Raw genomic sequence first — 115,343 nt, forward strand, 5'->3', positions numbered from 1 at the left:
ATGGACCTTACGTCGTGAACTTAGAGGGGCATACGGAAACCATCATCGAATTGGACGAGCTGCCGTCTGATTTCGTCTTCGAACTTACAAGTAATCGAAGAGGGCCCATCGAAATAGCAGAAATCTCCATCACGATTAGCTTGCCTCTATCGTTAGGGACGTTAACACTCTATTTGGCTCCCCCTTTACGTTGGACGGTATATCCATCGATTTCAAGTACTCATGCGCAGCGTATACGATCACACCTGAAGCTTGGTGAGCGCGTCTCTAAATATTCTCCAATTAAGGATCGATTACTACAAATCTCATCGAAGCCCTATGAGGATGAACCGTCTAGACAAATCGACTGGTATGCGACGGCGAAGAAATCCACTTTGCAAACGAAACTGTACCAGCCGGTCAATCAAGACATGTTCACGGTGTATCTCGACTTGTCGGCTTCGAACGGGATCGGCCTTCATCATCAGTTCGAAGAGTTGATAGAGGATACGGCATTGGTCAGTCGGGAATTGATTGAAAGCGGCGGGAAGGTCGAGCTGTTTGTGAACCGATTAGATCAAAAGGGACATGTCAATCACTTGAGCATCCAAGAAGGGGCGAAGCAGCTTAAAAACATCCTCGCCTTACTCTCTAGTCTCTCGGAGCAAGATCACTATATGGGTTCAACCCGTTTCTCGCCTTACGTGACGAAAATAAAAAACAAGCAAGCTCAGCTCATAAAAATCGCCTCACCTCACTGACTTTTTAAAAGCCAAGTAAGGTAAGGCGATTTTTTTAACAGACATTCAGTCTTCAAAGAACCACTTCTTGCGTGGCTCCACTTTCAAATTGTCCCCATGCTTCTTCATCTCGGTGATGAGGTAGCGTTCGAGTTCGTTCATCGCCTTGACCCAGTCCGTCATCGTTGCGACGAGCGGGACGACGGTCAGGATGAGGTCTTCCTCTTCATCCCGCATCTTCTCGATCATCAGCTTGGCGAAGTCGAAGTTCTCGTGGATAAGATCCTCTTCCCGGTCGATGATGTGCTCGTTCTCTAACTCATAAGCCGAGAATAGACGCTCATGTCGTCTGAGCAAGTGTCGCATATGACGCATCAATTCGTCCTTGAGCTGTGGAGGCAAGTGTTCGAGCGTCAGAAAATCGTCATGCAGCTTGTCGAGTACGTGGATAGCGGCACTGTTCGTATCAATCATTTTCGACTTCAAGACGGCTCGGCGATAAATCGGTGTCTTCTTCTCGAGCCAGCGGTTGGCTTTAATCTCTTCTTCAAAGAAGTCGTACGTTGTCTTCGAATCCCGATGTTTCTTCTTCGTCTCCTCGAGTGACTCGAACGACGAGCGCCCCCCTTCCGTTTCCGAGAACAGACGGGCGATACGGACGGCCATTTGGAAGACGGTCGTAATTTCGTCCTCAAGTTTCCGCTCATAGCGTGGCGGGAACAAGAGCGCGTTGACGAGAAGCGCCACCGTGATCCCCATCATGATAAGCAAGTAACGTTCTCCGGCGAACATCCAGACGGGCATGTCCGATTGGCTCGCCCCTTCCATAATCAGAATCGTCGTCAAGATGACGGTCCGGGTCGTCGACTCGAGGTTCAAGAAGAGAAGGATCGAGATGGCGATGATGATGACGACCCCGATGGCGATCGGTGTCGGGTTCGGCGTCAACATTAAGGAGAAGACGGCGAGCAAAGCCCCAATCAAGTTCCCTTTTAATTCTTCTAATAGCCGGACACCCGTCTGGTAAACAGACGGCAATAACGCGAGCGAGGCCGCGAGCGCCGGTACGACGATCTGTTGAAATTGAAATGCCTCGGCGATGAGTAACACCAAGGCGACGGATATGCCGGTCTTGATTGTTCTAGCTCCAAATCTCATGCGGTGTCGACACCGAGGTGTCTTCCTCCCTTTATACACGTCTTAACTTTTTGTATCCCACTTACCATGCCCTGAAACCTCAAAACATTTCAAGCCGTTGTCCCCTGTTTCGATAGCGCTTCCGTGGTATGATGGCGTTGGATATTTTCTTTAATCTTGATGGGGAGGGGTTTACTTGTCAACCATTGCTTTATTTGGAGGGAGCGGCCGCACGGGGATACGGTTGCTCGAACGTTTATTAGAAGACGGACACGACGTCCGACTGTTGTCACGCCGTGAGGTCGAACCGAGAGAACGACTCACGGTCATCATCGGGGATGCCACCGATGCAGATGCCATCGCGGAGACGGTGCAATCAGCCGACGTCGTCATGTCGGCGCTCGGCACAGACAAGCAGAACGTCTTGTCCCGCTTCACCCCACTCGTCATCTCGGCGATGGAAGCAAACGGAGTGACCCGCATCTTGACGGTCGGGACGGCCGGCATCTTGCAGGCACACGATTCCAATCACTATCGCTTCGAGACCCGAGAATCGAAACGTTCGATGACGACCGCGGCCGAGGACCACGCCAAGGCGTACGAACTGCTCGACGCATCGACGCTCGATTATACAATCGTCTGCCCGACGCAATTGATTGAAGACGCGTCCGTCGGGAACATCGTCATCACAGCTGACGTGCTCGGGACGCAGAACTCGGGACCAATCTCGCGTGACGATGTGGCGGAGCTCGTCATTCAAGCCTGGAAAGACAAATCATATCGTAGACACCGCGTCGGCATCACGACGGAATCATAAGTAGGGGATGGGGATTTATGAACGAACAACGCATGCGCCTCGCGCAATTGACCGACGTATTTGACACACAAGCTGAGACCGAGTCGGCTCGTCTCGCCAAGACCGCACTCCGAAAAGTGACACGTGACGAGATTTGGATTGCCGTCTGTGGCCACTTTTCAGCAGGTAAGTCGACGCTCCTCAACAATTGGCTCGGGGATGGCGTGTTGCCGACGAGCCCGATTCCGACGAGTGCGAACATCGTGACGCTTCGACAGGGGGACGTCGGGGCATCGGTCGCCGTCAACGACACAGATTGGATTCGACTCGCGCCGGATGAACTCGACCGCTTGAGCGACTACTGCAAAATCGAAGAGATTAAAGAAGTCGAGTACGCCCTGCCCCGCTTCCCATTCGGAAGCGACGTCGTCCTCATGGACACGCCCGGGATTGACTCGACCGATGAACGGCACCGTCAAGCGACGGAACGCTCGCTTTTCCTCGCCGACCATCTGTTCTTCATGATGGATTACAATCACGTCCAGTCCGAACAAAACATCAAACTGATGAAACAGTTCAGCGCCGAGGGGCGTCCCTACTCGATCATCATCAACCAAATCGATAAGCACGATGAAGGAGAGCTTCCGTTCCACACGTTCAAACGCTCGCTCGAGACCGCCTTCACCCGTCACGCGATCAATCCGGACGACATGTTCTATATTTCGCTCCGTGAGCTCGATCACCCGGAAAATGAGGTCGAACGCCTCCGGACGTACGTCCAAACCGTCATCGACGCCGCGCGTGAACATGCGGAAGCACGCGCCGACTTGCTCGTCGATACGTTGCTCGCCCGGTCCACTCGTGCGAACGACGCCCTCTTGGACGAGTTGCCGGTCATCGAGAAGCAGCCGACGGAGATTCAAGCCCGCCTGCAACGCCTCGATAAGAAAGCGATCTGGCTCACCGCGTTCCGTCGCGAGTTCTTCAAACACCAGACACCGATCGTCGCGAGCGCGCCGATCATGAACTATGAGTTCCGTGAACTGTTGCGGGACTATCTCGAGAGTTGTGCGCCGGAGTTCAAGGTCGGCCTGTTCTTCTCAAAAGACAAGACGCGCCAGGAACGGCTACGTCGTGAAGAGATCGCTGTCAAGGAGTTCAACCGATTGATCGATACGAACCTTCGCCCCCACTTGATCAAGTACGCCGAAGACATCGTCCGTGATTTGAAACTGCCCGAGGCGATTTTGTCCCGTCCGGATACGTTACCGACTGCACCGAGCGCGCTCATCAGTGACCAAGTGAAGTCCGGCGCATCGCTCAGCGGTGACACGGTGCTTCAATTCAGCCGCGACATCGAGTCGGCTCTCGCCTCTTGGGTGACGAAAGTGTCCGAACCGTGGGTCACGTCCGTCGAAACGTATCTTGAGGCCGAAGGTAAAGACCGAATCCATGCCATCGAGACCGAGCAAGACGAATTGTATGACATGCTCGACACGTTGGCGCTACAACGTCAGCTGGCCGAACAGAGAGACGAGCTCACCCATTACACGACACGTGACCTCTCGGATTCGCGTTTGACGGACCTTGAGACCCGTCACTACGTCACGGCCGACCAATTACCGCAGAAACAAGTCGAACATCAGCAACAAGAAGTTGCCTCGACCTCGCTTCTGGTGGATGATATCACCGCTTTGTCGTTTGATTTTTCTTATGAATATGCGGTATGTGAAATATTAGAGAACCATCCCTTATTCAAGTCACGCGTCAAGTCGCTCCGTCATAAATTGGCCCGGGCCGAATCCGAGACATACACGCTCGCCATCTTTGGGGCGTTCTCGTCCGGCAAGTCGTCGACATTGAACGCGTTGCTCGGTGAGACGGTGCTCCCGACGTCACCGAACCCACTGACGGCGTCGATCACGAAAATCGTGCCGCCGAACGGCCGCGCCAACAAGAGTGCGTTGATCACGTTCAAGACACGTGCCGAACTCGAGGCCGAGCTGAACGGTTACGGGGCGTCACTCGACGCACTCCATCTCGACCATCCGTTCGTCAACGCTCTCAAGAACGCTCCCCTGTCCTATCTCGGTAGCCAGGAGACGGTCGACTATGACACGTTCTGCTCATTCGTCACGGAGGAAGAGAAGAGCTGTATCGTCAAAGAGATCGAGCTCGCCATCGACTCCCCTTGGGCCGAGCGTGGCATCATCTTCGTCGACACGCCAGGTGCCGACTCGCAGTTCAACCGTCATAGCGAAGTACAGTTCGGTTATATGCGTGACGCCGACGCCGTCCTGTTCGTGACGTATTACAATCACGCCTTCACCGAGGCCGACCGAGAACTCGTCATCCAGCTCGGACGCGTCCAAGGGACAGGTGACCATCACATGTTCTTCCTCGTCAACGCGTCCGATTTGGCGGCGGATGAGGCGGAACGGCTCGCCGTCAGCGATTATGTGTCGAACCAGTTGACGAAACTTGGCGTCCGTCATCCGACGGTGCTACCGATTTCGAGCCGGAACGCCATCCAGGGCACGGACGCCGGGTTCGACCGATTCTCGGTCAAGCTCGAGCAATTCGTCGACCACGATTTGCGTCAGGCGAACGCGGTCCGCATCAAAGATGAGGCACATGCCCTCGTCACCGCGTTCGAGGACGTCGTCCGCGAGGCCGAAGCGGATGCGAGCGTCAAGGCGGCCCGCCGTGACAAGCTCGAACAAGTACGCACTTCTGACAATCGTCTCAACGTCACGACGCTCGAAGACCCGTTCAAGCGCGAGACGGACGAGTTGCTCGCCCACCTCGAGACCCGCTCGCTCCTCCGGCTGTCGGACTTCGTCAAAGAGACGTTCCATCCGGTCGAGGTCGATGGATCGAAGGCGAGCCTCGAGCGCGCCCTCAGCCGGACACTCGACAAGTATGCGTATGACATCCATCAAGAGCTGCAAGTGTTCCAATATCGGCTCGAGCGCTTCTTGAAACGGGAGACGGAACGCTTGATCGAGCGCGAGACGCTAAAACTGCGTCCGCTCCTGCCGACGCTGTCGTTTGAGGACGACATCGACATCGATTGGTTCCGTGACGCCGTCGACCCGGTCGCGTTCGAGGCGGCCCCGTTCCGTCCCGTCCTGAAGCACTATAAGAACGCGAACCAATTCTTCGAAGGCGACGGCCGGACGAAACTGCGCGATGACTTGAGCGCCCTGTTGAAGACGGCGGTGCGCGAGCAACTCGCGCGCGTCGGAAGTCATCAAGTCGAACGGACGGCGACGCAGCTTGCCGCGCTCGAGAAGACACTCAGCCAGGACTGGGACCGTGAAGTGAACAACCTCGTCGCCGGCGAACTGAGCGTGCTCTCGGACGGACAATCGTTCCAAGACATGACACAGCGCCTCGCTGCGCTCAGAAAGGACTGAACGCATGGGTTCCTTGTTGCTCGTCGGATTGATTCCGGCCGTCATCATGACGGTCGCACTCGGCTTGTTTATTCGCCACCTGTATTTGAATAGAGAGTAGACTAAAAAGGATGGGACCGAGACCGGCCCCATCCTTTTTTATGACGCCATGAACGGCTTTCAAACCGCTTCTTGACGGTCCCATAGCTTTTCAACGCTCACTAGTTCATGTTTGTTAAACGTCACTTTATAAACGTCCGGCATATCGAGTTCTTTCCAGAACATATAGCCATACTGTTCATCAAAATAATTGAGGATCAGCACCATGATATTCCCATGCGTACCGATTGCGATTCGCTTTCCTTCGTATTGGTCGAGTAGTGACAAGATCGCACGGACTACCCGCTGTTGAGCAACAACGTTCGATTCGCCCCCTTCCCATGCAAATGTAGGATTTTCCCACACTTTTGTCATCGCCAAGGTAAAATTCTCGGCCGGCTCTGTCGTCAACATCCGTTCCCGCAAATCGTCCATGAGTAGCACTTCTGTCCCAATCTGGTCAGCAATCCCTTGGACGGTTTGAATAGCTCGTTTATATGGACTCGAAACGACGAGATCAATCTTTTCTTCACTCAAGGTGTTCGTGATGTTACGGACGTCTCTCTCTCCCTTTTCAGATAAGGGTCTCGTCCATTCATCGGCTGTATATGTAGAGTGTGCATGTCTTACGAAATATAAGGTCGTCATGTCATCGTCTCCCGTTCTATGGATGTCATCATTCACTATTATTCCACTGAAACTTATTGTAAAATTATCCAGCGTGACTTCATTATATTCCTCAAAAAGAGGATAACGCCTACATATTTTTTCCGATGAAGACGAACATCGAAGTTGGAACGGTGAGAATATACCGTTGGAGTTCACGATGTAAGCCGCAAAAATATAGGTTGATGGGAGAGGCAAACATGAGAAGCAGAATTCACATACTCGGCGCTTCGGGCTCCGGCACGTCAACACTTGGCCACGCGTTGGCGAACGTCCTGCCGCATACTCATCTGGATACGGACGATTATTTCTGGATCAACAAGTTCACCGAACCGAGACCTGTCCCTGAACGACGCGAGATGCTCAAGGAAGAGTTGCTACAATCTGAACGGTGGATTCTATCAGGATCTCTCGCAGGTTGGGGCGACTGTTTCATGCCCTATTTTGATTTGGTTATCTTTTTATGGATTCCGCCTGACGTCCGCTTGGCCAGATTGCAACAACGGGAACTCGAGCGCTATGGTGCGGAAGCACTCGCTGGCGGTAGCCTATACGAGCAATCACAAGCGTTTTTGAGTTGGGCCGCCCTTTACGACCATGCCGGGACAGAAGTTAGAAGTAAGTCGTCGCATGAACAATGGCTGGCTGAACTGGCTTGTCCCATCCTAAGAATCGAAGGCGACTACTCGACCGAGGAACGAATCGCGATGGTCATGGATGTGTTAAAACAGAATCAGCATCAATGATATTCCTTCCCGATCCTGATTTTGGTGAAATGAATTTCAGCGCTTGCGGGAGGGAACAACAGATTACAGACGAACACCTCGGTCCCATCCAACATGTAACTCGAGACAGCGATATCGTGCATAAAGTAAGGTAGCTGTAATCTAGATAATTCTTTGATGGGTGCCACCCGGTCGTTCAAAGGAGCAACGATGTCCACTTTGATACATCCTAAAAATTCGATCTGGTGATGATAACTCTCATTTTCTTCTTCAATTTTGATTAACACTTCATCCCCGTAGTACCGACAATCACACCCGAGCACACGAGCATCCCAATAATATATCTTTTCAATCTCCTCTAAAATCTCTTGTACGTTCATTATTGTTCCTCACCTTCTATTTAGAATAAGAGCCTCGAGTATGTGTGCTCGGGGCTCTTTGTTATGCGTCAGCCGGGTACCGCACGTCGATGCGCTGCCGGATATCGGTCATGACGTCCGCGAGTGTGAGCATATCGGCAAACGAATGGACCTCGGTCTCCCGCTCCCCTGCTTCAATCATGTTTACGAACGTCTGAATCTCATACGTCATATGGCTTTCCTGTTCTAAACCGAGTTCGACGGTCGCCCCGTCTCGGCCAACGAATGTCAAGCGGTCGAGCGAACCGATATCGTCAATCACGATGCGCCCCGCTTCCCCGATGATTTCGGACGGAGCGTCCGTTCCGTGAATCTTCGAGTGGAGCACGATGATGTCCATGCCGTCATACGACAAGATGGCCGAACCACTGCCGTCGACACCTGACTCGAGCTTGACCGCGTTTGCTTGCACGCCGTCAGGTCGACCGAACAGTTTCAAGGCCGGGCCGAGGCAATAGACGCCGAGGTCCATCAGTGAGCCGTTCGAGAAGGCAGGATTGAACGTGTTCGGATTGTCTCCGCGTTTATACAAGTCGTAGCGTGACGAGTATTGCGACTTGTTCAAGATGACACGCCGGACGTGGCCGACCCGATGGAGTTCTTGACGCAACACATCGAAGTTCGGCATGAACAGGTTGCGGAGCGCCTCGAGCAAGACGACGTCCTGTTCGCGTGCCATCTCAAGCATCTGTCTGACTTCCTCGACGTTCGAGGCGAACGGCTTCTCACAGAGGACGTGCTTGCCGTGACGCATGAACAGCAGGCTCTGCTCGGCATGGAGCGAGTTCGGGCTCGCGATATAGACCGCATCAATCAATTCACTGGATGCCATCTCCTCGAGTGAGGTGAACGTATGTGGAATATCAAATTCTTCGGCGAACGTTTTCGCGCGCTCATCTGTCCGGGAATAGACGGCGGACACGGATGCGTCTTCGACTTGATGGGTCGCTTCAATAAAAGAACGGGTGATAAAGTTTGTGCCGATGATACCGAATCGAATCATGGGTTAATCCCTCTTTTCTTTAGGTTGTGATGGCTTTGCTAAGGACGATTTCGTCATGGAGCGGGATGCCGTGCTCACCGATGACGGGGATTGACGGTTTATGTAGCCTGGCCGCATCGACCGCACCCGGGATAATCCGTGCGAGGCGCCAGCCTCGGCGTTGGTAAAAGGAGAGCGCACGCAGGTTGTCGTTCGTCGTGATGAGCGACAGCCGTTCGAGCTGATGTTGCTTGGCCACTCTCTCCACTTCATCGAGGAGCGCCGAGCCGATGCCACGCTTCTCCTGGAGGCTGTCGAGCGAGATGATCTCAATCTCGTCTTCCCGAATGACATACGTGAGGAGGCCGATGATGACGTTCGCTTCCGACCAGACGAACCCGTCAAGCGTGGCGCAGTCATACTTACCGGTCGAGATGACCATCTCAGGTGAGCCCCAGGCATCGATAAAGAATGCACGGACCGCGTCACGCGTCAAAGAGGTAATCGGTTCAATCATCGCAAATCACTCCGCCTCTCGGGCAGGTGACGGTTTTGGCGCACTCGCCTCGGCGTAGATGCGGAACTGTTTGAACTGTTCATCATAAATCAGGCGAATCGCCCAGCGAAACGCTTTTACATATAGGGTATACAGCCATGAGGACGGTGCGAGTGTGATGCGAATCGTAACGTCCGTCCCGTCTGCTGTCTCGTTTAACGTATATGTCGCCGTCGACACTCCTTGATTCGTCATCGCCTGCACCTCGCACTCATATGGACGATTGACATGGGTCAACTCGGATTCGACCCGAATCTCTTTCTTCTCGAACTGTTGGACCGAGATGAACCTTTTTCCCGTCACGAGTGAGGCGTCACCATCCTCGTAGATGTTCTCGATCAAATGGTCGTTCCATTTGATGATATGTTCGTCTTCTGCGAGACAAGCGAACGTATGGTCAATCGGTGCGTCGATTGTCATTGTATATGTAGCCACTTCAAGTTGTTTCACATCAAATCCTCCTTCATCGATCGACATTCTTTTTTTCATTACGTTAGACAAGATCTTTTTCAAAACAGACATACCGTTCATGCCCTTTCGGTTTCGAATCGAAATGGACGCTTCCACGTTCCACGTAGCCGTGTCGTTTGTAAAAGTTGCAGGCTGCCCCATTTCCTGAGAAGCTGTCGAGCCGGATGCTAGTGTAACCTTCCGCTTTTGCCAACTGTTCAGAGGCATGTAACAGGGCTTTTCCGCTACCTTGACCTTGCCGCTCCGGATGCACCATTAAGGAATGGATGACGAGTGGATGGTCGTGACGCCACTCAATCGTTTCCCATTCCGGCGACTGCCATTCGTCGAGCACGACGACGCCGATCAACTGCTCACCGCCTTTCATAATATAGACAGAACCTTCTTCGATACATGCTTCGAAATAGGCGCGGTTCGGGTACGTGTCGTCCCATTGGAAAATCTGTCGGGCGAGCAAATCGTCTTTACAGGCGTGATACAGTCGTTCGATTGCATTCACATCTGATGGTTTGGCTAATGCGATTGTGTTCATTCCAATGCTCCGTTCTTGAAGATAATTATTTCGTATTGATAATCCGTTCGTATTTTTTATACTCCTCGTGGTCCATGCTTAGACCGAGCAGCTCAGCGATTGTGTCTTGCCGCCACGTGATGGGATTGAAATACTGCGAGCCCGTGTTGAACCAGCGCCCCTTTTGATCGAATCCCCACGTATCCTTCACCCGGTCTAGTCCTTGCTGTAGAAGCATCTTTCCTTCTGCTGGATGGGCTCGCAAGCGATGTTCGCCGAGACGCATATATGGTTCGACGGCCCACGGGCATCGTTCAATCGCTCGTTGAACATATGTATAATCGAAATGATCGATGTCTCTCTTCGCCAACGCAATACAAAGCAAGCCGCTCACTTCTTCCGGTCCTTGTTCGATGAGCGACTCTGCCAAAGCGACATCCTCGTCTGTGATGACAAAGTCATTCCAACCCGTCCAATATAAGACGAGCGCGAAATAGAACGAGTCATTCGGATGAAACGTATAGGCAGTGAGACCGAAGCTATTCACCCGGGCAAAATCTTCGATGGTATCAATCAACTCATACGCGATGAGCATGTCCCATCGGCTGTTATCGGTCGGGTCCATCATCACGCGGTCAATCAACATCTGTTCGATGCCTCGGGTTTGTTGAAGGTAATGTTCAAGCTGTTTGAACTGGTTTGCCTCAACGTAGGCGTCGATGCGATCCATCATCGCCTGTTGCTCCACCGAGAGGGTCTCGTTGCCTGAATACAGCTCAAAGATATTCCCTACGTTATAATCATTCAAAGATGTGTTCTCCTCTCCCACGTCGCTTTCCACGATGAGCGCTAGTAATTCTGTCGATATGATTGCGTTTTTAGAAAAAGAATTTATCATATTCGTTGTTATATTTTCTTAAAAAAAGATATCACATGCGGTATTTGAAATAAAATTATTCAAAATACTCTAGAATGGTTTCTGGGTCATATTCCAACTCTACCAGCTCGCTAGACCAATCGAGGCCGCACAGCAGCTCATCATCCGACATGTTCGGCAACCAGCGTTCAAGAAATAATTCGACCGGCAACTCGATCACATGATAGTCAGCCCATTCCGTCAAGCGAGCGCAAGCTCTCGGGACGAAAAGAATAACAAGACGTCTGTGTCTTCGACGTGCGATGGTGCAAACGCCCACCCTTCGTCTTGCTCCGCAGATAGACTAAAGACGAGTCCATTCTCCTCGACTCGTTCGCAAAACGTCTCGAGCACGTCGTTTTCAGCCTGCTTCACTTCGACGAACGCCTCAAACGAATGCGCCGCCACCTCGAGTTCGTCTATCTCGTGCCACCAGACGTAAATCGTCTCCCGGTCGCCTTTTAGAAAACCGAGCTCATCACCAGACCCATTCGTCGCAAGCGTCACGAACCCTTCCGGCAACTCCTCTTGCTTCAATTCGTTGGCTCGAATCACATCATCCCACGTCTTATTGAAAAACCGCTCGTCCTTGATGGGATAAAAGAACCAATCCCCAAGTTCGAACTTGTTCCCATGACCCCATGCGTCACGTAAGCCGTCCGGGAAGCGTAACCCCACTTGTTGCTCTACCTGTTCAATCTCTTCGACCGAAAATCCTGGAAGGTTTGTCTCGAGTCTCATCTCATCGCCCTCTTTCTAACATCAATAACATGAGTATACTGAATTTACAAAAAAGAGGGAATTGATTCCGACAAGTTGATGCAATGATTGACGCGATTTTATCGCGCTAAACGTTTGAGAATGTAAAAATGACCTGTACACCAGGCCCATCATCACGAGACATCATTCGGTTGTAAGCAGTAACTTCTTAGTCGATGCAACAACTTACCTAGATGCGTCATTACTTGTCGACGAGCTGAACGCCGTTCACTTCATAATCACCGATTTGAATGAAGTGAAACCGTTCGCCCTCGGCTAACCCTCTAGAAGTTCCCGAAAACTCAGCTACAACGTCAGGGCGTTTCCGCGCACCGAACGGCCACTTGTACAACAATCCGTCTTTTACGAAGTAGCCGACCTGTCCTTGAATCGTCAACGCCGAACTGTCGTGAAGTCGCTTCGGCGTCTTATACTTGTTGAATCGACCGGTTGAATCAACATAAATCAAGTCATACCAAATCGACGGACAGAGCCATACCCCGGTTTGATTTACTTGCAGCAGTTCACACTCGACGATGGTCGGCGGACGGATAAAATCGGACTGATAACGATGTAACACGTTGCCTGTGTGCGAGAAGCAGACGAGTGCCTCGGTAGAAATCCCTTCGCCGAACACCCCCTCGTCGACATAGCCAATCCAAATCTCCGTGTCGTTGACGGCGACCGCTCCGATGGCGTTGCCCGCATGGAACGAATGAAGAATCTTGCCCCGCTCATCGATGACCCAGGCATTGACGGGAGTCTCCTCGAGCGTCACATCGACGACCAGAAACGTTTCTGAATCAAGGAGACGGATGAATGGCGAACTCAACTGAAACGGCACTCGCAGCGTCCGCTCGTTCCAATAGACGACCGGGCCACCTTGATTCACCAGAACAATCAAGTCATCCCCGAATACATCGGCATCAACGATTCGCGAATCTTTCGTTTGGTGTAGCGTTTTAATGTACAATTTCACTTGATTCACGTCTCCTAACCCTTACTTAGCTGTCGCTTTCTCCCCTATAGCCACAGACGATCAAGCCCTGCACCGACCACCGCCCAAAATAGAATCGTCACCCCATATTTGACGAACATCGTGATATTCGAAGGGTGGGTGAACGTCTCGACGAACCAATGCGTCTCCATGACCCAAAACGGAGGACTCGTCAGAAAGAAGAGAATCGATTTTTCATCAGCGCCGCTCCCATTATAAAGACAAATCAGCACCGCAAAAAGTGTGAGCCAAAACGTAAACGATTTGAATCGAGCCATCCCTTAATCCCCTGTCCTGATTCATCTATTCGACTGAATTCGTCTTCTCATACTGTTCGAGCGTCGTGCGAAAACGCGCAACCTGTTCCGGCGTCACCGGATCGGTCATTCCATAGCGCTCGTCCAAATACGGCTTGAAATCGACGTCCGTCAATTCGATGCGTCGTGCCCACTCTAAAACCGTTTCCGTCGGCAACCATTTCTTCGCCGATGGCAACGCCTGATTGAATGCGATGAGAGCGTCCCGAATCGTCACACCGGTCCAAGCCGGTTCCTCGACACTCGTCATCGAGCTCGGGACTGGATGACGCGAGAACGTCCTTGTCATGAGCGAAGCTGTTTCGTCAGCTCGCTTGCGGTGCTGAAAATGAATGTAAGCGGCAAAAATCAGTACGCTAAGCAATACACAGGCTAACAACAATACCCAATAGAAGAGGCCATCGCCTCGTTCGATGACGGTCGTCACGGAATCGATCGTATAATCCAAATAATCCAGTTTCAAACGAGACTGTTCTTCTTCTTTTGGTATCCTCATCTTTCCTTCGGACGACTCCATCAAATACTCAGATTCTGCCGGTGTCGGTCGTAACTTTAATCCCGATGTCGGAGGACGATACCACCACTCGATTAAATATGAGATGAGACGTATTCCGACAATGACCATCCCTACCGTCAGCACTGCGGTCAAGCCAAGCCGAATCATCCAACGCATGGCGTCGCCTCCTCTATAATCGGTTTCCATAACAATTGTATCATCGAAAGTTTTATTTGGAATATCCATCCAGAAAGTTTCAGGCTTTCGTTCACAACAAATGCATCTTGGCGACCTTACTTGTCGGTCGCAATTTCAAAATCAAAGTCGCTAATTCGTTCGCTTCAGCATCCGTCATTAATTTGTCGGGAATCGCATTGAAAAATAGCAAATATTCCTTCAAATCTATACGGTTAGTATCAAGCTCGGCAGCACGTTTCGCGTGTTCAAACGCCCGTTCATAGGCGTAAGGATGGTGACAGAACGGTTGGCTCATTAGAAGCGAAGCGGTCTCTTCCCAATCAGCAGTCTGCTCAACTTGAATCTGATCGCATACGATTTCGTAGACCATTAAATCATCCGTTTCAAACGCCACTTCAAGAAATGTATTTAACACCACTTCATGAGGGAGCGACTTCCCTAGACGTTGAACGGTCGCTCTGTCGTCTGAGAGAATTGCCTTGTGTAGTTGTTTTTTCAGGGCTCATTTGTACGATTTCCCCTTCCTAAATGATTCGTCAAAGCTCTGTTTCCATCTCTTTACGATTCGTTTCAAGCAAATAAATCCACCTCTTCACCTTGACATACTATACCTTTAGTGTAAAATTACACTTGTAAGTAAATGTAAATATAACCCTCATCAAGAAAGGGGTGTCCTGATGGGCAATCCGAAGAACTGCCTCATCGTGTTGTCATCGCTCTATGTGCTCGCATTTATCGTGAACCTGATTCCTTCCATCATGTTCCCTGATGCGACGATTCAGCCGATTCATGCGGTCGCATCCGGCTTACTGCTCGTCTGCATGTTCGGGACGTGTTTATTACGGAATCGTGTCGCCAAGCTGTTGATTATGGCTATTCTGTTCGCAAGTGTGACCGTGTTCACCTTGATCAGTTTCGAGTCGTACGTCTATGACATCGTGCTATTGGACGCCTTGTTCGCGATCCAGTATCCGCTCTATATCCTGTTCGTGACACCACTGTTCGGGCTCAACTACTTCCTGAACGTCAATCCGGAATACGTCGCCTTGCTCGTCTTTTTCATCGCAATTTTGTTGCTCGTCATCCATGAACTCGCGGTGACACGATTCGATCGAATCAAACCATGAGCGGAAGTTGCATCACGCGTCGTTTTCAAGCGATGATGATCTGCGGGACGAGCCTTTTCATATCCATCGTCTACCTTTTGTTCTCCCCGAATTGGATTGGACCAGGATTCATGTGGATACTCGGAACGATGATATTGTTGGCAACCTCTTCAATAGGATTAACGGTTCACCTTTCCAAACATCGGGGATGGAATCGATCTAAGTACATTTACGTAGGCATCGGCATATTCTTGATGCTTGGACTCATTTCCCTGTATATCTTGTGGTACGTTATTGCCATCAACATGAATCACACGACATCACATCCGCTAGGAGGACTCATATGAACTTCTATATCGGCTCCCGCTTCTCGAACATAGAAAAGGTCAGAGCCCTACGCAATCACCTACTCAACGACGGCCACACGCATACATACGACTGGACGACGAATGACCGCGCCACGTCACTTGAGGACTTGCGAGCCATCGGCACGAACGAGTTCGAGGCGATCAAGGCGTCGGACTTCGTCGTCATCTTGCTGCCGGCCGGCAACAGCAGCCATGTCGAGCTCGGAATCGCCCTCGGTGCAGGTGTTCCACTGTTCATCCATGACGCTACAAATCGTTTCGACGATGTCGAGACGACGAGCACGTTCTATCATCTTCCCCACGTCATCCAACTGACGGGATCGCTCGAGGACGTACCTCGGGCCATCACGACCCACTTCGCAACAGGTGTTTCGCCTTCTGGAGCCGTAATCGGGTGATGTATTGATATGGGGGGTACCCGGTCAACCCATTAAAGTTGCGGATGAACTGATATTTGCTCTGGTTCGCCAAGCGGCACAAGTCGTTGACACGGATGACTGTCGCATAATTCTGTTCGATATACATAGAGACGGGTCCATGTGTTCGACTTCGAAGAGACGAGCGCGATGAAGCGCATCTGTTCGGGCGAATCTCTAGGCACGTTGATTCACGACGGCCAGACCAACTTAGCGCCATAACTGACGACACCACCGGCACAGATGTCGGTGGTGTCGTTTACTTGATTCACTCGAAGAACGCACTCGCCCCGATTCGAAAAATGAGCTCGTCGTTTTCCATCGATGTTCTATAATGAAGGTGAGGGACATCTTTGATTGGTTATTCCCCACATATAGCGGGTAATTGAGGAGGTGGCTCATGGCGAGCCGATTCGAAACAAATGGAGGGATGAACATGAAGCAATGGACCAATGACTCGATTTATTTGTTCGGGCTCATCGCTTGTATGGTTGTCGGCACGATGGCGTACACCGTCCTTTTGTTCGAAAGTGACACCGGCCTTCTCGGCTATTTGATTTTACCCGCCATCGTCTTATCTTCCCTCATCTTCGGGATGCGGGCCGGGCTGACCCTGTCTGTCACGCTCCTCCTCTTTTTATTCATCTATTTCCGATGGTTCGCGTCCATCTATGAAGCAGGAAACGTTCAGTTTTTCAACGGCAGAGGCATCAGTTTTACAGTTCTGCTACTCGTCATGTCCATTTTGTCCGGCCTCGTCCATCAACTCGTGAAGAACGTGCAGCTGTCACGGCTCGAGTTAGAGGAACGGGCACGACAGCTCGTGGCCGTCGACCCTGAGACGTGGCTCGATAACGCCGAACGGTTTCGGATGGACTTGACTGCAGAGCGCGATCGCCTCATTCGCCACGGTGACGCCTTCACGGTGTCGTTCATTCAGATTCCTGAGTTGAGACAGTTCGAGGAACGGTTTGGACGGACCGAGTATGAATGGTTCTTGAATTACTTCAGCGACGAGCTCCACCTGGCCACGAGACGAACAGATCATAAATACCGCATCGCCCTAGACACGTTCGCCATCATCTATCCACATACGTCCCTAGAGGCCACCCGCGTCGTCCATGACCGGATTCGTCCGTTACTCGAACAGTACGAGCTCCAAAGCGGTGAACACGTGTCGTTGACTCATGAACATACGTTTTATGATGTGAATCGAGAAAATAGCAACACGGTCGTCGACGAAATCATTGCGAACATGTCCGCAATCAGTTGAATGTCGCGCGATATATATCCCCAATCAGACCATCCATTTGGTGCACCCCTAACTCTGCATTCGTCATGATGATCATTGCTTTGCCTATGTACGGGTATGCCACGAGCATGCTTTGAAAACCAATCCCCCAGCCGAGCGAGGACAGTTCGCGCAGCTCCTGTTCCCCATCCAAAAAGACGCCGAGTCCGACGAAAGGGTTTAAAGACGAAGCAGACAGCATGTCTTTTACCGCTCGAGGAGACAGTAAGCGACCGTTGCCTCTCACCGCCTCCATCAGTTCGATGACAACGCGCGTCAAATCCTCTGTCGTCGTCCACAATCCGGCCGCCGCTGGATACGGATAGTGCGGGATGATGGGGGCGACGGAATGACCGTGCTTGTCGTGTCCGCTCGAAAACGCCACACCTTCCACCTCGAAGTCATATCCACTCGCATGCATACGGAGCGGGATGAACAGTTCGTCACGGATCACATTCGCAAACGGACGCTCCATGACGTCCTCAATCAATAGTTGAATTAGACAGAACCCGGCGTCCGAATAGTGAAACGCTTGGCCCGGCTCACCCGTTACATGAACCGGTCCGTCGTGATATAGCGTGTCTCCGTTCAACAAAGCGGTCATCGAAGGTCGTCCGAAGGTGACATCAAGCTCTCCGAAACTGTCCGTCGCATCGATGACCCCGGACTCATGACGCAATACTTGACGCAACGTCACCTCGCTACGTTTTGAGGCAACATCTGTGAGTTGCCATGAAACGAGTCGGTCATTCACCGGTTCATCTAACGCTACCTGTCCCGTTTCGACCAACTTCATAACGAGGACACTGGTCAGAAACTTACTCATCGAACAGGCATTGAAGCGCGTGTCCGCCGTCACCGGTCGACCGCTCCCCGCCGATACCGTTCCGAACTGTTTAGAGTCCATGAGTCGCCCGTGTTCAATCCAGGCGATGCTACAACCCGGGACGCGATGGTATTTCATCCGCTCCTCGATATATGCTACATCTAACGGCATCACGCAACTTCCTCTCCTAAAGATAATCTCACCGCATCACAATCAATTCGGACAAATCGTCAATCGAATCATCGGCGTCTGCTTCAGACTCCTCCCAGCGGTCGTTCCGTTTCCAAACCGTCCGCATGCCGACTCGCTTGGCGGCTTGAATGTCATGGAGCGCGTGGTCCCCGACGAACATGGCAGTTCCTGCTGTAACGTCTAATCGTTCGAGCGCCCGATGAAACAGCGCGGGGTCTGGTTTTTTCATGCCTTCCCATTCAGAGACGAGCACACAATCGAAATAATCGCGGATGCCTAGACCATGGATCGACTTCATTTGGAGTTCGCCAAACCCGTTCGTGATGATGCCGAGCCGAAGCCCACGCGCTTTCAAGGCGCTTAGCATCGGTTTTAGATTCGGGAACGCGACGCAGAAATGCTGAAACTGGTTCACATAGTCATCGAGCAGTTCTTGTCGAGTGATGCCACTAATCTCAAACTCCTGAATCAACTGGTTATACACCACGTCTTTCCAGCGGTAGCCGTGCTGGTCGAGTTCGATGAAGCGCGTGACATAATCTCGTTCCTCGATGCCGGTCAGATGTCCCTTCAGTCTTGCATACTGGTCATGGATGAACCGTCGCACGGATTCATCCCGGTTCAGCAGCGTGCCATCCAAATCAAAGAGCACGGCTTTCAACACAGACATACCGGTCGTTTGAATCGTTTGAGTCAGTGACATGGGAGCGAATCTTCAAGCACGACGACGGTCTTCGCTTCCGTATCGACAATCCGCGTACGCGTATCGTTTTTCGACAGCAATACGGGCTCACCCGTCTTATCAAAGCAATACGCCATCGGAATCGAAAATCCACAGTTTCGGTACGACCCGTCGGCGTGGCTCGTCCCGAGAATGATGGAGCGTTGTTGCATCGCGATTTGCTTCGCTTCTCCAGACCAGTCAGTGTACTGCTCTTCACTGAACATGCCGACGCCGATCGGATTGAAGATGATTTGGATGGGTTCTTCCGATTTGAGTCCGTCCAGCCCCATAAAGATTTCTCGACAGAGCACATACCCGTATCGGCGACCGTCGTCCTCCACGGTTGAAGGCATGAACAGCGGCATCGTTTCCGGAGTCTTGGCACGGTCCAACACCGTCTCTCCTCGTTTGTCGATGATGAGGGCCCTGTCCACGTTCTTCTCGTTCCGATAGCCCATCACGACCGCTGTCTGAAACGTCTTCGCGAGCTCCTTGACCTCATCCAAATGTGTGTATTGACAATAGCCTTCTGGATACAACACCAAGTCCACCGTAGGGTTCGCTTCAATCTCTTGAATGAATTGTTCTAGGTGTTGCTCCATTTGGGGTTGACCGATCAGAATCCTCATTTGTACCGCACATCCTTCTCTCATTTGTTTTGTTTAGAATCAATCGTCTCACTTCGAAGTAAACCCGACTGAATAAAGAGGTTTCTTCTCTTGAACTGCCTCGACCACGCCTCCGGCAATCTCTTCATGCGTTAACCAACGGCGCTCCCCCTTCTCGACCTGATAGCCGAGTTGCACTTGGTGATAACGGACGTCTTCAGGGATTGTCAGACCGTTTCTCACATCGCTTGAGTTGGAGCGGCTCCCGAGAACATGGAACACGTCCGTGCCCCCGCGCAGTACTGACAACACACACGGCAAGGCGTCAGCTGCGTCAGAATGAATCCAGGCAACGACCAGGTCGAAATCTCCATGAATCGCCATCGAACGTCGCAGTGCCTCCTTCAGACGCAAGTCGTCCCGATAGTCGACCAAAACGGCAGACAGCCGACCCGGCGATTGCTCGCTCAATCGACTCATGTTCTCGGCATCCCGTCCGATGATGGACACGTGATACCCAACCTCTGCCAACCAAAGGACCGTCCCCGCCAGCATCCCGCTGCCGCCAATCACTAACGCATGTTTCACGATCTATCTGTCCCTTCTGTCCGTTTATAAGTAAGGAAAGGAATCCTGACTGACGAGAGCGAAATCTACATACAATATCCCCTCAAGGAGGCATGATTCCCATTCCATCGACCATCTATTCCATCAAACCAATCGAGTCGTCACGCGAACTCGATGACTCGTTCCTTGTCATGAACCAACTGCGCACCGACCTGACGCTCGAGGCCTATCGCGAGCTCGTCGCCGCTATGCGACCGCAAGGCTATGAACTGTATGCGTTATACGCCGACGATACCATCGTCTCACTCGCGGGGATCGAGGTACGTGTCAATCTCTATCTCGAGAAGCACGTCTTCATTTACGACCTCGTGACGTGCGCGAACCATCGCTCGAACGGATACGGCGAGATGTTGCTTCACTTCGTCCACGAATACGCCCGCGACCTTGGTGCCAAATACATCGCCCTCGAGTCAGGACTCGCTCGAACCGAGGCGCACCGTTTTTATACAGATAAGATGGACTACGCCATCACGAGTTATTCGTTCCGTAAACAACTTTGATTTCTATGTAACGAAAAAGGAAGAGCCGAACGCTCTTCCCGTCTTTATTATATCGTGATTCACGAGCCAAAAACAGACTGTCTTCTCCTAAATTCATCCACTATACTGTGAAGACAACCTGACTGAAGGAGAGATGAAGCATGACTGATGACATGAGACCGCTCGACCCCGGCCCGTTTTTCCACGGCACAAAAGCCGAACTGAAGCTGGGGGATTTGCTTGAACCGAAGCGACGCTCGAACTATCAAGACAAGCAGTCGAACTACATCTATTTCACGGCCTCCCTCGACGCCGCCAAATGGGGTGCCGAACTGGCGAGCGGTGAGGCTCGTGAGCGTATCTATCTCGTCGAACCGATGGGTGACTTCGAGAACGACCCGAACTTGACGGACAAACGCTTCCCTGGCAACCCGACCCGGTCGTACCGGTCGAAAGCCCCGCTCAAAGTCGTGGCCGAGCTCAGTGCGTGGGAACGCCACCCGGACGATGTGATCGCGCATATGCTGGCCTCACTTGAGAACCTGCGGCAAGCCGGAGAAAATGTGATTGACGACTGACACGAAGGAGAAGCACCTTGAAGAAATCCCACAACAAACGCAAGTATCTCTTGATGTCTATCGAAGCGACTGATTGGCTCTACGTCTCGACAGCAAGAAGATTAGCACCAGACTGGCTATCGCTGAGATTGCAATCTTAAGCTGAAATCCATTTGTCAATCCTTCAATCACATATCCCTTTAGTTTTTGGGACAGACTCGCTTCCGGTATCCAATCAATCACATAGCCAATTCCTAACATTGCGGGAAGGCTTATCACGACATAGACGATGATAAACATGAGTGTGAACGTCTTGATCTTTATCGTCTCCTACCTCCATTTCTGGTTGCACTGAATCGTAAAGTCTCCCGACCAAATAGAAAATGATACAATCCATCCAATAATTGGCTCATAAATAATAAAGAATAGACACTCTGTGTATATGTCGATGCCAACATGTATACAGAGTGTCTTTCGTATTAATTTTCTCTAACGTACTTTGCGAAACTATCGAGGATTGCCTGCCAGCCTTGGCGCTGTAACTCGAGCGGATTCATCGATTCCGCATCGAAAGTTTCAACGATTTTAGTCTGCTCACCTTCTGAAACAAATGAAATGCTTACTTTACGGTCGTCTTCGAGGCGATATTGAATGAGGTGATTAATTTGAACCTCATCATACACACCTTCAAAATCGAAGGCCATACTCTTGTCTTTCGCCTCCATCCGACTTCGAAACTTTCCTCCGGCTCTCAAGTCATTTTCAGCTTCCGTCGTATGCCAATCTTCGGATGCATGATTCCACTGTTTGATGTGTTCAGGGTCCGTCCAAAGTCGCCATACTTTGTCGATAGGTGCTTCAATAATTGATGACACCGTCACTGTATTTGATTCCATCTAATGATCTCCTTTGAAATGAATTGTTTCTAAACGCTTTAACGTCGACACTGGATGACATCCAACTATCCTTTACATCACTTTCATTCGATATGCGTTCGATGAACCCCTTCTCCAATCTAACTAAATAGAAGAAGGCGGTTTTTTGAATTGAGTCGAATGATTTGTATGAACGAGTGTGAACGGATCCGCGAGCGACGCGGCCGCCGCCTCCGTTTGAGACATCGTCTCTTCCGTGACGACCGCCTCTTGGCGTCGTAATCGGAACGCCCGCTCGAGGCGGCTCGTCAGCAAGTTGCTGAGGAAGACGAGCAGTGACAGGCCGAGAGCCGGAACGAGGAACATATGGTTCGTCATCCATGTCGTCGCTGTGAACTGCGTGAAATAAAAACCGAACATCGACGACCATTCAAACAGCGTCGGTCGGACCCCTTCAAACAGGAAGACGGTGCCTCCGAAAAAGACGCCGAACAACGACAGATGAATGAGCAACATGAGTGTTTGCACGAACTGTTGCATGAAGACGATGACCAACGTCGGAACGAGGTGCGGCCATAAGTGTTTCCTTGTCCGGTGCCACACACTGCCGCCCAACGTCTCGGCGACGATCATAAACTCTTGTTTGAGCAATTGCCGGACCTCTGTAATGAGATAAAGCGTGACCGCAGGCAAGCCGAGCGCCACGAACACCGTCAACTGCAGCGTCACGCGGTCCAGCAGCGGCGGCACCATGGTCGAATCCGCGAAGAAATAGGACGGGAATAGCATCATCATAGCCAACAAAGAAATCGGTAGAATCAAAAACCCGTCTAACACCATTTTGAAGATTCGGTTCACGCGCGCCCCGCGAAACGCGAGTGGAATCCCGATCAATAGGCCGAACGCCATCCGTCCGAGCGCAACGGTCGCACAAATACCGACCGTCCACTTAAAGCCTTCGATCATCATCTGGAACAAGTCGTTGCCGGCCCGGTCGGTACCGAGCCATTGATCTTTCGACGGTTCAAGCGGTGGAATGCCAATCAACCGACCTTCGTCGGAGTAACGGTTCAAAAATTGGTCGACTTGGCCATCGCGGAATACGGTATTCCCGATACTTAGTAACAGCAAGCTGGCAAAAATGACGAACCCGATGATGAAAATCGGGTCCCGCAGTAACGTGCGTCGCATCAAATCCCTCCTTTCCAGGCGTTCGGGATGAGCCATTCCGCTACTAAATCCAATAGGAAAATCGGGATATAGACGACCAACAAGATGACGAGCAGGATCGGCATGACCGGATTATAGACGGCGAACCGGAAAATCCCTTGCACGTTGAACAAATACTCGATAATCAACAGACTCGAGAGCACCGTGATCAAGTTCGAGCGGAAAAAGAGGTAGAAGCGGTACACCAAATTCGGGAGCAAATGTCTCCAGAACAGGGCGGCCGGTCGGACGCCTTTGGCCCGGGCCAGTTCGAGAAACAACGACACCTCCTCCTCGAGGATATGTTTCGTCAACCACTTGAGGAAGAAGAACAGAATCGTGAGCGTCAACGTCACAATCGGCAAAAAGCGTATGTATTCGGCGAACCCACCTGCGACTTCAATTCGATCGAACCCTGTCTTCTTATAAATCGTGATGGCAAGAAATTGCGAGAAGATGAGCCAAAACAAATCCGGGATCATCTCGAGCGTCTGGCTCGTTTGCTGGAGCACCGTGCGCACGCGCTTTCCGCTCCGATAAAAGAAATAGGCGTACAGAAGGGCGAACCCGACCGAGACGATGAGTGACGTCATAAAGATGATGACCGTCTCTTTCATGAGCGGGGCGAGGTCTGGCAATAACGGTAACTCGCGTTGTGCGGTGACGTTGTAGTATGTAATCTCATCGAGTTTCGCCAACTGACTGAATTGTTGTTGAATCCCATTCCAGTAATTTGATGGCACGAACTCGAGTTGCACGACGAGTGACGGCAAGGCACTGATCGCAATCAATACAAATAGCGTGATGAAAAACTGAGCCGATTTTTGAGCAATCCAATTCATCCGATTCTCTCCTTTCAAAAAACAAGTACAATCTCATAACCGTTTCGAGCTTGCTTATAAACCATAAACTATAAAATCCAAAAAATGCTTCCAAAATAAAGCATATCCTTCATCCCGAAGTAAAATTTCCCCATTTACACTGTTATGATTTTATCATAATCATTTATGAATAAAAACAATATTCCGAAAATTTCAGAAATCTAAATTGTCTCTTGATTAAACAGTTTCTGCATGAAAATCATCGTTCTTTAAAACTTGACGACTTCCGTTAGACTCACCTTATTGCTTTATCGGAAAAGTAGATTTCAATTAATAATTAAATTCATAGGATGAATGGCAGAAAAACCATAAAAAAAATATCCTTCTAATCAGAAGAATACTTTAGTATGTTGAAAAGAGCGTATCGCCATCTTTCGACTTCAACACATAGTCAACTCCAGTCGAATTCACTTTCGTCAACGTGACGGTACAATCAAACAACGTGCCTGGTCCATATGCAACGTCCTCCGGTATGTCCGGAAAATCGTAAGATTCCTCTTCAAACCAGAGCGTCACGCCGCCTTGTTTCGACTGATTGTCAACGACATAGCAACTCCCAGTTTCTGTCTCATAACGGCCAAGCGCGCGATCATATGTATCAGGTATGGCAATCATAAAACAAATGATTGCGATGCATATGCTGAATATAGCTCCTAGCAATTTCATCAATTTGCGCTCGCTCCACCATTGTGACATATATACAAATGTCGAAAGCACACATATGAATCCGACAAACCAAAACGCAATTAATTGTGCCAACCTGATCACCTCTTTCATACTGTACGAACATTGCCGAATAATGTTTCATCATCCTATCAGATTAAGGAGTCCTATATGGCCCACTTCCTCAAGTTACAATCTATCTCCATTTTCCTCGCGGTTCTGCTATTATTGAACATTCAACTGCTCGCCAACAGCGGACGGCTCTATTTGATAATGGGTAATATTTATATGATGTTCATCACCGCTATCGGTCTTGCTTCACTCGTCTTGTTCACGCGGCTCATCGTCAAACGAATCAGGCAACTCGCCCCTTCCCCATGGAAACTCTCCCTATACGTGTTATGGCTCCCCTATTTGGCGCTGTTCACTTATGTATGGACACGCATCATCCCTGCCCCTAGTGAAGCGGCATGGCCTAGTCCGGCCGTCGGGCTGTTCATCATCGCGCTCACATTCACGTTCCCGCTCTATGTGTTCATCGTCCATATGGTCGCCCGCTCCAAACAACCAACGACCTAAAAAACGTGTGCAGCCAACGACGGTTGCACACGTTTTTCATGAGAGCTCCTGTCTTCGTTTCTGCCACGCCACGAGCAAGATGCTGATGATGACGAGCAGGAACCACGACGACAGTTTGCCAAGGTCGACGAGCGCCCAGCCGCTCAACTGGTTCGGATACGCCCAACCGTTATAGAACGTGACGATATTTTCGGCGAACCAGATGAAGCAGGCGATCAAAAAGAAAGCGACGACAACGGGCATTGTGAAACGGCGGTCGTCAAGCCGATATGTGACGATGGCCCGGCCGAAGACGAGAAAGACGAGACCGATCAACACCCAGCGTAAATCGAGCCAGATGTGGTGCCAAAAGAAATTGAAGTAGATGGCAATGCCCAGACCGAACGCGATCAGCGGTGGTGGCATCTTCAGAAACTTCAAATCGAGCCGGCGCCACGACTGGACGACGTAGCTGCCGACGCTCGCGTACATGAAGCCCGCGTACAGCGGCACACCGAACACTTTTGTCAGCGCCTCGTCCGGATAGCTCCACGACCCCATCTGGACTTTGAACAGCTCGAGGCCGAGCCCGATGACGTGGAACCAACTGATGACCTTCACTTCTTCCATCGTCTCGAGCCCGGTCTTGACGAGCACGACCTGAACGAATAGACACCAGATAAGCAGCACATCATAGCGTGGGAGCGGAAAGTCGAACCATTTCGTCAGCGCGAGCGCCCCGAAGATGGCGACCGGGAAGATACAGCTGAGTGCCTGCTCGTAACCAAAGATGAACAAATAACGGAGACGTCGCATCCTCTCACCTACAATTCGATGTATTCGTATAAGAACGACGACTCGCCGTCAAAGAAGCGCGGGTCGTATAAGCCAAGCCGCTCGCTATCCTCGACGACGACAACGAACGGGGACCATTGTTTCAGGGTGATCGCTTCTTTATTCTCGGCGAAGAGCGGGTTCAAGTCGGCATCGTCCGCACTCGTCAACTCGTATTGGACTTCGGGTTCTTGATAGACCGAATCACGATAAATCGAGACGGTCTCGTCTGTCTTCGTGATGACGGTGAACTGGGTCGGGATGAACGAAGCTGATAGCGCCACTTCTTCGTGATCGGCGGCGTACGACTGATACAAGTACGCCCCTTGCGCACTTTGAATCAAGACGTGGATGACAATCGCAGCCCAGGCATAGCGATACACCGTGTGCCGGACGTCGACCCGACGTGCGATGAGCCAGGCGACGAGGAAGATGCCCCAATAGACGAAATCGACAATCGGGATAACGCCGAACGTGACCCGGACATCGGATAACGGTTCAAAGTAACCCGTCCCCCAGGCGTTGAACAGGTCCGCCGTATTATGGATGAACACGGACAATAGCGCCCACCAGAAATAACGGACATCGGTCACCTTGAACAAGAGACGCACGAGTATGTAGATGAGCAGTGCGAACAACGGCACGAGGAAAATCGAGTGGGTGATGCCGCGGTGCCACATCTGATACATGCCTTCCGTGTCCCAGAGCCGTGAGATGACGTCACTGTCCGGGATTTGGCTCCCGACGAGCGTCGTGACGAACAAGGCTCGTTTTTCGTTTTTGTGTAGCTCACGCTTATCGGCTGCTCCGTAGAGTGTCAAGCCGAATAACGTATGGGTAATGGTATCCAACGGTCTCCTCCTCTTGATGATGGAAAAGACATCCCCCTCACGGTGAGGCGGATGTCCGTTCTTTGCTTATTTCTCTTGATCCATTTTCATAGCGCGTCGTGCGACGACGGCGACAAAAATGACAGCGACAATCGGAATGATTAAAGGCATCCAATTCAACATCCGCCTGTCCCCCTTCTACAAGTGTCGCAAGCAGTATATCACACCTTCATTTCAATCGTTTCAGTGAATGCTCGCTTTGTCATAACGCTCTGCCATCGCTACGATTGTCTCGCGCATATGGTCACGGAGCGTCACCGGTTCGAGCACCTCGACTTGGGTGCCGAGTGACAACAGCCAGAAGACGAAACCGTCGGATACGGCCGCGTCAAAACGAATGAGGAAGCGGTCCCCGTCTTGCGTGATTGACACGTCTTCGCCGAGCTTGTCGAAGATGACCGGGAGAACCCGCTCGTCGACGGCGATGACGATTTCCTCGTCGAGCCCATTATACATGTTGAACGACTTTTGGAAATAGTCGTCCGGTAAATGATGTTTCATGCGCGGTTGATCGTCCTCGACAATTTCTGAGTTGACGATCCGGTCGACGCGATAGTTTCGGATTTCCCCAATCGATTCATCGATGCCAATCAAATAGTACTGCTCATGGTTCCAGTGCAGGTCAATCGGATTGACGACGTAACGTTCACCATCCCGACGGAGCGGGAACGTCCGCTTCGTGGCGTCAAAGCCGACGACGTCCGTGTATTGGAACGAGATCGCCTTTTGCTCTTGAATCGCGCGCTGGATACGGTCGATATGGTATGGAATCTGGCCGTGTTTCTTCTTCGGTGTCTTGATAATCGACTGGAGCGTCTCCGCTTCCGGAATGCTCGTCAGTTTTTGGAGCTTCTCGACGATCCGTTCTGTCACGTCTTCCGAGATGAACTTGGCTGCAACGATGGCGTCGACCATCATCCGAAGCTCATGGATTTCGAAAAGGCGGGCCGAATGCCAATACTTTTTGGCGAGGCCGTTCTTCTCGAGCTCATCCTGCACCTCGAACCCCGAATCGGTCAATGCTTGGATGTCGTCTTTCACTGATTTTTTTGCTAACTTAGAAGTATCTCCAATCGTAGATAAATATTCGAGCAAGTCTTCTAACGTCTTTGGATGATTGTCATCTGTGTGGCGTTCGAAAAACCGTCTCACCTCGAGTAACCGTTCTCGGTTGTTCACGGTTTAATCCCCTTTCACTTCTCTATGTATAATATGTATAAACAGACATTAGCATGTTATTTCCATGAAATAAAGTTATTTTCCATTACAATCGGTTTAAGGAGGCCCTTTCGCTTTGAAACATTATGCGCACGTCAATGGCACGAAAATCGAATATATGGACCGAGGTCACGGTCCGGTCATCGTCCTGATTCATGGGACCCAGTCATCAAGCCTCGAACCGTACCATGTGGACCGTCTTGTCTTGTCCGGATTCAGGGTCATTGTCCCATCCCGTCCCGGTTACGGTGAGACTCCGTACTCATTTTCGGCCTCGCCGCAAGCGTTCGCCGCGAACTTACGTCGCCTGATGGAAGTTATGGCAATCAAGCAATATCACGTCTATGGCATTTCGGCCGGTGGCCCGACGTCCATCGAGCTCGCCTCGCAAAATGAGCATGCGCTTAGCCTGACGCTCGCGGCTGCGGTGACGAGCGAGGTCGATTTCCCATATCGTCGCTACGTCAGCCGAAACGTGGCCCAACCGGCTTTCATCGCACTCCAATTCGCGATGAAACAATTTGTCGCTCGGGCGATTCAAAAACAGCCGTTCGAGGCGACGGCCCGCATGATTCAATCGACGAGCCTGCTCGCACTAGATGTCATTCGTGACGAAGTGACCCCGTACGATATCTTCTTATTGAAAAGGGTCGCCAGTCAGATGGCTTTCGGTCTCGGTGCCCAGTTCGACCTGCGGCAACAAGTAGCTGATGAAGCGTTGCTCGGGGTGTCGTGTCCGACGTATATCGTACATTCGAAGAACGACAAGGCCGTTCCGGTCCGACACGCGCATCATGCGAAGCGACTCATCCCGCATGCCCAGCTCACCATCCTGAACAGCCCTGGCCATTTGATTTGGATCGGGCGTCAAGCGCGAAAGAGTGAGCAACAAATCGAGCGTTTCATCCGTTTTAATTCGTAAGGCACCTGTTCAGGTGTCTTTTTTAGTCTGCTTCGAGTAGTTCAATCAGTCGATTTGTCATGTCTGCCGGGACGAGATATACCGTATGCGTATCGGTCACATCCATAATGCTCGTCGGCATGCCTAAGTCGCCGAGCCAGACGTAATAGCGGTCGACCTTCTCACCTTGATAATTGACTTCCACATCATACTCAGGCGTCGCCATATTCACGATTCCCGGTTGCTGTTCTGCATTCCGAAGCATATCTTCGAATACTTGAATCGCTTCAGGTTCGTCGAACGTCACGATGTCATCCTCCTGAAAACTTGAGAATCCATCCGATTCCGAGACGCGGACCTCTTCCATCCCATCCGTCCGGAAATCGTTCGAGCCACAGCCGGTCAAAGTAAGTGCTAACATGATCAGACATAGAACTGACATATGACGATGTTTCATAACATAGACTCCCTCTGTCTGGATATGATTGATATACGCAAATCAAGCAAGTGAAGTTTCACATCACATGTCAATCGGTCACTCATCCACCCCGAGCACTTCAATCAACTGATTCGTCATGTCTGCCGATACGCGGTAGATGAGGTGTGGATGGGCCACGTCCATCAAGTAGCTCGGTTGCTGCTCCTGTCCGAGCCAATGCTGATGCTGTGCCATCACCCCGCCCTTCCAATGCAGCTCTATATCAAAGTCCGGTTCCCCGTAAATCGAATCCTCGAGCTCCTCATCTACATTGCGCAACATGTCCGCGAACGGTCTCACTTTTTCGATTCCATTGAACATGATGAAATCCGTCTCATTGAACGAGCCGATTCCTGATGACTCAGCGACTCGCGCTTGAATCATTTCTTCTTTATCCAATTCACTTTCCTCAGGCTTTATGAATGCCTCGTACATCGCCGAAGCCACTGTCATTATCGCTCGATTTCGTTTCATGCCCTCCACCCCATTCACGTTGATAGTCATCTTTTACGAAAATCAGGACGAAAGGTTTCACAATTTTTGACATCAGATCATTCATGCCTGTTTCCGCGTTCGCTCCAAGAAAATCGGCAACAGGTTTAAGATGATTGAGATGCTAGTGAGCATCCATAATGCCCGGCCCATGCCAGGGATGACGTCCGCCAATGCACTCCAATCCTCTGCTTCGACCCAAACCGATAAGTAACTATAATCTGCACACACCGTCAACGCTGTCAGCGATAAAGCAAGCGCCATCGGCAGTTTGTAATCTTTCCCGACGCTGAACGTATACAAATTGACCAGTGTCGCCCCAATCGCGAGCAATCCTAAAACCATCCACATTGTCAAATCATCTCCTATTTTTCAAATATGTAAGTTATTACCTATTTTCAGAATAACACAATCCGCTTGATTAATAGAGAAACAAAAAAAGCCGAGCCGAAGCTCAGCCTTTACTTATTGATACGTCCACCCGGTCAAGGTCGCAGTCGCCCCTTCATAACGTAACTGTTTCTCGAGCTCGCTCGGGAAGACGCGGAGCGTGGCGACCGCTTCACCGTCATTGACGAAGCACTCGACACTCGACGAGTCGACGAACACGTGAAGCGACGTCACAGTAATCGCTTTCGTCCGCGTCGTTCCATACTCGGTCGCGAACGGCTCACCTGCATGCGTCCGGTCGATCGTCAATTCGCCCACCTTCGCATCGTAACGGATGACGAGTGACTCGTCGCCGACTTGCAGCAAGTCGAGCGTGAAGTCCGACCCATCCGTTTTCAGCTCGAGTTCATACCGTTCCGGTGTCACGGCGTCGATCGACGTCCCTGACATGTCGATAAACGTGTCTTCGCGAAGTTTTGCCATCTCGGCAACTGGACGCTGCTTGAGCGATCCATCCTCGATTGTGAGCACACGCGGTAGCGTCAAGGCGTGCGCCCAGCCGAAGCGATCCGTCGGATACTTGATTTCAGGCAAGCCCATCCAACCGACGAGCACGCGACGTCCGTCTTGTTCTGTCGTCTGGGGGGCGTAGAAATCGAAACCGAAATCAAGTTCTTCAAACGCGCCGTGGGTGAACGTCAACGTCTCAACATCGAGCTTGCCGATTAAGAAACCGGACTGATAGATGTTGTGATAGCGATGCCCGTCCGGTTCAATCCCTTGCGGCGAGAAGACGAGGATGTGCTGCCCGTCCAGTTCGAACACGTCGGGACATTCCCACATGTAGCCGAACTGTTCGAGTCCCGTCTTAACTTCTCCGAGGAACGTCCATTCGTCCAAATCGATCGAGCGGTACAAGACGACGCATCCCGTCTCGTTCGTACGTTGTGCGCCGACGACGGCATAATAGACGCCATCCTCGAGCCATACTTTCGGGTCACGGAAGTGTTCCGTGTATCCGGCCGGCACGTCTGGAATTGCGACGTTACGACGTTCAATCTTTCCCTCTCGTAACACGCCGATGACCTGCGAGGCGTGACGCGTCCAGTCATCCGTCCGGTGATTACCCGTGTACATGACGTGGAGTTCACCGTCCTTCACGAACCCACTGCCTGAATAGGCACCGTGTGAATCTTCGGTCGTCTCCGGGACTAACGCCACCCCGCGGTCCGTCCACGTGACGAGATCGGGTGATGTGACATGATACCAATGCTTGAGACCGTGTACCGGACCAAGCGGGAACCACTGATAGAACATATGATATTCTCCGTTATAAAACGTGAATCCGTTCGGGTCGTTCAGGAGTCCCGTCGGCGGTTGGATATGGTATCCGAACCGCCACGGGGAAGCCGCCGTCTTCGTGCGGAGCGTCTCCATCTCGAGGGCACTCACGTCACGTAACGAGCGGTAACGCTCTGCCTTCGTCCAACTCATAACATCACTTCCTTTTTCTTAGGCTGCTTCTTTGACTGCTTCTTTTTTCGCTTGGCGTTTCGCCAGCACGAACGTCAATCCGAAGGCGACCGCGAAAGCGATGGCCATACCGATGATATACGAGACGATTGACGCTGGTGCGATCGAGATGATCCCTGGGAGACCTGCCGCACCGAGGGCGACGGCGAGGACTTCACGTCCGACAATGAACGCCGAGGCGACGCCTGAACCGATGATGGCCGCGATGAACGGATAGCGGAGCTTTAAGTTGACCCCGAACATGGCCGGCTCCGTGATGCCGAGAAGTGCCGAGATCCCAGATGCTGAAGCGACCCCTTTCATCTTTTGGTCACGTGTCAAGAAGAAGACGGCGAGTGTGGCCGCACCTTGCGCGATGTTCGACATCGCTGCGATCGGGAAGATGAATGATCCGCCCGTACGTGCGATATCGGCGAGAAGTTGCGTCTCGATAGCGATAAAACTGTGGTGCATCCCTGTGATGACGATCGGTGCGTACAAGAGACCCATGACGAGACCACCGAAGAAGCCGAGTGAGTCGTACGTCCATACGAGACCGTCGATAATCAAGTTACCCGCTTCGCGTGTGATCGGTCCGACAAAGGCGAACGTGACGAACGCCGTGACGAGGAGCGAGAGGAGCGGCGTGAGCAAGATATCGAGTGAAGCTGGCATGATTTTACGGATATTGATTTCAAGTTTTGACAAGATATAAGCGGATACGAGGACCGGCAACACTTGTCCTTGGTAGCCGAGTTTCTCGATCTCAAAGCCGAGAATGTTCCAAACCGGGATATCGCCGACCGTTGCTTGTGCGTAAGCGTTGACGAGATCCGGGTGAACCATGATCATCCCGAGCGCGGCACCAAGGTACGGGTTACCCCCAAACCGCTTGGCGGCGGAGAAACCGATCAGGACAGGTAAGAAGACGAAGGCGGCGTTGGCGAACGTGTTGATCATCGCGGCGAGGTCGGCGATGCCAGGGTACTGGTCAATCAATGAGCTGCCATCGAAGAACAAATCAGGTGCCGTGAGCAAGTTGTTGATCCCCATCAAGAGACCACCGGCGACGATGGCCGGGATGATCGGGACGAAAATATCCGACAACATCTTAACGAACTGTTGGAGCGGGTTGCCCTTTTTCGCGCTGGCCGATTTGACGTCGCTTGTCGACATATCGCCAAGTCCTGTCAATTGAGCGAACTCTGCGTATACCTTGTTGACCGTGCCTGTACCGATAATGATTTGATATTGTCCACCGGTCGAGAACGTCCCTTTGACGACGTCCAAGGCATCCAATTTCTTCTCATCGACTTTCGATTCGTCGTTCAAGACGAGGCGGAGCCGGGTCGCACAGTGAGCCGCGGCGGCGACATTGTCTTTTCCGCCGAGCGCCTCTAAAATTGCTTCTGCTTCTTGTCTATAGTTCATGCTGGTTTCCCTCCTAGCGCTTCAAGCACGCGTTGTTGTGATGGTATGGCTGGAATCGCGCCGTATGCCGTGCACGTCAATGCGCCGGTCACGTTCGCGTATTCGATGTCCTGCAAGAGTCGGTCGTCATCCATACCGAGTGTCGACAACCGATACAGATATGCTCCGACGAAAGCATCGCCCGCTCCCGTCGAATCGACGCTGTCGATTTTGACGGAGGCGATGACGGCTTTGGCATCTTTCGTCGTGATGAGTGTCCCGCGTGACCCGAGCGTGATGGCGATTCGTTTCGCACCCGCTGCGAGAAGCGACGCGACCGCTTCGTCTAAATCGTCGAGCCCCGTCAACAAGTGCGCCTCTTCTTCGCTCAACTTGACGAAGTCCGCTTCGGCGATGAAGTGGAGCGAATCTTGTTTGAACGCCTCAAGGTCGGTCACGAGCGCGTCACGGTAGTTCGGATCGAACGAGACGAACAGGCCGTCACGTTTGGCGAACTGAAGTAGTTTGAAATAGGCGTTCTTTAACTCGCCGTCGAGGAGCGCCGTCGCCGACCCGAAATGGACGATGTCTCCAGGTTTGAATACCGACAAGTCAATCGACTCGAACGCGTAGTCACCGTCGCTGCCGCGGCGGAACGTGAAGTCACGCTCTCCGTCTTCTTGAATCGAGACGAACGCGAACGTCGTGTCACCTTCCTCGACAAGGTTCTCGACGCCGACACCGTTATCGACGAGCGTCTGTTTTAAAAAACGACCGAACGGGTCAGCCCCGACTTGTCCGAGGAAACTCGAATTTCCTCCGTGTTTACTGACGACCGCGGCGACGTTTGCCGGTGCGCCCCCTGCTTTCTTCACGAATGTCGTCCCGTTGACGAGGTCGCTCGACGCGTCCTCACAAACCCAATCAATCAATAGTTCCCCAATGCAATGTACGGTGTTCATCCGTCCACCTCCGTGTCTAAATGGTTGCTTCGTAGCATCTATCGAACCGGTTCCAAAATCGAATAAAAAAAGTGTTGCGGAACCGGTTCCGCAACACAAATGTAAACGATTTAATTTTAAATGTCAACGCTTTCGCGCAGTTTTAATTCAAAAGTTGTGAACGTTTTCATCGGGATGGTGTCACCTGTTAACAACTGGAGAATCATGTCAGCCGCACGGGACCCGGTCCGACGATACGGAAGATGGACCGTCGTGATGGACGGATGCAGCACTTCGGTGAAATCATAACCGCCGAATCCACTCACTGAGATATCGCCCGGGACTGTTTTGCCGGCGTTGGCAAGCCCCTTCAACACACCGAGGGCGATGTTGTCGGTCGCACAGACGACGAGCGTCGCTCGATCCGTTATCTCAGCAAGCGCTTCGCCGATTGGGATTGCGTCCTCGATTTTAAACGTCGTCGTGTATGTCGTCACGTTCGCATCCACTTCTTGGAACGCTCGCAAAAAGCCATCCCGTCGCGCCTGTCCGACGGCGATATCGTACTCCTCCACGCCCACATAGATGATGTCGCGATGCCCCCAATCCATGAACTGCTTTCCGAGGGCATACGCCGCGTCAAAGTCAGGATAGACGAGACTATGCACTTGTTCATGTTCCTGACCGATTAACAGAACGGGGATTTGAATGTCTTGTATCGCCTGCAAGTGCCGTTCCGTCACGGTCGTACCGAGCCAGATGATGCCGGCCACTTTCTGTTTCGCCAAGTTGTATAGCTGCTCAATCTCACGCTCCGTCTGTTGGGCCGTGTTGACGACGAGCATTTGATACCCGCGTTCGGTCAGTCGTTCGTCGATGCCCATCATCGTCCGCGAGGCAGCATAGGAATCGAGCCGCGGCACGATGACCCCAATCATTTTCGTCTGTTTGGACTTCAAGCTTTGCGCGAACTGGTTGGGCTCATAGTTCGTCTCTCGGATGACGCGCTCGATCTTGTCGCGGGTCTCCTGTCCGACCGAGCCCCCGTTCAAGTAACGGGAAACGGTACTTTTCGCAACCCCGGCCAGCTTGGCGATGTCGTTGATTGTCACTTGTTTCATCTGAAAAACCTCCATACGAAAAAACTGACGCGTCAGACGCCGTCAGTTCAGTGATTGATTACATATCGTTTTTTAAAGTTTAAATAGTAAAGGCCATTCCGTTTCTCGAACCCGTTCTTCTCGAGTACATGGCGTACCGCTTCCTGATGCGGACTCGTCGGCGGGATGCCGGCGCGGACGGTATGCCCTTCTTTCAAATCGGATTGCTCGAGCGCGAGGCGGAGCCCTTCTGTCGCATAGCCCTTGTCCTTGAATGGGTCGAACACCATCAAATCGAGCTGATAAACGCGAGCCAGTTTCAAGAGCAAGATTTTCCCGACCGTTTGGCCATCGACGCGGAGGTCATAATAGAAATCCTCCCCGTAACTATGGGCGTCGGCTGAGTACACCTGCTCTTCCCCCATCTCGACAAAGATGCCTTTTAACTCTTCGGCTGACATACCGTAAGAATTTTGACCGTATTTTTTAAAATGCTCATATTCGATCTCATCAATCTGACGAATAGGTTGACGCACGATTTCCATCCCGTGCCCTCCTTAACAGTTATCTCTTAATGTTTCCACATTCATTATATACGAACGGCGCCGTGAAGCGCAAAAGATAACCGAAATCAGACCGGTTCGATATGGATGTGGACCGAATCGACGGCATGATGCTCGTCGAGCTCACGTTCGATATAATCACATAAATCGTGCGCCTCCTCGACGGTGAGGCTTCCTTCGACGGCAATCGTCACATCGAGCATGACGTGATTGCCGAGGTGACGGCCTTTGATTTCACGGACTTCTTTGACGGCATCGAACTGTTGAATCGTCTCCTCATACGAATCGACGAGGTCCGGTGGGAACCCGTCCGAGAGCTGATGCGTCGCGTCGAGAAAGATTTGAATCGCCGTCCGGATAATCATTCCGGCGATGAGCACGGCGAGCACCGTATCCATCCATGGTAATTTAAAGTAGGCGAACAGGACGCCGAGCGTGGCCCCGATTGAAATCATGGCATCGGCGAGATTATCTTTCGCCGCCGCCTTCAAGGCAAGCGACCGGGTCTGCTTCGCCAATCTCGAGTTGTACGCGTATACACCGAACATGACGAGCGCACTTAGGAATGCGACGACGGCCGCGAGCGGATTCGGCTCGACGTATTTGCCCCCGATCAACGTGGCGATGCTATTCAATAGAACGAACACACCGACGGCGACCATGATGAGCGAGGCGACGAGTGCGGCGAGCGTCTCCATCTTGGCGTGCCCATATTTATGTTCCGCGTCCCGAGGCAGCGCGGCGATGCGAATGCCGATATAGACGGCGATTGAAGCGATGATATCGGTCGTATTATTGAACCCGTCGGCGAGGACGGCTTCCGAATTATACACATAACCGAATACGACTTTTAGGACAGATAAGACTAAATACGTCGTGATGGATAAAATGGCGCCTTTGAGCGCTTTTGGTGGATGAGTTGTCGACTGCATCCGACCACCTCCTTTGTAGCTAAGTCAGTATACCAGTCGAATGTCGTGTGGGCATAGAGAAACAGTGTTTCCCTTACTCAAATAAAATGGAATATATTCCCGGTAGTTTCGTCTTTCGAAAATTATGGTAAAGTAAATGAGAAGATACCTAACGGTTACCCAACAAAAGAGGTGAAACGAATGTTTACAGAACGTGATGGAATCAAGCTTCGTTTGGAACAAATTGACAGATTACTCGCCGATTTGAACCGAGAAGCAAAACAATTGATGGCTCGTCTGCGCGAACTCGATGCGAGTGGTGAAAACCCGCATGAAGTGACGCTCAAGCCGGAAGACCGCGATACGCTCAAATCGTCAATCGACGAGACGCTCGAAGCGTTGCAAAGCCGCTCGAAACGCCCGATCAACCCGAACGATGAGAAGAAGAAAGAACTCGCCTCGCATAAGGCGCTCATCGACGAGTTGTCGGATTTACTCAGCAAGAAAAAATGAGACGCCTCCGCGTCTCATTTTTTCGGTAAGGAGATACTATGACATACATCGTAACGACCTGTTTACGCCCGACCGAGGCGATCACCGAACGCGCCGAGGCCCATGCGGCGACGTATGGCGCCCGTTTCGTCACCCGGCGCAAACATTCAATTGAGACGTTGAAACAACGTCACCACGCCGGCGTGCTTGTGTTTGACAAACGTCGTGTCGAATACACCCCGCTCGACGGCGATGAAGCGTTCTTCTTCCATCCATCGAGCTCCGTGTTCCGGGTGAAGCAGCTCGCGCGCGGCGGGAACGACCCGCTCGTCGATGCTGCCGCAATCAAACCAGGTGACCGCGTCCTCGACTGCACGCTCGGGCTCGGCTCAGACAGCATCGTCCTCAGTCACGCCGTCGGTCCGAGCGGTCATGCCGTCGGCCTCGAGAGTGAATTCGTCACCGCGATGCTCGTCAAAGAAGGCATGACCGTCTGGGAAGAGAAACATGATGCGGTCAATGAGGCGATGCGTCGACTCGAGGTCGTCTGGACGGATGCCCTCACATATTTAAAGACGTGTCCGGACGCTTCGTTCGACGTCGTCTACTTTGATCCGATGTTTGAAAAGACGATTTCAGAATCGGTTCACTTGAACCCATTACGATCCCTCGCCAACACGAATCCACTGTCTGTTGAACTCATGACGGAGGCCCGTCGTGTCGCGGCCAGACGAATTGTCCTAAAGGCTCACTTCGAGAGTGAGACGTTTGAAACGTTTGGTTTCACAAGGATTGTTCGCAAAACGTCCAAATTTCATTACGGCATCATCGATGTAGGGACTCCAACCCTTTAGGTCTTAAGGACCAATAGGGACGAAAGTCTCTTTTTTTGATTCTTATTTTCTGAATATTGACATTAATCTGACACAAGTTTAATGTTGGATTCAAGCTCACACAATTTCCCATTATTTTCACAGGAGGTTAGTACAAATGAAAAAACGTTCCATCCGTCGCACGACGCTCGCCGTCGCGCTGACATCGGTCATGAGCGTCAGTGCGATCCCGGCCGTCGGTGCCGCTCCACTCGCCTCTTCACCGTTGCCAACCCCGAGCACGAATGCTCCATTCGATCACAACATCATCGATGAGGATCGACTCGCCAAAGCGCTCGAGAAACGAGGCGTCATCAAAAAAGGGCTTTCGGCCACTGAACGCCAAAAGGCCGTCGATGCCTATATCGAGAAGAAACAAGGAAATGCGAAAGATGTCCATAAGCATGGCTTGAACGATAAAGCCGCTGAAGCAAAAGAGAAGATACATAACCAATTCGAGAAAGAATCGAAGCGGCTCCTCGACAAAGCGAAAAAAGGACAAGCGAACTATCGTAAAGGCAAGCCGAACGGCCAAGTCAAAGTCGATCCGGCCCAGCAGGCTGGCTATAACGGCGCCGTCCGTGAAGACAAAGTACTCGTCCTTCTCGTCGAGTATAGCGACTTCAAACATAACAACGTCGTTCAAGAAGAAGGCTATCTGTATAGCGATAACTTCAGCAAAGAGCACTATGAGCAGTATATGTTCGGCGACGAGTCGTTCGAACTGTTCAACGGTGAGAAGGTCCAAACGTTCAAGCAGTACTACGAAGAACAATCGGGTGGTAGCTACACGGTCGATGGCACGGTCTCAGACTGGTTGACGGTCCCGGGCACGGCGAAAGACTACGGTGGTGACAATCCGGCTGGCGGGAACGATAACATCGGACCTGGTCCACGTCAACTCGTCAAAGACACATTGAACGCGGCGGTCGCGTCAGGATTAGACCTTGCGGATTACGATGAATACGATCTCTATGACCTCGATGGTGACGGCGACTTCAACGAGCCGGACGGCTTGGTCGACCACTTGATGATTATCCACGCCGGTACTGGTCAAGAAGCGGGTGGCGGTGTCCTCGGGGATGACGCAGTCTGGTCACACCGTTGGGTCGTCGGGAACAGCCCTTACCGCGTAGCTGGAACGACAGCAGACGTCCCGTACTGGGGCGGTCAAATGGCGGCATTCGATTACACGATTCAACCAGAAGACGGCGCAGTCGGCGTCTTCGCCCACGAATACGGTCACGACCTCGGTCTTCCAGATGAGTACGATACACAGTACACAGGTCAAGGCGAACCGGTCCAATCATGGTCGATCATGAGTGGCGGCAGCTGGGCTGGTAAAGTGGCAGGTACGGAGCCGACGAGCTTCTCGCCACAAAACAAAGAGTACTTCCAAAAATTGATGGGCGGCAACTGGGCGAACATCACGGAAGTTGATCTTGAAGATATCACGAAACAAGGTTTCGTCTCGAAACTCGATCAATCCGTGACGAAATCGACGAACCCTGGATTGTTGAAAGTAAACCTTCCAGATAAGAAAGTAAAAGGCATCGAACCTGCTTTCGGCGAGTATTACTATTACTCGACAAAAGGCGATAACTTGCATACCGAACTCGCAACACCAACGGTCAAACTCGGTGCGGACGGTACGCTCGCGTTCGACACACGTTTCGATGTCGAGTACGACTACGATTACTTGTACGTAAAAGCACTCAGCGGCGGCAAAGAAGTCGTTCTTGACGTCTATGGCGATGACAACACTGGAAACGGTGCAGAATCGACGAACGGCGCATGGGTGAACAAATCGTACGACTTGTCACAGTTCGCTGGTCAAGACGTACAGATCGTCTTCGAATATGTGACGGACGGAGGACTTGCGCTTGAAGGGTTCGCACTCGACAACTTGTCGATCACGTCAGGTGGTCAATCGCTTCTCGCAGATGATGCGGAAGGCGCAGAGAAAGTCACGCTCGACGGCTTCGTCAAGTCGGACGGCTATGACACGAAACCGCACTACTACTACCTTGAATGGCGTAACCATGAAGGTGCAGACACAGGTCTCTTGAACGGCCGTGGCGTCAAGTACAACACAGGTCTCGTCGTCTGGTATGCGGATGACTCGTTCTCAGACAACTGGGTCGGCATCCACCCGGGTGAAGGTTTCCTCGGTGTCGTCGACTCGCACCCTGAGGCACTCATCGGTAACTTGAACGGGAAAGAGACAGTCGCGGGCAGCACGCGTTACCAAATCGCGGACGCGGCGTTCAGCTTAGATAAGACGCTCCCATGGTACATCGATTCACCGAGCCGTGGCATCTATGACTACAAAGCACAACCAGGCGTGAAACAGTTCAACGACGCCAACACGTACATCAACTCGCTCATCCCAGATGCGGGCCGTAAACTTCCACAATACGGACTCGTCGTCGACGTCGTCGGCGAAGCGAAAGACAACTCGGCTGGAGCTGTTTGGGTCCGGACGAAGTAAGCTTGATTCAACAGACCCCCGCCCTTCTCACCACGAGAAGGAAGGGGGTCTTATTATTCTAAAAAAGCTTGAAATTTCAGATCAGACTGTGTAACATACTAGATGTAACCGCCTCTGTAGGTTAGTGGCAGACCTCAGCAATGGTAATGCTGCAGCACGAGTTCGATTCTCGTCGGAGGCATCAAATGAAGCGACCGTCCCTTTATAGGATTGGTCGCTCTTTCTTTTGGTCATGGAAACTGTCTTGACACGGTTTCCGTTCCTCTATAAACTTGTAAAGTTGACAGAATGAATGATTTGGAAGGAGTACGATCCCCATGCTCAATGAATGGTTATGGATTCCTTCTGCCTTGCTCACGCTCGGTCTGCTCGTCCTCAGCTATAAGCTGTTCGGACGTGTCGGACTGTTCGCCTGGATCGCGATGGCCTCGGTCGTCGCCAACATCCAAGTGACGCAGCAGATTGTAATCGGTGGTTTCATCTTTACTCTCGGGAACATCGTCTACGGTTCCCTTTATTTAGCGACTGACATCTTGAATGAAAAATATGGTCGTCACACTGCCCGTAAAGGCGTCTGGCTCGGCTTCTTCATCTTGATTGTCTCGACCGTGCTCATGCAATTCGCATTGCTCTATGAGCCGTTCGAAGAGGCGCTGTTCATGCATGAGAGCTTCGAGGCACTGTTCTCGATGCTCCCGCTTATCACGCTCGGCAGTCTCGCAGCGTACCTCGTCTCGCAGCTGTTCGACGTCTTCATCTATTCGAAGATTCGCGCCAAGACGGGCGAGAAAAAACTGTGGCTCCGGACGACAGGTTCGACCGTCGTCTCTCAGTTCATCGACACGCTCACGTTCTGTACAATCGCCTTCTGGGGAATGGAATGGGACATCTGGTGGAACATCTTCATCACGACATATGTCGCCAAGTTCATCATCGCCTGGATGGCGACGCCGTTCATGTATTATGCGAAACGGACCGTCCCACAGGAAGACGAGAAAGAAGAAGCAGCTTAAGCAAAACCGCGAGCCGATGGGCTCGCGGTTTTTTTATTTGCCTTTGATATGAAGTCGCACCGCATAAGGGCGTGCATCTTCAAGCGACGATTTTTCCCGACAAACGGTGAGCGCCACGTACGCGTCGATGGCGAGCGCCTCGATGGCCTTGTCCTTCGCCTCGACCTCTAGTATGGTGTAGGGCGGCAGTTGTTCGAGCTTGACCCACTGCCCGTGTAGATTTTTCGCGTAGATGATTGGTTCGTCGATCGAATAGCGTCGCAACAAATCCTTGACGTTCATACAATCCCTCCTTCACCAACTCTGTCTTTCTATTATAGAAAGCGTTTGCAATCCTGTAAACCGCGCTTCCTAAATTTTGGTGGCTTCCCCCCTTCACGATTCACCATAAATAGCCGATAATCTAGGTAGAGAAATGAGGTGAACCGATGCGCTATCGACGACAAGAAACGTTTCGCTATATCTTACCAACTCCCCGCTTCATCCCGTATCGCCTCATCTGGGAAGACAAAGAATTGCATGACGGGGAAGCACAACTGCTCAATATCAGTGCCCACGGTCTGAAGATGCGGTGCGACTATTTATTTCCATTGTCTGAAGGGTTAAAAGTCCAAGTGAAACTGGACCTCGTCCAATTGATTCAACCACTGGATGTGACCGGACACGTCCGTCATCGCGGACAGATGGGAAGCTATTATGACTATGGGATTCTCCTTGAGACGAATTCCGATGAGACCCAACAACTCGTGACGATGATCAAGGCGTATGCTCGAGAAAACCAATGAGAACGTGTCGACTGACACTTCTCATTTTTTGTTCGCCTGATTCCGGGGTATACTAATGAAAACAGAGACAGACGCGAGGTGTAGGTCATGACCAGAAAGTTCTTACTCATTCCATGGGCCGCTGCGATCGCCATCGCGCTCCTCGGCCCGAACGAACCGTTCTCGAGCGGGTTTTTGCTCGACTTCATCACGTATAACACGGATGCCTATGAAGGATATTCACTCTCCTTGTTCAGCATCCTAGGGGTTTATCCGCTCGCCTTGTTCCCGTTGCTCTGGTCCGAGGTGAACCAGTTGCGCCCGAACCCGCTCTTACCGGCTGCGACCGGTTTCGTCGTCGGCGGCTTTATCATCGCGCCGTATTTGGCGTTCGCGCGGCAATCGCCTTATCCGACACCGATCAAACCACTCCCGACACGACTGCTCGGGGTGCTGCTCTTGGTCATCACGATTGGATTGTTCATCGCCGCCTCGACGACCGGCAACGTGGCCGAGTATTGGTCGTACGTCGGACAGAACCAGTTCGTCCGAACGATGACGGTCGATTTCTTCTTGCTCGCCTTCATCCAAATCACGTTGATGAACCGGGATGCCAAACGTTATAAGATGAGCTTGTCGCCTCTACCTTACATCCCGTTGTTCGGGTTATTGTTCTGGTTGATCATTCGCCATAAACAACCTTTCAACGAGGCACCGCCAAGCCGACACAAACTAAAATGAGACGACCCCCTTTCACCTCCAACGTGGAAGGGGTATTTTTATCGAAACCGGGATGATGGTTCCCAAATCGGGCCAGCTCCTCTATAATGAAGATTCAGCTCACAGACGAAAGAAGGTACACCAATGAGATTTTTTAAAGTGATGACGCATACGAACGACAGAGGCGAAGACATCATCTTGAGTGAATACTTCAAAATCAACGACAAACAAGTCGACCAGTTTTTGAAGGATACGCTTGAGCTTGATATGTACGACCAGAAGGTGACACTTAAAGAGTGTCAAATCGCCAAGGACCGTTGGGAATGCCCGGTCGGCGATTTTGTCGTCGTCGAATACTTCAATGAGAAAGAGTTTGACAAGATGACCGAGTATCGTAGCCCGGCACCGAAGAAATAACATGAAAAAGGGATTTCCGACATTTATCGGAAATCCCTTTTTGTATGAAGCGCCGCTCAAGCATCGGCGCCCTTAGTTGGAGTCGTCGTTATCCTGTTCCGGGTCCGGGTCCGGATGTTGTGTCGGTGCCGGTTTTGTGGCTGGATCAGACTGTTCATCCGGTACTGGATCTGGGTGTACCCCAGGCTGTGATTCATCACGTTTCATTGAGCATCCCTCCTCTGCATAATACATGAATTCCACATTCCGTCTTCACTAAAACATCAGTGTATGTCTTTGTTGCCGATGACACGACGCGAGATGGCTTTCTCGATTTCGACGATGACAAAGACGATAAGACCGAACGCGACCGGATAAATCCAGTCTTGCAAATCAAGCGGTGCCGTTCCGAACAGTGTATGCATGAACGGAACGTAGGTGATGAACAACTGTAGCCCGATCAATAATGCGGAAACGACAAAGGCAATTTTATTGTCGAAGAAGTGGCGGTTGAACGCTGGCGCGAGCTCGGTCCGACAGTTGAACAAGTGGAACAATTGCGCCATGACGATCGTGTTGAGTGTGATTGTCTGCAATTTGTCGGTCGAGTAATCGAAATCACCGAGCATATAGTTGATGACGAGACTACCGCCCCCGATCAAAATCGAGACGAACGTGATGCGGAAGACGTAATAGCGACTTAACAACGGCACGTTCGCCGGACGCGGTGGCCGTTTCATCGTGCTCTCTTCTAACGGCTCGAACGCGATGGCGAGAGAGAGCGTGATGGCGACGACCATGTTGACCCAGAGGATTTGAACCGGGCTGAGTGGTGCCGATGCGCCAAGCAAGATGCTCATCGCGACGAGGAGCGCTTGCCCACCGTTCGTCGGGAGCAAGAACAAAATCGTCTTCTTCAAGTTATCGTAGACGCGGCGTCCTTCACGGACGGCGTTATATATCGTCTTGAAGTTATCGTCGACGAGGACCATTTGCGACGCCTCTTTCGCGACTTCCGTCCCTTTAATCCCCATCGCGACACCGATGTCAGCCCGTTTCAAGGCCGGTGCGTCATTGACACCGTCTCCGGTCATCGAGGTGATTAAACCGTTCTGTTGCAGACCTTTGACGAGACGAAGTTTATCGTTCGGGCTCGTCCGGGCGAAGACGTCGTTATGGACCGACGCTTCTTTGATTTCTTCGTCGGACATGTTCGTCAATTCTTTCCCTTCGAGGGCACCTTCGACTTCCATGCCGAGCTCCCGTGCGATGGCGACGGCCGTATCTTTATGGTCGCCGGTGATCATCTTGATGCGGATTCCGGCGTCACGACAAGCCGCGACCGCTTCGATCGCTTCTTGACGTGGCGGATCGACGATGCCATACAAGCCGAGGAAAGTGATGCCGTTCTCGACGTCTTCATGGTCGACCGTCTCTTTCGAGGCGTCGACGCGTTTGAAGCCGCCCCCGAGCACGCGTTGGCCGCGGTCGGCAATCTCTTTTCGTTTTTCATCCCAATAGGCGCGGTCGAACTCCGTGTCTTCCGCCATATCGAACAGGCGGTCCGGGGCCCCTTTGATGAAAATCATGCGCTCTCCTTTATAATCGACGAGCGTCGCCATATATTTGTACTCCGAATCGAATGGAATCTTCGAGATGACGTCCAAGCGCTCAATCGGGCGCTCCGCCTTCTCGGCGAGCGTGAGCAAGCACGCTTCCGTCGGATCACCGTTGACGACCCATTCGCCGCCCTCTTCATACAACTGGGCATCATTACACGTCTTCCCGACAGTGAGCAAATCGATCATCGACTCATCGTCATCCAAATCGAACGGTTGACCGTTCAATTCCAAATCACCGTCCGGCTCATACCCGCTGCCTGACACTTCGATATCGTGTTTGGCCGTGACGACTTGTTTGACCGTCATCTCGTTCTTCGTCAACGTCCCGGTCTTATCGGTACAGATGACCGATACGGCACCGAGCGTCTCGACCGACGGCAGGCTGCGAACGATGGCTTTCTTCTCGGCCATGTTGCGGACACCGAGCGCGAGGATGATCGAGATGACGGCCGGTAATCCTTCTGGAATCGCGGCGACGGCGAGACCGATTGTTGTTAGCATCAACTCGATTGGGTCGAAATCGCGGACGAAATAACCGAACGCGTAAATGACGACAGAGATGACGAGGATGGCAATCGATACCGTCTGACCGAATTTCGTCGTCTGACGGATGAGCGGCGTCTTCACCGTCTCGACTTCAGCGATCGAAGCGTTGATTTGGCCGAGTTCCGTGCCTTCTCCGATGGACGTGACGATCGCTTTCGCGCTTCCTGTCGCCACGCTCGTCCCCGAATAAATCATGTTCTTACGGTCACCGAGGACGGCGTCTTCCGGGACGACTTGAACCTTCTTCTCGACCGTCGTCGCTTCTCCCGTCAATGCCGATTCCTCGACTTTGAACTTCTCGGCTTGGATGACACGGGCGTCAGCCGGGACCTTGTCCCCGGCGGCAAGCACCAAAATGTCTCCGACGACGAGGTCACTCGAGTCAACTTGGCTCTGCTTGCCGTCACGGATGACGCTAGCCTTCGTCTCGAGCAACTTTTTAATGCCTTCTAACGCTTGCTCGGCCTTGTTCTCTTGGAGGTAACCGACGACCGCGATAATCGTCACGACGAGCACGATGACGATTGTATCGATGTACTCCCCTAAAAAGCCGGTGACGACGGCGGCGCCAAGTAAGACGAAGACAAGAATATCATTGAACTGTCGTAAAAATTTTATGATTTCAGGTGTCTTCTCTTTCTCGGGCAATACGTTCTTCCCGTACTGCTCTTGCCGACTTGACACTTCCCCTTTCGACAGACCACTCTCCGTGTCCGTCTCGAGCGAACTCTTTACCGCATCCGGTTCGAGTGCGTGCCAATTTTTGTTCTCCATCTGCATCTCTACTCCTCCTTGGTCATTCCTATATGAAAAGTCTTTCCCCTTTCTGTTCCCACTCCAGGCCGGACTGACACATATGAGCTCGTTTTTTCACTAATTTTATAGATGTTTCTGTTCACAATTTTCCAATTCTCAAGATGGAAACGCTACCACGGAAAAAAGTCGTGTCAGATGGATGAAATGGCTTTACAGAACCGTTCGAATGGTTAACTATAGAGGAAATATAGAACAGAGAGAAAGAGGTACACCATATGGTCATTATTCAAGGTATCGCACTTTTACTGTTGATTCTTGCCTTATTCACATTATTCAGCTACAAAGCCCCGTTCGGGATGAAAGCGATGGGCGCCCTTGCCGGTGCCGCCATAGCCAGTTTCTTGGTGGAGGCGTTCAACGCTTACGCCATCGGCGGCTTGCTCCCACTTCCTTTATATGAAGAAGTCGGACAAGCAGCCGGTTCGTTATCAGGTCCGGCCGCAGCAGCGCTCGTATCGATTGCTCTCGGGATCAACCCGGTCTACGCGCTCATGCTCGGGCTATCGGTCGCCGGCTTCGGGATTCTTCCTGGCTTTTTCGCCGGTTATATCCTCGCGCTCGCCGGTCGAAAATTGGACCGTCACTTGCCTGCCGGTGTCGACATGATCTTTTACGTCATCGTCATGGCACCGCTCGCTCGCCTCGTGGCGACAGGCGTCGATCCGCTCGTCACGAACACACTGACACAAATCGGTGCGGTCATCGAACTTGCCGCGACCCAAAATCCAGTCGTGATGGGGCTTGTCCTCGGTGGCATCGTCACGGTCGTCTCGACGTCACCGCTCAGCTCGATGGCGCTCACGGCGATGCTCGGTTTGACAGGTGTCCCGATGGCTATCGCTGCTCTCGCATTGACGACTTCGATTTCGATGAACTTCTTGCTGTTCAAGCGGTTGAACATCGGGACGAAGAAAGACCAGTTATCGGTCGCCATCGAACCGCTCACGCAAGCCGACCTCATCTCGGCGAACCCGATTCCGATTTACAGCGTCAACTTCGTCGGCGGTGCGATTGCCGGACTCATCGTTGCCATGACCGGCATGGTCAACGACGCCCCAGGCTCTGCTGCCGGGATTCCGGGACTTCTCGTCATGTACGGCTTCAATGACTGGCAGACTGTGACCGTGACGGCGCTCATCTTGTTCGGTGTGGGAATCATCGCCGGGCTCATCGGCAGTAAACTGTTCAGTAACTTCCCAATCACTCGCCAAACTGAAAAAATGGCCGCTTCTGATGAAGAAGCCGCATAATACGAAAGGTTCTCACTCGAGATGGAGTGAGAACCTTTTTGTTATCGTTCCACCTGCACCTCGGTGACCGTCTCTGCGACCGGTGTCCGATAGAGCGGAAAGAAATCCGATGGTCCGTGGCGCAACAAATGGTCTTGATTCAACCGATGATACACCACTTCGTCGAAGACGGCCTGACCGATGTAATACGTGAGCGGCTCATCCCCGGAAAAGCTCTGCTTGAAATCAAAGAGCGCATCTTCCCCGGTCGCACCGCCACCGAGATGAACATACGCCTTGTCCTTCTCGACCGCGCGACGAATCATCTCGCGGAAGAGGAAGTGATTCGGTCGGAGCGCCAAGTAATCCGCATCCGACCCACCAAGATGATAGTGGGCCCCGTCGTCCCCGAACAACATGAATACACCTGCCACGATGAGGCCGTCATGGACGGCGAACAATAGCTCCGTCTCACACGTATCGCTGTTCCACAGGTCCTCGAAATATCGGTCCGGGAAATAATAGACGTCGTTCGCGGCACGCCGGTCCATCGTGGCCCGGTACAGTCGGATGAACTCACACAGTTCATGCGCGTGCCCACAAGCAACCGTCACTTGTTCCCGGACGGCCCGCTTCACGTTCCGTTTTGTCATCTTGCTGAAGCGCTGCTCCAACCGCTCGAACGAATCATCCAGCCGGACATGTACCGTCTGTCGAATCGGGACGGCTGGCCCGAACGCTCGCATCAAATCCGGATCGATGCGACAAGGGTGATAGCGAATCGTCTCGGTGACGGTCGCTTGATTCTCGGGTCGCTGCAGAAAAAGTCGCCGCGCTTCTTTCACGTCCTCGTTCGTGAAGTTGCCTTCACGGAACGGGCCGCCGTAACCGTACGCCGTCACAAGGTCATCATGGCGATGCGCGATTGGACGGCGGATGTACGGGTACAGCAAAATCCCATCATCTTTGGCCGCAACAAACAACTCAGGCTGCTCGCCGGGCTCGCAGTTCGCCACCACATAGTCGTAATGGTCATACGAATCGCAGTTAACCTCGCGTAACCAGTTCTCCCACTCCCAACGGTGTTTCACGATTTGATTGAACATCATCCGTTCCCCTCTTCCTAAAGTTCGTCATTGGTTCGAAGCGTGACAGGACAGTCCGAAGTCGTTTCCTATGTCCTGTTCCCATTCACCACTGACTATTTGAAAGAGCCGGATAGCTTTTTGTTGTTAACAAACATGAAGCGAGTTTGTTCATTCACAATAAAATCATCGTGATTTCTTTTCAATTATTTAAAAAGACGACCGTGCCGAACATGGCAGGTCGTCCTACAGGATTAACTATTGAAGTCGAGGACTCGTTGAGAGCGGGACGACTCACGGGCCATCTCGATAATCCGTGTCGTCAAGAGCGCGTCATGAAGCGGGACGAGCGGACGCCGCGTCGTATAACTATCTGCGAGCGCTTGATAAAACGTCACGTAGCCGCCCGGTTCGATGTCGATTGTCGCTTCCGAATCGATGACGATCGTTCCAGTCTCACGGTCGTGGCATCTGACTTCTCCATGTTTAAGACACGCCTCTTGCGGATCGAGACCAAATTTCAAGAAGCTGCCTTCCGTCCCATGTACTTCGAATCGCGGCGCCTCGATGGCGATGAACGGGTTCGAGCGAAGATAGACCCGTTTCTCTCCATAATGCAACGTCACATGGAACCCATCATCAGATTGGCCCCCGTTTCGTTGAATCATGACATCGCCCGATACCTTGTCCGGTGCCCCGAACAAGACGAGCGCTTGGTCGATCAAATGGCTGCCGAGGTCAAATAGAATGCCTGCTCCTGGCCCAGCGTTCTCGCGCCAGCGGTCACGGACAATCGGACGGAAGCGATCGAACCGGGACTCAAGGACTTTCCAATCGCCGAGGCGTCGTTCTTCCAACAGTCGTTTGACGGTCAAGAAGTCTCCGTCCATCCGCCGATTATGGAATACGTTGACGATGCCGTCGCTTGCCTGTTCGAGTCGGAGTAACGCCTCCCCTTCCTCCGTCGTCACGAACGCCGGTTTCTCGACGAGTACGTCTTTGCCTGCTGTCAGACACCCTTCGACCATGTCTTTATGTAAATGAGATGGTGTCGTGATGACGAACAACGAAGCGTCCGTCGCAAGTGCCTCGTCTAACGTCGCATACACCGCGACATCGCCGAGGACGGCCTGTACATCCTCAGGGCGTGATGAGACGACACCTGCGATTTGGAAGTCATCGAGTTCCTGTAAAAAGGGTAAATGGAATGTCGTCGCGGAAAAGCCGAAACCGACAAGTATTGTATTGATCATCTTGTTTCCTCCCATCAATTCGCTTCTCAGTATATCAAAAAAAGGGGTTGGTTGACCCCTTATGCACTGACACTCTCATCCATATTGTATTCAAACGTGTTGTATCCGTCCCGTGAGTCCACGAAGACGAAGCCAAACCGTGGATAATAACTATTCAAGAACGCATTGTCGGCCACACAGTCGAGTCGAATCGGTTCATGTGTGTCGGCCTCACGCAAGACGTGCTCCATCAGTTGCTGACCGACGCCTTGGCCTTTCAATCGTTCGCTGACGACGATTCGATGGATGTATTGACCGCGTTCGCCATCTTCCCATAAATTGTGATCCCAGTCATCTGCCGGAAGTAAGGCGATCGAGGCCAATACCGATTCGTCTTGCTCGTACACGTAAACGTGTCCCGAGGTGATGTCCGTCTGCACCCGATCCATGAGGTCCTGCTCCAAATATTCCGTCCATTGGTCGCTACCTTGTTGTTTTAGCGCTACGGCTCGTTGTTCGATTAGGTCCGCGATGTGCTTGGCATCGCGTTTCGTCGCGAGTCGAATCATAACGTCCTCCTTTGTATTGCAGTATTTGAAATACAAATATAACGGACCGTTTCGACTCTTTTCAACCATCTTGCTCACGTCATGTGAACGGGACGACCTCGCCACCGTTCAACTGATAACTGTACGACAACGTCGCGTTCAAACTGTGCGATACAGAACAATAGCGTTCGACTGACAACTCGATGGCACGACGGACCCGCTCTTCGGGCATGTCCCCGTCGAGGATGTATAAGATGTGGATGGCCGTGAACTTCTTAGGATGTTCCGTCGCCCGGATCCCGTCGATCTTCATCTCGAACCGGTCGAGCGGCAAGCGCATCTTATGCAAAATCGAGACGATATCGATGCCTGTACAGGCCGCCGTCGCCTGCAGAAGCATCTCGGTCGGCCGTGGACCGGTGTTGAGGCCGTCGACGTCCTCCCCGGCATCGAGCGTCACGTCATGCCCTGACGGTGTCGTCGTCTGGAATGCCATCCCTTGTTTCCAATTCACTTGTAAATGCATCTCAGTCTCCTCCTTATGTTTCGATAGCTTACTATTCCCTTGAATGAGGTATTATTAATCTATGCAGTGAAATTGTCGTTTAGGGAGTTGGTCGCTTGGATTGGTCGGTCATTATTAGTTGGGGACTATATATCGTCCTCGGATTGAATTTATTGTTCGCATTAGCCGTCATATTCGCAGAGCGCCGTGACGTCGGGGCGACTTGGGCATGGCTCCTTGTCCTGTTCTTCTTGCCGATCCTTGGGTTCATCGTCTACATGTTTCTCGGACGTCAGTTGAAGAAGGACAACTTCTTCAACTTGAGTGTCGAAGAGCGCTCGTTCCACGCGCTCCAAGTCGAGAGTCAAATCGATCAAATTCGCCGGAAAGAGACGATGATTGCTCAACCGTTGTTCGAGAAATACGAGCAATTGCTCGAGATGAACTTGCGCTCCTCAAAATCTTTGATTAGTGTCCACAACAAATCTGCCATCATGCACGACGGGGAACAAAAGTTCAAAGCGCTTATGGACGATATTCGAAGCGCCGAGACGGAAATCAATATCCAGTATTACATCATCCAACGGGACGCGCTCGGGAAGGCATTGATCCATGAACTGATCGAACGAGCCAAGGCAGGCGTCAAAGTGAGGCTCCTCTATGACGCGGTCGGTTCGCGCAGCCTCCGCAACTCCGACTTCAAAGAGTTGATTGCCCATAACGGCGAGGTCCGTGTCTTCTTCCCACCGACGCTCGGTTTAATCAACTTCAAGTTGAACAACCGGAACCACCGAAAAGTCGTCATCATCGACGGTAAAATCGGTTACGTCGGCGGCTTCAACGTCGGGACCGAATACCTCGGCCTCGTCGAGAAGTTCGGTTATTGGCGCGATACGCATCTCCGTGTCGAGGGGGATGTCGTCTATCACTTGCAACACCGATTCATTCTCGACTGGAACTATTCCGGCAGCAAGCATCACGACCCGGAGAACTCGTTCTGTTTCGCCCGCCACGATATTAAGGATATGTCTCCAATGCAAATCGTGACGAGCGGTCCGAACTCCGACACGGAACATTTGAAAAACATGATGATTAAAATGATTATGTCGGCAAAGAAACGCGTCATCATCCAGACGCCTTACTTCATCCCGGATGCGAGTTTCATGGACGCCTGTAAGATGGCACTCCTGTCCGGCGTCAAGATGGACATCATGATTCCCGGCAAGCCCGACCACCCGTTCGTCATGTGGGCATCGCTGTCGTTTCTCGGCGAACTGCTCGACTATGGGGCGAACGTGTATATGTACGGACAAGGTTTCCTGCACGCCAAGACGCTCGTCGTCGATGATGAGATTTCAACCGTCGGGACGACGAACTTGGACGCCCGTAGCTTCCGCTTGAACTTCGAAGTGAACGCCGTCATCTATGACGAGCGGGTCGCGCTCGAACTCGCTTCCCTGTTCGAGTCGGACGTCGCCGTCAGCCGCAAGTATACGGTCGACGATTACTCAGCCCGGAAATGGACCGTCCGGATGCGCGAAGGCGTGTCTCGATTGCTCAGTCCGATTTTATAACCTACATCGTTCAGAAGTCGCCCTGTTGTGTCGGATTAGCCATCGACATGATGGGGCGATTTTGATGCGGCGCTGCTAAGAAATCCCTCACCATAAGCTGTGACGATTTCTCGTCAAATTCTAAAAACTGTTAGCATTTAAGAGAATACTCGCTAGTTCTTTCCCGATTTAGGGTATAAAGTATCAGTACGAACGTCCTACATTACCGCTACGGCTAGGAAAGGAGGAAGTATGCGTTCACGCATATGTCATACAATGGCTGATCATGAACCCCTTCACCAAGACCGAGACACCACGAAACCCGATCCTTCCTCATGGGACCAGCTTCCGATTGGCCTGTTCGCCTTCAATCGACACGGCCAGATTGTCAGCTATAACGAAGCATTCATTGATTTGCTTGGCCTGTTGCCGAGCTCGAACTTATCGTTTGAACGATGCTCGTCCTCCTCGTTCGATTTGGCCGCTGCCATCCGCAACGTCTTGAACGGAGAAACGATTCGCATGGCGGGCTGGTACAAAGCGCCGGAGCGGCAACCTCGCTTCATCCGGACGACGATGTCCCCGAGCTTCTCCGCCGATGAACAACTCGATGGCGGTGTCGGCATTTTAGAGGACGCGACCGAACAACGGCGCTACGAAGAGCGGATGGAGCACTTGTCGTCGCTCGACCCGTTGACAGAGCTGTATAACCGGAAGAAAGTCGGTGACGTCCTCTCGACGACGGCTCAAGAGACGGTCGACACCCGAGCACCCGCCGCCGTCATCATGCTCGACATCGACTACTTCAAGCTCGTCAACGACACGTTCGGTCACCCGACCGGGGACCTCGTCTTGCGCTCAATTGCCCAACTGCTCAGGCGCAACATTCGCAAGTCGGACTCGATTGGCCGTTGGGGCGGTGAAGAGTTTTTAATCGTCGCCCCCCAGTCGACGCTCGCCGATGGTGTCCAACTCGCCGATAAGCTCCGGCAGAAGATTAACGCCGAACCGTTCGGCCCCGTCCCGCGCGTCACCTGCTCGTTCGGCGTCAGTTCGCTCGAGGGCGGAAAGACGGTCGAGCAGGCGTTACAAGACGCGGACGAGGCGCTCTATGTCGCCAAGAATCGTGGCCGGAACCAAGTGTCGAGCAAGCGCTAGTTCTCAAAAAAGGATGCTCCCACGCATCCTTTTTTCCTGTTTCAACGACTTCGGCACAAGAAGCTGACATTACAAACTTGAAGTGAATGCTTATAGTTGTTACAGACTTGTTATACCTATTCCAGCCAGAGCATTCAATCGGTCATCAGTCAGTGAAGTGAGCGGTGAACAACAAAAAGGGATGGTGATCTGCCTCGAACAAATCACCATCCCTTTTTCCATTATACGTTGAAGCGTGACACAAGTTCCTGCAATTCTTCGGCCATGTCCGCCAGCGACTTCGCGGACTGGGCGATCTCCTCCATCGATCCGAGTTGGTCCTCGGTCGTCGCCGCCACTTGTTTCGAAGCGACCGAATTCTCATCGGCGATATGGGCGATTTGTGTCGCGGCAGCCGACACTTCTTCGACGTTGGCGGCAATCTCTTCGACCGTCGCCGTCACGTCCTCGATGCGCGGCGTCATCGCCTGCGTCTGATTCATAATCGTTCGGAAACGTTTGGCCGTTTTTTCTGTCGTCTCGAGTCCCGCTTTCGTATGAGCCGAAACTTCTTTCATCAACTGGACCGAACGCTCCGTCTCTTGTTTGATATTATCAATCAACTCGGAAATCTGTTTCGTCGACTGTTGCGATTGTTCGGCGAGTTTCCGCACCTCACTGGCGACGACGGCGAAGCCTTTGCCGTTCTCCCCGGCCCGGGCCGCTTCAATCGCAGCGTTCAAAGCAAGCAAGTTCGTCTGCGTCGCGATGCCATTGATGACGTCGACGATATTCCCAATCTCGTTCGAACGTTCGGCGAGCGAGTGAATGACTTTTCCGAACGTCTCGACCGACGAGTCGATCGCTTGCATCTGGGCCACGTCTCGGTGACCGCTGTCGTCCCGTTCTCGGCCTCGAACGCCGTCTCGCGAGATAACTCAGACACGTCGGTCGAGCTTTCGGCGATGCGCATGATGCCACCGGTGATGGCTTGGAGCGAGACGGCGTTATCGTCGAGTTGACGTTTCGAATCGTCCGCTCCTGCTGCCATCTGTTGGACCGCACCGGCGATTTGTTCCGAGGCGGCCGTGTTCTGTGCCGAGTTCGCCATCAGTTCCTGTGACGAAGCGGCGACTTGTCCGATCGATTGATCGAGATTTTGAATGATGGCACGCAAGGAGCGCGTCATCTCGTTGAAGCTCGCGGCGACACGCGGGCGGTTCAACGTCGGGCTGTCCATCGCCAAACGACCGAGAGAGGTGCGCACGCGCGAGACGTTCGGGCATCGCTCGGCGTACCGCTCTATTTCGCCGACCCGTACGCGTCCTGGCAGCGTGGCAGTAACGAGAACGCCAACGGGCTCCTTCGCGAGTTCTTCCCTAAAGGAACGGACTTCGCGGAGGTCGGTGACGGTGAACTCGCGGACGCGCTCGCCAAGATCAACGGGCGGCCGAGGAAGTGCCTCGGCTGGCGAACGGCACACGAGGCATTCGACGATGAAGTGTTGCGCTTAATTTGACAAACCGTCATCTATAAAAAAAGCCAGCATGTTCGTATGAAGCGAACAAACGGACTTAATCGTTGGTCAAATAGTGAGCCAGATTGTCGAGCGTGGAGCGAAGTCCAGCATCATGGTCTTGTTTTCGAATGCCCGACGGCACGTTCTCACAGACAATCGTGACACGTGTCCCGCCATCGAGCGCCTCCAAATACCACGTCTGGACCATCTCACCGGCAAAGTCCGGGTCTGTGGAGTCGAACGTCCCGATTTGCACGATTTTTTGGCCAGGAACGAGCTCGACGAAGCGCCCGTTCGACACATCGGTCTGAGCTGTCGTTTTGCCAGATGCCATATCTTCCTTTTCATAGGTGAGCACGAGCTGATACACGCCCCCGATCCACGGCTCGAAGACAGGGGCACGAGCCGACATGCCTTCTGGTGGGAGCCACTTGACCAGCTCCTCTTTGTCGAGAAACGCTTGATAAATTCGTTCTGGCGGTGCCTTCATCCATGTCATGGCCGTATCAATCCGTCGATTCATCACATAATCGCCCCTCATATATCGTTATTACTCTATATGTAACCCTCTATTCGCATTCCCAATCCCCATTTCTTAACCCATGATACGAGTCATGGATTGAACTCGTTTTCGGTCCAGCTTTCCAACAGGCGTATAAGGCAGCTCTTCGACGAAGGCGACTTCTCGAGGGAGTTGATAGGTCGCCACTCGTGGGCGTAACCAGCTCAAAAGTGCGTCCTCAGTCATTTTTTCATCGGCATACAACTGCACGTAGGCCTTCAGCATGTGGCCCGCGTAAACGTCCTCTACACCGATGACAGCAACGTCTTCAATGCTCGGATGCTCGCACAAAGTCGCTTCGATTTCCGACGGATAAATGTTGTTACCGGCTGAAATGATCAAGTCGTCGGTTCGTCCGCATAGGAAATAGTACCCGTTCTCGTCCCGGTAACCGATATCGCCAGTTTGAATCCAAAGGTGCGCGCTGTTTGTCATGGACCACTCATTCCGAATACAAAGTTGCCCGACCCTGCCAGCCTCGACTTCTTTTCCATCCACGACCACCTGCAATTGGCTTCCCGGGATTGCTTTTCCGAGCGTGTCTGGATGGTGATTCAAATCTTCGGGTGTCGCGATGATGTTCAAGCCGGCTTCCGACGTCCCGTATAGATTGTATAAGACGTTTCCCAGATGCTTGGTCACTTCTCTCACTAAAACCGGATTTAGTTTTGCTCCTCCGGACGCAATGCAAGCCAACGAACCGAGCGCTTCTCGATCGTGTTTCATCATTTTATGTACCATCAACGGAACGACCGTGACCACTTCCACTTGATGCTGCCGAATGAGGTCACATGCGTTCTTCGCAGCAAAGCTCTCCTGAATGACAACTTTCTTGCCCAAAGCAAGAAAGGACAACAGGATTGCGATGCCGTACCCATGATAAATCGGCGTGGCGATGTAGGCCGTCTTGTAGGTTGGCAGCTGCAATCGATTCAGTAAAGCCGCAAAAGGGTTTAGGAAGTTGAAGAGGGACGGTCGGTGAATCACTTGTTTCGGCTTCCCAGTCGTGCCACCGGTCAACAGGACAATCTTCCCGCTCGAAGAGGCCTTCAATTTTTCTTTTCGATGTGGAACAGATTTTGACAAGCTGTGGATCGATTCTTGTGTGTCATGATAACTGACGAGTTTTGCATGCTGATAAGACGAGTTTTCAATCAATTCACGAAACGCTTCGTCATAAATCAGAAAGTCGAAGTGGTGTTCTTGCACGAGCCGATCGAACTGGCGTTGGCTCATCGAACAATTGAGCAAGTAGATATGGGCACCGAGCCGCGACGCAGCAAATATGCCTTGCACGAACGACGCATGATTTCGGCAGAAGAACGCTACTTTATGACCTTTACGAATCCCATACTTCTCCGCTAATTGGTGAGCGAGATTTTCACAACGTTGCTGAAGCTCCTCATAACTGAACGTTCCGCGACTGTCCACCAAAGCAGTTTTTTGGCCACCAGTCTTTTCCGTCAATGAAAACAGAAGCATCAGGTTGACACCGTGTCGACGAATCGCGAAGCAAAGGCGTGCTACGTTTGTCGGGGAAAGAAAATGGAGTTGCGACAATATGTTCCACAAATTAACCATCGTCCCGGTCACGCTCCTTCTTCTTTACTAACCGGAAGACGATCAACGATAAAGGTGACCTGAAAACGACGGAAGCCCACTCACCTAAAAATAGCCACCACGGTTTATAGACGTTCCGTTTCGTATACAAGGCGTGCCCAATCAATTCCGCCACGTGAACCGGTGACATGGCCGGGTATGTCTGATACGCAATCGTCGGTTCGATCATCGGTGTCCTCACGAGCGGCAAATACAGGGACGTGGTAAATATGTTTTGGAGTCTCAGTTCCGGCTCCGCCGAGCGCAACCACGTGTCAAACGCGGTTTTCGATGCCTGATAGGCAGCCCAATAAGGTAAAGGAAATAGCAGCGCATTAATCGTGGAGACGTTGATGATCTGCCCATTCTTTTGGGCAAGCATCGGAATGAGCGAGAGCAATAGCTGTACCGGAGCAAAATAATTAAGCGCCATCGTACGTGTGAAATCATGGTAGCGATTTAGCGACTTTGTGATCGGACGATTGATGGAAAGGCCGGCATTGCTGACGACGACATCCAATCCGTCCGTCAATTGATGTAGGAACGCCAGCAATTCTGTTCGTTTCTCTTCGTTTCGCAAATCGGCCGGGAATACCGTCACACGGGCTGAAGCCTGTTCAATGTCGACTTTCATGACGTTCATGTTCGCCTCGCTACGGGCCACCAAAATCAGATGCGCAGTCGTATCCGCTAACAGATAGGCGAACGCCTTACCGATTCCTGAACTCGCCCCAGTAATCAGGACCGTCTTCCCATCCAGTTCTTGTTTCATCTTCTCGAAATCGAAGGAAGGCGATAAAAATAGAAACCTCTCCACTAGCGTGTAATTATGCATATAGACAGCACCTTTTTGTAGAATATCGATATTTGCTTAGGGAGCTCCCGACTCTTTTTATAACTATCATGAATCAAATCCGATTGATGAAATCAATAAAGGGAGACAATCACTATCGTCCTGCTCTGCTTTTGTGAATCACACTTTGACTACCCCTTTGATTTATCCATCGAGATACATATCCAGATGTAACAACTCGTCTTGAAGTGACGACAAATCGTCCATCGAATGGACTCCCATTATATAGTCATATCCGAAGAACACTTTGAAGCTAAACTGTTCGTCCGACTCACTCTCTTTATACTCTAACTCAGCGTAAAGTGTATTCCGGAACATAAGGCGAAGCATGTTCGGAATTTGGTCTCGGGACAGAACCTTCCCTGGCTTCACTTTTTTACGAAGGTCTCTCATCCGGATTGGATATAGCTCATGGAACGCGCGTTTCGAAGAAGGTCGATAGTCATAGTCGCGTCGCTCTAGATAGGAGACGGTCAATGTTTTCACGCCTAAGTAGCCTATGATTCGCTCAATCGCTTTGACGTAATTCGATTCCACGCGCAGATATTCCTCTAATGTGAAGACGACTCCGTCAAACGTTCGATTGATGTCCGAGATTTCGGTCCATTCGTCAATCTCACCTCTCGTTTCGGGATGATATTTGGTTACGCTATAGCTATTCATTTCGTCACCTAGCCTGTTCCTTGTTTTGTAGGTAGTCTAAAAACGGACACGACGGTAGCGTCGCGTCCGTTCATGCGCCGACAATGGCGTCGTGATCTCCGTTCGGCCAATCATAGATGACTTCGCGCAGAGCTAGCCAATCTTGTCGCGTAGATGGTCTTCTAACATGGAAACCGGTCCGTGTCGATTCGCCGCTTCATCACGGATGATTGAGACCTCGCCGTCGTTAGCTCAGACGGCAAAAACGCATCAATCGCTTCTATGACTTCCTGTAGCACCTCAATCGTACCGAACGTATCGACATTCCGCTCCAGCCCATGGTTCACACCCGTGAGCAGGTGCGTCTTGAGCGATGGGATGGCCGCCAACGCGTCTACCCGACTCGCCGTATAACAATGGTCCTTGTCACCGATGAGGACGAGTTGAGATGCCTGGGTCGTCTTCATCGTCTCAGTCACGCCTGCGTGTTGAAGGAGCGGCGTCAACCAAATGACATGTGCCTCGTGGAATATGGGACGAGTCAATTCATGGGCCAGCGCGACCGTACCGAGCGACTTCCCGACGAAGATGAACGCTTCGTATTCATGTGTAGACAAGACATGATCGATGACCGTCCGAACATCGTGACGGACGACCTCGTCGATGTCATCGATGTGCGCATAGTCATCGCGGTAATATTCGTAGTTGATTTCCAAAACATCGCTAGAACGTTCTAAGAGCAAGCTCGTCGTAAAATGGAACATCGGGGCAGCGGTCGAATACCGATATCCTGGTAGTAAAATCGCGAGTTGTCGCGAAGGTCTCTCTTGCGTCAACAATGTATACGAGATTTCCATCTCGTCAAACCCTGGCAGCTTGCTTGTCTGTTCTTGCATAGTCATCCCCCTTATCCAAAAAAACGGACACGACCAGTTCAGGCCGCGTCCGTTCATGCGCCGACGATGGCGTCGTGATTTCCTTTCGTCCACCCGTAGGCGACTTCGCGCAGAGCGAGTTCCCCGAACAGTCGCTCTTTCGCATCGATGACCTGTCCGTCGCGCCGCTCATAGAACGTGCGGTACGGATTCAATTCAAGCGCCCAAATGATGAGCCCGTGGTTCGACATCGCTTGGACCGCTCGCTCAATCAGAAGCGAACCAATCCCGTTGCGTTGATGGTCCTCTAAAATGTAAATCGCATAAATCTCATTGCGGTGTTCTGGATAGTCACCGGTCCGCTCTTCCCCGTACAAAACGAACCCGACAATCTCTTCATCAACCGTAGCAACGAACCCTTCGACTTCTCGTTTCGCGAGGGCGCTGCGAACCTTTTCGGACCACTCGATTGCGTTCGAACCGAGCTTCAAGAGAAAGTCGGCCGGCACAATCCCCCGATAGGTCGTGCGCCATCCGTTCACCCTCACCCGCGCAATCCCGTATGCGTCTTTTGGCTCGGCTTTCCGTATGAGCATCCGTACCCCCTCCTTCGTGCAAGTTTTACAAGTATTTTACCACAAATGGCCCAATCGAAATCACCGTTCTTACAGATTGACTGACAATCATTTGACAAAAAACGACCGTAGGATATGCCTACGGTCGTACTGGTTAAGCGACGTCGCGAGCTGTTGTCGACTGCGCGTCCGTCAATGGTTTTTTCAAGAATGAGAGGAGGAGTGCTCCAATCAAGGCTCCCGCGAGAATCGCAAGGGCGTAAAGACCCATGCTCATCGCGACATTTCCAGCTCCTTCAAGGAGTGGGAAGACGAAGATTCCACCGTGCGGCGCTGGCAATTGGATGGCGAAGAAGGCTGACAATCCACCAGCGATGGCTGATCCGAGAATCGCTGATGGCAAGACACGGATCGGGTCGGCCGCGGCGAACGGGATGGCCGCTTCAGTGATGAACGAAGCACCCATGATATACGCTGTCTTCCCGGCTTCACGTTCTTGTTTCGAGAATTTTTGACGGGCGAATACAGTCGATGCGAGTGCGACGAGAAGTGGTGGGACCATCCCGCCGGCCATGACGGCCGCCATGACTTCTTGGTTACCGGCCGTAAGTGCCGCTGTACCGAAGACGTAGGCTGTCTTGTTGATTGGACCGCCCATATCGACGGCCATCATGCCACCAACGATAACACCGAGCAAGATGGCGTTCGCTCCGCTCATGCCGTTGAGTGTGTCCATCAACCATGTCATGAGTGCTGCGATTGGTTCGTTGACGACGAGCAACATGATCATCCCAGAGATGAATGAACCGAGAAGCGGATACAACAGAACCGGCTTGATTCCTTCAAGTGAGGCCGGCAATTTCGCGAGCGCTTTCTTCAAGAAGAGGACGACATAACCGGCAAGGAAACCGGCAATCAAACCACCGAGGAATCCGGCGTTCCCTTGGCTGGCGAGTGCCCCGGCGACGAGACCTGGTGCGAGACCCGGACGGTCGGCGATCGACATCGCGATGAAACCTGCAAGAATCGGAACGAGGAAGCCGAACGCTGCGCCACCAATCGTCATGAGTTGAGCGGCGAATTCGTTGTACGATGGGTCATCCGGGTTAGCCGAGTTGATACCCCAGAAGAAGCTGAGGGCGATCAAGAGACCACCAGCGACGACGAGAGGAAGCATCGCGGATACCCCGCTCATCAAGTGCTTATAGATGCCCGTGCGTTGTTCTTTTGGCTGACCTGACTTGCCAGTCGCTTGATAAACCGGTCCGTCTTGTTTTACGGCCCGATTGATCAATTCTTCCGGCTTCCGGATACCTTGGGCGACCGGGACTTCGATGACATGTTTGCCAGCGAACCGGTCCATCTCGACGGCTTTATCGGCTGCGACGATAATGGCAGTCGCTTTCGCGATGTCGGCCGCTGTCAATTCGTTTTTGACGCCGGTCGAACCGTTCGTCTCGACTTTGATATCGACGCCCATCGCGTCCGCTTTTTGCTTCAAGCTATCGGCGGCCATGTACGTGTGCGCGATTCCCGTCGGACATGCCGTGACGGCAAGGATATAAGGTGCGTCTGCTTGCACCGGTTTCGAAGCGACAGGAGCCGCCTCGGCTGCTTCTTTTTCTTCGATAGCGCGGATGACGTCATCTTCTGACGTGGCCGCATAGAGACGTTCTTGGAACGCCGGGTCCATAAGGAAGACCGATAATTTCGAAAGTGTTTCCAAATGTTCGTTATTGGCGTGCTCGCCAGCAGCGATCATGAAGAACAAGCGGCTGTCTTGACCGTCGAGCGCTTCGTAATCGATACCTTCCGAACGACCGAAAGCGATGGCCGGTTGTTTGACGGCTTTCGTCTTCGCGTGTGGGATGGCAATCCCTTCACCGAGTCCGGTCGTGCTTTGTGCTTCACGGGCGAGGATAGCGTCGCGGTAACCGTTACGGTCCGAGAGTTTGCCGGCGCGGTCGAGCACGTCGACGAGTTCTTCGATGACTTCAGCTTTTGAACGGCTGCGGAGATTCAGTTGAATCGTATCCTTTTTAAGAAGGTCCGTGATGTTCATGTTGTTTCCTCCAATCGAGATAGTGGGGTGACGCTGACTTCGCCGACCAAGCGGTCCACGTCTTCTTTTGTGCACAGCCCGAACGTATAAGCAGACGCGCTTCCGGTCGTGACCGCGTAGCGGAACGCCTCGGTTGCGTCGTGGTCTAGAATGTTGGCGACGAATCCGGCGACGAGTGAGTCGCCTGCGCCGACCGAGTTGACGAGTTTGCCGCTCGGTGTGTTCGCCGTATAGGCGCCTGTTGCATTGACGAGCATGGCTCCGTCACCGGCGAACGAGACGATGACGTTTTGGGCACCGCGTTCGACCAACTGCTCCGCATAAGGTAGCGCCTGCTCGAACGTCTCGATGTCTGTGTCGAACAGTTCACCGAGTTCATGATGGTTCGGTTTGATCATGAGCGGTTTGAGCGCGAGCACTTCGAGCATCGCTTCTTTCGTCGTATCGACGACGAACTCGGCACCGTTCGCCCGGACCGTCTCGGCAAGCGTTCGATAGAGCGTATCCGGCAGATTGCCTGGGATACTGCCGGCGAGGACGACAACGTCGCCTGATTGGACATGATCGAATTGACGCGTCAACCGATCAAGTTCCGTGTCCGAGATGACCGGTCCGCTCGCGTTCAATTCCGTCTCTTCTTTCGCCCGAATCTTAACGTTGATGCGCGTTTCTCCATCGACTTCGACGAAATCGGTTTGGACGCCTTTGTCTGTCAGTGCCTTCTTGATGAAGTCTCCTGTCGTGCCGCCGACGAATCCGAGGGCGACCGTGTCGACGTCGTATTCACGTAGGACGAACGAGACATTGATGCCTTTGCCTCCGGCCCGCTGCGTCGTCTCTTGAATTCGATTGACTTCACCGAGGACGACTTCAGGGAGTGTCACGTAATAATCGATTGAGGGGTTCAGGGTTAACGTGTAAATCATTGGGCGTTCACCACCTTTGTGATTGATTGAATCGAACTGACGCTTGACGCGTCGCTCCATGTGACGAGCGTGGCCGCTTCGAGCGGGGCCACTCGGCTGAACGAACGTTTCCCGAATTTTGAATCGTCCGCCAAAATGTATGCCACGCGTGCCAATTCGATTGCTGTTTTTTTGACGAGTGCCTCTTCCGGGTCTGGGGTCGTGTACCCGGCTTCGAGATCGACACCGTTGATGCCGAGGAAGGCGAGGTCGACCCGATAGTTCATCATGCTCTCGCGAGCGTTATAGCCGACGAGTGCCTGTGTCGACCGTTTCAACTCACCGCCAATCACGAACGTCTTGATATCGAGGTCGAACAAGTCGTTGGCGATCGGTAAACTGTTCGTCACGACGATGACGTCTTTTCCATCTAAGAAAGGAACCATCGCTTGCGTCGTCGTCCCGGCATCGAGATAGACGGACATCCCGTCCTCGATGAACGTCGCGGCCTTCCGTGCGATCGCGACTTTCTCATCGACGTGTTGATCTCGTTTCTCCTCGAACGTCGGCTCTTCTTCGTAGCGGGCCACGAGCGTTGCGCCGCCGTGTACCCGTTCGAGATAACCTTCGGCTTCAAGGTCGGTCAAATCCCGGCGAATCGTCGACTCCGACGATGCCGTCAACTCGACCAATTCTTTCAGTTTGACAATCTTTTGCTCCGACAGACGTTGCAAAATCAGTTGATGTCGTTGCTTCGTTAACATCATATTCCCTCCGTAGCTCTAATATAAAGCGTTTTCATTTAAAAAACAATCATAAACATTCAAAAACATTCATCTTTTTTAACGTTGTCACAATTATAACATAAAAAACGGTCACTAAGTGACCGTTTTTGACAGTTCATTATCGTTTCAGCAACCAATCGTTCAAGCGGCGGATGAGTTCGGGGTGTAGCGGTGCTTCAATGGCGTCCCGATATTCCTTATGCAACGTGAGGAGCGCGTGCGGACTCGTCCGTTCGACGAGCAAGTGGTTCATGTCATGGATGATGTGGCTGTCGACGTCCCCTTTCGTCCGAATCGAATGGACGTGCTCCGGCGGGACTTGGACATCGCGGTCACCGGTCAGGGCGAGCACCGGGACCCGTACGTGTTCGAGCCGCTCACGCACATCGTACGACGCATGCTCACGGATCCATTTGGCGTTCACGACCTGCCCTCGGTATTTGAACGAAGCGACGTTCGTCCGCAGTGACCGTTCGAGCAAGTCGTCTTGACGCTGGCGAATCTTTTTCGGGACGCCGGTCACCCGATAAAACATGCCTTTCAGGCCTCCCACCGAACCGGCTTCATTTGCGAGTGCATCGGCTTGCAGCAAGAACATCTTCTTCGAGGAATCGTTGAATCCGGCGAGCAGAATCAGTCCGGCCGCGTTCGTCTCAAGCTGTACCGCCGGGGCGATGACCGCCCCTTCGCTATGGCCGAGCACATAAATGTCCCCTGCGTCGGGTTCCTGTTTGATGGCATTGACGACAGTGATCGCGTCTGTCACCAGGTCGTGCAGCCCGACTTTATTGAAATCACCGTCTGATGCACCGATGCCTTGTTTGTCATACCGATAGACGTTGACGCCCATCTCAAAGAGCGCCTCGGCCAGCTTTTTATATGTGCTGAAGTGGGATGGTCCCATATTGCCGTCCCGGTCGCTCGGCCCGCTTCCGCTGAGCAGGACGACCGTCTTCCGTGGTTCTTCGTGGGTCAGCCATGTTCCGGCCAGTTGTCCATAATTCGTTGTCACGTTCAGTTGTCGTTCCATCGTATCGCCTCCCCTTTCATCATACCGGACATCGAGGTACGGTTCGAGCAAAACTACGTGTTTAACACTTGTTGATGATTTCGAATTTTTTAGGAAGTAGAATGAAATCAATCTAGCGTTACCAAATTATATACCCCACATTATCGCTGGTTCTTTATGTTGTGGTTCGCGTTATGGATTATTAGGTTCCTCTTGCAATTCAGACGACGAATGAAATGGATTGGTTTGTTGATCACACTCATACCGACGCTGTATTATTTGTATCTTGTTCTGCGAGCGATGGAATTTATATCATTTTAGATTTTTTTGAATCGACGAGTAAAAAAAGTACTTCCGCTGATCAGGAAGTACTTTCATCTCTATAAAATATGTCTACTCACTCGCTCATTGGGTCTTCAACCAATCCACTAACCACTCCACGTGCTCACGCATCGCTTCTTCAGACAGCCGCTCGATCGTGTCTTCTTCGGTAAATACGTCCTGCTCTGCTGTAATCGAATCGTTTACCGAAATGACATCGATACCGGCTTCGCGGTACTCGTCTAAAAGCGACACCCCTAAACTTCTCACCTCGACGTCCTCGAACGAGGCACCATCCAAGAACGGGTACGACTTCATGCCGTGCGTTTTGACGAATCGGTCCGTCTCCCCTGTCCCGATCAAGTCGAGCAACAACACGCTTCTCGGCGTCACTCCCCGCTCCTTTAACATGTCCAGGTAATGCGTACTCGCCTCATAACCTTCGCCATATCCGTTCAAAAACACGTAACGGATTGTCGCTTCTGTCTCCACGTCATCCATCGCTTGAATGATTTGATATAAAATCGAGGCGCCGCCGAGACCGATCAACGCGTGGTCACCGAATCCGCTACTGTCGAGCCGCGCCATGACGATGACTTCCTTATCGTTCGTCCCTTGCTGAATGAATTCGGTGTATACCATCTCCGTTTTAAACGGCTCGATGACAACGGTTTGGCCATCTTCAAGCAACGCCGCCAAATCCTCATAGATTCCTGTCCCGTCCATCTGAAGCGCCGCCGATACGTAGACGAATCCGGATTCGTCCGGGGCTTCTTTATGTGGGGTGATAAGATAGCCGGCCGCTCCCGCTTCATTCAGTTTTGATAAATAGCGGTTCGCCAACTCGTCATTTAACACCTCACCATAATGATCAACCTCGTAAGCACCATCTCGTTTCTCAAATGACTCGTCGGTCATCGGCAAGACGACGATTTTATCGGTCACATCCGGAATCGGTGCATCCCATTCAAGATGAACGACCTCGCCTTAAATCGCATCCTGCACCATCATCGATGAATAACCTTCAAACGTCTCACCCTCAACTGTCACATCCGTCCAATACGTTTGGATCGGCGTATCATGCACGACGCGGTCCATGCTCAAATCAAGGTCGGTCCCGAGCGACTCGAATAGCTCCGTGTTCTCCCAACTATCAATTTGACGGTCGTATGACACAAAGTGTTCCGCTGTCTCATAAGGACTTGTTGATGAGAGCGGATTGAAATAAAGAAAAACAGCAAATAGTGCCGACAGTAGGCTGTACATGATTGTCATCTGCGTATCTCCATCATAAAAAACTCACCAATATTTGGTTGTATTTTTCCATTATAGAAGTTGTCTGACAATTGTATATGTCATTTTCAAATAAAAACAGCCTCCCTCTATATGAGGGAAGCCGTTTGATTGAGGCAAGACTTATACACCTTCGTAAGCAGCGTACATAATCTCTTTCAACTCTTCGACGAGCGGCATTTTCGGGTTGGCCGTCGTACATTGGTCTTCGAACGCGTCGACTGCCATCTTGTCGACTTTCGCGTCGAGGTCCGCTTTCTTGATGCCTTGGGCTTTAAACGAGAGCTTGATGTTCAAGCGCTGACCGAGCTCGATGACCGCTTGGATGAGCGACTCGACGCCTTCTTCCGTCGTGCTGGCCGGGAGTCCGAGGTAACGCGCGATTTCAGCGTAACGCTCGTCGGCGATGAATGACTCATATTTAGGGAACGCCGCGAGTTTCGATGGGCGTGTCGCGTTATAGCGGATGACGTGCGGCATGAGGATCGCGTTCGTCCGTCCGTGTGGGACGTGGAACTCACCACCGATTTTGTGTGCGATCGAGTGGTTGATACCGAGGAACGCGTTCGCGAACGCCATACCTGCCATCGTTGAAGCGTTGTGGACTTTTTGACGGGCTTCGGCGTCACTACCGTTCTCATACGCTTTCGGGAGGTAGTCGAAGATCATCTTCATCGAACGAAGCGCGAGTCCGTCCGTATAGTCGTTAGCCATGACCGACACGTATGCTTCGATGGCGTGTGTCAACACGTCCATACCTGTGTCCGCCGTGATTGATGCTGGGACCGTCATGACGAACTCAGGGTCGACGATGGCGACATCCGGTGTGATCGCGTAGTCAGCAATCGGGTATTTCACGTTGCGTTTCTTATCCGTGATGACCGTGAACGGCGTCACTTCTGAACCTGTACCAGAAGTTGTCGGGATGGCGACGAACATCGACTTGTTGCCTAGGGTCGGGAACTTGTACGTCCGTTTACGGATATCCATGAATTTTTGGCGAAGGTTCGAGAACTTCTCTTCTGGGCGTTCGTAGAAGAGCCACATGCCTTTCGCGGCATCCATCGGTGAACCACCACCGAGTGCGATAATCATGTCTGGTTGGAAGTGACGCATCGCTTCGGCACCGCGCATGACCGTCTCGACCGATGGGTCTGGCTCGACTTGGTCGAAGATCCGGTACTCGACACCAGCCGGCAAGTTTTTCACGACTTTATCGGCAAAGCCGAGTTTGACCATCATTTCATCCGTGACGATCATCGCCCGTTTTTTCGATGTGAGCGATTGAAGGTATTGGACCGAGTTTTTCTCAAAGTAAATCTTTTCAGGGACTTTAAACCATTGCATGTTCACGCGACGTCTCGCCACCTTTTTCACGTTGAGTAGATGTTTCGCCGTCACGTTTTCAGAGACGGAGTTTTTACCGTACGACCCACAACCGAGCGTGAGCGATGGTGTCATTTCGTTATAGAGGTCACCGATACCGCCGTGTGCCGTTGGCGAGTTGACGATGATGCGGCAAGCTTTCATCCGAAGTCCGAACGCGAGGATGGCGTCGTCGTCAGTCGAGTGGATGGCTGCCGTATGACCGAGACCACCGATTTCAAGCATCTTCTCAGCGATAGCGAATCCTTCTTCACGCGATTGAACTTTGTACGCACCGAGCACCGGGCTGAGTTTCTCGTGTGAGAGCAACTCTGTCGCACCGACCGTCTCGAGTTCGGCAATCAAAATTTTCGTGTCGGCTGGGACTGTGAGTCCAGCCCGTTCGGCGATCCAGGCTGCCGGCTTCCCGACGATTTCAGGGTTGACCGCACATGAGTCAGTTTTGATGACGAGTGTCTCGAGTTTCGCCTTCTCTTCTGGTGAGCAGAAGTAGCAACCGAGCGCCGTCATTTCTGCTTTCACTTCTTCATATACTTCTTGGTCGACGATAATCGCTTGTTCCGATGCACAGATCATGCCGTTATCGAATGTTTTCGACAAGATGACGTCCGAGATGGCACGTTTCACTTTTGCCGTTTTGTCGATGTAGGCCGGTACGTTACCAGGACCGACACCGAGGGCAGGTTTACCAGTCGAGTATGCTGATTTGACCATCGCCGATCCACCAGTCGCGAGGACCATGGCAACGCCTGGGTGGTTCATGAGCGCTTTCGTCGCGTCGAGTGACGGTTTTTCAACCCATTGAATCAAATGCTCCGGAGCGCCTGCTTCGATGGCTGCGTCACGAAGGATGCGGGCCGCTTCACTTGAACACTGTTGAGCCGACGGGTGGAAACCGAAGATGATCGGGTTACGTGTTTTGATGGCGATGATCGCTTTGAACATCGTCGTCGATGTCGGGTTCGTGACCGGTGTGACCCCGGCGACGACACCGACCGGTTCCGCGATGTACGTGATGCCGTTTTGCTCGTCGTCTTCGATGACGCCGACCGTTTTCTCGCCACGGAGCGAGTTATAAATATATTCTGTCGCGAAGATGTTTTTGATCATCTTGTCTTCAAACACACCGCGACCAGTTTCTTCATATGCATGTTTGGCGAGGGCGACGTGCTGTTCGAGTCCTGCGAGCGCCATCGCCTGAACGATTGCATCGATTTTCTCTTGGTCAAACGTCATCAACGTCTCGAGCGCCGTATGTGCTCGGGTGACGAGCGTGTCGACCATCTGTTCTGCCGATGTTTCTACTACTGCTTTCTCTTTAACTGCCATGTTGGTTTCCTCCTCATGATTGAGAGCTTATACTATTGACTTGATGGAGAGCACGGGGGTAATCAGTTAGTTCGAGAAAAGTTTGTGCTTTCCTTCACATTCATAGAATACAATGTTTCTCATAGTTTGTGCGTGACAAAAATGTGAACTCTTTCACAATATTTTTTAAGAGAATGTGGATTGGTCTTGCTTTTTAGGGTGACGCTCAGTAAAATCGAATGCGTTTTCATGAAAACCAGGTCCGCTGTATATGTAAACGCTTACAAAGATTGTGTCCGTGACGAGGCGAATTCACTGTGCAAAATATCACGGGATGAGGATTCGTCGTCCACCCCGCGCTCGGTCGTGTATAATGAAGAAAGAACCTAATTAGGAAGTGACATGATTATGCCAAGACAAGACGCAGCCGATCAGTTCGTGAAACTGATTCCATTAATTCGCCGGAAGTTGTTACGTCGTTCCGACCTTCCGCAAATCCCAAACTTAAACTTTTCCCACTTTCATCTCCTCATGTTGATTGAAGATGAAGGCGCAGTCACGAACGGGCATATCAGTGAGACGTTATCGATTGCCCCGCCGAACGTGACGCCGCTCATCACGAAGCTCGTCGAGGAAGGCTATATCACCCGCGTGCCAGACGAACGCGATCGCCGGGTCATCTGGAACCAACTGACCGATAAGGGCGAACTTGTCCTCCGCGAGCGCCGCGATTCGTTTCGCCGGCTGTTCGAGGACCGTCTCGCGTTTCTGAACGATGAAGAGACGGACCGCCTGTTTGACAGTTTGAAGACGTTGACGGAGATCGTCGAGAAGATGGATAAGAGCGAGGGATGATTTTTGCTCGTCAACATCCACGTCTTCTTATATAATCGAGGATGAATCAATCGAACAATGGAAAGAGAGATGACATGTAATGGGTCGTAAATGGAACAACATTAAAGAGAAAAAGGCGTCAAAAGACGCCAATACGAGTCGCATCTACGCGAAGTTCGGCCGTGAAATCTACGTAGCCGCCCGTCAAGGGGAACCAGATCCAGAATCAAACCAAGCGCTCAAGTTCGTCGTCGAACGGGCGAAGACGTATAACGTCCCGCGCGCCATCATCGACCGCGCCATCGACAAAGCAAAAGGCGGCGACGAAGAGAACTTCGACGAGCTCCGCTATGAAGGGTTCGGGCCGAACGGCTCGATGCTCATCGTCGACACGCTCACGAACAACGTCAACCGGACGGCATCTGAAGTCCGGGCCGCATTCGGTAAAAATGGCGGCAACATGGGTGTCAGCGGCTCGGTCGCTTACATGTTCGACGCGACGGCCGTCATCGGTGTCAACGGCATGTCTGCTGACGACGTACTTGAACTCATGATGGAACACGACCTCGACGTCCGTGATGTCATCGAAGAAGATGAGACGGTAATCGTCTATGCGGAACCAGAAGCGTTCCATGCCGTCCAGACTGCCTTCAAAGCAGCGGGCATCGAGACGTTCGAAGTCGCCGAGTTGACGATGTTGCCACAAAACGAGATCGCCCTCGACGACGAGTCGAAAGAACAGTTCGAAAAACTGCTCGACGTCCTCGAAGACCTCGAAGACGTGCGCCAGGTGTACCATAACGTGGAATGATCACGAACGAGCGATAACTTTTCGGAGTTATCGCTTTTTTTGAACAATCGATTTGACAACCCGAAACACGTATGTTAAATTTCAAAAGTCTTTATCATATTAAAGCGATAATAAGAGAAAGAGTTTTGAATGAAAGGTGTTGGAAATGATGAATGCTGTCTTATTAGCTGTTATCGTATTATTCGCGCTCGCGATCAGTCGCGTGCACATCGTCTTGTCGCTCATCTTGGCCGCCGTCGTCGGTGGTCTGGTCGGAGGTCTCGGATTCAATGAGACGTTGACCGCCTTCAGTGACGGGCTCGGCGGAGGCGCGACAATCGCCCTCAGTTACGCCTTGCTCGGTGCCTTCGCCGTCGGTCTATCGAAAACAGGGCTCCCGGACGTCTTGGCTGAAAAGTTGATCAGCATGTCAGGACGTGACGTCACCGGTAAAAGTGTGACACGGGTCAAGGCGTTGTTGCTATCGTTCCTCTTATTACTCGCGATCAGCTCGCAGAACGCGCTACCGATTCACATCGCGTTCATCCCGATTGTCATCCCGCCGCTCCTCGTACTGTTTAACGAGTTGAAGCTCGACCGCCGTCTTGTCGCGACGATTCTCACGTTCGGTCTCGTCACGCCGTACATGTTGCTCCCGGTCGGATTCGGTGGCATTTACTTGAATGAGATTTTGCTGCCGAACGTGGAGACGAACGGCATGACCGTCGGCGATGTCAACATCGTCAGCATCATGGCCATCCCGGCCCTCGGGATGCTCGTCGGTCTCATCACCGCCTTCTTCCACTATCGGAAGCCGCGTTCATATGAGACGATTCAACTCGGGCCAAGCGACTATGAGGTCCGGACGCTGAGCCCGCTCAAGATTTGGCTCACGGCCGCCGTCATCCTCGTCGTGCTCGTCGTCCAGCTCCAGACCGAGTCGATGATCGCCTCGGCCGTCACAGGACTCGTCTTGTTGACGTTGCTTCGCCTCATCCCTTGGTCAGAGGCTGATGACATCTTCACGAGCGGCATGCGCATGATGGCCTTTATCGGCTTCGTCATGATCGCAGCGAGCGGTTTTGCCGCCGTCATCCGTGCGACCGGTGCCATCGAACCGCTCGTCAGTGGCGCGAGCGGCATCATGGGCGACTCACAATTTGTGGCCGCACTCGTCATGCTCCTCGTCGGACTCGTCATCACGCTCGGCATCGGTTCGAGTTTCTCGACGGTTCCGATTATCTCAGCCATCTTCGTCCCGCTTTGCATCCAGTACGGTTTCTCGGTCGAGGCGACGATCGCCATCATCGGGACGGCCGGTGCGCTCGGTGACGCCGGTAGCCCGGCGAGTGACTCGACACTCGGACCGACGAGCGGCTTGAACGCCGACGGTCAACACGACCACTTGCGTGAGACGGTGTGGCCGACGTTCCTCCACTACAATATCCCGCTCATCATCTTCGGCTTGATTGCCGCCATGGTGTTGTAATCACTTCCGATTGCGCCTTGCGTAAATCGTGCCGAGCAAGACGAGCACGAGTAAGAACCAAATCCCGGTATACATGAGGATTTCGATAATCATTGCTAATTCCTCCTAAATGTCCATGTAAAAAGGAGCGACGATTTCGTCGCTCCTTTTTATGATGAAGTTTTTAGCTGTTGTTGACAAGTGTTCAAGTATCCGTCGACGGTGTCCGCGACTTCGCGGCCCTCTCGGATTGCCCAAACAATCAAGCTTTGTCCCCGTCTCGCATCCCCTGCGACAAACACACCCTCGACGTTCGACGTATAGTCATGGTTCGCCTCGATGCCGACTTTCCGAAGTTCACCCTCCGGTCGCTCGAATCCGATGGCGACGAGCACGAGATCGGCTGGATACGTCTCGACCGAACCGTCGACGACGAAGAATGTCGCCTGTCCGTCCGGTTTGACGATTTTCTCCATCCGTTCCGTCTCAATCCCGACGACCCGGTCCCCTTGTTTGATGACCCGGTTCGAGCGGATCAAATACGTGCGCGGGTCACGGTCGAAGTGTTCGATTGCTTCCGCGTAGGCGTAATCGGTCGATAACGTGTCCGGTTGGAGCGGCCACGGCCGTTCCGGTGCCCGGAACATGCCTTTCTCCGGATGTTTCCCGAACTGCGTCACCGACTTGGCGCCTTGACGGATTGCCGTCGCCACACAGTCCGCGCCCGTATCCCCGCCACCGATGACGATGACGTCTTTCCCGTTCGCATCGTATCGGGCGTCGAGCGCTTTGCCGCCGAGCGTACGCGTCGACTCGGTCAAATAATCCATCGCCGGCTCGACGCCTGTGGCATCATCCCCATCGATGCCGAGCGTACGTTGTTTTTGAGCCCCCGTCGCGAGAATGACGGCATCGTACGTATGACGGAGCGATTCGATCGTCACGTCGGTCCCGACATTGACGCCCGTCTTGAAGCGAACCCCCTCCACCTCGAGCAGACGTACACGACGCCGGACGACGTCCTTCTCGAGTTTCATGTTCGGGATGCCATAGAACAACAGGCCGCCCGCTTCGTCCGCTTTTTCATAAATCGTGACCGCATGTCCGAGTTGGTTCAACTGATCGGCCGCCGCGAGTCCGGCCGGCCCGCTGCCGATGATGGCGACACGGCGTCCGGTCCGCTTTTGGACGTGACGAGGTTTGACCCAGCCTTCCTCGAAGGCACGGTCGATAATCGTCCGCTCAATCGATTTGATGGCGACCGGGTCCTCGCTGATGCCGAGCGTACAGGATCCTTCACACGGAGCCGGACAGACACGTCCCGTGAACTCCGGGAAGTTGTTCGTCTCTATCAAGCGCTCATAGGCGCGGTACCAGTCTTGATCCGTCACGAGCTTGTTCCACTCTGGGATCAAGTTGTGAATCGGACAACCGATCGTCTCTTGTCCAATCATGTCCCCGACGTGACAGAACGGCGTGCCGCAATCCATGCAGCGCTCGGCTTGTTTGACAATCGGTCCGTCTTCCATGCGGGAAGCGTATTCGTTATAATCATGAACCCGTTCGACGACAGAACGCTCCGGCAATGTCTGTCGCGGGATATCGATAAATTTATGTCTCATACTCCCCCTCCTTCAGTCACGACACGGAATAGTTCGAGGGCGCGGTCGGCGTCACTCAATTCGGGACGCGTCGCCTCGATGTGACGCATGACGTCAAGCACGTTCGCATAGTCACGCGGTACGATTTTGACGAAGCGTTTGCGTTCTTGCTCGAACGCCTCGAGCACGGCTCTCGCTTTGACACTGTCCGTGTGGAACTGGTGCATCTCGAGCAGTGCATAAATCTGTTCGGCATCCTCGTCGGTCAACTCACGGTCGACCGAGACGAGCTCTTGGTTGACGAGCTGTTCGTACGCTTGATCGCCGTATAGATAGGCGACCCCGCCCGACATCCCGGCACCGAAGTTACGTCCGACCGTCCCGAGGACGACGACCGTACCGCCGGTCATATATTCACAGCCATGGTCGCCGACGCCTTCCGTCACGGCGACGGCGCCCGAGTTACGGACGGCGAACCGCTCTCCGACATGACCGTTGAAGAATGCCATTCCCGACGTCGCGCCATACAGACAGACGTTACCGGCAATGACTTGTTCACTCTCTTCAAACGGGGCATGTTTCTCGGCGATGACGGCGAGCTTTCCACCGCTCAGGCCTTTGCCGACGTAGTCGTTGGCGTCACCGATGACCGAGATGGTGATCCCGTTCGGCAAGAAGGCACCGAGGCTTTGTCCGGCCGAACCGCTGAGACGGAGTGAAATCGTGTCCTCGGCGAGTCCGACGTTGCCGTGCACTTTCGTCACTTCATGACCGAGCATCGTTCCGACGGCGCGGTCCGTATTGCGGACGCGTCCGACGAAGAACGTCGGTTGGAGCGATTTGATGGAACGCGAGACGGCCGGGATCAATTTGCGGTGATCATATGACTGATAGGCCGGATGGGCCAACTCCTCTTTCTCCGGCAAAGCCGTCGGAATCGACAGCATCGGTGTCAAATCGAGCGTTTTCGCTTTCGGATGTGCTTGCTTCCAGGCACTCTCCTCCAACAAATCGGTCCGCCCGATGACGTCACGAAGCGAGGTCGCCCCGAGCGAGGCTAAAATCTCGCGAACCTCTTCGGCGAGGAACGTCATCAAGTTGACGACATGTTCGGGTTTCCCCATGAACTTCGCACGCAACGCCGGGTCTTGGGTGGCGACACCGACCGGGCACGTATCGAGGTGACACGCCCGCATCATGATGCAGCCGAGCACGACGAGCGGTGCCGTCGCGAACGCGTATTCCTCGGCACCGAAGATGGCGGCGAGGACGATGTCGCGTCCGGTCATGAGCTTACCGTCGGTCTCGAGTGTGACGCGGCCACGCAAGCCGTTCAAGGCGAGAGTCTGGTGCGTCTCTAGCAAGCCGAGCTCCCACGGGAGTCCTGTATGCTTGATTGACGTCCGTGGCGACGCCCCGGTCCCTCCGTCATAGCCGCTGATGACGATCGTATCGGCGTTCGCCTTGGCGACACCGGCGGCGATTGTCCCGACCCCTGACTTCGAAACGAGCTTGACGCTGATTTTCGCGTTCGGATTGACGTGCTTCAAGTCGAAGATGAGTTGCGCCAAGTCTTCAATCGAATAGATGTCGTGGTGCGGCGGCGGCGAGATGAGTCCGACGCCTGGGACAGAGCCGCGCACTTCGGCGACCCATGGGTACACTTTGTTCCCAGGCAATTGTCCGCCCTCACCCGGCTTCGCCCCTTGCGCCATCTTGATTTGAATCTCGTCGGCGTGATACAAGTATTCGGCCGTCACGCCGAAACGTCCACTCGCGACTTGTTTGATGCGACTGACCCGCTCGCTTCCGTCCTCATCCGGCGTAAAGCGATTGCGATCCTCCCCACCTTCCCCGGAGTTGCTCTTGCCGCCGATTCGGTTCATGGCGATGGCGAGCGTCTCATGGGCCTCTTTTGACAAGGATCCGAATGACATCGCTCCCGTTTTGAAGCGGCTGACAATCGATGCGACCGATTCGACTTCGTCAAGCGGAATCGCATCCTGTTGTTTAAACGCGAACAATTGGCGCAAGAATTGACCTGACGACTCATGAAGTTTGACGTAGGCGTCATAATACCGGCGCTCGTTCTCACGGCAGGCACGTTGCAAGAGATGAATCGTCTTCGGATTGAAGGCGTGTTCTTCCCCGTCGGCGCGCCACTGGAAGTCGGTCCCGGTCTCGAGTGGTCGCTCCCGCTTATAGGCAGCCTCATGCTGACGGCGCGACTCGTCTTCAAGTTCGGTGAAACCGACACCGGACAACTGGGACGTCGTCCCACGGAAGTGACGCTCAATCAAGGCTCGGTCGATGCCGACCGCCTCGAAGATTTGGGCGCCGCGGTAACTTTGGACGGTCGAGATGCCCATCTTCGACATGATTTTGACGATACCGTCGACCGAGGCCGACTGATAGCGACGGACCGCCTCATCGAATGAATAATACAATTGGCCGGCCTCGACCGCCTCGGCGATCGTCGCATAGGCGAGATACGGATAGACGGCGTCGGCGCCGTACCCGATCAAAGCGGCCGCTTGATGGACTTCACGTACTTCGCCGCTCTCGGCGACGAGACTGCACGATGCCCGAAGGTTGACACGAATCAAGTGTTGATGGACGGCGCTCAGTACGAGGAGGGCCGGCATCGCCAGCATATCTTCATTCATGTTGCGGTCCGACAAGACGATGACGTCGGCGCCATCGCGGATCAGTCCATCGACTTGCTCAAACAGCGCCTCTAGCGAAGCTTCTAAATCGTGCGCATATGACGTATCGACCCGCTCGACGCGCAGCGTTTCGTTCACTTTCTCGAGCGCGGCGGCATCGAGGAACGGATGTTTGAGCCAGACGCGACGGGCGTGACCTCGTCCGGTATGGACCGGGTTCGCTTGAGGCCCGAGCCAAGTGAATGTCGCCGTGACGATTTTTTCACGCAACGCATCGATTGGCGGGTTCGTGACTTGGGCGAAGTGCTGTTTAAAGTAATGGAACAAAGAGCGTGGCCGCTCGGACAACACCGCGACTGGTTGGTCATGTCCCATCGAGCCGATCGGATCTTTTTTCTCGTGGATGAGCGGGACGAGATATTGTTCAATGTCCTCTTTCGTATATCCGAACGCACGCTGCTTCCGATGCAGGTCGGCGACGAACGGCTCGTCGACCGGTCCATCGTTGAGAACGGTCATCTGCTTCAACCATTTACCGTACGGCTCGGCCCGTGCGATCGTCTGTTTGATTTCATCGTCCGGAATGAGGCGTTTCGACTCGAGATCGATTAACAACAATTGACCCGGTCGAAGGCGCTGCTTTGATTTCACATTTTCGGCCTGAACTGGGATGACGCCGCTCTCTGACGACAAAATAAGCTCCCCATCCATCGTTTCGATATAACGCATCGGCCGTAGCCCGTTCCGATCTAAGATGGCACCGATTTGACGGCCGTCCGTGAAGACGACACCGGTCGGTCCATCCCACGGCTCCATGATGGACGAATGATATTGATAAAAGTCTTTCTTGAACGGGTCCATTTTCACTTCGGCGAACGGCTCAGGAATGAGCATCATCGCCGTATGGGCGATTGAACGTCCAGTGCGGGTGAAGAACTCGAAGGCGTTATCGAGCATCGACGAGTCGCTGCCCGTCTCTTGAAGGACCGGGAACAGCTGATTGACGTCTTCGAACAAGTCGGTCGAGGTCACACCTTCGCGGGCCCGCATCGCATCAATATTTCCGCGGAGCGTATTGATTTCCCCATTATGGACGATCATCCTGTTCGGATGTGCCCGCTCCCATGAGGGGAACGTATTCGTCGAGAAACGGGAATGGACGATCCCAAACGTGCTTTTATAAGCCGGTGCCTGCAAATCGAGATAGAAGCGCTCGATTTGTTCCGGCGTGAGCATCCCTTTATAGACGATTGTCTTCGTCGACAAGCTCGGCATGTACAGGTTCAACGCTTCTGTCTTTTCAATCGTCCGACGAAGCTGATAGAGCGTCCGCTCGTTCGAGTCATAGTCCGCGAACGGGCACGAGACGAACCATTGGTAGATGGTCGGCTGTGTCACTCGGGCATGCTCACCGATCGCATGCGGATTGACCGGGACCTCGCGCCAGGCGATGGTCGCGAAATCGAATTCGTCGGCAATCGCTTCCATCTGGAGTTGCTTGTCCTGCAGTCTCGATTCATCCGGTTGAAAAAACACCATTCCGACCGCATAGCGACCTGGCGTCGGCAAGTTCATCGTCTCGAGGAACAGTTCGTGCGGTAGCTCGGTCATGATGCCCGCGCCGTCCCCGGCATCGATGACGCCTTGCCCGCCCCGGTGTTCTAGCTTACAGAGCATCGATAATGATTTACTGACGATGTCATGTTTTTTCTCTCCATTTAGGTTGACATATAGCCCAATGCCACATGCGTCTTTTTCGAATCGTGAATCGTACAAGCCTGTTCGCTTCATCGAATCAACCCCTCTCTCTCGATCTTGTTTCGTAAATTTTATTTTGTTCTAAATATTCTGATAAATCAAGTGGGTTGTATACTATTCTGCATAACAGAAATCGTATTAACTAGATTTGAAAGCGTGTTCATTAGCTTTATCAAGCTATTTATGAAAATAACTTATAATCCATAAAGAATAATTATCCATGAAATATATTAGTATATAGGTTCACAAGACCTTAAATATTTGTATAAAAAAAGCGATACCCTTATCGGCTATCGCTTTGTTTAAAACAACTTATTCGACCGTCTTACGAGAATGGTGTAAAAATGCCCGCGGCTTCTTCCAAATGATCAAGCCGACGTACCCGAGCGTGAGCAAAATCAAGGCACTAACGAGGACGACATAGAGTGTCGCTTCCTCGATTCGAGCGAAGATAGCGATGTACGCCCAGACGAAGACGAGCGGATAGATGAAGTCACGATGCCACCACATGAAGACGAGCGCGAGGACGACCCCGACCATGAGCATGAGCGATGTCCAAGCGAGTTCGTCGAGCCCGAGCACGGTCGTGACCCGCTCCCGATTGATGACGACGAACACGTTGACAATCGTCGCGACGGACACCCAGCCGATATAGATTGAGAACGGGAATCGGTCGAGCCAACTCGTCGACGTCCGGAAAGCGATGTAATAGAGCCAGGCGAGCGTTGCCAGGAAAGCGACCATGACGACGAGCGAGGCGATGAACCACTCGTTCGTGAACGTGAGCAACCAAAGGCCGTTCAAGATACACGAGACGAGAAAGCCTGCTTTCATTCGATTCGCCTGCCGGTTCGCGACCGACCCTTTCTTCAATTGCAAGACGAGCCAAACGGCGAGCGCCACGTAAATCACGCCCCAAATCGAGAATGCGTACCCGGCCGGCTTGAAGTAGATGTCGATGCGGTCCGACACGGCCGCGTTTTCACCGCTCGCGAAGTAGTTGATGACGACCGTCGCCAAAAACGCCAGCCAGTTGATTAAAGGCCATTTTGATAAGTCCATAAATAGGATCCTCCGAAGAAGACCTGACACCTCCTTTATCAGCATAGTTTTCTATACCCATGTGCCAACGCTCATACACTTCTCGACTCGCTCCCGAATAAATTGCTAGACACATAACAAAACGACTCCGGCGTAAACCGGAGTCGTCTCGTAAAAAGTGGCCGTGTCACCATATTCGGGTTCGCCCATTTAAGTTCATGGACAATGCTTAAAAGTCAATCTCGTCCGGGTCTGGACCGAGACGGTCATGTGTCGCCACGGCATCGATTTTCACCAAATCGTCCGCGTCGAGCGCGAAGTCGAACACGTCGAAGTTCTCTTGGATTCGGTGCGGCGTGACCGATTTCGGAAGCGCCACGTTCCCCGTGTCCAAATGCCAGCGAAGCACGACTTGGGCCGGCGTCTTGCCGTGTTTCTCAGCAATCTCTGCGAAGGCCGGGATATCGAGAAACTTCCCTTGCATGAGCGGGCTCCATGCCTCGACTTGGATGCCCTCGTCTTGGCAATATTCGACGAGATCCGGTTGCGGGAGTTGCGGGTGGAGCTCGATTTGGTTGATGAGCGGCGTCATAAGGCCCTCCTGTTTCAACGTCTCGAGATGATGCTCTTTGAAGTTCGATACACCAATCGCCTTGATTTTACCGGCCTCATAGAGGTCAATCAAATCTTTCCATGCCTCGACGAACCCGTCGACTGGCCAGTGGAGAAGACAGAGATCCAAATAGTCCGTCTCGAGTCGAGCGAGTGATTCGTCAAACGCCTCTTTCGTCCGACGCTGGCGAATGTCCTCGTTCCAAATCTTCGACGTCAAAAAGATATCTTCACGAGCGACGCCTGATGCTTGAATCCCTTTGGCGACGCCTTCTTCATTCTTATAGACGGCTGCCGTATCGATATGGCGATATCCGACTTTGAGTGCCTCGGCCACGGCCTGTGGCGCCTCCGTCTCATTGTCGACTTGCCATACCCCAAAGCCGATCATTGGAATTTTGACACCGTTGCGTAACGTTGCGAGTTGCATACAATCATTCCCCTTTCCAATCTGTTCGAGCTGATTGTATCATACCCGTCATTCTATTTCGAAAAACTAAATCGTCAAATCTTTTCGAGTGAACCGTCCGTATGAAAGGAGCATGGCGACGACGAGAATCCCAGCCAACAAGAAAAAGGAACGAAGTGTCGAATCCCCTTGGATTTGTGCATTGGCATCGAACAGCGAGAAAATCGACAGCGCATTCAACCAATCGAGTTGCTCGCTAAATCCCGAGAACACGTTCGCCATCAAGAAGAGGGCGAAGATTCCTCCGGTGACCATATACGACCGTGTGCTGTCATCGAACAAGCTCGCGAGCACGTACGCCATCGCGCCGAGCACGAGCAGGATGAGACCCGCATTGAGCTGAAGTGTCCATAGCAGTCCGTAATCGATTTTCAAATCAAACAGCACGTTGGCCAACATGAGGCTTAACCCGTTCAACCCGACGAGCATGCCGCTCGCAATCACGAGCACCGTCATACTTGCCGTCACGTAGCCGGCTCGCGAAATCGGGGCGGCCAAATAGAGCATGACCTCACCCGAGTCGACAGGCTTTGCCATGAGCCGTGAGGCGAATGTGAGGGCGAACAGAATGGCCAACACGTAAAAGATGAGCCCGTAATAGTTACCGGCGAGCAGGTTGATGACGTTATCCATCGTGAGGTTTGGATCGATTTTGAACACATCGAGCAGCTCCGGTGGCAACGAATCCAATTTGCCTTCAATCAGTCCCGTCTCTTGGATGGACGGGAACACGGCCGCCAAAAAGAACAAGTATAGGCTTGTCCCAAGCGAGTACCCGAGAATCCAGCTCCGGTTTTGTTTGAACAGTGCCGAGATGAGTACCATTTATTTCGCCTCCCCGTAATATTGCATGAACAGATGCTCGAGTTCGTCGGTACCGCTCGACAATGATTGGACGTCATACCGGGCCAGCCGATGAATCAAGTCATTCAACTCTTCGACCGTCGACAAGCTGACCGTGACGACTAACCCGTCACGAGTACCGACTTCTTCACTCAACCGACTCGCGGCCGATTCGTCCTTCAGCTCGATGCGATACGTTTTCTGACTATGCCGTTTCAACTCGGTCATTTCGGCTTCGATAATCATTCGCCCATCCCGGATGAGCGCGGCCCGATCGCACGTCTTTTCCATCTCAGGAAAGTGGTGCGAACTCATCAACACTGCCTTGCCCGCCTTCTTCTCGGCAATCACCCAATCGACGAGCCGTTCCTGCATGAGCGGATCGAGTCCGCTCGTCGGTTCATCAAGGATATATACAGGCACGTCTTTCATGAAGCAAGTGATGATGGCGAGCTTTTGTTTCATCCCTTTCGACATCTTCCGTACTTTAAGCGACGAATCGAAAGCGAACACCTCCCGCAACTTCCGCTCACGTTCCGTACTCGTCACATGTAATTTCCGAGTGAGACGAATGACTTCTTCTCCGGTCATGTCTTGCGGGTAATTAATCTCACCTGGCAAATAACCGACGAGCGCCTTCACCGCCTCGCTCTCGTTCCAACAGTCGTGCCCCATGACGGTGGCCGTGCCAGCGTCGGCATGGAGCAACCCCATCAAGTGACGAATCGTCGTTGATTTCCCGGCCCCGTTCGGTCCGATGAAACCGAACACGGTCCCCGGTTCGACCGTGAAAGACACATCAAAGATGCCATGGGACGGATCGAAACGCTTCGTCAATCCTTTCAATTGAATCACTGTCCTCACTCCTTAGTTTTGAAATATAAAATGAATATGATTACAAAACAAGTATATCACGTTATTTTTTGAAATGGAAATGGTATATTGATTACAAAACAATGAGAGAAGTGAGGATTGCTATGGATGGATTCACAAAACGAACGGAGGCGAAGCGACGGGCCATTTTAGATGCGGCCGTTCGACTGATGGCCACGAAACAGTCCCGTTTCACAGTGAGCGAGCTTGCTCGCGCCGCCTCGGTCTCACCGGTATCGATTTATAACTACTTCGGGTCGAAGGAACAAGTCATCATCGCCGTCTTGACCGAGATGACGGAGGAGCAGATGGGATGGATCGAGTCACAGATCGTTGATCATGTGCCGTTCGATCGATTGTTAATCGAGATTTTGTCCCGTAAAATCGAGACGGCTGGGCTGTTCGACGAGGCGATTACGACGATGATCCAAGCGGATGCATCGTGGCAACAGTTGGCCGGACGAGGCTACGCCGCGTTCCGTCAACTGATTGAATATGGGAAAACGAGCGGGGCCATCGACCCGGAGCTGTCGACCGATACGTATTTACGGTACGTCCAACTCGTGCAACAGGCGATTTTGTCCGACCCGAACCTGGCGACGTCACCGATGACCGAATCGATGCAAGACTATTTCCGATTTTTCCTTCACGGCATCATTCAGAAAAACAGCTAAAAAGTCGTCTATCACTTCTTTTGCGTGTAAGAAGTGATAGGCGACTTTTTATATTTCGTTATTCTTTATCGTTCGTTCTGAACACGAATTCCTCGATCGGATAAAGTGACATGTCAAGCTCACAGTCACCGGTCAGAACGAGGTCGGCGAGCACTTTTCCGATGAACGGACCGACCGTCAAACCGGATGACCCGAGACCGTTCGCGACGAGCAACTGCTCCGCTCCCGGCACACGGCCGAGAATCGGAATCGAGTTCGGGGTGACCGGACGGAATCCGACCCGCGTCTCAATCAATTCTGCCTCAGCGAGTCCCGGCGCCGATTCGAGCCCTTTTGAGAGCACTTCATGAATCCCGATCGCCGTCGGCCGCGCGTCGAACGCCTTTTCACGCTCATGCGTCGAGCCGATGACGATGCGCCCTTCTTCAAACCCGAGCAAATAACGACGCCGTGGCGGCATGACGACCGGCCAGTCAGACGCATCCTTGTCCGGTAGCTGCACGTGCACGATTTGTGCTTTCTCGCCGGCGACACGGGCCGTATAGCCGATTGGCGCCATCAACTCGGGCAACCACGCCCCGCAGGCGAGCACGATCTCATCCGCGTCATAGCGGACGCCGTCGCACTCGACATGATAGCCATCCGCTTCGACGAGGATGGCCGAGCCGTCAACGAAGGTCACACCGCGCTTCACGGCGACCCGTTCGAGGGCCGCGCGCAATTTCTCTCCATCGACTCGCGCTCCCCCTTCGACGAGGAGGGCGTCATATTCGTCCGAGAGCGGCGGGAATAGTGCTCTCGCTTCTTCTGCTGTCATCCGGGTCAAGTCGCCGATTTCCGGCGCTTCTTCTCGGCGCAGTGCCGTCCGTTCTTGCATCTCGTTCAATTTCTTGTCTTCATGCAAGGCGAGCGTCCCGACCCGCTTATAGCCGGTCTCGGTCTCGCCTTCTCGTTTCAAGTCCTCGACGACCGTCGCATAGTAGTGAGCGCCGCCTTTGGCGAGCGCGTACCATGCCTTATTGCGACGTTGGGCGATCCACGGGCAGACGATACCCGCCGCGGCGTCGGTCGCACGGCCCTTCTCTTTCCGGTCGATGACGGTGACGTCGGCTTTCCCGGCTAAATGGTACGCGGTCGAGATGCCGACGATTCCTGATCCAATCACAATCACTTTTTTCATAGCAGTTGCGCCTTCATCGGTTCGATGACGGCTTCACATCCTTTCTTAAAAAAATCACCGGCCCGAAGGCCGATGATCAGTCGCGCATGGCGAGGCGATAGAGTAAATCAAGAATTTCAATATAGAGCCAGATGAGCGTCACAATCAAACCGAACGCCGCGACCCATTCGAGCTCTTTCGGAGCCCGGCTCTCGACTTGACGCGCGATATAGTCGAAATCGAGCACGAGCGCGAGCGAGGCGATGATGACGATCACGAACTGCACGCCGATGGCGAGCGGTGACGAGCCCGTCATGAACGGGAGTCCTGAACCGAAGAAACTCATCCCGATTTGGACGAGATAGAGCAACATGACCGTAAAGATCGCGGCCGTGACGCCGGCACGGAATTTTTGCGTCACTTTTACGAGTCCTGTCGAGTAGACGAACCACATCGCGAACGCGACGATGAACGTCGTCAATACGGCCCGTCCGACGATGCCCGGAAGCATCGCTTCGAAGAAATAAGAAATTAATCCGACGAACACACCTTCGACGATGCCGTACAATGGCGCGACGACCGGTGCCGTTCTCGGTTTGAACGTGATGACGAGTGCCAACACCAAGCCGAGGATGAGCGAGCCGATCATGAGCGGGAACAAGAGCGCTTCCCCGATTGTCGGGACGAGCATCCATGTCGTTCCGGCTGCTGCCGTAACGAGCAAGAGCAGAGTGAACACTTTCGACCACGTACCGGCTTTCGTCATCGGCGTGGCGCTATAGCCTGTTGTCTCCATCGATTTACGGAGAACTGGATTCGATTTAAGTCTCAACTGTCGTTAACCCCTTTATTCTATTTTCAGTGTTTGGCCATGACTTTGATAAATTCCCGCATATAGTCAGGCAGGTCAGGCGGACGGCGGCTCGAGACGATATGACCGTCGACGACGACCGGCTCATCATGCCAAATCGCGCCCGCGTTTTCCATATCATCTTTAATGCCCGGTGTACTCGTGACGTTGATGCCATCGAGGATTTTCGCCGAGATCAATACCCAGCCCGCGTGACAGATTTGACCGATCGGTCGCTTCTCGTCATGCATATAGCGGACGAACCCTTTCACCGAATCGAATCGGCGCAACAAGTCGGGTGACCAGCCACCCGGGACGAGTATGGCGTCGTACGATGAGATGTCGACATCATCGAATGCGATGTCCGATTTAGCCGGAACACCGTATTTGCCGATATAGGCGTGATCTGCCTTCTCACCAGCGAGGATGACGTTCGCGCCTTCTTCGCGTAACCGATGGACCGGATACCATAGTTCTAAGTCTTCAAAGTCGTCGCTGACGATTTGTAGCACGTTTTTACCTTGTAATTGCATCGAATCCCTCCCTTAATTTGTCTTTCACAAGTATACCCTATAAGCCACGTGGCGAAAACAGGCACTGTCTTCCAAGTGCATGTCTCGCTTGAATGAATCAATTCGTTTGAGCGACGGTCACGATCACATTTCCGGCCTTGCCTCCGGCATCCACGTATCGGTGTGCCGCGACGATGTCCTCGAGTGAGTAAACCGAATCGATGACGGCTTTTAGTCGCCCCGCTTCAAACAGCTCGTTCAGGAAAGTCAGATCCTCCTTCCGTTCACGTGCAGGTCCTTGCCCGGCGACGGAACTGAATTTCCCGTGTTCGGCGACATGCGTTCGGGCCATCCGTTTATCGATTTTCCCGGGCGCATCGAATACGGCGTCATAGGTGGTCAGTTCCGCGTCGTAGTTCGGTTTGGTGTAGTCGACCACGACGTCCGCGCCGAGACTTCTGACGAGTTCGAAGTTCCGCTCCCGACAGACGGCCGTCACATGTGCCCCGTTATATTTCGCGAGTTGAACGGCCATCGACCCGACTGCCCCGGAAGCCCCGTAAATCAAGATGGTCTTCGCTTGTTCGATGTTAACCTTGCGCAGAAAATGTAGAGACGTCGTACCGCCGAACGGTAGACTGGCGGCCTCAATAAAACTGGCGTTATGGGGCATGCGCTCAATGCATGTTGTCTCTTTTAGACATGCATACTCGGCATAGCCGCCGAACCGCATCCCGGTCAGCGCATAGACGCGGTCCCCAACCTTGAACCGCTCGACCCGACTTCCCGTCTCGATGACTTCCCCCGCCAAGACGACACCAAGAATCGGTTGGCGGGGGGCTTTAAAACCGACGATGAGCCGCATCGGGAGTTTGCCGGCGGCCGGCACGTCGAGCGACCGTAGGCGACGGTCCCCCGAATGGACGGCCGTGGCGTAGATTTGAATCAATAGCTCATCCGACTTTGGCACAGGCTTGTCGACTTCTTGAAGCTGCAATACGTCTGGTGGTCCATATGCGGTACAAATCACGGCTTTCATCGTATCCCTCCTCGCAAGACGTGAAGTCGTTACTAATGAATTCACCGTTTCAAAAAAATAAAACCAGATGGAACTGTCATCTGGCTCACGAAATGAGTTTTTCAATCAAACTAGCTGAGGAATCAAAATGACCGCCAAAAGAAAAATAGTTGTAGTCTTTACTTTGTTTCGAGTTAACGCAAAAGGAATCAGGCATAACCCAAGAATGGTGATCGCAAGTGATATTAATCCCGGTATAAAGTAGCCTTCAGCCGATGCGATTGGGACACTGATCACATGAACGGTTGGATTCGAGAAAAACCCCATCGCTTCCAAAACAAGATTTCCGATTACGCCGAGACTCACTAAACATAAAGATAATGAAAACAGGAATGAGTTCTTTTTCACGACAATTGCCCCTTTTTATATACAAGTCTAAATAAGTAGAAATAGCTTCCATTGTTTTCTTCTATTATAAATAATTTCGTATGATTCATGGAAAAAATTTCAACCCGTTCGGTTACAATAAAATTGATTCTAATTTAACTTATTATAAGAACGCTCACCTGAAGGAGGCTCACGATGAAGACGTGCTACTATCTCGGATGGTTCAATGATTTTTTTTCGACTCATTTGGCGGATGCCTTGTCACGAGACGTGACCAATCGGCAGTCTCTCGTAATCATTAGCTCGGATCCTGCTTCAACTGCAGTACATGGTGTTACTGAGCGCTCGTGGTTACAGGAAGCTGGCATCTTTTTTCATGACTATCACGTCATCAATTATGAGACGGACCGAACGAATGCGAAACATCTTCTAAATGAAGCTTCGATGATCTTCTTATTAGGTGGGGACACCGTCAAACAAAATCAGTTCATCCATGAATATGATTTAATCCAATCGATTCAACAAAGCGACGCCATCGTCTTAGGTGCTAGTGCAGGGGCCATCAATATGTCTTCGTCTTGGCTATGCTCGCCAAACATGGGATATGATGTAGCAGCTCCAACGATTTTTCAAGGTGTGGCTCCCCATGATTTCTCGGTTCTCTCCCACTTCAATCTCGAACATTCCATGGATGTCATCAAGCAAGAGCTAGCCTCTTTATCTAAAGAAGTACCCATCTATTTGTCGAACAAAGATTGTGCCCTTCGTGTTCAAGGCGATCAAATCGATATTTTTGGTGACGTCTATTTGTACTCGAATCGAAACATGACGAAGTTACCTGAGACCAAGTCTTTTATCCCCAATTTCCCAACCACGCTTTAGAATCGAGTGGTTGTGCAGCATCAAGAGGTGGACAAGTGCAAAATCTGTATATGGAAATCGAAACGTTCTGTCGTCCATATATTGTGTTATAATTAGTGCGACTTTTTGTAAATTTTGAACGAGAAAGGGGATTTCCCAATGAAACAATATCATGATTTATGTGCCCATATCCTCGAGCACGGTGTCGTCAAAGAGGACCGGACCGGAACCGGGACGACGAGCGTATTCGGTTATCAGATGCGTTTCAATCTTCAGGATGGCTTCCCCATGGTCACGACGAAAAAACTACATACCCGCTCGATCATCCATGAACTGCTCTGGTTCATCACCGGTGACACGAACGTCAAGTACCTTCAGGACAACGGGGTCCGCATTTGGAATGAATGGGCTGACGAGGACGGCAATCTCGGCCCGGTCTACGGAGCCCAGTGGCGCTCGTTCCCAAAACCGGACGGCACGAGTGTCGACCAGCTCGCCCAAGTGATTGAACAAATCAAAACGAACCCTGACTCGCGTCGCCTGATCGTCTCCGCATGGAACCCGGGACAACTTGAAGACATGGCACTGCCACCGTGTCACCTATTGTTCCAATTTTATGTCGCGGACGGCAAACTCTCATGCCAGCTCTATCAACGCAGCGCTGACACGTTCCTCGGCGTACCGTTCAATATCGCCTCATACGCTTTGCTCACGCACATGGTCGCCCATGTGACCGGCCTTGAGGTCGGGGACTTCGTCCATACGCTCGGCGACGCTCACATTTACCATAACCATCTCGAACAGGTGAACCTTCAATTGACGCGTGAGCCCCGCCCGCTCCCGTCGTTGAACATCTTGCGAGACGTGACGTCGATCGAGGATTTCCGCTTTGAGGACTTCGAAATCGTCGGCTATGACCCGCATCCACATATCAAGGGGGCGGTCAGCGTATGATCGTCCACGTTGTCGCCATCGGAAGCAATCGGGAGATCGGGAAAGACAACGAGTTGCTCTGGCGTCTGCCAGACGACTTGAAACAGTTCAAAGCCATCACGACGGGCCAAACGGTCGTCATGGGCCGTAAGACGTTCGAATCAATCGGTCGTCCGTTACCGAACCGCCGCAACATTGTCGTCACGTCCGACCGCTCGTTTTCGGCTGAAGGTGTCGACGTCTGGCACGACCTCGAGTCGCTCAACTCCGAGACGACAGACGTTTACATCATCGGCGGCGCGACGCTCTATGAGCAGACGCTTCCGATGACGGACCGGTTTTATGTCACCGCGGTCGATGGCACGTTCGAGGCGGACACGTATTATCCGGCGTTGCCGGACGGGCTCACTTTGACCGACGAACAGTTCCATCCAATCGACGAACGGCATGCCTATAGCTTCACTTTCCGTCAGTATGACAAAAGGGACATCGACTAAGTCGACGTCCCTTTTTTAATCTGGCAATTTTTCGAGCCACTGCTCTATTTTTTCGGTGATAGCGTCCTGATGGTCCTGTTCGGCAAAGTCGTCGTACAGCATCCCGAGCTCGAGTGCCGTCCGTTTTGACAAGGCCAACACATGACTGTACTTGCCACGCTGCTCCTTGACGGCCGAGAGCGTCCCTCTCGTCTCCGTCGTGCTCGATTCGTCTAAGATGAACATCTCCATATGATCGTTACAGGCGTAACGGTCATATGGACGGTAGATGACCTCGTAGCGTCGATGCTGTTTTGGCAACTGTTCGGCGAGCATGGCATACTTCTCAGGGCTCATCGTCACGTAGGCGAGCCGTTTCTCTTCACGGACCGCCGTCGAATAACGGATGATGCGATTGCGCCCATCACGTTTCGCCTTATAGAGCGCCTCGTCGGCGTACGCGCACCATTCCCCGAGCGTCATGCCAGTCTGACAGACGCGGGTATAGCCGATGGACACCGTCACGTGATGCTCATACGTAAACGTCATCTCCTCGATGCGGCTGCGGACCCGTTCGAGCACTGCATCGACGACGTGGCGTTCGGACACGTTCAAGATGATGAGGAACTCTTCCCCGCCGTAACGAATCAACTCGTCACTCGAGCGAATCGCCAAGCGAATCTCTTCCGCGACGCGATGCAGCACCTCGTCCCCATAAGCATGCCCGAACGTATCGTTCAACTGCTTGAAATGATCGATGTCGAGCAACGCGAGCGTGAAACTCTCACCGGACCGCTCTAAACGGGACATGAAGCGACTGAACGTCGCTTTCAAATATTTACGGTTGAAGGCGCCCGTCAACTCGTCGACGAGAAGGGCGTTCGAGACGAGACGCGCTTTCTCGATATGATGTCCGAGACGAACGAGCCGCTCCTCCATCGGGACCCACTCTTCCCAATAGTCATCGAACCCATACGAGTAGGCGGCGAGCCGGTAATGTTCATTCGTTCCAATCACGATGAGCGGGACATACAGCTTCTTCATCTTGCTGACGAACGATTGAATCGCCCGTTCCGGGAATCGGGCCCACAGTTCGACGTCCATGATAATCGCCTTCGGCACGTCTTCATAATCGTATTCGACGGCTTCTTCTAACGTCTGTAAAAAGACAGGGCGCGCCCCGAGTTTTTCCACCCGCGGCTTATAGCGGCTGAACGTCGCGAAGTTGTTCGATAAAATCAAGACGAGGTCCTCGTCCTCTTGCTCGATGCCGAGAATGGTATGGATATATCGTTTCACCGGGGCAATCAAAGCCATCGCTTCTGCTTGCGTCAAGACAGCCGGCAACTCACGCACGTCGGATTCGACACGACTGAAAATTTCAAGCAAGTGCATGAACCGTCGCTGTTTCACTTCTTGTTTCATCCAATCCAATAAAAACTCGATGTCAGTTGTTTGAATCTGTCTCGCGCTCGTGATTTGCGCCAAAATCTTATGTATACGATCTGTGAGTTGTTGCTCCATTCCCGACCCCCCAGTTTCGTTCTCCCGTTATTCGCTTCTGACTATGATTATGCGACTTCATCCACGAAAATACAACTATTTACTTATTTTTTCCCTATTGTTTGACAGAAAGATAGTACTTATGACCCAATAGGCAATAATAAAAGAGCGGTCATGGACCGCCCTTTCCTTATTTACCAACTTTTAGGTTAGGAGATGTCATCTCTTCCGGGCGAATCCATTGATCAAACTGCTCTTCCGTCAAAAGTCCGGTCTCGAGCGCCGCTTCTTTTAACGACGTCCCTTGTTTATGGGCGAGCTTCGCAATTTTGGCTGCGTTCTCGTAACCGATATGCGGGTTGAGTGCCGTCACGAGCATGAGCGAACGGTCCACGTTGTGCGCGATGACGTCCAAATCTGGTTCGATCCCGACGGCGCAATGCACGTCGAACGAATGCAGACTGTCTGTCAACAAGCGACACGTCTGAAGGAAGTTATACATGATGACAGGCTTGAACACGTTCAACTCGAAGTTCCCTTGGCTCGCCCCGAATCCAATGGTCGCGTCATTACCGAGCACTTGGGCCGCGACCATCGTCAACGCCTCGCTCTGCGTCGGGTTGACTTTCCCTGGCATGATCGAGCTGCCCGGTTCGTTCTCCGGAATCAAGATTTCACCGATGCCGGCCCGTGGACCTGACGCCAACCAGCGGACATCGTTGGCGATCTTCATCGCGTCCATGGCGAGTGCTTTCAAGGCACCGTGCGTGAACACGAGCTGATCGTGACTCGTGAGCGCATGAAACTTGTTGACGGCCGTGATGAACGATTTGCCAGTCTCTTGCGAGATTTTCTCGGCGACGACTTCGCCGAACTGAGGATGGGCGTTGATGCCCGTCCCGACCGCTGTGCCGCCAAGGGCGAGCTCTGTCAACGGTTCAAGCGTACGTTCAATCATCTGTTTCGACAACTCGAGCATGCGGACCCAGCCGCTGATCTCTTGACCGAGCGTGACCGGTGTCGCGTCTTGCAAGTGTGTCCGACCAATCTTGACGATGTCCATGAATGACTCGGCTTTCTTGGCAAGCGTGGCGTGAAGCGCCTCGATTGATGGCAACACATGGTCCTCGACCGCCAGGATGGCCGCGATGTGCATCGCCGTCGGATACGTGTCGTTCGAGCTCTGCGATTTGTTGACGTCGTCGTTCGGGTGAATCGTGAACGATTGTCCACGCTCTTTCAGCTTATCGTTCGCCAAGTGAGCGATGACTTCGTTGACGTTCATGTTCGACTGGGTCCCTGAACCCGTCTGCCAGACGACGAGCGGAAACTCGGCGTCATGTTTTCCGGCGACGATTTCATCGGCGACTTCGGCGATGACGTCAGCTTTCGCTTGCTCCAAAACACCGAGTTCGGCGTTGGCGAGTGCGGCACCTTTCTTCAAGATTGCGAAGGCATGCACGACCTCAAGCGGCATCTTCTCCGTCCCGATTTTAAAGTTCTCTAGACTGCGCTGTGTTTGGGCTCCCCATTTGGCTGAAGCCGGGACGTTGATTTCCCCCATCGTGTCCCGTTCGATCCGATATTCCATGAAAATTCCCCCTCTTTTTTTGACTACGCTTTCATTTTAGCGAAACTTTTGCAAAAAAGAAATCATTCCCCCGCAATTGATAAAAAGTCGGGCCCACGCCCGACTTTTATCCTGTCATCAATGCCCGTTTCGCCACCTCATGGGCCCGGTTCTCCGCCCGGGGAATCCATTTGATGAACTTATTCGGCAACTCGTCATACAGCGTCAGCGCCTTGACGAACAACGGCCGCATCGATTGGTCTTTGAGGAACCGTTGCTCGAGCGCCCGTACGACCGTCTCGGCGTCTGAATAAAACATGAACGTCGATTCGTCCGGAAGCGTGTGCGCTTGTTCGAGGGCGAACGCGAGCGCGGCGAGCTCCGCCTGAACGCTCGTCAACCCGACACGTTTGGCGATGTACGTGGACACCGTGCCGTCGGTCGTCTTGATCCAAACACCAAGCCCGTTCTCACCTATTTCTTGGTTCGTCGCCGCATCAAAATAAATGTGAACCAAAGCGATACGCCTCCCAATCGGTCTCAATCGGTGCATGAATATCGATGAGCGAGAGACGTTTCGATAAGAGCGCCACTTCTTCTTGCCCATCGAGTTTCTTCGCAAACTTTTGATGCGCTTCTTGGAGCGCTTCTTGTCTGACGATTTCATAAAGCGTTTCGATCGTGTCATACGACTGGACGAGAATCGTCGCCGTCTTCGGTCCGATGCCGCGGACACCCGGGATATTGTCAGAGGCGTCGCCTTGGAGCGCTTTCACATCGACGAACTGTTCTGGCCGGACGCCGTACGACGCAACGAACACTTCTTGATTCATGATCATCTCTTCGCCTTTTTTTGGAACGATTTGAAACACGTTCGGGGAAAGCAATTGATGCAAATCGCGGTCCGACGAATACATATAGGATTCGCCCGGGAAGGCGGTCGCGACGGCCCCCATCAAGTCATCGGCCTCGTAACCGGCGAGCTCGGACTGAAAAATCCCGCGCTCGGTCAACGCTGCCCGCAACTTGACGTAATCGTGGAACAATGGTTCCGGTAAGCCAGTGCGGGTCGCTTTATAGTCCGGAAATAAGGCGTAACGATGCGTCGTCTCGCGTGGTCCGTCCCAAAAGAAGGCGATATGTGTGAAATCGTTCGTCCATCCGTCCACTTTTCGGAGCAGACCTTTCAACGTCACATCAGGGTCGAGCGCCCGACGACGCTCGGTGGCAAAATAATAACGTGACAGGAGGTTAAACCCGTCGACTAACATCAGCTTCATCATGCATTCACCTCACAAGCTTGTAATCCGCGCGCGAGCGCGTCCCGGTCAAGGTTCTTTCCAATCCAGACGAAGACCGAACGCGAGTCGTCGCTCGGTTCGTTGGCGAACGTCGCCCCCATCAGTTGATTCGTCGCCTGGACGACAAATTTGGACGATTCTCCGTCCAAACGAACGATCGCCTTCAAGCGATACACATCATCTTCATAGTGCATGAGCACTTCTCTGACGTATTGCGTGACACGTTCCCTTGTGAGCGGCACGTCCGTCGTGAGTGTGATCGCCCGAAGCGATGAGACCGAAGAGTGTCCGGCCGTCAGTTGACCGAGGAGCTGTTCGTCGACTCGAGAGAGCTGGAACGTATTTTCAGTCAACTCATAGTCACCGACCGTCTGAACCGTCTCGATGACCCGGACGGTCGGATTCAGCGCGCTAATCCGCTCATGCGCCTGTTCGAGCGCATCCGCATCGACGAGGTCGACTTTGTTCAGTAAGATCACATCCGCATAGGCGATTTGATGGATTCCTTCAATAAACAGCTCGCGGTCCAGTTGGCTGGCATCGACGACCGTCAAAATCGCCGTCAGCTTGAAGCGCGTGCGCAAGTAGTCGTCATAATAAATCGTCTGAATGATCGGGGCCGGGTCGGCCACACCTGTCGTCTCGATGACGATGCGGTCGAACGTATCCTTCGATGCGAGCTGATAGAACGTCTTGCTCAAATCGCTTTGAATCGAGCAACAGATGCACCCGTTCGATAGCTCGATTTGCTCTTGGTCCATCTTGACGATCAACTGTTCGTCGATATTCACCGACCCGAGCTCGTTGACGATGACGAGCAGCCGCTCGTCCGTCGCTTCTAGCAAGCGATTCATATAGGTCGTTTTTCCGGCGCCTAAAAAACCGGTCACCAATTGCACGGGAATCATGTCCTGCACCTCACCTTATAAATTTTCGTGAACCCGCGCCCATTTCTCATAGCGCGCATCCAGCAAGTCAATCAAATGAAGCATCCACGCTTCTGTCGTGGCCGGTAACACGCTCGAACCCCACTCGCGCTTGCCGTGATGGGATAAAATCATATGCCAAATCCGGTGATGGGCATCGAGTGGCAACGTGACGCCTGCGGCTTGTTGACTCTTCTCGAATAACAGTCCGCCGTATGGCATATGCCCGATCAAGCTTCCCATCGGATTGATGGAGATTCCGGTCGTCTCACTCGTGCCGTTGACCGAGAACAGTTGCTCGAACCGTTTCGGCGACGACAGCAAGTGGCTATATTCAAACAGCTTGCCGATATCATGGAATAAAATTCCGAGCGCGAGCTCGTCCCAACGGAGCGGCTCCTTTAGCTCGGCGATGGCCTCACAGGCCGCATAGAGCGACTCGAACGTGCCTCGGAACGCCTGTTCAACTTTTACACCGTTCATCGTATTCCATACGTCTACTTTGTGCAACTGCTCGGCTTCTTTGATGACCCGGAACGCCATCGCCAAATGATCGTCCTGCTCTTGGAAGCGATAACCGAGACGAAGCATGCAGACCGTATGCTTCAACAGACCGCCGACATAATTATGATGATGATACAACGCAGCCGGTGCCAGGACGAAATCGTCCCAATAGCGGTCGAGGAGTGCCATCGCGATCGCTTGATAGTCAGGTGAGAGCGTCGACAAAATCGCGAACAGCTCGTCCGCGTATTGTTCCATCGTCTCGTCTCCCGGAAGACCGGGCAAGAGCGACACGGCCTCGTCCCGGGCGATCGGTTTGGCCCGGTCGATGGTGATTGACTTGGCGCCGTCCGGTTTCGGATAGACGTCGATTTTCCCTTCCAGCTCGATGACACCAGACTCGTAGATCGGTAACAGCTGCTCCTCGTTGCCGCGCAACCATTGCTTCGCACGGATGAGTCCGCTCGATGTCGTCAAATTCAGTTGCAACCATTTGGCTCCCGATTTTCCTTCCCGCACTTCGACCGTACTGACGAGCGCTTTCGTCTGGACCGGTGTCCCGTCCGTAAGGTCAGTCAATCGGGTCGACGCTTTTTCGACGGTCGGGAGTTGGAAGCGCGTCCGGTCGAAGCCGCTCCCCATAATCGCATCAATCTGTTGGTAATAGTTCATGTACAATACCCTCCTTCTTCTCTTTGCCCATTGTATCGTGTTTTCCACTTCGAGGCGAACATACTTTCGTTATAGGTGTGGAAGTTTCCTAAATTATGTTGAAAGCGCTTACTAATATTGATACGATAAAGGCAGCCAAACAAAGGGGGAACTCATATGATTTCATTGGTAGATACGTACGAACGGTTGATCGCAACAGGGGAAGCGACACGTTACGCCACTACACACTCAACCATATCCAGCATTCTACAGGCATCGGCTTGCCCGGTCTCACATAACGAACTCGTCGCGGCGGTTTCAGGACATGCCGGAAATCCGTATACGCCGGATCAACTCGTCGACTCGGTCATCGAACATGAGATGAAAGGCGCGATGGCGGTCCTCGTCATCGCCGGCTATCCGATTCAAACGCCACTCACCAAGGCCGTCGTCTTATCGGCGTTCGCCCGGACGAACCGGATGAATATCGAGAAGCTGAAAGAACTCGGTCATGCCGACCTGCTCGTACGCATCCAGTCGGCCGAACGGTCATGGAAACGAACGTATACCCACTTATATCGTTCGGCACCGAGCCAGCTCTGTGATCAACTCGACTCCCTGCTCGGCGGTTGTGCCGTCCATCGTGTGCTCGAAGCCATCGATTTCGATCCGAACGTAAAAACGGCATAAAAAAGAAGCGGTCCCCGGGCCGCTTCTTTTTTATGCCGTTCTTTAACCTTCTGTCACTTCGACCGCTTCCGGTTCGAACAACGTGACGTTCCGTGCTGGTGAGAACGTTGAAATCGCATGTTTATAAATCAACTGTTGGCGCCCTTCCGATTCGACGATGACCGTGAAGTTGTCAAACGATTTGATGACTCCCCGAATTTGAAATCCGCTGACTAAAAACACGGTCGTCGGCACCATTTCTTTACGTAATTGATTCAAAAAATGGTCTTGGATGTTATAGCTAGCCTTCATGTTGCATTCCCCCTAGTCTATGTCTCTTTGAAATAATCGGAATTTTCGAAAAAACTCCTCAACTTCATCATAAATATTTTGATACGATAGTTCAAATGATTTTCGTCCCATCTCGACCCAAATTCCATTAAATTGATGACGGAACCATGTCAATTGCCGTTTGGCGAACTTACGCGTGTGCTGTTTGAGCGTCTCGGTCATCTGTTCCCGTGTCATCAATCCATCAAGATACGGAACGACCTCTTTGTAACCGATGGCCCGCATCGCTTGCGTGTCCCGATACCCGGCCGCGAGCAAGCGCTCGACTTCCTCGATGAGACCCGCTTTGAGCATCAGGTCGACTCGATCGTTGATGCGCGCATAGAGCACGTCCCGGTCCGCATGCAAGACGAACAATTGATAGGCGTAATGCTCGGACGGGAGGCTATCCATCGCCTGGGCATCCCCCTGGAGCGCGACTTCAAGGGCCCGGATGACACGGCGGACGTTATTTGGATGAATGCTCTCGGCCCGTTTTGGGTCGAGTGCCTGCAAGCGCGCATGTAACGCTTCCGGTCCATCCGTCTCCGCCTCTAATTCCAGCGCCTCCCGTAATTCGTGATTGACCGGCCGCTCCGTGAACTCGTAATCATATAGAATCGCACGGATGTAGAGACCCGTCCCGCCGACCAGAATCGGCAATTTGCCGCGCGCATAAATGTCATCGATCGCCGCTCGGGCCAACGTCTGGAATGTGGCGACGCTCATCGCCTCATCCGGATCACATATATCAATCAAATGGTGTGGAATCCCTTCCGCCTCTTCGACCGTCACTTTCGCCGACCCGATATCCATGCCGCGATACACTTGGACCGAATCGCCCGATACGATTTCGCCGTTGAACGCTTTGGCGAGCTCAATCCCTGTCTTCGTCTTCCCGACTGCCGTCGGTCCGACGAGGACAATGACTGGTGTCTTTTCCATCCTTGTCACTCCTCAAACGAAAGACCGTCCCTGAAAGGAAACGGTCCGTCAAATTCTTCTTTTAATTGTATCATCAAACACGACCGCAAACAGCATCCATCCGCATAATAATAGTCCCATCAGCAAAATTAAGCCGTCACTCATCCGAGGTCGCCTCCTTTTATGTACTTCATTCCCACTTTTCACATTTTAGACACAAATGAATGCGTAAAAAAACGACGCTCCCTGAGGAGCATCGTTCATTGTGTCACTTCTACTAAATGGCGCTGGTGCCACATTGTCAATCCAAAATAAAGAATCGCGGTTCCGCTCGCGGCCCACCACATGACGTTATAGAGCGGCGTCATCAAGTTGGCAAGACCGAACAGTGCCGGAATGATCAACGTCAACCAGGCGAGCACGAAGGCGACCCGGGCTGTCAACCCGTCAATCTGGCGTCCTAGACCCATTCCCATAAAGAACAGTCCCCATAAGAACGACCAGAACAACCAGGTGACCGCGCCCATCATATCGCCCGTCGTGAATGCGATCACCGCATAAAAGACGGCTGAAATCGATACGAAGAGCGAGAACCATCCGACGCCACGGCCGTCCAAATTGAATAAAAACGTCACGCCGACGTACAAATAGGTGAACGCGAACAAGTAGATGCTGGCATAGCCGAACATCTCCGCCGAACTCGCCTCGACGACGAGCCACGTCGCGATGAACGTCTGCAACAGTCCAGTCAAGAGACTAAACACACCCGCACTCTTGACGTCTACTTTTCCAAACAAAACGAGGCTGTTGATGAACAGTGCCACGCCTCCAAATAATAAACTGATATTTCCCACACTCATTGCTCCTTCGTACAGATGTCTGACGTCTAATTTTATCTACGTCCACTGTAACGTGAATTCGCTTTCAGTGCAAGTGGAGAAATGGGTGTTCACGGACTCGACAAACGTCACTCGTTTTCGAGCGTCGCAATCGCCTCATCGATGCGTTCCTGTTCGTCTTCGGTGAACGTCGGAAACTGCGGATCGATGTCTTCTAACACATCAATCATGACCGTCGAGACGATATAACGGGCGTACCAGTCATCATCTGCCGGAAGCACATACCACGGGGAGCGTTCGGTCGCCGTGTTCGATAACATCTCCTCAAAGATGGCTTGATAATCGTCCCAATGCTTACGTTCCTCGACGTCGCTGAACGAGAACTCCCAATTCTTGCTCGGATCCTTCAGTCGCTCGAGCAAGCGGTCCCGCTGCACTTCCTTCGATACATTAAAGAAGAACTTGATGACCGCGAACCCGTTCTCATGCAAATATTGCTCATAATCGTTAATTTGACGATACCGCACGTTCCAAACCGATTCTTTGTCTTCGTCGTCTGGGATGACCTCTTCTCCGAGCAGGTCATGGACACGAGGGGCAATCACTTCCTCGTAATGGGAACGGTTCAAAATCCCGACCTGTCCGCGTTCCGGCATCAGGTCATGCATCCGCCAGAGATAATCATGCTTCTTCTCCGTATCCGACGGTTTTTGGAACGCGTTCGTCTTCAATCCTTGCGCGTTCAGATTTGAAAAGATATAACTGATCGCCTCATCCTTGCCACCCGCATCGAGCGCCTGTAAGACGACGACGACACCTTTTTTGGCCTCGGCATATAGTTTCCAATGCAATTCCTTCAATCTTTCGACGCTCTCTGGAATCAGTTCGTTTTGTAACGTATCATCTGATGGCCGGTCCTTGATCGTGGTCGGGTAATCGCTTAAGCGAATCCCATTTTTATGGTCAATGCGAAACGATTGAATGTTCATATGTCCTCCTTGATTACGACAAATTTATACGTACTATCCGTATTTACCCTATTCCTACAAAAAGTAGCGACAAAAAATCCTTTCCGCCGAAACGGAAAGGATCTTTGAATGGGCTCGGCTTAGTAGATTCCGACCGCGTCGAACGATTTCGCCGCCGCGACCGCTTGTGTACTCGTTGAACCGTACAAGTCTTTAGCTGACTGTACGACTGCTTGACGTAGGCTCGAGAAGTTCGATGTCGGTGTCAAGTAGACGGTGAGTGCACGGTAGTATACATCGCCCATTTGCTTGACGCCGATGCCTTGAACCGATACACCGTAGTGTGAGCCACCGCTCGCGAACAAGTAGGCCGCCTTGTTGACGATACCTGAGTTGATATGGACGCCACCGTTGTCTTGCGTCCCTGTGTAGCGGACCGAGTAGTGGTCCGGGTCACCGTTGGCCGCTGGGTTCGACATCGAACGGAGACCGTCCCCGGCGATCCCCGGCGTATAGATGTCTTCCCCGACCAACCAGTCGAAGTTCGAGCCAACGCTGTACTCCGCGACCGTACCGAAGATATCAGAGATCGCCTCGTTGATGGCTCCTGATTCGTTCTGATAGATCAAACCGGCCGTATACTCTGTGACCGCGTGTGACAATTCGTGAGCTACGACGTCAAGTGCGCCCGAGAGGTATGTGAACGTTCGGCCGTCACCGTCACCGTACACCATCTTGCTGCCATCCCAGAACGCGTTGTTGTAACTGCGGCTATAGTGGACCGTTGAGTTAAGGGCCGCGCCGTTGTTATCGTAACTGTTGCGTCCATAAGTATTCTTGAAGAAGTCATATGTCTTCGTCGCGTTGACATGGGCGCTGACCGCTGCCCGGTCATACGTCGTGTTCAAGACGTTATCGACATCGGCCCAAAGTGATCCTGGAAGCGTCGTCCGGTTTTTCGCATCATACGTATAGATGCCTTTACCGCGTGTCAAGTCCTGGAGATAGTAATATGAACCGCTCTTCGTCGTCTTGAACGTTTGGCTCTGACCAAGGACGTCGATTCCCGTACCCGTATACGTCGTTCCCGTCACGCCATTCGCCGGTTTGGCGTGCGACAATTGGTTGTATTTGTTCAATACTTTTCCACTTGCCGCATCGATGAAGTACGTCCAGCGTGACGGCTCATCCGCATCAAGGATTGTCCCGGTCACTTCATACGCGTAGACTGCTTCTTCCCCGTTCGGATAGACGACGAGTTCAGCTGCTGGCTCAAGCTCATATGCGCCTTTATGGCCGACAAGCTCTTTATAACGAGCGACCGCTTTTGGTTCATTCAGTTTGATCGACTTATGTAATCCTTTGAGTTGTTTCGTGTCATCGACGACCGTCTTCAATTGACCGTCGTTATCGACGACACCGACGACGATTCCGCCGAAGACCGGTACACCGTCAACCGTCTGTTGCAATTTGACGACTTGTCCGACTTTGTCACGTTTCGATTCGAGTGTTTTGAATTCACCTTTCGCTTTCGCATACTCTTTGACGATTGTCGTCGGAGCCTCGTTCGATGGTTTCGTCAACGTGCCCGATTTGAGCTCCGCCGCGCCGACCAGTTGCGGCACGAGCAAGACGCCGGCGATGAGTGATGTAGATAAAACTTTTTTCATATGTGTTTCCCTCCTTATGTGGTGTCTCCTACTTTACATAGTTTCCCACAGTTAATGAATCCAACTATCTAATTATTTTGACAATTCAAATTATTAAGACATTTGTCCTACTGACGTGACTCCGTTAGTCATTTCAACCATGAAAAAAAAGCGTCACCGTGGAAGGTGACGCCAGTCCTCAATACACATCTTTTTGTGTGAAATGGTAAAACGCATAGGCGAGAGCCGCCATCGACCAGACGAATATGACGATGAGCGAGAACGGTAACGTCATCCCTTCAATCGGTGGGGCTTGCCCCTCGAGATAGGTATGAAGACCGAAGTTGACGTTCACCAAATATTTCGAGCTGTCCCAGTTCGACCCGAGCGACGTGAGGAGCGGTCCTGAAATCAGGACGGCCATCATAATCCCGATTCCGGTCGCGGTATTTTTGACGATGACGGAAATCATGAGGGCGATCGTCCCAACGGCCGCGACGACGAACCAAGATAAGCCGACCGACATGAGCAAATATTGCCACATCGGTAACGTATGGACAAAGTCGGTCGAGAACGTCCCTGTCGCCGAGGCTTGGAATCCTGTCAAAATCGGGGCGGTCCAACCGTCCCAACCGAGCACGATGCCGGAGATGGCATAGCTGACGAGTGCCGTGATGAAGATAAGAATCGACGTATATAGGAGCGTCGTCATCCATTTGGCCAACAAAATCTTGAAGCGTCGGACCGGACGGGACAACAACGTCTTAATGGTGCCGTCATTATGCTCACCGCTGACGATGTCCGCCATCAGCACGATGATAAAGAGCGGCAGCACGAGCGTCGTCCCTTGCGAGAAGAAGACACGCATGAACGTCGGGGCCCCAGGGTAGTTCGGGTTAATATCATTATCTAAGTAGTATTGATTTTGTTGCACCTGGAACTCCAGGATTTGACGGAACTCGTCCTGAACGTTCGCCGAGGCGAGCCGGTTTTGCGTATCGACGATTTCTTGCTGCAAGTCGACACGCCAGTCGATCGTCCCTTGTTCTTCTCGTTGCTTCTCGATTTGCCGGTAGTTGGCATACGTGAACATCGAAACGAGCACGATCAGAATAATCGACACGACGAGCAGACGACGCTTTTTATGAATCTTTAAGACTTCGTTCCGAATCAGGCCAAGGATTGACGGATTAGACAATATGGTCACCCCCGGTCAATGAGATAAACAATTCTTCGAGCGTCTGGACACGTCGTTCGATTCCGTAGACATCGACGCCGCGATCGAGTAAGTAGCGATTCAATCGGGCCGTATCGTCTAAGTTCATCGACACCCGAATCGTCCGTTCGTCGACGACGTCAGCATGATCGATCGATTCGAAGCCACGGATAATCGGCAACACTTCAAAACTGTCGGCCACATGGACATCGACCGTCGACGCCAATTCATGAATCAACTCCTCGACCGTCCCGACTTTGACGATTTTCCCGCGCGACATGATGGCGACGCGGTCCGCAAGTAGCTCAATCTCGGCCAAGATGTGGCTCGAGACGAGGACGCTCAGACCTGTCTCTTCGACGAGACGGCGGATGAAGAGACGCAGGTCACGAATCCCCATCGGGTCGAGCCCGTTCGTCGGTTCATCGAGAATCAAGACACGCGGATTGTTGAGCATGGCTTGGGCGATGCCGAGCCGTTGCCGCATCCCGAGCGAGTACGTCTTCACTTTGTCATCGATTCGCGCCGTCAAATCGACGAGATCGATGACTTCTTGAATGCGGGCCTCGTCGACACCGGGCAACATCCGGGCGAACGCGTTCAAGTTCTCACGCCCGCTCATGAACTTGTACAGTTCAGGATTCTCAACGATGGCACCGATTTGATTCATCGCCTGAACGAATTGTCGTTCGACGCTGAACCCACAAATCGAGACGGTCCCGTTCGTCGGCTTAATCAACCCGACGATCATCCGGATCGTAGTCGTCTTTCCGGCTCCGTTCGGACCTAAAAAGCCGAACACTTCCCCAGGGAACACATCGAACGAGATGTCATCGATGATCGTTTTCTTACCGATTACTTTTGTCAAATGGTCTATTTTCAATGTTGGTTGCATCATCTCACCTCTCCTACATTCTATCGGACTCGTCCGCATCTGTCCTATTCGAACATTCACATAGGGCAGGTTCAAACTTATTTGATATGATAGTTCTATAGAAAGTGAGGTCATCACATGAAAAATGGGAAATGGTATACGTTTTTAATCGGGTCTGTCTTATTGACGGGCATCGCTTTATACGGGTTATGGATCGGTTATCAAGATATCGTTAATCCACCGGAACGGACACTCTCGGTCAGCGAAGACGCGAGACCCGAACCCGTCGGTGACGTATACGTCGCACTCGGAGATTCATTGACACGCGGCGTCGGTTCAACTTCTGGGGCCGGATACGTCCAACCGGTCGGCGCAGCGCTCGAGGAAGATGACATCCGCACGCAGAACCTGGCCGTCTCCGGTGCCCGGACGGAAGACTTATTGGCACAGCTCGAACAACCCGAAGTGAGACGCACGATTGAGAACGCCCGCTATATCACGCTCACGATTGGCGGCAACGACTTGTTCAACCGCGGCGAGAACGTCGACAACTTCGAATCGGTCGATATCGAACAAGTCGTGACCGATGCGAAGACGAACTTGAATGACATTTTCGAACAAGTTCGCGGATTGAACGATACGGCGCAAATCGTCTATATCGCGCTCTATAACCCGTTCCAAGAGAACGAGAACGGCGAGGCGTTCAATCAATTGATTCTCGATTGGAACGCTTCGGCAGCCACGTTCGGTAACGCGCAACGCATCGATGTGATCGACCCGTTCGCTTACGTCTCGGACGTCAGACGCGACCTGGCGACCGACCAGTTCCATCCGAGCGACCGCACGTATGAGAAGTTAGCCGAGGACGTTTTGTTCATCCTCGAATAAGCAACATGGCCTGATCATCGCGATCAGGCCATTTTTCATCGTTCATATTTGACGAGCCAGCTCTCTCCATTACGCTCCATCGTCGTCCCGAACCAACCTGCCTTCAATAAGGCGACTTGTTGCTCGGTCTCGCCCATATCAAGCCACTTCGTTTCACCGTGCGGTCGCCAGTCGCTGTGCAGTTCCTTCATAAAAATGTAGCGCAACTTGCCGCCATATTTCGGTTTAAGGGCACCGATGCGAAGGCCGAGGGCGAACTTGTCCTTCAGACTCGGGATATTGAAAGGTGCCACGGTCGCACAGACGAGATCGAACCGACTCCCATGTTCAAGCTCTTTCATGAGGAGCTTGCCGAGATGCTGTTGCAGGCCGTAACCGCGATAGTCCGGATGGACGTTCGTCACTTCTTGATACAAGATGCGGTCGAGCGCATCAGACGGATAACCGATATCGTATCCTAGATGCTCCTCGTCGAGCGGCGGGATGAGCAGTGCACGGAACGCGATTAACGTCCCTTCATGAAACGCTCCAATCAAGGTGCGGTCGGTCAACAGCTTCACGAACTCCTCGGTCGTGAGCGATTGATACTGACTCCCTTCCGTCAACGTGTCCATGACGGCCTGTTGCACCGCCTCGATCTGTTCGAGCTCTGTCATCGTCAAATAGTTGACCTCGATGTCGAGGCCGTTACACTCACCGTGCCACATGGTCGGACCCTCCGACGACATACGTCGCCGTCGTCAGACGTGACAGAACGGCCTCATCGACGTCGACACCGAGACCGGCTCCATCGGACAGGCGGATGAACGGCAAGTCATACACCAAGTTGCCGATGTCTTCAGCGAACCGAAGCGGCCCTGTCAATTCGACCGATTGGACGATTTTACTCGAGAAGGCGACATGGAAGCCTGCGCTCGAGGCGACCGACGATTCGACCATCGACCCGATTTGACACTCGATGCCCGACATTTCGGCCATGTGGACGAGCTTTTTCGCCGGGTAGATGCCGCCGCACTTCATCAATTTGATATTCACTTTGTGGGCGGCCTGCATCATCGTCAACCGACGCATCTCAGGGATGCCGCGTACGCCCTCGTCTATCATGAGCGGCACCGAAATCTTCCCTTTCACTTCGACCATGCCTTCAAAGTCGTCGGCCTTGACCGGCTGTTCGACCCAATCGATTTGGAACGGTTCAAGTTGCTTCATCGCTTGCAGTGTCTTAGCGGCATTGACCCAGCCCTGATTGACGTCGACCCGAATCGGCACATCCGGACCAACGGCACGCCGAACCGCCTCGACACGGCGTACGTCCGAGGCGACATCGACTCCGACTTTCATCTTGACGGCCGTGTACCCTTGCTCGATCTGTTCGCGGGCCTCGGCCGCCATCGCCTCCGGCTCCCCGATACTGAGGACGTGTGTGACCGGGAAGGCGTCGTGATACCGGCCGCCGAGCAAATCATACACCGGAAGCCCGAGCTTTTTCCCGACGACGTCATGACAGGCGATATCGAGCGCCGCTTTCGCCGCCGGCACGTCACGGATTGCCCGGTCCATCACGTCGTGAATCCGTTCCATCTGCATCGGGTTTTCGCCGATCAAGAGCGGGCCGAGCACATGTCGAATCACACTGATTGTACTATCAAGCGATTCGCCCGTGACGTGTTCATCGGCGACGGCCTCGCCATAGCCGACATGACCACATTCGGTCGTCAATTTCACGATCACTGACGGCATGTCGTCATAACGATGGTAACTGACGATAAATGGGACCTTTAACGGCAGTCGAATCGCAAACAGTTCAATCTTCTCTATTCTCATATCCATTCTCCTTTACTTTTTCTAAGTCATTAGTTATATTGTCGTTAAATAGTCGTTAAATTGCAAGGAGGAGTTCTCATGTCCATCCATATCGCCATCGTCGGTTCGCACGAGTTCGTAGCGATGATTCGCTCGCTCGGTTCACCTGAGGATGTCCGATTCGCCTATCATCCGTATGAGCATCCGCACGAGGCCGCGACCATCGCCCAAACGCTCGGCTCGTTCGATGGTGTCTTTTTTTCCGGTTCGTTCCCGTTCACCTATGCGACCCCTCATCTCAACCACGTGGCGGCGCATCACGTCGTCCAAGACGAAACTGTCCTCTTGACGACGCTGCTCTATGCGACGCTCACCCACTCCGTGTCGCTCGATCAAGTATCCATCGATTTGGTCGACCCGGAACGGCTGACGTCGATTCTCGACTCGTTCCCGAACGAACAGGGCCCCCCCGCCGTGATGCGAATCCATCCCGAGCTCGCCTTCGAGGACGTCACTGCTTTTCATACCAGCCATCAAGCCGGACATGCGAAATTGGCCATCACGAGCATCGAGCGCGTGCATCATGAGCTCGTTCGTGCCGGGTTCAACAGTCAACTGATGATTGAGCCGACAACGACCGTCAAGCGACATCTCGACCAGTTGATTCAACAAGTGCGGCAACAGTTGGCCGATGCCGCCCAATTCGCCATCATCCGCTATGAAACGGACGATCCGACGCTGCTTGACCATCTTGCCTCGGTCCGGTATTTGGGTGGACATCTCGCATCGACGCAGGAGCGACACATCACGATCTTGACGACCAAAGGTGAAGTGAGGAACGCGTTCGATGAAGATACGCTCGCACCGAACGGGTCATACCGCATCGGAATCGGCTACGGGCCGGACTATCAACTAGCGGACGAACATGCCGACATCGCCTTGTCTGCCGCGAGTGACGAACGCATCCGCATCGTCGATGATTCGAAACGATTATCGTTCCCGACCCGTGACGCGCAGATCCCGTACCGGGTGACGGAACAACTCGCCTTCGACTTCATCAAACAAGCCGGGGTCAGCCCGGTCAATATCGGGAAGATTTTAAAGTTCGCCAAACGCAAGCACGAATTCACGGCAAAAGAGTTGACCGACTATCTCGACGTGACGCGACGGACGACGGAACGGCTCATCAAAAAACTTCATGACGCCGGCATCGTCGATGTGATCGGCGAAGAGATGAGTTATGGTCAAGGCCGGCCCCGTGCCGTCTATAAATTCAATTTCCCGACCTCATGAGGCCGGGAAATTTTTTATTGCGCAGCTTGCTGTTCAATCGGTGGTTCTGCACTCAACACAGCAATCCGCTCAATCGTGAACCCTGTGAACGCATAGATGATTGAAATGACAGGCACGATAAAGTTGAGAATGGCGTATGGCGCGTACTCGAACGCCCCGACGCCGAGCGTCCCGAGAATGAACACACCGCACGTATTCCATGGGATGAAGACCGACGTGAGCGTGCCGCCGTCTTCGAGTGCCCGTGACAAGTTCTTCGAATGCAGCCCCATCTTCTCATAGGCACTGGCGAACATGCGCGACGGCACGACGATCGAGATGTATTGCTCGGAACATGATGCGTTCGTCGCGAACGCCGCTAAAATCGTCGAAGCGACCATCGATCCGGCCGTTTTCGCCAGCTTGACGATTTGATTCATGATGGACTGGAGCATGCCCGAGTATTCTAAAATCCCCCCGAACGTCATCGCGACAATCGTCATCGATACGGTATACATCATCGCATCGAGACCGCCCCGGCTGAACAAGTTATCGACCAGTTCATTGCCGGTATCGATCACATATCCACTTTGAAGCGCCCCGACACTGTCCGAAAGCGATCCACTTTGCACGACGACTTGCGCCAAAAAGCCAAGAGCGATGCCGACGACGAGCGCTGGTATGGCCGGTACTTTTTTCGCGACGAGCGCGATGACGGCGAGTGGGATCATGAGCAACCACGGTGAGATGACAAAGCTATCTTTTAAAATAGCGAGCGTCTGCACGATTTCCGACGAATCCGTCGTCGTCTCACTGAACCGGCGACCGAGCCACCAATACGCGCCAAGGGCGATCATCAGGCCCGGAATGGTCGTATACAGCATGTGACGGATATGTACGAATAAATCGGTATATGTCAAACCGGCCGCCAAGTTCGTCGTATCCGACAACGGCGACATCTTGTCCCCAAAATAGGCGCCTGAAATGACGGCTCCGGCGACCATCGGTGCTGGTATCCCCATACTGAGCCCGATGCCCATCCCGGCGACGCCGATTGTTCCCATCGTCGACCACGAGCTGCCGATTGATAAAGCGACGACCGCACAGATGATACAAATCGTGACGAGGAAATAGGCCGGTGAGATAATCGTCAGCCCATAATAAATCATCGTCGCGACGACGCCTCCCCCAATCCACGCCCCAATCGTCAAACCGACCAAGATGATGATGACGACCGCCGGCAAGGCAAGTCGGATCCCTTTATACATCATCTCTTCAATCTCTTTCCACTTATACCCGTGTCGCCAAGCGACGAGTGCCGCCACCGCCGTCCCGATGATGAGCGGGATGTGTGGCCCTTGTTTTAATTGGACGATGGCCACGAGCATGACCCCGATCATGACAAGTAACGGCAGTATCGCCCAACGAAGCTTCATGTCTACCTTGTTCCCCTGTTGTTCCATGTGTCTTCCTCCCCGATAGCGAAAGATTCTGAATTGTCGTTATATTGTCGCTAATAAGATGATGATAACGCTTACATGAAAAGATGGCAATAAAAAAATGAACGGAAGCGAATTCGCCTCGTTCATTTCGTCGTTCATGTCGTATGGACGGCCCGTCGCAACGTATCGGCGAGCAGACCGGCCGCTTCCGGCAGAACGCCGCGATCGAATGTCATCTGTGGATGATGGAGCCCGGGTGTCAGGTTGGCGCCGATGCCAATCATCGTCGCATCGAGTCCCGGCTGTTCGACGGTGTAGAAATGAAAATCGTCGCTACCTGACGTGATAATGCGGTCGACGAGCGCATCGGCCCCGAACCGCTCGCTAATTGCTTCGGCCGCATGACGGCTCGAACGTTCTCCAATCAGAGCGCCCGGTGTGAAATCTTGCCATTCCCAGTCGATCGTCACCCCATGCAAAATTGCAATCTGGTGCAACATCGTCTCGACCCGGTCGCGCAACTCGAGCAGTTCCTTGTTCTGTTGGGCCCGGACATCGATCGAGAATGTCGCGTTGCCGGGAATGATATTCAAATTGTCACTTCCCGCCTGCACGCCCGTCAATTTAATCGAATGCGGTTCGAACGGCGACAAATAGATGCTTTTAAGCATCTGTTGAATCGTGAAGATGACGTCTAACGCGTTCTGGCCTTGGTGCGGCCGCGCGCCGTGGGCGTCGGCCCCGCTGATGTTGCCTTTCAAGAAGAACGCGGCCCCATGTTGAATCGCAGCCGCATATTGACCGCGTTTCAGTTCTTCGAGCGGACGCAAATGGATGCCGTACAGCTGACTGACATCTTTTAACGCCCCGTGTCGAATCATTGCGAGCGACCCGTTGCCTTGTTCTTCCGCCGGTTGGAAAATAAACCGGACCCGTTTCGGCAGGTGTTTGTGCCGCAACGCATCGAGTGCGCCGAGCACCATGCTCATATTGGCATCGTGGCCGCACGAATGGTTGGCTTGGAACGTCCCGTCGACTTGTTGCCATAAGGCGTCGATATCGGCCCGGACCGCGATGACGTCGTCTCCTTCCCCAATTTCGGCGATGACACCGGTGACGTCGGTAAACGTCTCGTGACGGACTTGCCATGACGTCAAGATGTCGGCGATCGTCTTCGTCGTCTCAATTTCTTTCCAACTCACTTCCGGATGGGCATGAAAATGCTCAAACCAGTTCAATACGTTCGTCATCATCGATCCCCCATATGTACTTATATTTTTTTGACCCCTTTAATCAATACCCATTGCAACGGCAACCGGGCCCACGTCACCCATTTCGGGAGCGGCATCTTGCCGAGTTTTGATGGCTTGAGCGCCATATTGATGTTGGCCGGAAAGACGGCAATCAAAAATGCCGGTAACGTGCGCTTCACGAACCCCGTCCCTTTATTCGTGAGCAGCAGCGCGCCATAGATGACTTCGATGACACCGCTCGCTTGAACTATGAACCGTTTGAACGGCCATGATTTTGGAATGATCGACATGAACGCCCGTTCTTGAACGAAGTGCATGATGCCGGCCCCTAAAAATAAAACCCCATACAGTGTGCGAATCAATGGAATCCCCTCCTTTTTTCTAAGCATAACAAAAAAAGATGGGCTGTGTGCCCATCTTTACAATGCATCCCCATTCGCATTTTGAATCTCGACATCGACCGTCTCGGTCTTGCCGTCACGAACGTATTCGATTGTGACCGTTCCGTCCGTATCGCGAATCAGTTCACTCCGAAGGTCGATGAACGACGAGACGGCTTGATCGTTAATTTTCACGATGACGTCGCGCGCTTCAAGTCCGGCCCGTGCGGCCGAGCTGTTCGCCTGCACTTCGACGATAATCGTGCCGGCCGTCACCGACTCCGGCAGATTGATTTGCTCGGTCAAGTACCCGGGTGGGAACTCAGACACGTCTCGGAGCGACACGCCGAGCGACGGATGGTTCACTTCACCCGTCTGTTCGATTTGATTGATGAGCGGCAAGGCGATATCGACTGGAATCGAGAAGCCGACCCCTTCCACCGAATCGGTCGCGATTTTCATCGAGTTGATCCCAACCAATTGGCCCGATTCGTTAATCAAGGCGCCACCGGAATTACCCGGGTTGATGGCAGCATCTGTCTGGATGACCTCAGCGTTGAAATCGGCTTGGCCGTTCTCATCCGTATCGACCGGCACGAAACGTGACGTCGACGAGACGACCCCGCGTGTGACCGAGTTCTCGAACTGGCCGAGCGGGTTACCGATGGCGATCACGGTCTGTCCAGGTTTTAATTCGCTCGACTTCCCAATCGTAATGACCGACGGGACTTTGTCCGCATCGACTTCGAGCACAGCCAAGTCGTACGTGGCGTCGCTGCCCATCAACTTGGCGTCCGCTGTCGACCCGTCATTGAACGTCACGGTCAGTCGGTCAGCACCGTTGACGACGTGATGGTTCGTGACGATATACGCCGAGTCCCCGTCTTTTTTGTAGATGACCCCTGAGCCGACACCGGCTTCGACCGATTCATTCGATAATCCGTTCGAAGCAAAATTGTTCACCGTCACGACGGCAGGTTGTGCGGTCGCGACAGCATCGGTGACCAAGCTGTCGGTTGTTGTCGACGTCGTCTGGACCGGTGACCCTTCCGACGTCACGTTCGTGTCTGACACGTTCGTCGGAGCTTGATCGATGAACGGGAAGGCGATGGCCCCAGTCAAGACGGCCCCGATCACCCCGCCGACGAAACCAGGGAACATCCGGCCGACGAACGAAGGTCGGGTCGGCTGTGGCTGTGTTGCGCGTGACGGTTCTTGTCGATGTTCTGACGAGCCGAGTTCGGTATCGAGCCAATCCTCGTGGCGATTCGATTCATTTGATTCTGTTGGACGATCATTGCGTTCCATGTGTAATCATCTCCTATATGATGTTTCCTCTTTGTTGTACCCTTAGTATAAGAGACGTAGTCATCGTTGTGCGAAAATAAGACATCGATTACAAGATTCTTCACAATTTGCGTCAATTGGGTCAGGCGATGACGTTTTTGAGCGTCCCAAGCCCCGTGATGCTCACTTCGACCGTGTCCCCCGATTGGAGGTAGACAGGCGGTGTCATTCCGTGGCCGACCCCGGCCGGTGTGCCGGTCGCGATGATATCACCGGCTTCCAACGTCATCCCTTTCGACAACGTCCGAATCAATTCTTCAATCGGACGAATCATGTCCGCCGTCGTGCCGTTTTGGCGTGTCTCCCCGTTCACGACGGTTTGAATCGTGAGCGGGAACGAGAGTTCATCCGGTGTGACGATATACGGTCCAAGCGGACAGAACGTGTCGAACGATTTGCCGCGGAAAAATTGGACGTGCTGTTTTTGGACGTCCCGGGCCGTAATGTCGTTTAAAATCGTATAACCGAAAATATGGGCGTCGTCGATGTCCCGACCCGATTTTCCGATGATGACGGCGAGCTCGCCTTCGTAATCGAGCTGGTCGGTCAGTTCAGGGTGACGTTCGACGACCGCCCCTGGTCCGACGACCGAGGTCGGTGCTTTTGTGAAGATGACGAGCTTACCGGCTCCCGCCGTATCCATCTCTTTCACGTGCTCCTCATAGTTCTTGCCAATACAGATGACGTTTTTGAGCGGCCGGTACGGTGCGACGAGCGTGACGTCGTGCAATGCCGTCCGTGGTGCGACGTCCAAATCGACATCCGGTTCAAATTCTCGTGCGATGACCTCTAACAGTGAAGTCGTATGTAATTGGCCACTGACGTCATAAACGAATTCCCCTTCCACGACACCGACCCTTTGCTCTCCTTCGACTTGAAAACTACACCATTTCATCAAAATTCCCCCTTTTTTGCTAGTATACAAAAAATCGGGACGCGACGGTCCCGATTACGCTTTGTTCAAAAAAATAATTCGCTGATTGCTCGAGCCCCGAAAGCGGAGCGATCGGTCCATGAGCGGTTGTTCGAAGCGTCCGTCGACGAGCACATCGGCACGATTGAGCACGCGGGTAACATGTTCATCGTCCATCGCTTGTAACTGTTCGAACGTATAGCCTGTATACACCCATACGTTTTTCTGAAGCGTCTTGCACCCGTCGACGAGCCGGGCCAGTGCTTCCGGTTGAAGGAACGGCTCTCCGCCCGAGACGGTGACGCCGTCCCAGCCGGATCGTTCGATTCTGTCGAGCAAGTCCCCGATGGCCACGTCCTCCCCCCCGCGCGGATTCCATGATTCCGGATTGTGACATCCGGGGCAACGATGAGGACATCCCGCCGTAAAGATGACCGTGCGAATGCCCGGACCATCGACGACCGATTCGTCAAGTACGGATAGGACGCGCATGATGTTTCACCCTCGCTCGTTCTTCTTCTCGTTTTGCCGAATTCCATCGGTCCATCGTACCGACCAAATAGCCGGTGATGCGTCGAATCCGTTCAATCCGTTCTTCCTCGCCACACGTCGGGCATGCCGCATCGATCGTTCCCTCGAGACCGCACGAGCCGCAACGGTCGACGGGATGATTGATCGATCCGTAGCCGATGTTTTCGGTACGCATGAGCCGGACAAGCGCTTCGACCGCTTCCGGATTATGGGCGAGCGACCCGTCGACTTCGACATAGGTAATATGCCCCGCGTCACAGAGTGCATGGTACGGCGCCTCCAGTCGAATCTTGTCACGAATCGACACCGACTGGTACACCGGCACGTGAAACGAGTTCGTGTAAAAGGCTCGGTCGGTGACACCCTCGATGATTCCGAACGCCTGCTGATCTTTCAGGACGAACTTCCCGGACAACCCTTCGGCCGGAGTGGCCAACAGCGAGAAGTTCAGATCATATCGCTCTGCCGCCTGCCTCATCCGGTCACGTAAATGCGTCACGATATCGAGCCCGAGTCGTTCCGCCTCACGTGAATCGGCATGCGTACCGCCTGTGAGCACACGCAACGCTTCGGCGAGACCGATGAACCCGACGGACAACGTCCCCTGCTTCAGTACGTCCCGCAACTCTGCTTCCGGCTGGAGCGTCTCGCTGCCCCGCCAGACGTGCTGGGCGTAAAGGAAGCGGAACTCGTCGCCATGACGCTTCGCTTGATAGTCGAATCGTTCGAGCAGTTGTTCGATGGCGACATCGACGTAGGCGTCGAGCGTCTCATAAAACGAACGGATGTCTGAAACGACAAGTGCCATCTTGACCAAGTTCAACGTTGAGAACGATAAATTGCCTCGTCCGATTGACGTCTCGGCGCCATGCCGATTCCCCATGACCCGGGTCCGACATCCCATATAGGCCACTTCCGAGGCGTGTGTCCCGTCATAATACTGCAAGTTGAACGGAGCGTCGACGAACGAAAAGTTCGGGAATAAGCGCTTGCCCGTCACGCGGCAGGCGAGACGGAACAAGTCGACGTTCGGGTCGGTCTCATGGAAATTGACGCCTTCTTTGACTTTAAAGATTTGAATCGGAAAAATCGGAGTCTCCCCGTTGCCAAGCCCCCGCTCGGTCGCGTGCAACAATTCACGGATGAAAATTCGGCCCCAGCGGCTCGTGTCGGTCCCGTAATTGATCGAGACGAACGGCACTTGGCCGCCTCCCCGTGAATGCATCGAATTGGCGTTGTGGATGAACGCCTCGCATGCTTGATACGTCGCCGTGACCGTCTCGCTCTCAGCGACTTCGTGAAGTTGCTCGGTCGACCATTCGACCGGCAGCTTTTGGAGCCGCTCGAGTTGACGTTCGTACGTCTTTTCGACGTATGGTGCTAAATCGACATCAAACATCGGAAAGGCTTGGCCCCCGTGTTGCATGTTCTGGTTCGCTTGAAGAATGATGGAAGCGAGTGCCATCGCCGAACGAATGTCTTGGGGAGGTCGAATCGTCCCATGTCCGGTATGAAATCCGTTTGTCAACAACTCGCCGAGCGGGATTTGACAACACGTCGTCGATCCCGTCACGTAATAATCGGCGTCATGGATATACAAAAAGTTGTCCGCGACGGCCTGACGTGTCCGCTCTGACAACAAGTACGAAGTTGATAGCTGTTTCGAGACTTCCGACGATAATCGTGCCAGTTTGCCGAGTGGTGATTTCCCGTCGACGTTGGCGTTCTCTTGTACGAGATCCTGGTCTGGGAGAACACAGACATCTTCATAAAGCTGGAGCATGTTCACTCCATATCACCTCACTATATATTGATACTCATCAAGTTTAAAACTCGATAATGTTCCATATATAGATTATGTCACGTTT

General features: G+C 52.6%; 120 protein-coding genes, 1 tRNA gene and 1 pseudogene. 33 read left to right on the top strand and 89 right to left on the bottom strand.

The features are described from left to right. Positions 1–740: DUF58 domain-containing protein (locus KNP83_RS06580; protein ID WP_214761712.1), on the top strand; the 740-nt coding region annotated here is incomplete at its 5' end. A 45-nt stretch (positions 741–785) separates the two neighbouring features. On the opposite strand, the gene KNP83_RS06585 is transcribed toward KNP83_RS06580, so the two are convergent. Further along, positions 786–1,877 carry an FUSC family protein gene (locus KNP83_RS06585; RefSeq protein WP_214753354.1) on the bottom strand — a complete coding sequence of 364 codons (1,092 nt, stop codon included), beginning with the start codon at positions 1,875–1,877 and terminating at the stop codon, positions 786–788. A 175-nt stretch (positions 1,878–2,052) separates the two neighbouring features. Between KNP83_RS06585 and KNP83_RS06590 the strand changes: the two genes are divergently transcribed. Further along, entirely contained in the window at positions 2,053–2,673 is a 621-nt protein-coding gene (locus tag KNP83_RS06590; RefSeq protein WP_214761714.1) for an NAD(P)-dependent oxidoreductase, read from the top strand. Positions 2,674–2,690: 17 nt separating this feature from the next. Beyond that, positions 2,691–6,071, top strand: a complete 3,381-nt coding sequence (locus KNP83_RS06595; RefSeq protein WP_214761715.1) for a dynamin family protein — start codon at positions 2,691–2,693, stop codon at positions 6,069–6,071. A 159-nt stretch (positions 6,072–6,230) separates the two neighbouring features. Here the strand turns inward: KNP83_RS06595 and KNP83_RS06600 are convergent, their stop codons facing one another. Next, positions 6,231–6,797 (bottom strand): histidine phosphatase family protein, encoded by a 567-nt coding sequence (locus KNP83_RS06600; RefSeq protein WP_214753360.1) that lies wholly within the window; start codon positions 6,795–6,797, stop codon positions 6,231–6,233. A gap of 218 nt (positions 6,798–7,015) precedes the next feature. Here KNP83_RS06600 and KNP83_RS06605 point away from each other — a divergent pair, with 218 nt between their 5' ends. Then, positions 7,016–7,561, top strand: coding sequence for an ATP-binding protein (locus KNP83_RS06605; RefSeq protein WP_214753362.1), 546 nt, complete (start codon positions 7,016–7,018; stop codon positions 7,559–7,561). On the opposite strand, the gene KNP83_RS06610 is transcribed toward KNP83_RS06605, so the two are convergent. From KNP83_RS06610 to KNP83_RS06665, 12 genes are all read right to left on the bottom strand, one after another. Next, positions 7,555–7,920, bottom strand: a complete 366-nt coding sequence (locus KNP83_RS06610; protein ID WP_214719616.1) for a hypothetical protein — start codon at positions 7,918–7,920, stop codon at positions 7,555–7,557. The genes KNP83_RS06605 and KNP83_RS06610 overlap by 7 nt on opposite strands. A gap of 61 nt (positions 7,921–7,981) precedes the next feature. Beyond that, positions 7,982–8,962: a Gfo/Idh/MocA family protein gene (locus KNP83_RS06615; RefSeq protein ID WP_214753364.1), complete on the bottom strand. Its 981-nt coding sequence runs from the start codon at positions 8,960–8,962 to the stop codon at positions 7,982–7,984. A 19-nt stretch (positions 8,963–8,981) separates the two neighbouring features. Then, positions 8,982–9,458, bottom strand: coding sequence for a GNAT family N-acetyltransferase (locus KNP83_RS06620; protein ID WP_214753366.1), 477 nt, complete (start codon positions 9,456–9,458; stop codon positions 8,982–8,984). A gap of 6 nt (positions 9,459–9,464) precedes the next feature. Beyond that, positions 9,465–9,947, bottom strand: a complete 483-nt coding sequence (locus tag KNP83_RS06625; protein WP_214753368.1) for an SRPBCC family protein — start codon at positions 9,945–9,947, stop codon at positions 9,465–9,467. A 43-nt stretch (positions 9,948–9,990) separates the two neighbouring features. Continuing rightward, positions 9,991–10,500: a GNAT family N-acetyltransferase gene (locus tag KNP83_RS06630; protein ID WP_214753370.1), complete on the bottom strand. Its 510-nt coding sequence runs from the start codon at positions 10,498–10,500 to the stop codon at positions 9,991–9,993. A 25-nt stretch (positions 10,501–10,525) separates the two neighbouring features. Beyond that, the gene (locus KNP83_RS06635) at positions 10,526–11,287 is read right to left on the bottom strand and encodes a hypothetical protein (protein WP_214753371.1); all 762 of its coding nucleotides are present in this window, start codon (positions 11,285–11,287) and stop codon (positions 10,526–10,528) included. 145 nt (positions 11,288–11,432) lie between these two features. Beyond that, positions 11,433–11,675: a DUF2750 domain-containing protein gene (locus KNP83_RS15220; protein ID WP_353048156.1), complete on the bottom strand. Its 243-nt coding sequence runs from the start codon at positions 11,673–11,675 to the stop codon at positions 11,433–11,435. Then, the gene (locus KNP83_RS06645; RefSeq protein WP_214753375.1) at positions 11,597–12,136 is read right to left on the bottom strand and encodes an SMI1/KNR4 family protein; all 540 of its coding nucleotides are present in this window, start codon (positions 12,134–12,136) and stop codon (positions 11,597–11,599) included. Before KNP83_RS06645 ends, KNP83_RS15220 begins: the two co-directional genes overlap by 79 nt. 220 nt (positions 12,137–12,356) lie before the next feature. Beyond that, positions 12,357–13,142 carry a hypothetical protein gene (locus KNP83_RS06650; RefSeq protein WP_214761717.1) on the bottom strand — a complete coding sequence of 262 codons (786 nt, stop codon included), beginning with the start codon at positions 13,140–13,142 and terminating at the stop codon, positions 12,357–12,359. Positions 13,143–13,177: 35 nt separating this feature from the next. After that, positions 13,178–13,429, bottom strand: a complete 252-nt coding sequence (locus KNP83_RS06655; protein WP_214761719.1) for a hypothetical protein — start codon at positions 13,427–13,429, stop codon at positions 13,178–13,180. Between the two features lie 25 nt (positions 13,430–13,454). After that, positions 13,455–14,141 carry a hypothetical protein gene (locus KNP83_RS06660; protein ID WP_214761721.1) on the bottom strand — a complete coding sequence of 229 codons (687 nt, stop codon included), beginning with the start codon at positions 14,139–14,141 and terminating at the stop codon, positions 13,455–13,457. Between the two features lie 91 nt (positions 14,142–14,232). Then, positions 14,233–14,532, bottom strand: a complete 300-nt coding sequence (locus KNP83_RS06665; RefSeq protein ID WP_214761722.1) for a hypothetical protein — start codon at positions 14,530–14,532, stop codon at positions 14,233–14,235. A gap of 307 nt (positions 14,533–14,839) precedes the next feature. On the opposite strand from KNP83_RS06665, the gene KNP83_RS06670 reads away from it, so the two are divergent. The 3 genes from KNP83_RS06670 to KNP83_RS06680 all read left to right on the top strand — a co-directional run bounded on the left by KNP83_RS06670 (position 14,840) and on the right by KNP83_RS06680 (position 17,325). Further along, positions 14,840–15,289, top strand: a complete 450-nt coding sequence (locus KNP83_RS06670) for a hypothetical protein (RefSeq protein ID WP_214761724.1) — start codon at positions 14,840–14,842, stop codon at positions 15,287–15,289. Positions 15,290–15,611: 322 nt separating this feature from the next. Next, positions 15,612–16,034: a group-specific protein gene (locus KNP83_RS06675; RefSeq protein WP_214761726.1), complete on the top strand. Its 423-nt coding sequence runs from the start codon at positions 15,612–15,614 to the stop codon at positions 16,032–16,034. A gap of 454 nt (positions 16,035–16,488) precedes the next feature. After that, positions 16,489–17,325 (top strand): GGDEF domain-containing protein, encoded by an 837-nt coding sequence (locus KNP83_RS06680; protein ID WP_214761728.1) that lies wholly within the window; start codon positions 16,489–16,491, stop codon positions 17,323–17,325. On the opposite strand, the gene KNP83_RS06685 is transcribed toward KNP83_RS06680, so the two are convergent. From KNP83_RS06685 to KNP83_RS06700, 4 genes are read right to left on the bottom strand one after another with little or no spacing between them, the layout of a single operon-like run. Further along, positions 17,318–18,340: a serine hydrolase domain-containing protein gene (locus KNP83_RS06685; protein ID WP_214761730.1), complete on the bottom strand. Its 1,023-nt coding sequence runs from the start codon at positions 18,338–18,340 to the stop codon at positions 17,318–17,320. The two genes, KNP83_RS06680 and KNP83_RS06685, sit on opposite strands and share 8 nt — an antisense overlap. A 28-nt stretch (positions 18,341–18,368) precedes the next feature. Continuing rightward, positions 18,369–19,064, bottom strand: a complete 696-nt coding sequence (locus KNP83_RS06690) for an HAD family hydrolase (RefSeq protein ID WP_251139270.1) — start codon at positions 19,062–19,064, stop codon at positions 18,369–18,371. Then, positions 19,055–19,714 (bottom strand): hypothetical protein, encoded by a 660-nt coding sequence (locus KNP83_RS06695; protein WP_214761732.1) that lies wholly within the window; start codon positions 19,712–19,714, stop codon positions 19,055–19,057. Before KNP83_RS06695 ends, KNP83_RS06690 begins: the two co-directional genes overlap by 10 nt. A 48-nt stretch (positions 19,715–19,762) precedes the next feature. Beyond that, positions 19,763–20,281, bottom strand: coding sequence for a Rossmann-fold NAD(P)-binding domain-containing protein (locus KNP83_RS06700; RefSeq protein ID WP_214761734.1), 519 nt, complete (start codon positions 20,279–20,281; stop codon positions 19,763–19,765). Positions 20,282–20,373: 92 nt separating this feature from the next. Here KNP83_RS06700 and KNP83_RS06705 point away from each other — a divergent pair, with 92 nt between their 5' ends. Together KNP83_RS06705 and arr are read left to right on the top strand one after the other, a co-directional pair. After that, positions 20,374–20,820, top strand: a complete 447-nt coding sequence (locus tag KNP83_RS06705; protein ID WP_251128930.1) for a GNAT family N-acetyltransferase — start codon at positions 20,374–20,376, stop codon at positions 20,818–20,820. A gap of 140 nt (positions 20,821–20,960) precedes the next feature. Next, positions 20,961–21,377 (top strand): NAD(+)--rifampin ADP-ribosyltransferase, encoded by a 417-nt coding sequence (gene arr, locus KNP83_RS06710; RefSeq protein ID WP_214719635.1) that lies wholly within the window; start codon positions 20,961–20,963, stop codon positions 21,375–21,377. A gap of 458 nt (positions 21,378–21,835) precedes the next feature. Here the strand turns inward: arr and KNP83_RS06715 are convergent, their stop codons facing one another. The 4 genes from KNP83_RS06715 to KNP83_RS06730 all read right to left on the bottom strand — a co-directional run bounded on the left by KNP83_RS06715 (position 21,836) and on the right by KNP83_RS06730 (position 25,080). Continuing rightward, on the bottom strand, positions 21,836–22,252 hold the full coding sequence (locus tag KNP83_RS06715) for an SRPBCC family protein (RefSeq protein WP_214756653.1): 417 nt from the start codon (positions 22,250–22,252) through the stop codon (positions 21,836–21,838). 123 nt (positions 22,253–22,375) lie between these two features. Further along, a complete protein-coding gene (locus tag KNP83_RS06720; RefSeq protein ID WP_214761736.1) occupies positions 22,376–23,422 on the bottom strand; it encodes an ABC transporter permease in 1,047 nt (348 codons plus the stop codon). After that, positions 23,422–24,282 (bottom strand): ABC transporter permease subunit, encoded by an 861-nt coding sequence (locus KNP83_RS06725; RefSeq protein WP_214761738.1) that lies wholly within the window; start codon positions 24,280–24,282, stop codon positions 23,422–23,424. Before KNP83_RS06725 ends, KNP83_RS06720 begins: the two co-directional genes overlap by 1 nt. 381 nt (positions 24,283–24,663) lie before the next feature. Continuing rightward, positions 24,664–25,080: a hypothetical protein gene (locus KNP83_RS06730; RefSeq protein WP_214761740.1), complete on the bottom strand. Its 417-nt coding sequence runs from the start codon at positions 25,078–25,080 to the stop codon at positions 24,664–24,666. A 75-nt stretch (positions 25,081–25,155) separates the two neighbouring features. Between KNP83_RS06730 and KNP83_RS06735 the strand changes: the two genes are divergently transcribed. Next, positions 25,156–25,563: a hypothetical protein gene (locus KNP83_RS06735; RefSeq protein WP_214761742.1), complete on the top strand. Its 408-nt coding sequence runs from the start codon at positions 25,156–25,158 to the stop codon at positions 25,561–25,563. Positions 25,564–25,599: 36 nt separating this feature from the next. Here the strand turns inward: KNP83_RS06735 and KNP83_RS06740 are convergent, their stop codons facing one another. The 3 genes from KNP83_RS06740 to KNP83_RS06750 form a co-directional block, all read right to left on the bottom strand. Further along, the gene (locus KNP83_RS06740; protein ID WP_214761744.1) at positions 25,600–26,358 is read right to left on the bottom strand and encodes a DUF817 domain-containing protein; all 759 of its coding nucleotides are present in this window, start codon (positions 26,356–26,358) and stop codon (positions 25,600–25,602) included. Positions 26,359–26,366: 8 nt separating this feature from the next. Next, positions 26,367–27,227, bottom strand: coding sequence for a metal-dependent hydrolase (locus tag KNP83_RS06745; protein ID WP_214761746.1), 861 nt, complete (start codon positions 27,225–27,227; stop codon positions 26,367–26,369). A 222-nt stretch (positions 27,228–27,449) separates the two neighbouring features. Beyond that, a complete protein-coding gene (locus KNP83_RS06750; protein ID WP_214761748.1) occupies positions 27,450–28,445 on the bottom strand; it encodes a helix-turn-helix transcriptional regulator in 996 nt (331 codons plus the stop codon). Between the two features lie 115 nt (positions 28,446–28,560). Here KNP83_RS06750 and KNP83_RS06755 point away from each other — a divergent pair, with 115 nt between their 5' ends. Further along, positions 28,561–29,406, top strand: coding sequence for an alpha/beta fold hydrolase (locus KNP83_RS06755; protein ID WP_214761750.1), 846 nt, complete (start codon positions 28,561–28,563; stop codon positions 29,404–29,406). Between the two features lie 22 nt (positions 29,407–29,428). On the opposite strand, the gene KNP83_RS06760 is transcribed toward KNP83_RS06755, so the two are convergent. The 9 genes from KNP83_RS06760 to KNP83_RS06800 all read right to left on the bottom strand — a co-directional run bounded on the left by KNP83_RS06760 (position 29,429) and on the right by KNP83_RS06800 (position 37,203). Beyond that, positions 29,429–29,842, bottom strand: coding sequence for a YhfM domain-containing protein (locus tag KNP83_RS06760; RefSeq protein WP_251139271.1), 414 nt, complete (start codon positions 29,840–29,842; stop codon positions 29,429–29,431). A 78-nt stretch (positions 29,843–29,920) separates the two neighbouring features. Beyond that, a complete protein-coding gene (locus KNP83_RS06765) occupies positions 29,921–30,337 on the bottom strand; it encodes a hypothetical protein (protein WP_214761752.1) in 417 nt (138 codons plus the stop codon). 81 nt (positions 30,338–30,418) lie between these two features. Beyond that, a complete protein-coding gene (locus tag KNP83_RS06770) occupies positions 30,419–30,706 on the bottom strand; it encodes a hypothetical protein (protein ID WP_214761754.1) in 288 nt (95 codons plus the stop codon). Positions 30,707–30,820: 114 nt separating this feature from the next. Beyond that, positions 30,821–32,239 carry a sucrose-6-phosphate hydrolase gene (locus KNP83_RS06775; RefSeq protein ID WP_214761756.1) on the bottom strand — a complete coding sequence of 473 codons (1,419 nt, stop codon included), beginning with the start codon at positions 32,237–32,239 and terminating at the stop codon, positions 30,821–30,823. 18 nt (positions 32,240–32,257) lie between these two features. Beyond that, a complete protein-coding gene (locus tag KNP83_RS06780) occupies positions 32,258–33,688 on the bottom strand; it encodes a sucrose-specific PTS transporter subunit IIBC (RefSeq protein ID WP_214761758.1) in 1,431 nt (476 codons plus the stop codon). Next, positions 33,685–34,629, bottom strand: a complete 945-nt coding sequence (locus tag KNP83_RS06785; RefSeq protein WP_214761760.1) for a carbohydrate kinase family protein — start codon at positions 34,627–34,629, stop codon at positions 33,685–33,687. The genes KNP83_RS06780 and KNP83_RS06785 overlap by 4 nt, the downstream gene beginning before the upstream one ends. Positions 34,630–34,745: 116 nt before the next feature. Next, positions 34,746–35,729, bottom strand: a complete 984-nt coding sequence (locus tag KNP83_RS06790) for a LacI family DNA-binding transcriptional regulator (RefSeq protein ID WP_214761762.1) — start codon at positions 35,727–35,729, stop codon at positions 34,746–34,748. 47 nt (positions 35,730–35,776) lie between these two features. Continuing rightward, a complete protein-coding gene (locus KNP83_RS06795) occupies positions 35,777–36,253 on the bottom strand; it encodes a GNAT family N-acetyltransferase (protein ID WP_214761764.1) in 477 nt (158 codons plus the stop codon). Between the two features lie 86 nt (positions 36,254–36,339). Then, complete coding sequence (locus KNP83_RS06800) at positions 36,340–37,203, bottom strand: cation diffusion facilitator family transporter (RefSeq protein ID WP_214761766.1); 864 nt, start codon at positions 37,201–37,203, stop codon at positions 36,340–36,342. Positions 37,204–37,383: 180 nt separating this feature from the next. On the opposite strand from KNP83_RS06800, the gene KNP83_RS06805 reads away from it, so the two are divergent. The 5 genes from KNP83_RS06805 (at position 37,384) to KNP83_RS06825 (ending at position 42,050) form a co-directional block, all read left to right on the top strand. Next, on the top strand, positions 37,384–37,695 hold the full coding sequence (locus tag KNP83_RS06805) for a hypothetical protein (RefSeq protein ID WP_021067357.1): 312 nt from the start codon (positions 37,384–37,386) through the stop codon (positions 37,693–37,695). A gap of 38 nt (positions 37,696–37,733) precedes the next feature. Beyond that, positions 37,734–38,528 (top strand): class I SAM-dependent methyltransferase, encoded by a 795-nt coding sequence (locus KNP83_RS06810; protein ID WP_214761768.1) that lies wholly within the window; start codon positions 37,734–37,736, stop codon positions 38,526–38,528. Between the two features lie 136 nt (positions 38,529–38,664). Next, a complete protein-coding gene (locus KNP83_RS06815; protein ID WP_214761770.1) occupies positions 38,665–41,037 on the top strand; it encodes an immune inhibitor A domain-containing protein in 2,373 nt (790 codons plus the stop codon). Between the two features lie 110 nt (positions 41,038–41,147). Beyond that, a tRNA-Thr gene (locus KNP83_RS06820) sits at positions 41,148–41,218 on the top strand. A 136-nt stretch (positions 41,219–41,354) separates the two neighbouring features. After that, complete coding sequence (locus tag KNP83_RS06825) at positions 41,355–42,050, top strand: queuosine precursor transporter (protein ID WP_214761772.1); 696 nt, start codon at positions 41,355–41,357, stop codon at positions 42,048–42,050. Positions 42,051–42,083: 33 nt separating this feature from the next. Here the strand turns inward: KNP83_RS06825 and KNP83_RS06830 are convergent, their stop codons facing one another. After that, complete coding sequence (locus tag KNP83_RS06830; protein ID WP_214761774.1) at positions 42,084–42,332, bottom strand: hypothetical protein; 249 nt, start codon at positions 42,330–42,332, stop codon at positions 42,084–42,086. A 146-nt stretch (positions 42,333–42,478) separates the two neighbouring features. Between KNP83_RS06830 and KNP83_RS06835 the strand changes: the two genes are divergently transcribed. From KNP83_RS06835 to KNP83_RS06845, 3 genes are all read left to right on the top strand, one after another. Further along, positions 42,479–42,835, top strand: a complete 357-nt coding sequence (locus KNP83_RS06835; protein ID WP_214761776.1) for a PilZ domain-containing protein — start codon at positions 42,479–42,481, stop codon at positions 42,833–42,835. A gap of 87 nt (positions 42,836–42,922) precedes the next feature. Continuing rightward, on the top strand, positions 42,923–43,555 hold the full coding sequence (locus tag KNP83_RS06840) for a hypothetical protein (RefSeq protein ID WP_214761778.1): 633 nt from the start codon (positions 42,923–42,925) through the stop codon (positions 43,553–43,555). Between the two features lie 123 nt (positions 43,556–43,678). Further along, complete coding sequence (locus tag KNP83_RS06845; RefSeq protein ID WP_021067350.1) at positions 43,679–43,951, top strand: hypothetical protein; 273 nt, start codon at positions 43,679–43,681, stop codon at positions 43,949–43,951. A 72-nt stretch (positions 43,952–44,023) separates the two neighbouring features. Here KNP83_RS06845 and KNP83_RS15170 read toward each other — a convergent pair whose 3' ends face one another. Together KNP83_RS15170 and KNP83_RS06850 are read right to left on the bottom strand one after the other, a co-directional pair. Beyond that, the gene (locus tag KNP83_RS15170; protein WP_260570643.1) at positions 44,024–44,158 is read right to left on the bottom strand and encodes a hypothetical protein; all 135 of its coding nucleotides are present in this window, start codon (positions 44,156–44,158) and stop codon (positions 44,024–44,026) included. A gap of 56 nt (positions 44,159–44,214) precedes the next feature. Further along, positions 44,215–46,878, bottom strand: a complete 2,664-nt coding sequence (locus KNP83_RS06850; protein ID WP_214761781.1) for a cation-transporting P-type ATPase — start codon at positions 46,876–46,878, stop codon at positions 44,215–44,217. A gap of 251 nt (positions 46,879–47,129) precedes the next feature. Here KNP83_RS06850 and KNP83_RS06855 point away from each other — a divergent pair, with 251 nt between their 5' ends. Further along, positions 47,130–48,164, top strand: coding sequence for a PTS sugar transporter subunit IIC (locus KNP83_RS06855; protein ID WP_214761783.1), 1,035 nt, complete (start codon positions 47,130–47,132; stop codon positions 48,162–48,164). 41 nt (positions 48,165–48,205) lie between these two features. Here KNP83_RS06855 and KNP83_RS06860 read toward each other — a convergent pair whose 3' ends face one another. The 4 genes from KNP83_RS06860 to KNP83_RS06875 all read right to left on the bottom strand — a co-directional run bounded on the left by KNP83_RS06860 (position 48,206) and on the right by KNP83_RS06875 (position 51,534). After that, the gene (locus tag KNP83_RS06860) at positions 48,206–49,249 is read right to left on the bottom strand and encodes a lipid II:glycine glycyltransferase FemX (RefSeq protein WP_214761785.1); all 1,044 of its coding nucleotides are present in this window, start codon (positions 49,247–49,249) and stop codon (positions 48,206–48,208) included. A 233-nt stretch (positions 49,250–49,482) separates the two neighbouring features. Continuing rightward, positions 49,483–50,481, bottom strand: a complete 999-nt coding sequence (locus KNP83_RS06865; protein WP_214761787.1) for a Gfo/Idh/MocA family oxidoreductase — start codon at positions 50,479–50,481, stop codon at positions 49,483–49,485. A gap of 59 nt (positions 50,482–50,540) precedes the next feature. Continuing rightward, entirely contained in the window at positions 50,541–51,029 is a 489-nt protein-coding gene (locus KNP83_RS06870; RefSeq protein ID WP_214713666.1) for a GNAT family N-acetyltransferase, read from the bottom strand. Between the two features lie 79 nt (positions 51,030–51,108). Then, the gene (locus KNP83_RS06875) at positions 51,109–51,534 is read right to left on the bottom strand and encodes an OsmC family protein (protein ID WP_214761789.1); all 426 of its coding nucleotides are present in this window, start codon (positions 51,532–51,534) and stop codon (positions 51,109–51,111) included. Positions 51,535–51,629: 95 nt separating this feature from the next. On the opposite strand from KNP83_RS06875, the gene cls reads away from it, so the two are divergent. Both cls and KNP83_RS06885 read left to right on the top strand, forming a co-directional pair. Continuing rightward, positions 51,630–53,087 carry a cardiolipin synthase gene (gene cls, locus KNP83_RS06880; RefSeq protein ID WP_214761791.1) on the top strand — a complete coding sequence of 486 codons (1,458 nt, stop codon included), beginning with the start codon at positions 51,630–51,632 and terminating at the stop codon, positions 53,085–53,087. 231 nt (positions 53,088–53,318) lie between these two features. Then, complete coding sequence (locus KNP83_RS06885; RefSeq protein WP_214761793.1) at positions 53,319–54,224, top strand: GGDEF domain-containing protein; 906 nt, start codon at positions 53,319–53,321, stop codon at positions 54,222–54,224. Positions 54,225–54,445: 221 nt separating this feature from the next. Here KNP83_RS06885 and KNP83_RS15065 read toward each other — a convergent pair whose 3' ends face one another. Continuing rightward, positions 54,446–55,033: a methyl-accepting chemotaxis protein gene (locus KNP83_RS15065; RefSeq protein WP_353048545.1), complete on the bottom strand. Its 588-nt coding sequence runs from the start codon at positions 55,031–55,033 to the stop codon at positions 54,446–54,448. Further along, a complete protein-coding gene (locus KNP83_RS15225) occupies positions 54,943–55,380 on the bottom strand; it encodes a hypothetical protein (protein WP_353048526.1) in 438 nt (145 codons plus the stop codon). The genes KNP83_RS15065 and KNP83_RS15225 overlap by 91 nt, the downstream gene beginning before the upstream one ends. A gap of 69 nt (positions 55,381–55,449) precedes the next feature. On the opposite strand from KNP83_RS15225, the pseudogene KNP83_RS06895 reads away from it, so the two are divergent. Continuing rightward, positions 55,450–55,722, top strand: a pseudogene (locus KNP83_RS06895) (IS30 family transposase); the annotation flags it as partial. 55 nt (positions 55,723–55,777) lie between these two features. Here KNP83_RS06895 and KNP83_RS06900 read toward each other — a convergent pair. From KNP83_RS06900 to adhE, 13 genes are all read right to left on the bottom strand, one after another. Next, complete coding sequence (locus tag KNP83_RS06900; RefSeq protein WP_214761795.1) at positions 55,778–56,245, bottom strand: SRPBCC domain-containing protein; 468 nt, start codon at positions 56,243–56,245, stop codon at positions 55,778–55,780. 72 nt (positions 56,246–56,317) lie between these two features. Next, positions 56,318–57,766, bottom strand: a complete 1,449-nt coding sequence (locus tag KNP83_RS06905; protein WP_251139273.1) for an AMP-binding protein — start codon at positions 57,764–57,766, stop codon at positions 56,318–56,320. A 91-nt stretch (positions 57,767–57,857) separates the two neighbouring features. Further along, positions 57,858–58,655 (bottom strand): SDR family NAD(P)-dependent oxidoreductase, encoded by a 798-nt coding sequence (locus KNP83_RS06910; protein WP_251139274.1) that lies wholly within the window; start codon positions 58,653–58,655, stop codon positions 57,858–57,860. A 225-nt stretch (positions 58,656–58,880) separates the two neighbouring features. After that, the gene (locus tag KNP83_RS06915; protein ID WP_214761801.1) at positions 58,881–59,399 is read right to left on the bottom strand and encodes a hypothetical protein; all 519 of its coding nucleotides are present in this window, start codon (positions 59,397–59,399) and stop codon (positions 58,881–58,883) included. A 161-nt stretch (positions 59,400–59,560) separates the two neighbouring features. Next, the gene (locus KNP83_RS06920; RefSeq protein WP_214761803.1) at positions 59,561–60,274 is read right to left on the bottom strand and encodes an alpha/beta fold hydrolase; all 714 of its coding nucleotides are present in this window, start codon (positions 60,272–60,274) and stop codon (positions 59,561–59,563) included. Positions 60,275–60,327: 53 nt separating this feature from the next. Next, positions 60,328–60,849 carry a GNAT family N-acetyltransferase gene (locus KNP83_RS06925; RefSeq protein ID WP_214761805.1) on the bottom strand — a complete coding sequence of 174 codons (522 nt, stop codon included), beginning with the start codon at positions 60,847–60,849 and terminating at the stop codon, positions 60,328–60,330. 133 nt (positions 60,850–60,982) lie between these two features. Beyond that, complete coding sequence (locus KNP83_RS06930) at positions 60,983–62,890, bottom strand: PTS fructose transporter subunit IIABC (protein ID WP_214761807.1); 1,908 nt, start codon at positions 62,888–62,890, stop codon at positions 60,983–60,985. Next, a complete protein-coding gene (pfkB, locus tag KNP83_RS06935; RefSeq protein WP_214761808.1) occupies positions 62,887–63,816 on the bottom strand; it encodes a 1-phosphofructokinase in 930 nt (309 codons plus the stop codon). The genes KNP83_RS06930 and pfkB overlap by 4 nt, the downstream gene beginning before the upstream one ends. Next, the gene (locus tag KNP83_RS06940; protein ID WP_214761810.1) at positions 63,813–64,559 is read right to left on the bottom strand and encodes a DeoR/GlpR family DNA-binding transcription regulator; all 747 of its coding nucleotides are present in this window, start codon (positions 64,557–64,559) and stop codon (positions 63,813–63,815) included. The genes pfkB and KNP83_RS06940 overlap by 4 nt, the downstream gene beginning before the upstream one ends. 139 nt (positions 64,560–64,698) lie before the next feature. After that, complete coding sequence (locus KNP83_RS06945) at positions 64,699–65,610, bottom strand: alpha/beta hydrolase (RefSeq protein WP_214761812.1); 912 nt, start codon at positions 65,608–65,610, stop codon at positions 64,699–64,701. Between the two features lie 384 nt (positions 65,611–65,994). After that, positions 65,995–66,855, bottom strand: coding sequence for a M28 family peptidase (locus KNP83_RS06950; RefSeq protein WP_214761814.1), 861 nt, complete (start codon positions 66,853–66,855; stop codon positions 65,995–65,997). A gap of 42 nt (positions 66,856–66,897) precedes the next feature. Continuing rightward, positions 66,898–67,185, bottom strand: coding sequence for a hypothetical protein (locus KNP83_RS06955; RefSeq protein WP_214761816.1), 288 nt, complete (start codon positions 67,183–67,185; stop codon positions 66,898–66,900). Positions 67,186–67,326: 141 nt separating this feature from the next. Further along, positions 67,327–69,918: a bifunctional acetaldehyde-CoA/alcohol dehydrogenase gene (adhE, locus tag KNP83_RS06960; protein WP_214761818.1), complete on the bottom strand. Its 2,592-nt coding sequence runs from the start codon at positions 69,916–69,918 to the stop codon at positions 67,327–67,329. Between the two features lie 387 nt (positions 69,919–70,305). Here adhE and KNP83_RS06965 point away from each other — a divergent pair, with 387 nt between their 5' ends. From KNP83_RS06965 to KNP83_RS06975, 3 genes are all read left to right on the top strand, one after another. Next, entirely contained in the window at positions 70,306–70,752 is a 447-nt protein-coding gene (locus KNP83_RS06965) for a MarR family winged helix-turn-helix transcriptional regulator (protein WP_214761820.1), read from the top strand. Between the two features lie 79 nt (positions 70,753–70,831). Continuing rightward, positions 70,832–71,542, top strand: coding sequence for a YebC/PmpR family DNA-binding transcriptional regulator (locus tag KNP83_RS06970; RefSeq protein ID WP_214761822.1), 711 nt, complete (start codon positions 70,832–70,834; stop codon positions 71,540–71,542). Positions 71,543–71,690: 148 nt separating this feature from the next. After that, entirely contained in the window at positions 71,691–73,010 is a 1,320-nt protein-coding gene (locus tag KNP83_RS06975; RefSeq protein ID WP_214761825.1) for a Na+/H+ antiporter family protein, read from the top strand. A 149-nt stretch (positions 73,011–73,159) separates the two neighbouring features. Here the strand turns inward: KNP83_RS06975 and KNP83_RS06980 are convergent, their stop codons facing one another. The 6 genes from KNP83_RS06980 to KNP83_RS07005 form a co-directional block, all read right to left on the bottom strand. Next, a complete protein-coding gene (locus KNP83_RS06980; protein ID WP_214761827.1) occupies positions 73,160–74,611 on the bottom strand; it encodes a glutamate synthase subunit beta in 1,452 nt (483 codons plus the stop codon). Further along, positions 74,608–79,047: a glutamate synthase large subunit gene (gltB, locus tag KNP83_RS06985; protein ID WP_214761829.1), complete on the bottom strand. Its 4,440-nt coding sequence runs from the start codon at positions 79,045–79,047 to the stop codon at positions 74,608–74,610. Before gltB ends, KNP83_RS06980 begins: the two co-directional genes overlap by 4 nt. A 279-nt stretch (positions 79,048–79,326) precedes the next feature. After that, the gene (locus KNP83_RS06990; protein ID WP_214761831.1) at positions 79,327–80,076 is read right to left on the bottom strand and encodes a TspO/MBR family protein; all 750 of its coding nucleotides are present in this window, start codon (positions 80,074–80,076) and stop codon (positions 79,327–79,329) included. A 208-nt stretch (positions 80,077–80,284) separates the two neighbouring features. Beyond that, positions 80,285–81,097 carry an aldo/keto reductase gene (locus tag KNP83_RS06995; RefSeq protein ID WP_214761833.1) on the bottom strand — a complete coding sequence of 271 codons (813 nt, stop codon included), beginning with the start codon at positions 81,095–81,097 and terminating at the stop codon, positions 80,285–80,287. A gap of 66 nt (positions 81,098–81,163) precedes the next feature. Further along, on the bottom strand, positions 81,164–81,961 hold the full coding sequence (locus KNP83_RS07000; RefSeq protein WP_214761835.1) for an ABC transporter permease subunit: 798 nt from the start codon (positions 81,959–81,961) through the stop codon (positions 81,164–81,166). Then, positions 81,962–82,834: an ABC transporter ATP-binding protein gene (locus tag KNP83_RS07005; RefSeq protein ID WP_214761837.1), complete on the bottom strand. Its 873-nt coding sequence runs from the start codon at positions 82,832–82,834 to the stop codon at positions 81,962–81,964. Positions 82,835–82,956: 122 nt separating this feature from the next. Here KNP83_RS07005 and KNP83_RS07010 point away from each other — a divergent pair, with 122 nt between their 5' ends. Beyond that, positions 82,957–83,526, top strand: coding sequence for a TetR/AcrR family transcriptional regulator (locus KNP83_RS07010; protein WP_214761839.1), 570 nt, complete (start codon positions 82,957–82,959; stop codon positions 83,524–83,526). A 58-nt stretch (positions 83,527–83,584) separates the two neighbouring features. Here KNP83_RS07010 and KNP83_RS07015 read toward each other — a convergent pair whose 3' ends face one another. The 5 genes from KNP83_RS07015 to KNP83_RS07035 all read right to left on the bottom strand — a co-directional run bounded on the left by KNP83_RS07015 (position 83,585) and on the right by KNP83_RS07035 (position 87,473). Further along, positions 83,585–84,706, bottom strand: coding sequence for an NAD(P)/FAD-dependent oxidoreductase (locus KNP83_RS07015; protein WP_214761841.1), 1,122 nt, complete (start codon positions 84,704–84,706; stop codon positions 83,585–83,587). A gap of 76 nt (positions 84,707–84,782) precedes the next feature. After that, on the bottom strand, positions 84,783–85,517 hold the full coding sequence (locus tag KNP83_RS07020) for a Bax inhibitor-1/YccA family protein (RefSeq protein ID WP_214761843.1): 735 nt from the start codon (positions 85,515–85,517) through the stop codon (positions 84,783–84,785). A 26-nt stretch (positions 85,518–85,543) separates the two neighbouring features. Beyond that, a complete protein-coding gene (locus KNP83_RS07025; protein ID WP_214761845.1) occupies positions 85,544–86,068 on the bottom strand; it encodes a type 1 glutamine amidotransferase domain-containing protein in 525 nt (174 codons plus the stop codon). Between the two features lie 97 nt (positions 86,069–86,165). Then, on the bottom strand, positions 86,166–87,086 hold the full coding sequence (locus KNP83_RS07030; protein WP_214761847.1) for an NAD(P)-dependent alcohol dehydrogenase: 921 nt from the start codon (positions 87,084–87,086) through the stop codon (positions 86,166–86,168). A 105-nt stretch (positions 87,087–87,191) separates the two neighbouring features. Beyond that, positions 87,192–87,473, bottom strand: coding sequence for a hypothetical protein (locus tag KNP83_RS07035; RefSeq protein ID WP_214761849.1), 282 nt, complete (start codon positions 87,471–87,473; stop codon positions 87,192–87,194). 174 nt (positions 87,474–87,647) lie between these two features. Here KNP83_RS07035 and KNP83_RS07040 point away from each other — a divergent pair, with 174 nt between their 5' ends. From KNP83_RS07040 to KNP83_RS07050, 3 genes are all read left to right on the top strand, one after another. Further along, entirely contained in the window at positions 87,648–88,334 is a 687-nt protein-coding gene (locus KNP83_RS07040; protein WP_214761851.1) for a Type 1 glutamine amidotransferase-like domain-containing protein, read from the top strand. 138 nt (positions 88,335–88,472) lie between these two features. Beyond that, a complete protein-coding gene (locus KNP83_RS07045; protein WP_214761853.1) occupies positions 88,473–89,267 on the top strand; it encodes a thymidylate synthase in 795 nt (264 codons plus the stop codon). Continuing rightward, complete coding sequence (locus KNP83_RS07050; RefSeq protein WP_214761855.1) at positions 89,264–89,743, top strand: dihydrofolate reductase; 480 nt, start codon at positions 89,264–89,266, stop codon at positions 89,741–89,743. The genes KNP83_RS07045 and KNP83_RS07050 overlap by 4 nt, the downstream gene beginning before the upstream one ends. Positions 89,744–89,758: 15 nt before the next feature. Here the strand turns inward: KNP83_RS07050 and KNP83_RS07055 are convergent, their stop codons facing one another. From KNP83_RS07055 to KNP83_RS07080, 6 genes are all read right to left on the bottom strand, one after another. Continuing rightward, complete coding sequence (locus KNP83_RS07055) at positions 89,759–91,246, bottom strand: GGDEF domain-containing protein (RefSeq protein WP_214761857.1); 1,488 nt, start codon at positions 91,244–91,246, stop codon at positions 89,759–89,761. Positions 91,247–91,415: 169 nt separating this feature from the next. After that, positions 91,416–92,816: a class II fumarate hydratase gene (fumC, locus tag KNP83_RS07060; protein ID WP_214761858.1), complete on the bottom strand. Its 1,401-nt coding sequence runs from the start codon at positions 92,814–92,816 to the stop codon at positions 91,416–91,418. 106 nt (positions 92,817–92,922) lie between these two features. Next, positions 92,923–93,312 carry a reverse transcriptase-like protein gene (locus KNP83_RS07065; RefSeq protein ID WP_214761860.1) on the bottom strand — a complete coding sequence of 130 codons (390 nt, stop codon included), beginning with the start codon at positions 93,310–93,312 and terminating at the stop codon, positions 92,923–92,925. Continuing rightward, on the bottom strand, positions 93,293–94,075 hold the full coding sequence (locus KNP83_RS07070; RefSeq protein ID WP_214761862.1) for a 5'-3' exonuclease: 783 nt from the start codon (positions 94,073–94,075) through the stop codon (positions 93,293–93,295). Before KNP83_RS07070 ends, KNP83_RS07065 begins: the two co-directional genes overlap by 20 nt. Next, positions 94,075–95,004 carry a CobW family GTP-binding protein gene (locus KNP83_RS07075; RefSeq protein ID WP_214761864.1) on the bottom strand — a complete coding sequence of 310 codons (930 nt, stop codon included), beginning with the start codon at positions 95,002–95,004 and terminating at the stop codon, positions 94,075–94,077. The genes KNP83_RS07070 and KNP83_RS07075 overlap by 1 nt, the downstream gene beginning before the upstream one ends. Before the next feature lie 15 nt (positions 95,005–95,019). Then, positions 95,020–96,198 (bottom strand): DNA-binding protein, encoded by a 1,179-nt coding sequence (locus KNP83_RS07080; RefSeq protein ID WP_214761866.1) that lies wholly within the window; start codon positions 96,196–96,198, stop codon positions 95,020–95,022. A 156-nt stretch (positions 96,199–96,354) separates the two neighbouring features. On the opposite strand from KNP83_RS07080, the gene KNP83_RS07085 reads away from it, so the two are divergent. After that, entirely contained in the window at positions 96,355–96,867 is a 513-nt protein-coding gene (locus tag KNP83_RS07085; protein ID WP_214761868.1) for a hypothetical protein, read from the top strand. Between the two features lie 42 nt (positions 96,868–96,909). Here KNP83_RS07085 and hfq read toward each other — a convergent pair whose 3' ends face one another. The 7 genes from hfq to KNP83_RS07120 all read right to left on the bottom strand — a co-directional run bounded on the left by hfq (position 96,910) and on the right by KNP83_RS07120 (position 103,667). Continuing rightward, positions 96,910–97,158, bottom strand: coding sequence for an RNA chaperone Hfq (gene hfq, locus KNP83_RS07090; protein ID WP_021067304.1), 249 nt, complete (start codon positions 97,156–97,158; stop codon positions 96,910–96,912). 12 nt (positions 97,159–97,170) lie between these two features. After that, entirely contained in the window at positions 97,171–98,121 is a 951-nt protein-coding gene (miaA, locus tag KNP83_RS07095; protein WP_214761870.1) for a tRNA (adenosine(37)-N6)-dimethylallyltransferase MiaA, read from the bottom strand. Positions 98,122–98,360: 239 nt separating this feature from the next. Next, the gene (locus KNP83_RS07100; RefSeq protein WP_214761872.1) at positions 98,361–98,954 is read right to left on the bottom strand and encodes an AmiS/UreI family transporter; all 594 of its coding nucleotides are present in this window, start codon (positions 98,952–98,954) and stop codon (positions 98,361–98,363) included. A 113-nt stretch (positions 98,955–99,067) separates the two neighbouring features. Continuing rightward, a complete protein-coding gene (locus tag KNP83_RS07105; protein WP_214761873.1) occupies positions 99,068–99,928 on the bottom strand; it encodes a PPK2 family polyphosphate kinase in 861 nt (286 codons plus the stop codon). Between the two features lie 119 nt (positions 99,929–100,047). Continuing rightward, positions 100,048–101,577 carry a M4 family metallopeptidase gene (locus KNP83_RS07110; protein WP_214761875.1) on the bottom strand — a complete coding sequence of 510 codons (1,530 nt, stop codon included), beginning with the start codon at positions 101,575–101,577 and terminating at the stop codon, positions 100,048–100,050. Between the two features lie 178 nt (positions 101,578–101,755). Next, positions 101,756–102,754, bottom strand: coding sequence for an ABC transporter permease (locus tag KNP83_RS07115; RefSeq protein ID WP_214761877.1), 999 nt, complete (start codon positions 102,752–102,754; stop codon positions 101,756–101,758). Continuing rightward, on the bottom strand, positions 102,747–103,667 hold the full coding sequence (locus tag KNP83_RS07120; protein WP_214762386.1) for an ABC transporter ATP-binding protein: 921 nt from the start codon (positions 103,665–103,667) through the stop codon (positions 102,747–102,749). The genes KNP83_RS07115 and KNP83_RS07120 overlap by 8 nt, the downstream gene beginning before the upstream one ends. A gap of 117 nt (positions 103,668–103,784) precedes the next feature. On the opposite strand from KNP83_RS07120, the gene KNP83_RS07125 reads away from it, so the two are divergent. After that, positions 103,785–104,534 (top strand): GDSL-type esterase/lipase family protein, encoded by a 750-nt coding sequence (locus KNP83_RS07125; protein WP_214761880.1) that lies wholly within the window; start codon positions 103,785–103,787, stop codon positions 104,532–104,534. Between the two features lie 35 nt (positions 104,535–104,569). Here KNP83_RS07125 and KNP83_RS07130 read toward each other — a convergent pair whose 3' ends face one another. Then, a complete protein-coding gene (locus tag KNP83_RS07130) occupies positions 104,570–105,241 on the bottom strand; it encodes a hypothetical protein (RefSeq protein ID WP_214761882.1) in 672 nt (223 codons plus the stop codon). Further along, positions 105,228–106,358: a mandelate racemase/muconate lactonizing enzyme family protein gene (locus KNP83_RS07135; protein ID WP_214761884.1), complete on the bottom strand. Its 1,131-nt coding sequence runs from the start codon at positions 106,356–106,358 to the stop codon at positions 105,228–105,230. Before KNP83_RS07135 ends, KNP83_RS07130 begins: the two co-directional genes overlap by 14 nt. Positions 106,359–106,436: 78 nt before the next feature. Between KNP83_RS07135 and KNP83_RS07140 the strand changes: the two genes are divergently transcribed. Beyond that, positions 106,437–107,630: an HTH domain-containing protein gene (locus KNP83_RS07140; RefSeq protein WP_214761886.1), complete on the top strand. Its 1,194-nt coding sequence runs from the start codon at positions 106,437–106,439 to the stop codon at positions 107,628–107,630. Between the two features lie 14 nt (positions 107,631–107,644). Here the strand turns inward: KNP83_RS07140 and nhaC are convergent, their stop codons facing one another. The 7 genes from nhaC to KNP83_RS07175 all read right to left on the bottom strand — a co-directional run bounded on the left by nhaC (position 107,645) and on the right by KNP83_RS07175 (position 115,258). Further along, the gene (gene nhaC / locus KNP83_RS07145; RefSeq protein WP_214762387.1) at positions 107,645–109,045 is read right to left on the bottom strand and encodes a Na+/H+ antiporter NhaC; all 1,401 of its coding nucleotides are present in this window, start codon (positions 109,043–109,045) and stop codon (positions 107,645–107,647) included. A 161-nt stretch (positions 109,046–109,206) separates the two neighbouring features. Further along, the gene (locus KNP83_RS07150; protein WP_214761888.1) at positions 109,207–110,304 is read right to left on the bottom strand and encodes an amidohydrolase; all 1,098 of its coding nucleotides are present in this window, start codon (positions 110,302–110,304) and stop codon (positions 109,207–109,209) included. Positions 110,305–110,321: 17 nt separating this feature from the next. Further along, positions 110,322–110,666 carry a DoxX family protein gene (locus KNP83_RS07155; RefSeq protein WP_214761890.1) on the bottom strand — a complete coding sequence of 115 codons (345 nt, stop codon included), beginning with the start codon at positions 110,664–110,666 and terminating at the stop codon, positions 110,322–110,324. A gap of 57 nt (positions 110,667–110,723) precedes the next feature. After that, positions 110,724–111,992 (bottom strand): S1C family serine protease, encoded by a 1,269-nt coding sequence (locus KNP83_RS07160; RefSeq protein WP_214761891.1) that lies wholly within the window; start codon positions 111,990–111,992, stop codon positions 110,724–110,726. Positions 111,993–112,113: 121 nt separating this feature from the next. Then, complete coding sequence (locus tag KNP83_RS07165; protein ID WP_214761894.1) at positions 112,114–112,926, bottom strand: fumarylacetoacetate hydrolase family protein; 813 nt, start codon at positions 112,924–112,926, stop codon at positions 112,114–112,116. Between the two features lie 54 nt (positions 112,927–112,980). After that, positions 112,981–113,436 (bottom strand): anaerobic ribonucleoside-triphosphate reductase activating protein, encoded by a 456-nt coding sequence (gene nrdG / locus KNP83_RS07170; protein ID WP_214761896.1) that lies wholly within the window; start codon positions 113,434–113,436, stop codon positions 112,981–112,983. Further along, positions 113,414–115,258 carry an anaerobic ribonucleoside triphosphate reductase gene (locus tag KNP83_RS07175; RefSeq protein ID WP_214761898.1) on the bottom strand — a complete coding sequence of 615 codons (1,845 nt, stop codon included), beginning with the start codon at positions 115,256–115,258 and terminating at the stop codon, positions 113,414–113,416. Before KNP83_RS07175 ends, nrdG begins: the two co-directional genes overlap by 23 nt. Positions 115,259–115,343: the final 85 nt, after the last annotated feature.

The organism is Exiguobacterium sp. s146, from assembly GCF_018618415.1.
Lineage (GTDB): Bacteria > Bacillota > Bacilli > Exiguobacteriales > Exiguobacteriaceae > Exiguobacterium.

Bases quoted from the DNA above. Each gene is read 5' to 3' on its own strand.
- KNP83_RS06620 (WP_214753366.1), bottom strand. From the start codon at position 9,458: ATGATTGAACCGATTACCTCTTTGACGCGTGACGCGGTCCGTGCATTC.
- KNP83_RS06885 (WP_214761793.1), top strand. From the start codon at position 53,319: ATGCGTTCACGCATATGTCATACAATGGCTGATCATGAACCCCTTCAC.
- KNP83_RS07080 (WP_214761866.1), bottom strand. From the start codon at position 96,198: ATGAACTATTACCAACAGATTGATGCGATTATGGGGAGCGGCTTCGAC.
- KNP83_RS06850 (WP_214761781.1), bottom strand. From the start codon at position 46,878: ATGCAGATGGAGAACAAAAATTGGCACGCACTCGAACCGGATGCGGTA.
- KNP83_RS06995 (WP_214761833.1), bottom strand. From the start codon at position 81,097: ATGCAACTCGCAACGTTACGCAACGGTGTCAAAATTCCAATGATCGGC.
- KNP83_RS07125 (WP_214761880.1), top strand. From the start codon at position 103,785: ATGAAAAATGGGAAATGGTATACGTTTTTAATCGGGTCTGTCTTATTG.
- KNP83_RS06785 (WP_214761760.1), bottom strand. From the start codon at position 34,629: ATGAACACCGTACATTGCATTGGGGAACTATTGATTGATTGGGTTTGT.
- KNP83_RS07010 (WP_214761839.1), top strand. From the start codon at position 82,957: ATGGATGGATTCACAAAACGAACGGAGGCGAAGCGACGGGCCATTTTA.
- KNP83_RS07140 (WP_214761886.1), top strand. From the start codon at position 106,437: ATGTCCATCCATATCGCCATCGTCGGTTCGCACGAGTTCGTAGCGATG.
- gltB (WP_214761829.1), bottom strand. From the start codon at position 79,047: ATGAAGCGAACAGGCTTGTACGATTCACGATTCGAAAAAGACGCATGT.
- KNP83_RS06865 (WP_214761787.1), bottom strand. From the start codon at position 50,481: ATGATCAATACAATACTTGTCGGTTTCGGCTTTTCCGCGACGACATTC.
- KNP83_RS06845 (WP_021067350.1), top strand. From the start codon at position 43,679: ATGAGATTTTTTAAAGTGATGACGCATACGAACGACAGAGGCGAAGAC.
- KNP83_RS06815 (WP_214761770.1), top strand. From the start codon at position 38,665: ATGAAAAAACGTTCCATCCGTCGCACGACGCTCGCCGTCGCGCTGACA.
- KNP83_RS06685 (WP_214761730.1), bottom strand. From the start codon at position 18,340: ATGCCGTTAGATGTAGCATATATCGAGGAGCGGATGAAATACCATCGC.
- KNP83_RS06925 (WP_214761805.1), bottom strand. From the start codon at position 60,849: ATGCTCATACGGAAAGCCGAGCCAAAAGACGCATACGGGATTGCGCGG.
- KNP83_RS06655 (WP_214761719.1), bottom strand. From the start codon at position 13,429: ATGGCTCGATTCAAATCGTTTACGTTTTGGCTCACACTTTTTGCGGTG.
- KNP83_RS06975 (WP_214761825.1), top strand. From the start codon at position 71,691: ATGAATGCTGTCTTATTAGCTGTTATCGTATTATTCGCGCTCGCGATC.
- KNP83_RS06585 (WP_214753354.1), bottom strand. From the start codon at position 1,877: ATGAGATTTGGAGCTAGAACAATCAAGACCGGCATATCCGTCGCCTTG.
- KNP83_RS07050 (WP_214761855.1), top strand. From the start codon at position 89,264: ATGATCGTCCACGTTGTCGCCATCGGAAGCAATCGGGAGATCGGGAAA.
- KNP83_RS06870 (WP_214713666.1), bottom strand. From the start codon at position 51,029: ATGATTCGACTCGCGACGAAACGCGATGCCAAGCACATCGCGGACCTA.
- KNP83_RS07030 (WP_214761847.1), bottom strand. From the start codon at position 87,086: ATGAAAGCCGTGATTTGTACCGCATATGGACCACCAGACGTATTGCAG.
- KNP83_RS06600 (WP_214753360.1), bottom strand. From the start codon at position 6,797: ATGACGACCTTATATTTCGTAAGACATGCACACTCTACATATACAGCC.
- KNP83_RS07075 (WP_214761864.1), bottom strand. From the start codon at position 95,004: ATGATTCCCGTGCAATTGGTGACCGGTTTTTTAGGCGCCGGAAAAACG.
- KNP83_RS06980 (WP_214761827.1), bottom strand. From the start codon at position 74,611: ATGAGACATAAATTTATCGATATCCCGCGACAGACATTGCCGGAGCGT.
- KNP83_RS06645 (WP_214753375.1), bottom strand. From the start codon at position 12,136: ATGAGACTCGAGACAAACCTTCCAGGATTTTCGGTCGAAGAGATTGAA.
- fumC (WP_214761858.1), bottom strand. From the start codon at position 92,816: ATGGAATATCGGATCGAACGGGACACGATGGGGGAAATCAACGTCCCG.
- KNP83_RS06680 (WP_214761728.1), top strand. From the start codon at position 16,489: ATGAAGCAATGGACCAATGACTCGATTTATTTGTTCGGGCTCATCGCT.
- KNP83_RS06740 (WP_214761744.1), bottom strand. From the start codon at position 26,358: ATGCGACGTCTCCGTTATTTGTTCATCTTTGGTTACGAGCAGGCACTC.
- arr (WP_214719635.1), top strand. From the start codon at position 20,961: ATGACTGATGACATGAGACCGCTCGACCCCGGCCCGTTTTTCCACGGC.
- KNP83_RS06715 (WP_214756653.1), bottom strand. From the start codon at position 22,252: ATGGAATCAAATACAGTGACGGTGTCATCAATTATTGAAGCACCTATC.
- KNP83_RS06675 (WP_214761726.1), top strand. From the start codon at position 15,612: ATGAACTTCTATATCGGCTCCCGCTTCTCGAACATAGAAAAGGTCAGA.
- KNP83_RS15170 (WP_260570643.1), bottom strand. From the start codon at position 44,158: ATGAAACGTGATGAATCACAGCCTGGGGTACACCCAGATCCAGTACCG.
- KNP83_RS06955 (WP_214761816.1), bottom strand. From the start codon at position 67,185: ATGACAATCATGTACAGCCTACTGTCGGCACTATTTGCTGTTTTTCTT.
- KNP83_RS07135 (WP_214761884.1), bottom strand. From the start codon at position 106,358: ATGAGAATAGAGAAGATTGAACTGTTTGCGATTCGACTGCCGTTAAAG.
- KNP83_RS06915 (WP_214761801.1), bottom strand. From the start codon at position 59,399: ATGAATAGCTATAGCGTAACCAAATATCATCCCGAAACGAGAGGTGAG.
- KNP83_RS06855 (WP_214761783.1), top strand. From the start codon at position 47,130: ATGGTCATTATTCAAGGTATCGCACTTTTACTGTTGATTCTTGCCTTA.
- KNP83_RS06825 (WP_214761772.1), top strand. From the start codon at position 41,355: ATGCTCAATGAATGGTTATGGATTCCTTCTGCCTTGCTCACGCTCGGT.
- nhaC (WP_214762387.1), bottom strand. From the start codon at position 109,045: ATGAAGCTTCGTTGGGCGATACTGCCGTTACTTGTCATGATCGGGGTC.
- KNP83_RS07160 (WP_214761891.1), bottom strand. From the start codon at position 111,992: ATGGAACGCAATGATCGTCCAACAGAATCAAATGAATCGAATCGCCAC.
- KNP83_RS07130 (WP_214761882.1), bottom strand. From the start codon at position 105,241: ATGTGGCACGGTGAGTGTAACGGCCTCGACATCGAGGTCAACTATTTG.
- KNP83_RS07085 (WP_214761868.1), top strand. From the start codon at position 96,355: ATGATTTCATTGGTAGATACGTACGAACGGTTGATCGCAACAGGGGAA.
- pfkB (WP_214761808.1), bottom strand. From the start codon at position 63,816: ATGATTTACACGTTAACCCTGAACCCCTCAATCGATTATTACGTGACA.
- KNP83_RS07015 (WP_214761841.1), bottom strand. From the start codon at position 84,706: ATGAAAAAAGTGATTGTGATTGGATCAGGAATCGTCGGCATCTCGACC.
- KNP83_RS06790 (WP_214761762.1), bottom strand. From the start codon at position 35,729: ATGAAACAAGTGACAATCAACGACATCGCCAAGCTGGCCGGGGTTGCG.
- KNP83_RS06770 (WP_214761754.1), bottom strand. From the start codon at position 30,706: ATGTGGATGGTTTTAGGATTGCTCGCGATTGGGGCGACACTGGTCAAT.
- KNP83_RS07165 (WP_214761894.1), bottom strand. From the start codon at position 112,926: ATGAAATGGTGTAGTTTTCAAGTCGAAGGAGAGCAAAGGGTCGGTGTC.
- KNP83_RS06660 (WP_214761721.1), bottom strand. From the start codon at position 14,141: ATGCGTTGGATGATTCGGCTTGGCTTGACCGCAGTGCTGACGGTAGGG.
- KNP83_RS06760 (WP_251139271.1), bottom strand. From the start codon at position 29,842: ATGAAACATCGTCATATGTCAGTTCTATGTCTGATCATGTTAGCACTT.
- KNP83_RS06795 (WP_214761764.1), bottom strand. From the start codon at position 36,253: ATGGAAATCGTGCGTCAACCTATTCGTCAGATTGATGAGATCGAATAT.
- KNP83_RS06965 (WP_214761820.1), top strand. From the start codon at position 70,306: ATGCCAAGACAAGACGCAGCCGATCAGTTCGTGAAACTGATTCCATTA.
- KNP83_RS07070 (WP_214761862.1), bottom strand. From the start codon at position 94,075: ATGAAGCTGATGTTAGTCGACGGGTTTAACCTCCTGTCACGTTATTAT.
- KNP83_RS06830 (WP_214761774.1), bottom strand. From the start codon at position 42,332: ATGAACGTCAAGGATTTGTTGCGACGCTATTCGATCGACGAACCAATC.
- KNP83_RS06805 (WP_021067357.1), top strand. From the start codon at position 37,384: ATGTTTACAGAACGTGATGGAATCAAGCTTCGTTTGGAACAAATTGAC.
- KNP83_RS07025 (WP_214761845.1), bottom strand. From the start codon at position 86,068: ATGCAATTACAAGGTAAAAACGTGCTACAAATCGTCAGCGACGACTTT.
- KNP83_RS06990 (WP_214761831.1), bottom strand. From the start codon at position 80,076: ATGGACTTATCAAAATGGCCTTTAATCAACTGGCTGGCGTTTTTGGCG.
- KNP83_RS06725 (WP_214761738.1), bottom strand. From the start codon at position 24,282: ATGAATTGGATTGCTCAAAAATCGGCTCAGTTTTTCATCACGCTATTT.
- KNP83_RS06920 (WP_214761803.1), bottom strand. From the start codon at position 60,274: ATGCAAGAACAGACAAGCAAGCTGCCAGGGTTTGACGAGATGGAAATC.
- KNP83_RS06720 (WP_214761736.1), bottom strand. From the start codon at position 23,422: ATGCGACGCACGTTACTGCGGGACCCGATTTTCATCATCGGGTTCGTC.
- KNP83_RS06800 (WP_214761766.1), bottom strand. From the start codon at position 37,203: ATGCAGTCGACAACTCATCCACCAAAAGCGCTCAAAGGCGCCATTTTA.
- KNP83_RS07000 (WP_214761835.1), bottom strand. From the start codon at position 81,961: ATGGTACTCATCTCGGCACTGTTCAAACAAAACCGGAGCTGGATTCTC.
- KNP83_RS06615 (WP_214753364.1), bottom strand. From the start codon at position 8,962: ATGATTCGATTCGGTATCATCGGCACAAACTTTATCACCCGTTCTTTT.
- nrdG (WP_214761896.1), bottom strand. From the start codon at position 113,436: ATGCGCGTCCTATCCGTACTTGACGAATCGGTCGTCGATGGTCCGGGC.
- KNP83_RS06610 (WP_214719616.1), bottom strand. From the start codon at position 7,920: ATGAACGTACAAGAGATTTTAGAGGAGATTGAAAAGATATATTATTGG.
- hfq (WP_021067304.1), bottom strand. From the start codon at position 97,158: ATGAAGGCTAGCTATAACATCCAAGACCATTTTTTGAATCAATTACGT.
- KNP83_RS06670 (WP_214761724.1), top strand. From the start codon at position 14,840: ATGGGCAATCCGAAGAACTGCCTCATCGTGTTGTCATCGCTCTATGTG.
- adhE (WP_214761818.1), bottom strand. From the start codon at position 69,918: ATGGCAGTTAAAGAGAAAGCAGTAGTAGAAACATCGGCAGAACAGATG.
- miaA (WP_214761870.1), bottom strand. From the start codon at position 98,121: ATGGAAAAGACACCAGTCATTGTCCTCGTCGGACCGACGGCAGTCGGG.
- KNP83_RS06970 (WP_214761822.1), top strand. From the start codon at position 70,832: ATGGGTCGTAAATGGAACAACATTAAAGAGAAAAAGGCGTCAAAAGAC.
- KNP83_RS06735 (WP_214761742.1), top strand. From the start codon at position 25,156: ATGGCCCACTTCCTCAAGTTACAATCTATCTCCATTTTCCTCGCGGTT.
- KNP83_RS06945 (WP_214761812.1), bottom strand. From the start codon at position 65,610: ATGGAACGACAACTGAACGTGACAACGAATTATGGACAACTGGCCGGA.
- KNP83_RS06910 (WP_251139274.1), bottom strand. From the start codon at position 58,655: ATGAAACAAGAACTGGATGGGAAGACGGTCCTGATTACTGGGGCGAGT.
- KNP83_RS07040 (WP_214761851.1), top strand. From the start codon at position 87,648: ATGAAGACGTGCTACTATCTCGGATGGTTCAATGATTTTTTTTCGACT.
- KNP83_RS06690 (WP_251139270.1), bottom strand. From the start codon at position 19,064: ATGTCACTGACTCAAACGATTCAAACGACCGGTATGTCTGTGTTGAAA.
- KNP83_RS06780 (WP_214761758.1), bottom strand. From the start codon at position 33,688: ATGAACTATAGACAAGAAGCAGAAGCAATTTTAGAGGCGCTCGGCGGA.
- KNP83_RS06875 (WP_214761789.1), bottom strand. From the start codon at position 51,534: ATGCATTTACAAGTGAATTGGAAACAAGGGATGGCATTCCAGACGACG.
- KNP83_RS06605 (WP_214753362.1), top strand. From the start codon at position 7,016: ATGAGAAGCAGAATTCACATACTCGGCGCTTCGGGCTCCGGCACGTCA.
- KNP83_RS06775 (WP_214761756.1), bottom strand. From the start codon at position 32,239: ATGAGTTGGACGAAGGCAGAGCGTTACCGCTCGTTACGTGACGTGAGT.
- KNP83_RS06840 (WP_214761778.1), top strand. From the start codon at position 42,923: ATGACCAGAAAGTTCTTACTCATTCCATGGGCCGCTGCGATCGCCATC.
- KNP83_RS06695 (WP_214761732.1), bottom strand. From the start codon at position 19,714: ATGAGGATTCTGATCGGTCAACCCCAAATGGAGCAACACCTAGAACAA.
- KNP83_RS06705 (WP_251128930.1), top strand. From the start codon at position 20,374: ATGATTCCCATTCCATCGACCATCTATTCCATCAAACCAATCGAGTCG.
- KNP83_RS07110 (WP_214761875.1), bottom strand. From the start codon at position 101,577: ATGAAAAAAGTTTTATCTACATCACTCATCGCCGGCGTCTTGCTCGTG.
- KNP83_RS07175 (WP_214761898.1), bottom strand. From the start codon at position 115,258: ATGCTCCAGCTTTATGAAGATGTCTGTGTTCTCCCAGACCAGGATCTC.
- KNP83_RS07045 (WP_214761853.1), top strand. From the start codon at position 88,473: ATGAAACAATATCATGATTTATGTGCCCATATCCTCGAGCACGGTGTC.
- KNP83_RS06595 (WP_214761715.1), top strand. From the start codon at position 2,691: ATGAACGAACAACGCATGCGCCTCGCGCAATTGACCGACGTATTTGAC.
- KNP83_RS06835 (WP_214761776.1), top strand. From the start codon at position 42,479: ATGCGCTATCGACGACAAGAAACGTTTCGCTATATCTTACCAACTCCC.
- KNP83_RS06930 (WP_214761807.1), bottom strand. From the start codon at position 62,890: ATGAACATCACGGACCTTCTTAAAAAGGATACGATTCAACTGAATCTC.
- KNP83_RS06630 (WP_214753370.1), bottom strand. From the start codon at position 10,500: ATGAACACAATCGCATTAGCCAAACCATCAGATGTGAATGCAATCGAA.
- KNP83_RS06900 (WP_214761795.1), bottom strand. From the start codon at position 56,245: ATGAATCGACGGATTGATACGGCCATGACATGGATGAAGGCACCGCCA.
- KNP83_RS06940 (WP_214761810.1), bottom strand. From the start codon at position 64,559: ATGTTAACGAAGCAACGACATCAACTGATTTTGCAACGTCTGTCGGAG.
- KNP83_RS06765 (WP_214761752.1), bottom strand. From the start codon at position 30,337: ATGAAACGAAATCGAGCGATAATGACAGTGGCTTCGGCGATGTACGAG.
- KNP83_RS07120 (WP_214762386.1), bottom strand. From the start codon at position 103,667: ATGCAACCAACATTGAAAATAGACCATTTGACAAAAGTAATCGGTAAG.
- KNP83_RS07105 (WP_214761873.1), bottom strand. From the start codon at position 99,928: ATGAACATTCAATCGTTTCGCATTGACCATAAAAATGGGATTCGCTTA.
- KNP83_RS06860 (WP_214761785.1), bottom strand. From the start codon at position 49,249: ATGTTCAATCAAATCGTGAAACACCGTTGGGAGTGGGAGAACTGGTTA.
- KNP83_RS06665 (WP_214761722.1), bottom strand. From the start codon at position 14,532: ATGGTCTACGAAATCGTATGCGATCAGATTCAAGTTGAGCAGACTGCT.
- KNP83_RS06810 (WP_214761768.1), top strand. From the start codon at position 37,734: ATGACATACATCGTAACGACCTGTTTACGCCCGACCGAGGCGATCACC.
- KNP83_RS07150 (WP_214761888.1), bottom strand. From the start codon at position 110,304: ATGATGACGAACGTATTGAACTGGTTTGAGCATTTTCATGCCCATCCG.
- KNP83_RS07055 (WP_214761857.1), bottom strand. From the start codon at position 91,246: ATGGAGCAACAACTCACAGATCGTATACATAAGATTTTGGCGCAAATC.
- KNP83_RS06905 (WP_251139273.1), bottom strand. From the start codon at position 57,766: ATGCTTCTGTTTTCATTGACGGAAAAGACTGGTGGCCAAAAAACTGCT.